At 60.6% G+C, this 112,812-nt stretch carries 107 protein-coding genes, 3 tRNA genes and 1 pseudogene (1 of these 111 only partly in view); 67 read left to right on the forward strand and 44 right to left on the reverse strand.

The window, feature by feature from the left end; genetic code table 11:
• Positions 1-1,772, reverse strand: the 5' portion of a protein-coding gene (locus GN234_RS07765) for a DNA polymerase II (RefSeq protein ID WP_176688213.1). Its footprint begins 592 nt before the window's first position; 1,772 of the gene's 2,364 nt are visible here — the first part of the coding sequence; its start codon is at positions 1,770-1,772; its stop codon lies off the left edge, out of view.
• Between the two features lie 345 nt (positions 1,773-2,117).
• On the opposite strand from GN234_RS07765, the gene GN234_RS07770 reads away from it, so the two are divergent.
• The 5 genes from GN234_RS07770 (at position 2,118) to GN234_RS07790 (ending at position 6,115) form a co-directional block, all read left to right on the forward strand.
• Entirely contained in the window at positions 2,118-2,558 is a 441-nt protein-coding gene (locus tag GN234_RS07770) for a CBS domain-containing protein (RefSeq protein ID WP_030138503.1), read from the forward strand.
• 111 nt (positions 2,559-2,669) lie between these two features.
• Positions 2,670-3,266 (forward strand): paraquat-inducible protein A, encoded by a 597-nt coding sequence (locus GN234_RS07775; RefSeq protein WP_163854517.1) that lies wholly within the window; start codon positions 2,670-2,672, stop codon positions 3,264-3,266.
• Between the two features lie 11 nt (positions 3,267-3,277).
• The gene (locus tag GN234_RS07780; RefSeq protein ID WP_109751844.1) at positions 3,278-3,922 is read left to right on the forward strand and encodes a paraquat-inducible protein A; all 645 of its coding nucleotides are present in this window, start codon (positions 3,278-3,280) and stop codon (positions 3,920-3,922) included.
• Positions 3,903-5,561, forward strand: a complete 1,659-nt coding sequence (locus GN234_RS07785; RefSeq protein WP_134923671.1) for a PqiB family protein — start codon at positions 3,903-3,905, stop codon at positions 5,559-5,561. The genes GN234_RS07780 and GN234_RS07785 overlap by 20 nt, the downstream gene beginning before the upstream one ends.
• A 17-nt stretch (positions 5,562-5,578) precedes the next feature.
• A complete protein-coding gene (locus tag GN234_RS07790; RefSeq protein ID WP_176688214.1) occupies positions 5,579-6,115 on the forward strand; it encodes a PqiC family protein in 537 nt (178 codons plus the stop codon).
• 1 nt (position 6,116) lies between these two features.
• On the opposite strand, the gene GN234_RS07795 is transcribed toward GN234_RS07790, so the two are convergent.
• Positions 6,117-6,746, reverse strand: a complete 630-nt coding sequence (locus GN234_RS07795) for a glutathione S-transferase family protein (protein WP_176688215.1) — start codon at positions 6,744-6,746, stop codon at positions 6,117-6,119.
• A 193-nt stretch (positions 6,747-6,939) separates the two neighbouring features.
• On the opposite strand from GN234_RS07795, the gene GN234_RS07800 reads away from it, so the two are divergent.
• Positions 6,940-7,452: a hypothetical protein gene (locus tag GN234_RS07800; protein WP_063325134.1), complete on the forward strand. Its 513-nt coding sequence runs from the start codon at positions 6,940-6,942 to the stop codon at positions 7,450-7,452.
• A 99-nt stretch (positions 7,453-7,551) separates the two neighbouring features.
• Here the strand turns inward: GN234_RS07800 and GN234_RS07805 are convergent, their stop codons facing one another.
• The 4 genes from GN234_RS07805 to GN234_RS07820 form a co-directional block, all read right to left on the reverse strand.
• Entirely contained in the window at positions 7,552-8,646 is a 1,095-nt protein-coding gene (locus tag GN234_RS07805; protein ID WP_176688216.1) for a DUF1615 domain-containing protein, read from the reverse strand.
• A gap of 411 nt (positions 8,647-9,057) precedes the next feature.
• The gene (gene hemB, locus GN234_RS07810; RefSeq protein WP_163854522.1) at positions 9,058-10,032 is read right to left on the reverse strand and encodes a porphobilinogen synthase; all 975 of its coding nucleotides are present in this window, start codon (positions 10,030-10,032) and stop codon (positions 9,058-9,060) included.
• A gap of 114 nt (positions 10,033-10,146) precedes the next feature.
• Entirely contained in the window at positions 10,147-11,004 is an 858-nt protein-coding gene (locus GN234_RS07815; RefSeq protein ID WP_176688217.1) for a PhzF family phenazine biosynthesis protein, read from the reverse strand.
• A complete protein-coding gene (locus GN234_RS07820) occupies positions 11,001-11,699 on the reverse strand; it encodes a glutathione binding-like protein (protein ID WP_109751714.1) in 699 nt (232 codons plus the stop codon). Before GN234_RS07820 ends, GN234_RS07815 begins: the two co-directional genes overlap by 4 nt.
• Positions 11,700-12,015: 316 nt before the next feature.
• Here GN234_RS07820 and GN234_RS07825 point away from each other — a divergent pair, with 316 nt between their 5' ends.
• Positions 12,016-12,690, forward strand: coding sequence for a histidine phosphatase family protein (locus tag GN234_RS07825; protein ID WP_109751713.1), 675 nt, complete (start codon positions 12,016-12,018; stop codon positions 12,688-12,690).
• Positions 12,691-12,834: 144 nt separating this feature from the next.
• Here GN234_RS07825 and mnmH read toward each other — a convergent pair.
• Both mnmH and selD read right to left on the reverse strand, forming a co-directional pair.
• Positions 12,835-13,939: pseudogene (gene mnmH, locus GN234_RS07830) on the reverse strand (tRNA 2-selenouridine(34) synthase MnmH).
• On the reverse strand, positions 13,939-14,973 hold the full coding sequence (gene selD / locus GN234_RS07835; RefSeq protein WP_176688218.1) for a selenide, water dikinase SelD: 1,035 nt from the start codon (positions 14,971-14,973) through the stop codon (positions 13,939-13,941). The pseudogene mnmH and the gene selD overlap by 1 nt, the downstream one beginning before the upstream one ends.
• 308 nt (positions 14,974-15,281) lie before the next feature.
• On the opposite strand from selD, the gene GN234_RS07840 reads away from it, so the two are divergent.
• From GN234_RS07840 to GN234_RS07850, 3 genes are all read left to right on the forward strand, one after another.
• A complete protein-coding gene (locus GN234_RS07840; RefSeq protein WP_176688219.1) occupies positions 15,282-16,232 on the forward strand; it encodes a nucleoside-specific channel-forming protein Tsx in 951 nt (316 codons plus the stop codon).
• A gap of 41 nt (positions 16,233-16,273) precedes the next feature.
• Positions 16,274-17,290 (forward strand): purine-nucleoside phosphorylase, encoded by a 1,017-nt coding sequence (locus tag GN234_RS07845; RefSeq protein ID WP_176688220.1) that lies wholly within the window; start codon positions 16,274-16,276, stop codon positions 17,288-17,290.
• A gap of 128 nt (positions 17,291-17,418) precedes the next feature.
• Positions 17,419-17,700, forward strand: a complete 282-nt coding sequence (locus GN234_RS07850) for a hypothetical protein (RefSeq protein WP_109751708.1) — start codon at positions 17,419-17,421, stop codon at positions 17,698-17,700.
• A gap of 5 nt (positions 17,701-17,705) precedes the next feature.
• Here the strand turns inward: GN234_RS07850 and GN234_RS07855 are convergent, their stop codons facing one another.
• Both GN234_RS07855 and GN234_RS07860 read right to left on the reverse strand, forming a co-directional pair.
• Positions 17,706-18,158 carry a DMT family transporter gene (locus tag GN234_RS07855; protein ID WP_109751707.1) on the reverse strand — a complete coding sequence of 151 codons (453 nt, stop codon included), beginning with the start codon at positions 18,156-18,158 and terminating at the stop codon, positions 17,706-17,708.
• Between the two features lie 2 nt (positions 18,159-18,160).
• Positions 18,161-18,655, reverse strand: a complete 495-nt coding sequence (locus GN234_RS07860) for a DMT family transporter (RefSeq protein WP_163854533.1) — start codon at positions 18,653-18,655, stop codon at positions 18,161-18,163.
• Positions 18,656-18,767: 112 nt separating this feature from the next.
• On the opposite strand from GN234_RS07860, the gene GN234_RS07865 reads away from it, so the two are divergent.
• Complete coding sequence (locus tag GN234_RS07865; protein WP_176688221.1) at positions 18,768-19,700, forward strand: LysR family transcriptional regulator; 933 nt, start codon at positions 18,768-18,770, stop codon at positions 19,698-19,700.
• A gap of 14 nt (positions 19,701-19,714) precedes the next feature.
• Here the strand turns inward: GN234_RS07865 and GN234_RS07870 are convergent, their stop codons facing one another.
• Positions 19,715-20,317, reverse strand: coding sequence for an NADPH-dependent F420 reductase (locus GN234_RS07870; protein ID WP_176689566.1), 603 nt, complete (start codon positions 20,315-20,317; stop codon positions 19,715-19,717).
• Between the two features lie 142 nt (positions 20,318-20,459).
• Here GN234_RS07870 and GN234_RS07875 point away from each other — a divergent pair, with 142 nt between their 5' ends.
• A complete protein-coding gene (locus GN234_RS07875; protein ID WP_109751704.1) occupies positions 20,460-21,407 on the forward strand; it encodes a LysR family transcriptional regulator in 948 nt (315 codons plus the stop codon).
• 36 nt (positions 21,408-21,443) lie between these two features.
• Positions 21,444-22,031: a DcrB/PsbP domain-containing protein gene (locus GN234_RS07880; RefSeq protein ID WP_109751703.1), complete on the forward strand. Its 588-nt coding sequence runs from the start codon at positions 21,444-21,446 to the stop codon at positions 22,029-22,031.
• A gap of 59 nt (positions 22,032-22,090) precedes the next feature.
• On the opposite strand, the gene GN234_RS07885 is transcribed toward GN234_RS07880, so the two are convergent.
• Positions 22,091-22,807, reverse strand: coding sequence for an alpha/beta hydrolase (locus GN234_RS07885; protein ID WP_176688222.1), 717 nt, complete (start codon positions 22,805-22,807; stop codon positions 22,091-22,093).
• A gap of 135 nt (positions 22,808-22,942) precedes the next feature.
• On the opposite strand from GN234_RS07885, the gene bufB reads away from it, so the two are divergent.
• The 11 genes from bufB to GN234_RS07940 all read left to right on the forward strand — a co-directional run bounded on the left by bufB (position 22,943) and on the right by GN234_RS07940 (position 35,635).
• Complete coding sequence (gene bufB, locus GN234_RS07890) at positions 22,943-23,767, forward strand: MNIO family bufferin maturase (RefSeq protein ID WP_116831937.1); 825 nt, start codon at positions 22,943-22,945, stop codon at positions 23,765-23,767.
• Positions 23,757-24,548, forward strand: a complete 792-nt coding sequence (locus GN234_RS07895; protein WP_176688223.1) for an HvfC/BufC N-terminal domain-containing protein — start codon at positions 23,757-23,759, stop codon at positions 24,546-24,548. Before bufB ends, GN234_RS07895 begins: the two co-directional genes overlap by 11 nt.
• A 599-nt stretch (positions 24,549-25,147) precedes the next feature.
• Complete coding sequence (bufA1, locus tag GN234_RS07900) at positions 25,148-25,795, forward strand: BufA1 family periplasmic bufferin-type metallophore (RefSeq protein WP_109751699.1); 648 nt, start codon at positions 25,148-25,150, stop codon at positions 25,793-25,795.
• Between the two features lie 253 nt (positions 25,796-26,048).
• Positions 26,049-27,446 carry a KamA family radical SAM protein gene (locus GN234_RS07905; RefSeq protein ID WP_163854539.1) on the forward strand — a complete coding sequence of 466 codons (1,398 nt, stop codon included), beginning with the start codon at positions 26,049-26,051 and terminating at the stop codon, positions 27,444-27,446.
• Between the two features lie 31 nt (positions 27,447-27,477).
• Entirely contained in the window at positions 27,478-29,037 is a 1,560-nt protein-coding gene (locus GN234_RS07910) for a thioredoxin domain-containing protein (RefSeq protein ID WP_109751697.1), read from the forward strand.
• 49 nt (positions 29,038-29,086) lie between these two features.
• Positions 29,087-30,007, forward strand: a complete 921-nt coding sequence (locus GN234_RS07915; protein ID WP_163854543.1) for a JmjC domain-containing protein — start codon at positions 29,087-29,089, stop codon at positions 30,005-30,007.
• Between the two features lie 26 nt (positions 30,008-30,033).
• Positions 30,034-30,993 carry an EamA family transporter gene (locus GN234_RS07920; RefSeq protein WP_162893809.1) on the forward strand — a complete coding sequence of 320 codons (960 nt, stop codon included), beginning with the start codon at positions 30,034-30,036 and terminating at the stop codon, positions 30,991-30,993.
• An 8-nt stretch (positions 30,994-31,001) separates the two neighbouring features.
• Positions 31,002-32,267 carry an ATP-grasp domain-containing protein gene (locus GN234_RS07925; protein ID WP_176688224.1) on the forward strand — a complete coding sequence of 422 codons (1,266 nt, stop codon included), beginning with the start codon at positions 31,002-31,004 and terminating at the stop codon, positions 32,265-32,267.
• A gap of 25 nt (positions 32,268-32,292) precedes the next feature.
• Positions 32,293-32,928 (forward strand): glutathione transferase, encoded by a 636-nt coding sequence (gene yfcF, locus GN234_RS07930; RefSeq protein WP_116831932.1) that lies wholly within the window; start codon positions 32,293-32,295, stop codon positions 32,926-32,928.
• Between the two features lie 6 nt (positions 32,929-32,934).
• Positions 32,935-34,347 carry a cysteine--tRNA ligase gene (cysS, locus tag GN234_RS07935; protein ID WP_232200243.1) on the forward strand — a complete coding sequence of 471 codons (1,413 nt, stop codon included), beginning with the start codon at positions 32,935-32,937 and terminating at the stop codon, positions 34,345-34,347.
• 34 nt (positions 34,348-34,381) lie between these two features.
• The gene (locus tag GN234_RS07940; protein ID WP_176688225.1) at positions 34,382-35,635 is read left to right on the forward strand and encodes a cysteine desulfurase-like protein; all 1,254 of its coding nucleotides are present in this window, start codon (positions 34,382-34,384) and stop codon (positions 35,633-35,635) included.
• Positions 35,636-35,665: 30 nt separating this feature from the next.
• On the opposite strand, the gene GN234_RS07945 is transcribed toward GN234_RS07940, so the two are convergent.
• On the reverse strand, positions 35,666-36,100 hold the full coding sequence (locus GN234_RS07945; RefSeq protein ID WP_176688226.1) for a rhodanese-like domain-containing protein: 435 nt from the start codon (positions 36,098-36,100) through the stop codon (positions 35,666-35,668).
• 101 nt (positions 36,101-36,201) lie between these two features.
• Here GN234_RS07945 and ftrA point away from each other — a divergent pair, with 101 nt between their 5' ends.
• Entirely contained in the window at positions 36,202-37,161 is a 960-nt protein-coding gene (gene ftrA, locus GN234_RS07950) for a transcriptional regulator FtrA (RefSeq protein ID WP_176688227.1), read from the forward strand.
• 167 nt (positions 37,162-37,328) lie between these two features.
• On the opposite strand, the gene cobF is transcribed toward ftrA, so the two are convergent.
• Positions 37,329-38,087: a precorrin-6A synthase (deacetylating) gene (cobF, locus tag GN234_RS07955; RefSeq protein WP_176688228.1), complete on the reverse strand. Its 759-nt coding sequence runs from the start codon at positions 38,085-38,087 to the stop codon at positions 37,329-37,331.
• Between the two features lie 5 nt (positions 38,088-38,092).
• Positions 38,093-38,662 carry a histidine phosphatase family protein gene (locus tag GN234_RS07960; protein WP_176688229.1) on the reverse strand — a complete coding sequence of 190 codons (570 nt, stop codon included), beginning with the start codon at positions 38,660-38,662 and terminating at the stop codon, positions 38,093-38,095.
• Between the two features lie 299 nt (positions 38,663-38,961).
• Here GN234_RS07960 and GN234_RS07965 point away from each other — a divergent pair, with 299 nt between their 5' ends.
• The 11 genes from GN234_RS07965 to GN234_RS08015 all read left to right on the forward strand — a co-directional run bounded on the left by GN234_RS07965 (position 38,962) and on the right by GN234_RS08015 (position 49,003).
• On the forward strand, positions 38,962-39,816 hold the full coding sequence (locus tag GN234_RS07965; protein ID WP_109751686.1) for a MurR/RpiR family transcriptional regulator: 855 nt from the start codon (positions 38,962-38,964) through the stop codon (positions 39,814-39,816).
• Between the two features lie 2 nt (positions 39,817-39,818).
• Positions 39,819-40,463 (forward strand): cysteine hydrolase family protein, encoded by a 645-nt coding sequence (locus GN234_RS07970; RefSeq protein ID WP_176688230.1) that lies wholly within the window; start codon positions 39,819-39,821, stop codon positions 40,461-40,463.
• The gene (locus GN234_RS07975) at positions 40,460-41,812 is read left to right on the forward strand and encodes a type I glutamate--ammonia ligase (protein ID WP_176688231.1); all 1,353 of its coding nucleotides are present in this window, start codon (positions 40,460-40,462) and stop codon (positions 41,810-41,812) included. Before GN234_RS07970 ends, GN234_RS07975 begins: the two co-directional genes overlap by 4 nt.
• The gene (locus GN234_RS07980; RefSeq protein WP_176688232.1) at positions 41,796-42,548 is read left to right on the forward strand and encodes an N-formylglutamate amidohydrolase; all 753 of its coding nucleotides are present in this window, start codon (positions 41,796-41,798) and stop codon (positions 42,546-42,548) included. Before GN234_RS07975 ends, GN234_RS07980 begins: the two co-directional genes overlap by 17 nt.
• Positions 42,549-42,619: 71 nt before the next feature.
• Positions 42,620-43,969, forward strand: a complete 1,350-nt coding sequence (locus tag GN234_RS07985) for an APC family permease (RefSeq protein WP_176688233.1) — start codon at positions 42,620-42,622, stop codon at positions 43,967-43,969.
• A gap of 109 nt (positions 43,970-44,078) precedes the next feature.
• Positions 44,079-45,095, forward strand: a complete 1,017-nt coding sequence (locus tag GN234_RS07990; protein WP_176688234.1) for an arginine N-succinyltransferase — start codon at positions 44,079-44,081, stop codon at positions 45,093-45,095.
• A 61-nt stretch (positions 45,096-45,156) separates the two neighbouring features.
• Complete coding sequence (gene astA / locus GN234_RS07995; RefSeq protein ID WP_176688235.1) at positions 45,157-46,191, forward strand: arginine N-succinyltransferase; 1,035 nt, start codon at positions 45,157-45,159, stop codon at positions 46,189-46,191.
• A gap of 130 nt (positions 46,192-46,321) precedes the next feature.
• A complete protein-coding gene (locus tag GN234_RS08000) occupies positions 46,322-47,095 on the forward strand; it encodes a hypothetical protein (RefSeq protein WP_233459535.1) in 774 nt (257 codons plus the stop codon).
• Positions 47,092-47,775 carry a transposase gene (locus GN234_RS08005; RefSeq protein ID WP_176688236.1) on the forward strand — a complete coding sequence of 228 codons (684 nt, stop codon included), beginning with the start codon at positions 47,092-47,094 and terminating at the stop codon, positions 47,773-47,775. The genes GN234_RS08000 and GN234_RS08005 overlap by 4 nt, the downstream gene beginning before the upstream one ends.
• Positions 47,772-47,954 carry a hypothetical protein gene (locus GN234_RS08010; protein ID WP_116831917.1) on the forward strand — a complete coding sequence of 61 codons (183 nt, stop codon included), beginning with the start codon at positions 47,772-47,774 and terminating at the stop codon, positions 47,952-47,954. The genes GN234_RS08005 and GN234_RS08010 overlap by 4 nt, the downstream gene beginning before the upstream one ends.
• Positions 47,955-48,133: 179 nt before the next feature.
• Positions 48,134-49,003 carry an isocitrate lyase/PEP mutase family protein gene (locus GN234_RS08015; protein ID WP_109751675.1) on the forward strand — a complete coding sequence of 290 codons (870 nt, stop codon included), beginning with the start codon at positions 48,134-48,136 and terminating at the stop codon, positions 49,001-49,003.
• Positions 49,004-49,292: 289 nt separating this feature from the next.
• Here GN234_RS08015 and GN234_RS08020 read toward each other — a convergent pair whose 3' ends face one another.
• Positions 49,293-50,522, reverse strand: coding sequence for an acyl-CoA dehydrogenase (locus GN234_RS08020; RefSeq protein ID WP_047228463.1), 1,230 nt, complete (start codon positions 50,520-50,522; stop codon positions 49,293-49,295).
• Positions 50,523-50,699: 177 nt separating this feature from the next.
• On the opposite strand from GN234_RS08020, the gene GN234_RS08025 reads away from it, so the two are divergent.
• From GN234_RS08025 to GN234_RS08035, 3 genes are all read left to right on the forward strand, one after another.
• Positions 50,700-51,629, forward strand: a complete 930-nt coding sequence (locus GN234_RS08025) for a LysR family transcriptional regulator (RefSeq protein WP_109751673.1) — start codon at positions 50,700-50,702, stop codon at positions 51,627-51,629.
• 191 nt (positions 51,630-51,820) lie between these two features.
• Entirely contained in the window at positions 51,821-52,222 is a 402-nt protein-coding gene (locus GN234_RS08030) for a MerR family transcriptional regulator (RefSeq protein WP_057447765.1), read from the forward strand.
• A 97-nt stretch (positions 52,223-52,319) separates the two neighbouring features.
• Positions 52,320-53,219 carry a hydroxymethylglutaryl-CoA lyase gene (locus GN234_RS08035; RefSeq protein WP_109751672.1) on the forward strand — a complete coding sequence of 300 codons (900 nt, stop codon included), beginning with the start codon at positions 52,320-52,322 and terminating at the stop codon, positions 53,217-53,219.
• 637 nt (positions 53,220-53,856) lie between these two features.
• Here the strand turns inward: GN234_RS08035 and GN234_RS08040 are convergent.
• Positions 53,857-55,554 carry an AMP-binding protein gene (locus tag GN234_RS08040; RefSeq protein WP_176688237.1) on the reverse strand — a complete coding sequence of 566 codons (1,698 nt, stop codon included), beginning with the start codon at positions 55,552-55,554 and terminating at the stop codon, positions 53,857-53,859.
• Positions 55,555-55,739: 185 nt separating this feature from the next.
• Between GN234_RS08040 and GN234_RS08045 the strand changes: the two genes are divergently transcribed.
• Genes GN234_RS08045 through GN234_RS08060 form a run of 4 tightly spaced genes read left to right on the forward strand, consistent with a single transcriptional unit; the run spans position 55,740 to position 61,300 of the window.
• Positions 55,740-56,903, forward strand: coding sequence for an isovaleryl-CoA dehydrogenase (locus GN234_RS08045; protein WP_109751670.1), 1,164 nt, complete (start codon positions 55,740-55,742; stop codon positions 56,901-56,903).
• Between the two features lie 11 nt (positions 56,904-56,914).
• Positions 56,915-58,522, forward strand: a complete 1,608-nt coding sequence (locus GN234_RS08050; protein ID WP_163854576.1) for a carboxyl transferase domain-containing protein — start codon at positions 56,915-56,917, stop codon at positions 58,520-58,522.
• 13 nt (positions 58,523-58,535) lie between these two features.
• Complete coding sequence (locus GN234_RS08055) at positions 58,536-59,354, forward strand: gamma-carboxygeranoyl-CoA hydratase (RefSeq protein WP_109751668.1); 819 nt, start codon at positions 58,536-58,538, stop codon at positions 59,352-59,354.
• Positions 59,351-61,300: an acetyl/propionyl/methylcrotonyl-CoA carboxylase subunit alpha gene (locus GN234_RS08060; protein WP_176688238.1), complete on the forward strand. Its 1,950-nt coding sequence runs from the start codon at positions 59,351-59,353 to the stop codon at positions 61,298-61,300. Before GN234_RS08055 ends, GN234_RS08060 begins: the two co-directional genes overlap by 4 nt.
• Before the next feature lie 29 nt (positions 61,301-61,329).
• Here the strand turns inward: GN234_RS08060 and GN234_RS08065 are convergent, their stop codons facing one another.
• Complete coding sequence (locus GN234_RS08065) at positions 61,330-61,977, reverse strand: LexA family protein (RefSeq protein WP_109751666.1); 648 nt, start codon at positions 61,975-61,977, stop codon at positions 61,330-61,332.
• A gap of 131 nt (positions 61,978-62,108) precedes the next feature.
• Here GN234_RS08065 and GN234_RS08070 point away from each other — a divergent pair, with 131 nt between their 5' ends.
• Positions 62,109-62,450: a DUF6124 family protein gene (locus GN234_RS08070; RefSeq protein WP_176688239.1), complete on the forward strand. Its 342-nt coding sequence runs from the start codon at positions 62,109-62,111 to the stop codon at positions 62,448-62,450.
• A 492-nt stretch (positions 62,451-62,942) separates the two neighbouring features.
• Complete coding sequence (locus tag GN234_RS08075) at positions 62,943-64,094, forward strand: M14 family metallopeptidase (RefSeq protein WP_109751664.1); 1,152 nt, start codon at positions 62,943-62,945, stop codon at positions 64,092-64,094.
• A 139-nt stretch (positions 64,095-64,233) separates the two neighbouring features.
• Here GN234_RS08075 and GN234_RS08080 read toward each other — a convergent pair whose 3' ends face one another.
• Positions 64,234-64,770, reverse strand: coding sequence for a cytochrome b (locus tag GN234_RS08080; RefSeq protein ID WP_109751663.1), 537 nt, complete (start codon positions 64,768-64,770; stop codon positions 64,234-64,236).
• A complete protein-coding gene (locus GN234_RS08085) occupies positions 64,767-65,849 on the reverse strand; it encodes a catalase family peroxidase (RefSeq protein ID WP_176688240.1) in 1,083 nt (360 codons plus the stop codon). The genes GN234_RS08080 and GN234_RS08085 overlap by 4 nt, the downstream gene beginning before the upstream one ends.
• Before the next feature lie 168 nt (positions 65,850-66,017).
• Between GN234_RS08085 and GN234_RS08090 the strand changes: the two genes are divergently transcribed.
• Together GN234_RS08090 and GN234_RS08095 are read left to right on the forward strand one after the other, a co-directional pair.
• Positions 66,018-66,524 carry a sigma-70 family RNA polymerase sigma factor gene (locus GN234_RS08090; protein ID WP_109751661.1) on the forward strand — a complete coding sequence of 169 codons (507 nt, stop codon included), beginning with the start codon at positions 66,018-66,020 and terminating at the stop codon, positions 66,522-66,524.
• Positions 66,521-67,273: an anti-sigma factor family protein gene (locus GN234_RS08095; protein WP_109751660.1), complete on the forward strand. Its 753-nt coding sequence runs from the start codon at positions 66,521-66,523 to the stop codon at positions 67,271-67,273. The genes GN234_RS08090 and GN234_RS08095 overlap by 4 nt, the downstream gene beginning before the upstream one ends.
• Before the next feature lie 135 nt (positions 67,274-67,408).
• Here the strand turns inward: GN234_RS08095 and GN234_RS08100 are convergent, their stop codons facing one another.
• Positions 67,409-68,245: an IclR family transcriptional regulator gene (locus GN234_RS08100; protein ID WP_163854580.1), complete on the reverse strand. Its 837-nt coding sequence runs from the start codon at positions 68,243-68,245 to the stop codon at positions 67,409-67,411.
• 247 nt (positions 68,246-68,492) lie between these two features.
• On the opposite strand from GN234_RS08100, the gene GN234_RS08105 reads away from it, so the two are divergent.
• The 8 genes from GN234_RS08105 (at position 68,493) to GN234_RS08140 (ending at position 76,667) form a co-directional block, all read left to right on the forward strand.
• Positions 68,493-69,518, forward strand: a complete 1,026-nt coding sequence (locus GN234_RS08105; protein WP_163854582.1) for an ABC transporter ATP-binding protein — start codon at positions 68,493-68,495, stop codon at positions 69,516-69,518.
• On the forward strand, positions 69,515-70,384 hold the full coding sequence (locus GN234_RS08110; protein ID WP_176688241.1) for an ABC transporter permease: 870 nt from the start codon (positions 69,515-69,517) through the stop codon (positions 70,382-70,384). Before GN234_RS08105 ends, GN234_RS08110 begins: the two co-directional genes overlap by 4 nt.
• A gap of 6 nt (positions 70,385-70,390) precedes the next feature.
• Positions 70,391-71,185 carry an ABC transporter permease gene (locus GN234_RS08115; RefSeq protein WP_163854587.1) on the forward strand — a complete coding sequence of 265 codons (795 nt, stop codon included), beginning with the start codon at positions 70,391-70,393 and terminating at the stop codon, positions 71,183-71,185.
• A gap of 7 nt (positions 71,186-71,192) precedes the next feature.
• A complete protein-coding gene (locus tag GN234_RS08120) occupies positions 71,193-71,483 on the forward strand; it encodes a (2Fe-2S)-binding protein (protein ID WP_109751655.1) in 291 nt (96 codons plus the stop codon).
• A gap of 166 nt (positions 71,484-71,649) precedes the next feature.
• A complete protein-coding gene (locus GN234_RS08125; RefSeq protein WP_176688242.1) occupies positions 71,650-73,005 on the forward strand; it encodes an FAD/NAD(P)-dependent oxidoreductase in 1,356 nt (451 codons plus the stop codon).
• Positions 73,002-74,117 carry an NAD(P)/FAD-dependent oxidoreductase gene (locus tag GN234_RS08130; protein ID WP_163854589.1) on the forward strand — a complete coding sequence of 372 codons (1,116 nt, stop codon included), beginning with the start codon at positions 73,002-73,004 and terminating at the stop codon, positions 74,115-74,117. The genes GN234_RS08125 and GN234_RS08130 overlap by 4 nt, the downstream gene beginning before the upstream one ends.
• An 18-nt stretch (positions 74,118-74,135) precedes the next feature.
• On the forward strand, positions 74,136-75,197 hold the full coding sequence (locus tag GN234_RS08135; protein ID WP_176688243.1) for an ABC transporter substrate-binding protein: 1,062 nt from the start codon (positions 74,136-74,138) through the stop codon (positions 75,195-75,197).
• 144 nt (positions 75,198-75,341) lie between these two features.
• On the forward strand, positions 75,342-76,667 hold the full coding sequence (locus GN234_RS08140) for a leucine-rich repeat-containing protein kinase family protein (protein ID WP_176688244.1): 1,326 nt from the start codon (positions 75,342-75,344) through the stop codon (positions 76,665-76,667).
• Positions 76,668-76,857: 190 nt separating this feature from the next.
• Here the strand turns inward: GN234_RS08140 and GN234_RS08145 are convergent, their stop codons facing one another.
• On the reverse strand, positions 76,858-77,562 hold the full coding sequence (locus GN234_RS08145) for a YebC/PmpR family DNA-binding transcriptional regulator (RefSeq protein WP_003199952.1): 705 nt from the start codon (positions 77,560-77,562) through the stop codon (positions 76,858-76,860).
• A 218-nt stretch (positions 77,563-77,780) separates the two neighbouring features.
• Between GN234_RS08145 and GN234_RS08150 the strand changes: the two genes are divergently transcribed.
• Positions 77,781-79,187 carry a type VI secretion system Vgr family protein gene (locus GN234_RS08150; RefSeq protein WP_176688245.1) on the forward strand — a complete coding sequence of 469 codons (1,407 nt, stop codon included), beginning with the start codon at positions 77,781-77,783 and terminating at the stop codon, positions 79,185-79,187.
• A 126-nt stretch (positions 79,188-79,313) separates the two neighbouring features.
• The gene (locus tag GN234_RS08155) at positions 79,314-79,862 is read left to right on the forward strand and encodes a cytochrome b (RefSeq protein ID WP_109751649.1); all 549 of its coding nucleotides are present in this window, start codon (positions 79,314-79,316) and stop codon (positions 79,860-79,862) included.
• 6 nt (positions 79,863-79,868) lie between these two features.
• On the opposite strand, the gene GN234_RS08160 is transcribed toward GN234_RS08155, so the two are convergent.
• Both GN234_RS08160 and GN234_RS08165 read right to left on the reverse strand, forming a co-directional pair.
• A complete protein-coding gene (locus tag GN234_RS08160) occupies positions 79,869-80,777 on the reverse strand; it encodes a 1-aminocyclopropane-1-carboxylate deaminase/D-cysteine desulfhydrase (protein WP_176688246.1) in 909 nt (302 codons plus the stop codon).
• 188 nt (positions 80,778-80,965) lie between these two features.
• Entirely contained in the window at positions 80,966-83,005 is a 2,040-nt protein-coding gene (locus GN234_RS08165) for an oxidoreductase (protein ID WP_176688247.1), read from the reverse strand.
• Positions 83,006-83,245: 240 nt separating this feature from the next.
• Between GN234_RS08165 and GN234_RS08170 the strand changes: the two genes are divergently transcribed.
• The 3 genes from GN234_RS08170 to GN234_RS08180 all read left to right on the forward strand — a co-directional run bounded on the left by GN234_RS08170 (position 83,246) and on the right by GN234_RS08180 (position 86,805).
• A complete protein-coding gene (locus GN234_RS08170) occupies positions 83,246-84,463 on the forward strand; it encodes a DUF3422 domain-containing protein (RefSeq protein ID WP_176688248.1) in 1,218 nt (405 codons plus the stop codon).
• Positions 84,464-84,634: 171 nt separating this feature from the next.
• On the forward strand, positions 84,635-85,765 hold the full coding sequence (locus GN234_RS08175; protein ID WP_176688249.1) for a carbon-nitrogen hydrolase family protein: 1,131 nt from the start codon (positions 84,635-84,637) through the stop codon (positions 85,763-85,765).
• A 2-nt stretch (positions 85,766-85,767) separates the two neighbouring features.
• A complete protein-coding gene (locus tag GN234_RS08180) occupies positions 85,768-86,805 on the forward strand; it encodes an AraC family transcriptional regulator (RefSeq protein WP_109751644.1) in 1,038 nt (345 codons plus the stop codon).
• A 287-nt stretch (positions 86,806-87,092) separates the two neighbouring features.
• On the opposite strand, the gene GN234_RS08185 is transcribed toward GN234_RS08180, so the two are convergent.
• From GN234_RS08185 to GN234_RS08230, 10 genes are all read right to left on the reverse strand, one after another.
• Positions 87,093-87,953, reverse strand: a complete 861-nt coding sequence (locus tag GN234_RS08185; protein ID WP_176688250.1) for a DUF2242 domain-containing protein — start codon at positions 87,951-87,953, stop codon at positions 87,093-87,095.
• Positions 87,954-88,345: 392 nt separating this feature from the next.
• Positions 88,346-90,217, reverse strand: a complete 1,872-nt coding sequence (locus GN234_RS08190) for a SurA N-terminal domain-containing protein (RefSeq protein ID WP_176688251.1) — start codon at positions 90,215-90,217, stop codon at positions 88,346-88,348.
• Positions 90,218-90,441: 224 nt separating this feature from the next.
• On the reverse strand, positions 90,442-90,714 hold the full coding sequence (locus GN234_RS08195; RefSeq protein ID WP_002552737.1) for an HU family DNA-binding protein: 273 nt from the start codon (positions 90,712-90,714) through the stop codon (positions 90,442-90,444).
• Positions 90,715-90,863: 149 nt separating this feature from the next.
• Complete coding sequence (gene lon / locus GN234_RS08200) at positions 90,864-93,260, reverse strand: endopeptidase La (protein ID WP_109751641.1); 2,397 nt, start codon at positions 93,258-93,260, stop codon at positions 90,864-90,866.
• Positions 93,261-93,420: 160 nt separating this feature from the next.
• Positions 93,421-94,704 carry an ATP-dependent Clp protease ATP-binding subunit ClpX gene (gene clpX, locus GN234_RS08205; RefSeq protein WP_109751640.1) on the reverse strand — a complete coding sequence of 428 codons (1,284 nt, stop codon included), beginning with the start codon at positions 94,702-94,704 and terminating at the stop codon, positions 93,421-93,423.
• Between the two features lie 107 nt (positions 94,705-94,811).
• A complete protein-coding gene (clpP, locus tag GN234_RS08210; RefSeq protein WP_003183177.1) occupies positions 94,812-95,453 on the reverse strand; it encodes an ATP-dependent Clp endopeptidase proteolytic subunit ClpP in 642 nt (213 codons plus the stop codon).
• Between the two features lie 93 nt (positions 95,454-95,546).
• Entirely contained in the window at positions 95,547-96,857 is a 1,311-nt protein-coding gene (gene tig, locus GN234_RS08215; protein ID WP_109751639.1) for a trigger factor, read from the reverse strand.
• 423 nt (positions 96,858-97,280) lie between these two features.
• Positions 97,281-97,365 (reverse strand) — tRNA-Leu (locus GN234_RS08220).
• Positions 97,366-97,423: 58 nt separating this feature from the next.
• A tRNA-His gene (locus GN234_RS08225) sits at positions 97,424-97,499 on the reverse strand.
• Positions 97,500-97,540: 41 nt separating this feature from the next.
• Positions 97,541-97,617 (reverse strand) — tRNA-Arg (locus GN234_RS08230).
• Positions 97,618-97,898: 281 nt separating this feature from the next.
• Here GN234_RS08230 and folD point away from each other — a divergent pair.
• Both folD and pbpG read left to right on the forward strand, forming a co-directional pair.
• On the forward strand, positions 97,899-98,753 hold the full coding sequence (folD, locus tag GN234_RS08235) for a bifunctional methylenetetrahydrofolate dehydrogenase/methenyltetrahydrofolate cyclohydrolase FolD (RefSeq protein ID WP_109751637.1): 855 nt from the start codon (positions 97,899-97,901) through the stop codon (positions 98,751-98,753).
• 342 nt (positions 98,754-99,095) lie between these two features.
• A complete protein-coding gene (gene pbpG, locus GN234_RS08240) occupies positions 99,096-100,034 on the forward strand; it encodes a D-alanyl-D-alanine endopeptidase (protein ID WP_109751636.1) in 939 nt (312 codons plus the stop codon).
• A gap of 43 nt (positions 100,035-100,077) precedes the next feature.
• Here pbpG and GN234_RS08245 read toward each other — a convergent pair whose 3' ends face one another.
• Together GN234_RS08245 and GN234_RS08250 are read right to left on the reverse strand one after the other, a co-directional pair.
• Positions 100,078-100,272 carry a DUF6021 family protein gene (locus tag GN234_RS08245; protein ID WP_109751635.1) on the reverse strand — a complete coding sequence of 65 codons (195 nt, stop codon included), beginning with the start codon at positions 100,270-100,272 and terminating at the stop codon, positions 100,078-100,080.
• A gap of 101 nt (positions 100,273-100,373) precedes the next feature.
• Entirely contained in the window at positions 100,374-101,051 is a 678-nt protein-coding gene (locus GN234_RS08250) for a hypothetical protein (protein ID WP_109751634.1), read from the reverse strand.
• A gap of 223 nt (positions 101,052-101,274) precedes the next feature.
• On the opposite strand from GN234_RS08250, the gene GN234_RS08255 reads away from it, so the two are divergent.
• A complete protein-coding gene (locus tag GN234_RS08255; protein ID WP_176688252.1) occupies positions 101,275-101,439 on the forward strand; it encodes a hypothetical protein in 165 nt (54 codons plus the stop codon).
• A gap of 67 nt (positions 101,440-101,506) precedes the next feature.
• Here GN234_RS08255 and GN234_RS08260 read toward each other — a convergent pair whose 3' ends face one another.
• Together GN234_RS08260 and GN234_RS08265 are read right to left on the reverse strand one after the other, a co-directional pair.
• Positions 101,507-102,256, reverse strand: a complete 750-nt coding sequence (locus tag GN234_RS08260) for a TerC family protein (RefSeq protein ID WP_109751633.1) — start codon at positions 102,254-102,256, stop codon at positions 101,507-101,509.
• Between the two features lie 26 nt (positions 102,257-102,282).
• Complete coding sequence (locus tag GN234_RS08265) at positions 102,283-102,534, reverse strand: hypothetical protein (RefSeq protein WP_109751632.1); 252 nt, start codon at positions 102,532-102,534, stop codon at positions 102,283-102,285.
• A gap of 139 nt (positions 102,535-102,673) precedes the next feature.
• Here GN234_RS08265 and nhaR point away from each other — a divergent pair, with 139 nt between their 5' ends.
• Positions 102,674-103,570: a transcriptional activator NhaR gene (gene nhaR, locus GN234_RS08270; RefSeq protein WP_063322135.1), complete on the forward strand. Its 897-nt coding sequence runs from the start codon at positions 102,674-102,676 to the stop codon at positions 103,568-103,570.
• On the opposite strand, the gene GN234_RS08275 is transcribed toward nhaR, so the two are convergent.
• The gene (locus GN234_RS08275; RefSeq protein WP_109751631.1) at positions 103,567-104,718 is read right to left on the reverse strand and encodes an MFS transporter; all 1,152 of its coding nucleotides are present in this window, start codon (positions 104,716-104,718) and stop codon (positions 103,567-103,569) included. The genes nhaR and GN234_RS08275 overlap by 4 nt on opposite strands.
• Before the next feature lie 282 nt (positions 104,719-105,000).
• On the opposite strand from GN234_RS08275, the gene sstT reads away from it, so the two are divergent.
• Entirely contained in the window at positions 105,001-106,233 is a 1,233-nt protein-coding gene (sstT, locus tag GN234_RS08280) for a serine/threonine transporter SstT (RefSeq protein ID WP_109751630.1), read from the forward strand.
• 225 nt (positions 106,234-106,458) lie between these two features.
• On the opposite strand, the gene GN234_RS08285 is transcribed toward sstT, so the two are convergent.
• Positions 106,459-106,968: a DUF1993 domain-containing protein gene (locus GN234_RS08285; RefSeq protein ID WP_109751629.1), complete on the reverse strand. Its 510-nt coding sequence runs from the start codon at positions 106,966-106,968 to the stop codon at positions 106,459-106,461.
• Positions 106,969-107,098: 130 nt separating this feature from the next.
• On the opposite strand from GN234_RS08285, the gene GN234_RS08290 reads away from it, so the two are divergent.
• Positions 107,099-107,746: a YceH family protein gene (locus GN234_RS08290; protein ID WP_109751628.1), complete on the forward strand. Its 648-nt coding sequence runs from the start codon at positions 107,099-107,101 to the stop codon at positions 107,744-107,746.
• 6 nt (positions 107,747-107,752) lie between these two features.
• Here the strand turns inward: GN234_RS08290 and GN234_RS08295 are convergent, their stop codons facing one another.
• Positions 107,753-108,574 carry a shikimate 5-dehydrogenase gene (locus GN234_RS08295; RefSeq protein ID WP_176688253.1) on the reverse strand — a complete coding sequence of 274 codons (822 nt, stop codon included), beginning with the start codon at positions 108,572-108,574 and terminating at the stop codon, positions 107,753-107,755.
• A gap of 260 nt (positions 108,575-108,834) precedes the next feature.
• On the opposite strand from GN234_RS08295, the gene GN234_RS08300 reads away from it, so the two are divergent.
• Complete coding sequence (locus GN234_RS08300; RefSeq protein WP_176688254.1) at positions 108,835-109,227, forward strand: hypothetical protein; 393 nt, start codon at positions 108,835-108,837, stop codon at positions 109,225-109,227.
• 173 nt (positions 109,228-109,400) lie between these two features.
• On the opposite strand, the gene GN234_RS08305 is transcribed toward GN234_RS08300, so the two are convergent.
• From GN234_RS08305 to xth, 3 genes are all read right to left on the reverse strand, one after another.
• The gene (locus tag GN234_RS08305) at positions 109,401-110,921 is read right to left on the reverse strand and encodes a nucleobase:cation symporter-2 family protein (RefSeq protein WP_176688255.1); all 1,521 of its coding nucleotides are present in this window, start codon (positions 110,919-110,921) and stop codon (positions 109,401-109,403) included.
• Positions 110,922-111,044: 123 nt separating this feature from the next.
• Positions 111,045-111,869, reverse strand: coding sequence for an arylamine N-acetyltransferase family protein (locus GN234_RS08310; protein WP_176688256.1), 825 nt, complete (start codon positions 111,867-111,869; stop codon positions 111,045-111,047).
• A 116-nt stretch (positions 111,870-111,985) separates the two neighbouring features.
• Positions 111,986-112,780 carry an exodeoxyribonuclease III gene (gene xth, locus GN234_RS08315; protein ID WP_109751623.1) on the reverse strand — a complete coding sequence of 265 codons (795 nt, stop codon included), beginning with the start codon at positions 112,778-112,780 and terminating at the stop codon, positions 111,986-111,988.
• Positions 112,781-112,812 lie beyond the last annotated feature (32 nt).

Genomic DNA, 112,812 nt, shown 5'->3' on the forward strand with positions numbered 1-112,812 from the left:
CTCTCCAGCCCGAATTCGTCACGTACGTACCCGCGCCACCACTGGTTGACGTGCGCCACCAGCTCGCGGCCGATCCTGGCCGCCTCTTCCTGGCCGTGGGCCCGGCGTAGCCAGACGAACGTGGAGTCGGTATCGCCATAGATCACCACATGCCCCTGGGCTTCGATCAACTGGCGGGTGCGCTGCATGATCTGGTGACCACGCAGGGTGATGGACGAGGCCAGGCGCGGATCGAAGAAGCGACAGCCACTGGAACCGAGCACGCCATAAAAAGCGTTCATGATGATTTTCAGCGCTTGGGACAGTGGCGCATTGTGTTCGCGCTTGGCGGTTTCCCGGCCTTCGGCGACCCGGGCGACGATGGCCGGCAGACAATGTCGGCTACGAGAGAAGCGCGCCCCGCGAAAGCCGGGTACCGATTCCTGCTCATCCGGGTGGCGCAGGCCTTCGATCAAACCCACCGGATCAATCAGGAAGGTACGGATGATCGACGGGTAGAGGCTCTTGTAGTCCAGCACCAGCACCGACTCGTAGAGCCCCGGCTGGGAGTCCATGACAAAGCCGCCCGGGCTGGCTTCGGGTGGACGCTGGCCAAGATTCGGTGCGACGAAACCCTGGCGATGCATCAGCGGCATGTACAGGTGCGTGAAGGCCGCCACCGAACCACCGCTGCGGTCCGCCGGCAGGCCGGTGACGCTGGCCCGTTCCAGGAGGAACTTGAGCAGTTCGGTCTTGGCGAAGATCCGCGTCACCAGCTCGCAGTCCTTGAGGTTGTAGCGGGCCAGGGCCGGCTTGTCCTCGGCGAACATGCGATTGATCTCGTCCATGCGCTGGTACGGGTTATCGATGGACTTGCCCTCCCCCAGCAGCGTCTGGGCGACGTTTTCCAGGCTGAACGAGGGGAAACTCCAAGTGGCTGAGCGCAGGGACTCGATACCGTCGATGATCAGCCGGCCAGCGGCCGAGGCGAAGAAGTGATTGTTGCGCGTACCGTGTTCGCGCCATTGCATTTCTTCGCCACCGCGCCCCAGGCGCAATGGCACCGCCAGCCGCCGGGCGTGTTCATGCAGCACCCGCAGATCGAATTGCACCAGGTTCCAGCCAATGATCCCATCGGGGTCGAAACGGGCGAACCAGTCGTTGAGTTTTTTCAGCAGCGCCGTGCGTGATTCGCAGTATTCCAGCTGGAAATCCACGCCGCTATCGTCGCCGTTGGCGGGCCCGAGCATGTAGACCTGGCGCTCACCACAGCCTTCCAGGGCAATCGAGTACAGTTCGCCCTGGGCGGTGGTTTCGATGTCCAGGGACACCAGGCGCAACGGCGGCCGGTAGTCGGGCGCCGGCTTCATCTGGACGTCGACCAGCAGGCCATCGGCGGCCGGCGTACCGCCAAACCAGACCGGTGCGGTGATGAAGCGTTCCATCAGGTAGCGCTCCGGCGGCCGGATATCCGCCTCGAACACCTCCACACCGGCACGGCGCAAGGTGGTGTCCAGGCGCATCAACTGGGCGTGTTGCTGGCAATACAGCCCCAACACCGGACGGTGTTCGAAATCCAGCAGGTCCAGGGGACGGAGCTCTATGTCCTTCTCCCCTTGCAGCAGGGCTTCGAGCTGGCCGCGCTGGATCTGCGGCACAAACGCCACCGACGGCTGCACCGGCAGGCGCACACGTCGGGGGCCGGCATCAGTCGCCAACCAGAACTCGACTTCGGTGCCGGCCGGGGTATCGCGCCAATGCCGGGTCAGGACGAAGCCCTGCTGTAAATCCACCGCTGCAACCTCGAATTTTGCGTAGGCGACGATTCTACCTGCGGCGAGAGAACTTCACCTGCCCAAGTGACCTGCTCCTGTGGCGAGGGAGCTCGCTCCCGCTGGGGTGCGAAGCAGCCCCAAAACCGGCCACCTCGGTATATCGGGCTAGTGCCAAAAACCGGGGCTGCTACGCAGCCCAGCGGGAGAAAGCTCCCTCGCCACAACAGCGCGCTCCCATAGTTCGAGGGAAATTCACCGACAATGACGCTTTTGGACGACTGGCCGCCGCTTTACCGCTTGCTCTGCGCCGTTGGGTCTACGATTCTTTAATCACCCGCAAAAACAACACCTGAGGCTCCCTCCATGAAAACCGTCGCGCAGTTGCTCCGGATAAAAGATGAGAAGAACCAGCAAGTGCACACCATCTCACCGGACGACATGGTATTGCAGGCCCTGATGCGCATGGCCGAGAAAAACGTCGGCGCCTTGCTGGTGGTGAAAAACGATGAAGTGCTGGGCATCATCAGCGAGCGCGACTACGCGCGCAAAATGGTCTTGCATGGCCGCTCTTCGGTGGGCACGAAAGTGAGCGACATCATGGTCTCCCCGGTGATCACCATAGACCCGCACCAGAATGTCGAAACCTGCCTGAGCATCATGACCGAAAAGCACCTGCGGCATTTGCCGGTGGTCGAGGACGGCAAGCTCGTCGGCCTGCTGTCCATCGGCGACCTGGTCAAGGAAGCCATTGCCGAGCAGGCCGACCTGATCCGACAACTGGAGCAATACATTCGCGGCGAATGAGCCCTCGGCAGGCGGTGTGAAACGTAGCGAATTTCCCCACCGCCTGCCGGACGGGTTGCTCATTCTCAACGCACTTCTATATTGAAGGGGTTGTTCCTGCCGAGCATCCCTATGGCCGACACCGCCCGACTGATCATTTGTGAACATTGCGATGCGGTATACGAGCCGGTTGTGCTCGCCCCGCACCAGAAAGCCTCGTGCGTGCGCTGCCACGCTGTAATCCAGCGCTACAACGGCCTGACCATCGAGCAGCGCCTGGCCTTGAGCGCAACGGCCGCGGTGCTGTGGGCCTTCGCCAACATCTACCCGGTCATGAGCATCCGCCTCCAGGGCCTGAGCAACAGCGCGACGTTATGGGACTCCATCGTGGCGCTGAGCCAGGGGCCGATCACCTTCATCGCCCTGGTGACAGCGGTGGCAATCATCATTGCACCGGCCTTCCAACTAGTGCTTCTGCTCTGGGTGCTGGGCCATGCCTACCTCCAGCGGCGGGCGCCGGGGTTCAACCTGTGCATGCGCAGCCTGGAAACCCTGCGGCCCTGGAGCATGCTGGAGGTGTGCCTGCTGGGCGCGCTGGTGGCGGTGATCAAGCTCGCCGGCCTGCTGGACGTGCTTCCGGGGATCGGCCTGTTCGCCCTGGCGGCCTTGAGCCTGCTGATGATCCGCATTGCCGGGCGCGATGTCCGCGACCTGTGGGACAACCTGTGAACGACCAGCCGCTGGACACCCCGCCAGAAGCCCGCGACCTGGACCTGTGCCTGTGCCACAGTTGCGGCCTGGCCTGTGACATGACCGACGAACCCCAGGCCTGCCCCCGCTGCGACGCCGCCCTGCACCGACGCAAACCCAACGCCATCACCCGGACCTGGGCCTACATGCTGGCCGCACTGGTGTTCTACATTCCGGCCAACCTGCTACCGGTGATGAATACCCAGATGCTCGGCGAAGGCGCCGACAGCACCATCATCAGCGGCGTCATCGAGTTCTGGCAAAGCGGCGCCTGGGACATCGCCCTGATTATCTTCATCGCCAGCATCGCCGTACCGGGCATCAAGTTCGTGGTCCTGACCCTGTTGCTGGTGACCGCGCAGCGGCGCAGCACCTGGGCCCAGGTCCAGCGGGCGAAGCTGTACCGGCTGGTGGAAGTCATCGGCTACTGGTCAATGCTCGATGTGCTGGTGGTGGCCCTGGTGGCGGCACTGGTCAAGTTCCAGGCCCTGAGCGATATCGAACCGCGGCCGGGGATCCTGTTCTTCGGCCTCGTGGTGCTGTTCACCATGCTGTCGGCCATGAGTTTCGACCCCCGGCTGATCTGGGACACTCAACCATCCGAGGAGGTCATGGATGAAGTCGCAAGCCACTGACGGGCAACAACCCGCACCCGGCCGTGCCCACGTCACCAGCCGTCGCTGGACGGTGTCGCTGGTATGGATCGTGCCGATCATCGCGGTGCTGGTAGGCATTTCCCTGGTGGTCCACAACTGGCTGCAGGAAGGCCCGACCATCACCATCACCTTCAAGACCGGCCAGGGCCTGACCGCCAACAAGACCCAGGTGAAATATCGCAACGTGGTCATCGGACAGGTCACCGACGTGCAACTGAGCGATGACCAGAAGAACGTCACCGCCACGGTCAAGCTCGCCAAGACTGCCGACACCTTCACCCACGAGGATTCGGTGTTCTGGGTGGTGCGGCCAAGGATCGGGGCCGGTGGGATCTCGGGAATCGACACCCTGCTGTCAGGAGACTTCATCGGCGCCGACGCCGGTCAATCGAAAGTGCGCGCCAAATCCTTCACCGGCCTGGAGAACCCGCCTCCCATCACTTATGGCGAACCGGGCAAGCGCTTCACCCTGCACTCCCAGGACCTCGGCTCGCTGGATATCGGCTCGCCGGTGTACCTGCGCAAGATCCCAGTGGGCCAAGTGGTGTCCTATGCCCTGGACGCCGAGGGCAAAGGCGTCGACATCGACGTGTTCGTCAACGCGCCCAACGATGTCTACGTCACCGAAAACACCCGGTTCTGGAATGTCAGCGGCGTGGATGTGAACGTCGGAGCCAACGGCTTCGCGGTCAAGACCGAATCGCTCTCGGCGCTGCTGCTGGGCGGCATCGCGTTCCGGGCGCCGGAATACAGCCCCAACGACACCCCTGCCAGCGAAGACAAGACATTCGAGCTGTTCGCCGACCAGCAGAGCGCCCTCGCCCCGCCCGATGGCAAGGCGCAGTACCTGGCCCTGCGGTTCGATCAGGCACTGCGCGGCTTGCGAGTCGGGGCGCCGGTGGAGTTCCTCGGCGTGGAAGTCGGCAGGGTGGTGGCAATCAATCTGGATTTCGATGAGAAACAGCGCAGCTTTCCGGTCAACGTCGGCGTGGTGATCTACCCGCAGCGCCTGGGCAAGGCCCATGAGAAGCTGCTCAAGAGCCTCAATCACAACCCGGACGACGAAGCCGCCGGCGCCCGCCTGATCGGCAGCTTCGTCGAACGCGGCCTGCGCGCCCAGGCCCGCAGCGGCAACCTGTTGACCGGGCAGTTGTACATCTCGCTGGATTTCTACCCCAAGGCGGAAAAAGTCGCCTTCGACCCAAGCGCCCGCCCCGTGCGCATCCCGACCATCCCGGGCAGCCTCCAACAACTGCAGGAACAACTGCAGGCGATGATCGAGCGGATCAACAAACTGCCACTGGAGAGCATCGCCGGCAACCTGGATGGCAACCTGGTAGAGCTGCGCAAAGGCCTGGCCCAGTTCAACAGCAAGACCCTGCCGGGCGTACAAAGCACCTTGCAGGACGTGAGCAAGACCCTGCAATCGGCCAATTCGACCCTCGCCGAAGATTCGCCCCAGCGCGAACAACTGACCCAGACCCTGGACGACCTGGGGCGCATGTCGCGCTCGCTGCGCGAACTGTCGGACTACCTGAGCCGCCACCCCGAATCGCTGCTTCGCGGTCGTCCCAAGGACGCACCGGCACAGAACCTCACATTGCCGGTGAAAGAATGATCACAGGAGCCCGCCCCATGCCGATGACGCTGAAACTCACCCTGGTTGCCGTGGCGTTGCTACTGGGCGCCTGCCGCAGCGATCCGATCCACTACCACACCCTGAGCCCGGCCCAACCGGCCGGCCAGTCGCGCTCCGGCGTGGACATCCAGATCGAACAGGTCAGCGTGCCGCCCCAGGTGGACCGCACCCAGATCGTCATACGCCAGGGCAACAGCGGGCTGGCGATCCTGGAAACGCAATGGTGGGGCGCCAGCCTGGCCGATGAACTGCGCAGCAGCCTGGACGAACAACTGAGCAACCCCGGCGCGCCGAAAGCATTGCTGCGGGTGGACGTGCAACGCTTTGATTCGATCCCTGGCCGCTATGCCCGCATGGATGTGCAATGGCGACTGCGCAACCCGGGCAACGACGCCCGCCCCCTCACCTGCCGCAGCAGCCTGCAGACGCCGACGGGCGCCAGTATCGACGAGCTGGTGACGGCGCATCAGGAGAATGTCCGGCAATTTGTCGGCCTCGTCGAGCAGGCGGCCGCACGCAAGATGTGCCCTTGATTCACTCAGGCCAATGCAGCGACAGCACGGGCGCAACACGCGGATGGTGATCGATGCGCTCCAACAACTCGTAGAACGCTGGACGTGCGTTTAGCATCGCCGCCCGCGTATCTCTCCACTTCGTGATCACGGCCGCCAGGATATCCAGCGCCCCCGGTTCGGCACCGCTGAGAAAAGGTCGGGCCGGGAACTGGTCGGCAAACAGCGCCCAGTTGTGATACAGCCGTTGCTGCGTGCCGGATATCAAACGCTGCCGAGTCGCTTCGTCCGCATCCTCCAGCCAGCGTTGCGGAAAATCGATAATGCCGATGGGCGTGTAGCAATTGGCCGCGATGTAAACCAGGCCCCGTATGGCTTGCGCACGCTGGGCCGGATCTTGCGGAAGCAGCTTCGATGCGGGGAAGGTCAACCCGAGGTGGATCAGGATCGCCGCCGCCTCAGTCAGCACCGAGCCATCCGGCAACAGCAGGGTCGGCACCTGCTTCTGCGGGTTGAGTTTCTCAAGCTCTTTCGCTGCATCGCTGTCCTCGGTCGAATAGGCATCGACCCGCCGATAAGCCACCTTACAAAGACACAGGGCAACCTCCACCGCCGAGGAACCGGATTGCCTGTAACCGAATAACTGATACATGGACGCACCTCCTGCATAAGGGTTAGCCGGTAGAGCCTGGGAGCCTATCAGTGTTCCATCGAGCTGACCGGCAGTGGCCCAACGAGCTATCACTGCCGTCGATGTTCACCATCATGTCAATGAAGTTCTCTTGATGATCGCCCGGGACAACAATGGCCCCACACAAACCTACTGCACCCCGGAGCACACCATCATGAAACGCCAAGTCATCCTCAGCCTCGCTTTCTCTGTACTGGCCGCCAACGTATTTGCCGCCTCCTCGCAACCCGTCGTCGCTGAAGGCGGTTCTGATCGCCTGATCGAAAACCGCGTCGCTGAAGGCGGTGCCGATCGCCTGCTGGAACGTCGCGTCGCCGAAGGCGGTTCTGATCGCCTGATCGAAAACCGCGTTGCCGAAGGCGGGGCTGATCGTCTGCTGGAGCGTCGCGTCGCTGAAGGTGGCTCCGATCGCCTGATCGAAAACCGCGTCGCTGAAGGCGGTGCCGATCGTCTGCTGGAACGTCGCGTCGCCGAGGGTGGCTCTGATCGCCTGATCGAAAACCGCGTCGCTGAAGGCGGTGCCGATCGTCTGCTGGAACGTCGCGTCGCCGAAGGTGGCTCTGATCGCCTGATCGAAAACCGCGTCGCTGAAGGCGGTGCCGATCGTCTGCTGGAACGTCGCGTCGCCGAGGGTGGTTCTGATCGCTTGATCGAAAACCGCGTATGAGTTGTTCCGTCGTCACAACGTTCCAGATAGCGCCCGCCCCCACACCATCCCAGTAAAGCCCGGCCTTATCCGCCGGGCTTTTACTTGGCCTGCGTTTGGCTAACGCCCCGACGCCCGCGCCATGCACCGCTGATAACGCTCATCCACCCGCTTGGCGAACCACGCTGTGGTCAGCTTGCGCGTAATCTTCGGGCTCTTGAGCACGATCCCCGGCAGTACCGCCCGCGGCAACGCCTTGCCCTCGGCCCGCTCAGCCAGCTCGAACACACGCTTGTAGAGCTTGCTGTCCTCGAATGCCAGGCTGTCACCCTGCTCCAATTGATCGCGAATGGTCGGATTGCGCATCCCTAGCGACTTGCCCAACGTACGTACCGCCAATTCCGTGCTGCCTGGCATGATTGAATCATGGGCAACCAGATCGCCATCCAGCGCCAGGGAAATGCCCGACGCTACACTTACCGCATGCTGGAAAGCCGCGTTACGACTGGCGTACCACCCGGCATTGAAATCGGCAAAACGATACAACGGCTCGGTGTAGCTCACCGGATAGCCCAGCAAATGCGCGATACCGAAGTACATCCCGCCACGACGGCTGAACACTTCGCGACGAATCGAGCCATCTACCGTATAGGGATAATTTCGCGCATTGGCCTGGGCAAAGGCGATGCTGACCTGCATTGGCCCACCCGTGTGCACCGGATTGAAACCGTCGAACAGTGTCTTGCCCAACGGCACCATGCCAATGAAGTCGTCGAAAATCTCGCTCAGTTCTTTCTCGCTACGCGCCGCGTTGAGCCGATCGCTGTAGCTTTTGCCGTTGGGCGAACGTACCTGGAGTGCACCACTGACCAACAGCTCCGGAACGTGCACCTTCGCCGCACGGCGGTTGATCTCCTGACGCGCGATCCTGCCCAGCCCCGGCACCGGCGGGTCGGCCTGGAACGTCGACTCCTGTTCGGTCACCGCCAGGACAGCACAGATGTTCTGCGTGGTGGTCGGGATCTGCTGAGCCGCGAAAGCGACATAGATATCAGTCGCCCAGCCCTCGCGATCCACAGTCTTGGCCGGCAGCAATCGCACAATCTGCGCCTTGACCTCGGCGGGCTGGCGCTCAGGCTCCTGGACCTGGCGGCTGCCGCAACCGGCAAGGGCCAGCAACGCGGCGACGCTGATCATCAATCGATTGAGTTGCATGGTGCTCCATCAGGTCTGTTATTCCGGAGCAACCATACGATCAAAAGCGGGTACGGGCTATGTTCTATCGCGCAGAGCACCGAAATGGTCCTGGAAGGAAACCGGCTCGATAGCCCCAGAAACCCAATGTGGGAGCGAGCCTGCTCGCGATGCCGACGGCACATTCACCATCGCCGCCAACTGACCCACCGCTATCGCGAGCAGGCTCGCTCCCACAGGGGAATGGCGGTGAATATAAAACTTGCGTCCAATCAAAATCAGTGTGGGAGCCGAGCTTGCTCGCGATGACGGCGGCACATCCAACATCACCGAAGCTGACCCACCGCTATCGCGAGCAAGCTCAGCCCCCACAGGGATTGGGGTGAACGCCGGATGTGTGAACACCCGCTCCCAGCGAAAATCCAGCGCTGATCAGATCCCGCTCAGCGCCAGATCCATCGCGAAATAAGTGAAGATCAGGTCTGCCCCCGCGCGCTTGATCGCGCCGAGGCTTTCGCGCACCACGCGGGCTTCGTCGATGGCGCCGGCCTGGGCGGCGAACTTGATCATCGCGTATTCACCACTGACCTGGTAAGCCGACAGCGGCAGGTTCGAAGCCTGGCGAATGTCGCGGATGATATCGAGGTAGGCACCGGCCGGCTTGACCATCAGCGCATCGGCACCTTCCTGTTCATCGAGCAAGGATTCGCGCAGGGCTTCGCGGCGATTCATCGGGTTCATCTGGTAACTCTTGCGATCGCCTTTCAGGGCGCTGCCGCCGGCCTCGCGGAACGGACCATAGAGCGCCGAGGCGAACTTGGTGGAATAGGCCATGATCGCCGTCTGGCTGAAACCGGCTTCGTCCAAGGCCTTGCGAATGGCCTGGACCTGCCCGTCCATGGCCGCCGATGGCGCGATCACATCGGCACCGGCGCGGGCCGCCGCCACGGCTTGCTTGCCCAGGTTGACCAGGGTCCGGTCGTTGTCCACTTCGTGCCCGTGGAGGACGCCGCAATGACCATGATCGGTGTATTCGCAAAAGCAAGTGTCGGACATCACGATCATTTCCGGCACCGCGTCCTTGCAGATCCCGGCCATGCGCGACACCAGGCCGCGCTCGCTCCAGGTGTCGCTGCCGTCGTTGTCCAGGTGATGGGACACACCAAAGGTCATCACCGCCTTGATGCCGGCACGGGCATAGCGCTCGATCTCGCCGGCCAGCTTCGATTCAGGAATGCGTACCACCCCCGGCATGCTCTTGATCGGCACGAAGTCATCGATTTCTTCTTCGACGAAAATCGGCAGCACCAGGTCGTTCAACGTGAACTCGGATTCCTGGAACAGGCTGCGCAGGCTCGCATTGCGACGCAGGCGGCGTGGACGGGCTTCGGGGAACTGACTGGTCATGGGACTCCTGGCAAATGGATGCTCGATCACAAGGGGGCACAGCTTATGCCCTGGTCGACCAGGGCACAAACGCCGGCAGGAAAACAGAGTGTTACCGGCGCGGCAATAATCGCCTCACAAGGTCAGCGAGCCATTGATGCAAGTCACCACCGCGCCGCCAATCCAGATCTCCTCCCCTATTTGCTCGACATGAATCCGCCCGGCCCGGCCCATGGTCAAGCCCTGGCTGACCACATAGGACGAAGGCGCCAGGCCCTTGTCCAGCATCCATTGCGCGAGCCCGGCGTTCAGGCTGCCGGTAGCAGGGTCCTCCGGCATGCCGTCACCGGCGATGAAGCCGCGCACTTCAAAGTGTGCCTCATCGCCATCCACGGCCCGATCCCAAGGTGCGATCACGCCCACGGCCAGGTCGAGCAATTGAGGATAATCAGGCTTGAGCGTCAGGACCTGCTGGCGATCCTTGAGCATCAAGGCCAGCCAGCCAGCACCATTATCGACCCATTGCGCCTCGACAATCGCCTCGGCGGCGAGCCCCAGCGCCTTGCGCACCCGCTCCAGCAGGTCGGCCTCCAGCGGACCGGACTTGAGCAAGGGCGGTGCGAGGAATGCCAACCCACGATCGTTGCGGCGAATCCTGACCAGGCCAACGCCACACTCCTGCACGATCTCCTGCCCTTTCGGCACGCCTCCGGCTTCCAGCCAGGCGTGGCAACTGCCCAGGGTCGGATGCCCGGCAAACGGCAATTCGGTCGAGGTGGTGAAAATACGCACCCGGTAATCGGCCTGCGGGTGCTGCGGCGCCAACAGGAACGTGGTTTCGCTGAGGTTGGTCCAGTTGGCAAAAGCCGCCATGCGCGAATCACTGATCCCATCGGCCCCCAGCACCACCGCCAACGGATTGCCCTTGAGGGGTACGTCGCTGAACACATCCAGTTGCTTGAAATCGAATCGGCGGGGCGGCGGGTTACTCATTCCGGGATCTTCAATCCACGTGCCACAGCCGGTCGGGCCAGGAAACGCTCCAGCACCCGCGTCACATTGGGGAAGTTCTGGATACCGACCAGATCACCTGCCTCATAAAAACCGATCAAGTTGCGTACCCAGGGAAAGGTGGCGATATCGGCAATGGTGTAACGCTCGCCCATGATCCAGTCCCGCCCTTGCAGACGGCCATCGAGCACCTTGAGCAGGCGCTTGCTTTCCTCGACGTAGCGATCGCGCGGCCGCTTGTCTTCGTAGTCCTTGCCGGCGAACTTGTTGAAGAACCCCAACTGCCCGAACATCGGCCCGATCCCGCCCATCTGGAACATCAACCACTGGATCGTCTCGTAGCGCGCCGCCGATTCCTGGGCCAGCAGCTGTCCGCTCTTGTCCGCCAGATAAATCAGGATCGCCCCCGACTCGAACAACGCCAACGGTTGGTCCCCCGGCCCATGAGGGTCGAGAATCGCCGGGATCTTGTTGTTCGGGTTCAGGGAAAGGAACTCGGGCGACAGCTGATCGTTGCTGGCGAAGTCCACTTTGTGGGGCTCGTATGGCAGGCCGATCTCTTCCAGCATGATCGAGACCTTCACGCCGTTGGGGGTTGGCAGGGAGTAGAGCTGGAGCCACTCCGGGTATTGGGCGGGCCATTTCTGGCTGATGGGGAATGAGGTCAAGTCGGGCATGGGACAGGCTCGGCAATTAAGGAAAGGCCTGAGAATAATCCAAGATGTGCCAGACAGCACCAGCGCATCACGGGTTTCACACCGACCGTTCTTAATTCCGCAACATCCTGTCACTAAGATTCGACTGACCTCCAAACAGGAGGCCTTACAGTGCACGGGATCAACCGAGATCGAACCAAAGGGCACGAAGAGACTCTGAGCAGTGCCCCTTTGGAACCGAAGCGGAGTAACGACACGGAAAAACACCCGAGGCCAACGCTTCCCGGTGCCCCAGGTTTGTCAGCCTGACTAGAGAGTTCAAAAGAACATTTATTCGATGATGAACCCACTGAATTTCGCCAGACGCTTCAAACGCCGTTCGTGGCTGTTGCTGCCGACGCTGCTTGTGACCTGTGGCCTGGTGCTGTCGCTGGAATCGAGCGTCAGTCGCGCCCAGCCAGTCGATGGCATCCAGACCCTGGTGTTCCTGCGCCACGCCGAGAAACCCGCCGGAGGCCTGGGTCAGCTCAACTGCCAGGGCCTTAACCGCGCCATCGACCTGGCGACCCTGCTGCCAGAAAAATTCGGCAAGGCCGACTACGTGTTCGCAGCCAACCCTACCCGCAATGTCGAAGAGGGTGAGCTGGACAATTCCTATAGCTATATTCGCCCGCTGATGACCATCAGCCCCAGTGCCATCAAGCTCGGGTTGCCGGTGAACATCAATTTTTCGGCCAACGATACCGGCGACCTGGCGGACGAATTGCTGCATGACAAGTACCACAACTCGACCATCTATACCGCATGGTCCCATGGCTACTTGCCGGAGCTGATCAACAAGGTTGCCGGCGAGGCCGTGGGCAAGAAGCAGACCATTACCGATGACTGGGCATCCGGCGATTATGATTCGCTGTATGTGCTGACCCTGACCTGGCACAACGGCAAGGCCAGCCTCACCAGCCAGAGCTACAAGCAAGGCTTGGACAACGGCCAGGAAGCCTGCCCGACTTGACCAAAAAGCCCCCCCCTGTGGGAGCGAGCCTGCTCGCGATAGCGTTGGCCCCATTGGCATTGATGTGACTGATGCACCGCTATCGCGAGCAGGCTCGCTCCCACCGGGTTAGTATTTTCCAATCATGAGCCCGAACTTGCGAGTTCACCCTCCCCGAACCGCCCGCTCACGCAGATACTCCAACACCGCCGCCTGCTCCCCCGAGAACTCGATCCGCCGCCCCCTTCTTTTCCCGCTGGAACGCGTACATCGGGTCGTAATACTCACGCAACAAGCCTTCGATCCAACCGCGATGCAAGTCGACGGCGCCGCTGCTGGCCTGCTCGGCCAGGGCGGTTTCCAGGATGTTCATCAAGCGCCGGTGACGGTCGCCGCCCAGGCGTTTGTGGATATTGTCCAGACTTGCCAGCAACCGCTCGGAAAACAGCGAAAAACCTTCGTCGCCATGCACGGCGACAAACTCCGCACACAGATCGACCACGTAATCGCGCAAGATCCGCTCCACCCGGTGCTCGAGGCTGTCTTCCAGCCAGACCATCGGAACCTGCTGCATACGCTGGTACAAGGACAGCGGCAAGGCGCAACTGCCGACTGCACGGCTCTCATCTTCAAGGATAAATTGTTCGATGCCGGCGGCGCGCTTTTTCAGCACATCCACCGCCAGGCGGTTTTCAAAATCGATGTTGGAAGGCTGGCCGGTGGCGCGTTTGCCGAAGCTCGAACCACGGTGGTTGGCATGCCCTTCCAGATCCAGGCTGTTGCCCAACTGACCCAGCACTTCAGTCTTGCCGGTGCCGGTCATGCCGCCCAGCAGCACCAGGTCGCACTGGCTCACCGCCTGCTCGACAGTCTCCAGCAGGAACGTACGCATGGCCTTGTAGCCACCACCGACCCTGGGGTAGTCAATGCCCGCTTCGTCCTTGAGCCACTGCTGGACGATCTGCGAACGCAAGCCTCCGCGAAAGCAATACAGCACACCGTCGGGATGGGCCTTGGCGAACTCGGCCCAGGCCTGGATGCGCTGGGCCTTGGTTTCACCGGATACCAGTTGGTGCCCCAGGACAATGGCGGCCTGCTGTCCCTGCTGTTTGTAGCAGGTACCGACGCGTTGCCGTTCGCTGTCGGTCATCAACGGCAAATTGACCACGCCGGGGAAGGCGCCCTTGATGAATTCGACCGGGGCACGGGTGTCCATCATCGGCCGGTCATTGAGGAAGATGTCGCGGTAATCGGTGATGTCATTGGCCATCAAGACACCTCGACCGCGTAGCTCTGTCGCTCGACCAGTTCGCCGATGGGCTCCAGTGCCAGGCCCAGTTCAGCGGCAACCCGCAGGAATTCGCCCTCGCCTTCGGCGGTGACAGCAATCAACAGGCCGCCACTGGTCTGCGGATCGCACAGCACGCGCTTGTGCAGTTCCTGGACCCGACCGACCTTGCTGGCGTAACTGTCGTAATTGCGTAGCGTACCGCCCGGCACACAACCCAGGTCGAGGTAGTACTCGACGCCCGGCAAACGCGGCACCGCGTCATAGCGGATGCGCGCGGTCAGTTGGCTGCCGTCAGCCATTTCCACCAGATGCCCGAGCAGGCCGAAACCGGTGACGTCGGTCATCGCCGTCACACCGTCGAGCTTGCCAAAGCGGCTGCCGGGTTTGTTGAGGGTGCACATCCAGTCACGGGCCAGGCCAACATCAGCGGCGCGCAGCTTGCCCTTCTTTTCCGCCGTGGTCAGGATGCCGATGCCCAGGGGCTTGGTCAGGTACAGGCGGCAACCGGCGGTAGCCGTGTCGTTGCGTTTCATGTGGCGCTTTTGCACCAGCCCTGTGACCGCCAGGCCGAAAATCGGCTCAGGCGCGTCGATTGAATGTCCGCCAGCCAGGGGGATACCCGCCTCGTCGCACACTGAACGACCACCGCGAATCACTTCCCGGGCAATTTCCGGGGCCAATACATTGACTGGCCAACCGAGGATCGCGATAGCCATCAGCGGGTCACCGCCCATGGCGTAGATGTCGCTGATGGCATTGGTGGCGGCGATGCGACCGAAATCGAACGGGTCATCGACAATCGGCATGAAGAAATCGGTGGTCGAGACCACGCCGCGTTCCTCGTCGATGGCGTATACCGCAGCATCGTCCCGGGAGGCGTTGCCGACCCACAGCTTGGGGTCAAGGTTCTGCGCACCGCTGCCGGCCAGGATCACTTCCAGCACCTGGGGCGAAATCTTGCAGCCGCAACCGGCGCCGTGGCTGTACTGGGTCAGGCGAATCGGCTCGCTCATGGGCATACCTCGTCTCAGTCAATTGGAACGAGTCTACCAGCAACGCCGACGGTCCTGTGTCGCTGCACGACAGTGCCCCCTTACGCCCTGCCACCTTTTGGTGCCCCTTCAAGGAACCGGGTAACAGGTCGTGCACGACGCCTGACCACAAGGACAGGAAAAATGTCCTAAATACATGTTTTTCAAGCCAGTACGAAAAACTGGTACAGGATGTGCAAACGTTTGCGAAATCACTCGCAACGCCAAAGCGAGTCGTGTTTTTTCAATCACGGAACCCGGGTTTCGACCCGCACGAACAAGGACTTTCCATGGACTTCAATCCTCGGTGTCACGCCGCGCCCGGCGTATTCGCAGCCGCTGTGCTACTGACCGCCGTTACCGGATTACTCAGCACCACCAGCCAGGCCCAGACGAGCGAAGTATCCGCCCAAGGTGAGGCGCTCAGCCCTGAAGCCACTTCCTCGAAAAAAGGTGTCTACCTGTCCGACTGGTACAACCAGGACCTGACGATCATCGGCAGCAAGGACATCAGCTTCGGCCCGCAACCCGTTGATGACGTCTATCTGGAATACGAATATTTCGGACGCAAGGGGCCGTTCGAGCTGTATGGCTATATCGACATCCCAAAGATCTTCGACATCGGCAACAGCCACGACAAAGGTGTGTGGGATCATGGCTCGCCGGTGTTCATGGAGCATGAACCGCGTATTTCCATCGACTACATGACTGGCCGCAGCCTGGCCATCGGGCCATTCAAGGAGTGGTATGTGGCGTTCGACTGGATCTACGATCACGGCAGCAATAGCGCCAATCGCGCGAACACCTTGTACAGCGGCCTGGGCACCGACATCGACACCCATTCGCGGGTCAACCTGTCGGCCAACTTCTACGGGCGTTATCAATGGGAAAACTACGGCGCCAGCAATGAATATTCCTGGGATGGCTATCGCGCCCAACTCAAATATATCGTGCCGATCAGCCAGTTCAGCAACGGCGCCTCGCTGACGTACATCGGTTTTACCAACTTCGATTTCGGTTCAGACCTGCACAAGGACAACCCGGCCCGCACCGCCAACGCCACAGTCGCCACCAACGTCTTGCTGTATTCGTTCACGCACCTGCGCTTCACCCTGGTGGGCCGTTACTTTCACAACGGCGGCAACTGGCAGGACGGCAGTGAGCTTAACTTTGGCGACGGTAACTTCCGCGCCCGCTCCGATGGGTGGGGATACTACGCGGGTGTCGGCTATCAATTCTGAGCCCCTGCTCGCCCTTTTCTAATCCATGGAGGTAACGATTCATGACCAATCGCCTGCTTGCTTCAATCGGTTTGGCCCTGTTCTGCTCGGCCGCCGGGGCCACACCGCCGCTTCAACCCAAAGTCATGCTGATCACGATGTTCGCTCCCGAGGCGCAGAACTGGATCGAACGCCTGCAACTCAAGAATGAGATCCGCGTACCAGGGCTGTCCGCCGAGTATCCAACGATCCGCTGCAATGCCGAGCGGGTTTGCCTGCTGATCACCGGCATGGGCCAGACCAACGCCGCGGCCTCGACACTGGCTCTGGCGCTCTCGCCAGCCGTCGACCTGCGCAAAAGCTATTTCCTGGTAGCTGGGATCGCCGGGATCAACCCGCACCATGGCACCCTCGGTACGACTGCCTGGGCCCATTACCTGGTGGAATTCGGCACCCAATGGGAGCTTGATTCGCGCGATGTACCCAAGGATTGGCCCACCGGCTACCTGGGCATCAACACCAAGGGGCCGAATGAAAAGCCGCCGCTGGACTACAAGACCGAAGTCTTCGAACTCAACCCGGCCCTGCAAGCCAAGGCATTTGCCCTCAGCCAGAAAGTGGCCCTGACTGAAAGCAAGGAGTCAGCCGCCTGGCGTTTGAAATATCCGTATGCACCGGCCAACCAGCCACCGGTGGTGACCCGCTGCGACACCCTGGCCGGCAACACCTGGTTCTCCGGTACGCGCCTGAGCGAACGCGCCGAGGTCTGGACCCGCCTGCTCACGGATAACAAAGGCGTCTACTGCACCACCCAACAGGAGGACAACTCCACCTACGAGGCCTTGCTGCGAGCCAGCCGCGAAGGTCGGGTCGATATCAACCGGCTGGCCGTACTGCGGGCCGGGTCCGACTTCGATCGTCCCGAACCCGGCGGCAACGAAGTGGACAACCTGCTCAAATACGCTGACCAGGGCGCGTTCGTTCCTGCACTGGAAAACCTCTTCCGCACCGGCAACCCGGTGGTGCAGGACATCGTGAAAAACTGGTCGGCGTGGGAAAACGGTGTGCCTGCTTTGTGATCTGTCGAAACTCACACCACAGGAAATGTGCAGGGGTGGTGAGCTAGTTTCCATAGCTCACCCGATGGAATTTTCCATTCCAGGCAGGATCACTTGAACATCCACCGAGCGTCCCCAGGAGACCGACGATGCACATGCCCCTTGCTGCCGACAGCACTCACTTCTATTACGGCCTGGACGCGCTACTTGGGCACCAGACCCAAAATGCCACTTGCCAGTTCGACGTCAAACGCTTCGACGACGCCGAACCGCCATGGTTCGTACTGCACGTACACCCACCGATGCCGGACGACCTGGATAAAGCCCAGATCGTAGTATTCAGCGCCGAAGGCCGGCAAACCAGTGGCATCGTCCGAAGCACCGAGCGCCTGGACGATGGCAGCCTGCGACTGAATGTCGAAAGCAACTGAGCCCTTCAGGCCTGCTGCACACTGCTGCGATACATGAACACCAGCGCCAAGGCCAGGCAGGCCATGGCCAGGATCCGGCTACCGGACAACCCGATGGCCGGGTTGCCCAGCCAGCCGAAGTTGTCGATCAACATACCCATGCCCAATTGCCCGACGATCACCGCCACCGTCGCCACGCCCGTCCCGACCCGCGGCACCGCACCGACCATCACCATCATGTAGACGACGCCGAACAACGCACCGCTGAGCTGCCATTTCGGCACATCCAGCAAGGTGACCGCGTGGGCCGGTTCGAAAAATACGATCAGCAACCCGGTGACCACAGCGCCCACAGCAAAGGTCAGCAGGCTGCTGCGCAGCACACCGACCGTCTGGCCCAGGCGGCCGTTGATAGCCGCCTGGACACTCAGCACCGCACCCGCAGCGACCACCACCAGCAATAAAATGAACAGACTCATATTCAACCTCGGGCAATCAGGACAAGGGCTACGACTATCAGTGCCAACGCCAGCCAACGTTCGCCGTTGACCCGTTTGCGGCTCGCACCGAACCAGCCGAAATGGTCGATCAAGACACTTTTGCCCACCTGGCCGGAAAGGATCGCGACCATCGTCATGGCGATGCCGATGTGGGGCGTGGCGAGCGTCAGCACCACCACGTAGATGGGCCCCAGGAAACCGCCGATCAGTTGCCAGCGTGGCAGTTCATTCAGCGCCGGACCTTGTTGCCGACCGCTGAGCAGTAACAGCAGGAAGAGAATCGCCGAGCCGACGCCAAAGATGCTCAGGGTGGCCCACAAATGCCCGACCTGGCTCCCAAGCGGCCCCAGCAGGCCGGCCTCTACCGACAAGCCCATACCGGCCAGGATCACCACGGGCAACAATAGCCAGCGCAAGAACGACCGTGGTTGGGCAGCCGTCACCGGACCGGCTTCGTTCAATGAGGAAACCTGCATGCTCAGAACCTGTTTGGAAAAGGAAGGCCGGCATTATCGGCTGGTGTCCCTGTGCGATAAATGGGAGTATCCCGACAACACTTTTGCGTAATACGCACAGGACCGCCACCCCATGCACGGCCTCAATGAACTCGGCTTCAAGGCGCTTCGCTTGTTTGTCGCGGTGCTCGATCACGGCAGTTTCTCGGAGGTGGCCCGGCGCGAAGGCTTGGCTCCGTCATCGATTTCCCGGCAGATCCAACTGATGGAGCAGGCCCTGAACCAGCAATTGCTTTACAGGCACACCCGCGCCGTGTCCCCCACCGAAGCCGGCCGCCTACTGGGGCATCATGCTCGGCTGCTACTGGTGCAATTGGAGGAAGCCGAACAAGCCTTGCAGGAACAGCACAGCGAGCCCTCCGGACTGGTGCGGATCAACGCCCCGGTGGTATTCGGCCAGCGCCACCTGACCCCGTGGCTGGGCCAGTTGTGCGAACGCTACCCAAAGCTGCAATTGGAGATCCAGCAGACCGACAGTTACGTCGACCCACTGCAGGAAGGCGCCGACCTGCTGTTTCGGATCGGCCCGCTGCATGATTCAGGCATGCAGGCGCGGGTCGTCGCCCCCCATCGTTTTCAGATCGCGGCCAGCCCCGCCTACCTGGCTCGCCACGGCGTGCCGCTCAAACCCCAGGATCTGGCGGCCCATCAATGCCTGGCCTACAAAGGCGTGACCGGCCAGCAGCGCTGGTTCTTCCGCCGCCCGGGCCAGGCCTGGACGCCCTACAGCGTCAAGGGCCCGATCACCAGCAACCATGCCGACACCTTGACCCAGGCCGCCGAACAAGGCCTGGGACTGGTGATGTTTCCGTCCTGGCTGATCGGCGAAGCGTTGCGCAATGGCAGGCTGGTCCCGGTACTGGAGGATTACCAGGCCTCCAACAGCCTCGAACCCCAGCAGATCGCCATTCTCTGGCCGGGCAGCCGACGCCTGTCGGTGAAGGTGCGCACGGTCATCGATTTTTTCCTGGAGTGTTTTGGCGAAGTGCCCTATTGGGATCGCTGAGCGCACTGTTAGGCTCAGTCGAACTTGACCAGGTTCAGCACCGGCAGAGGGCCGCCCGGGAACTGGGTCAAGCGTGCGCCTACACTCAGGGGCCCCAGGTCCACGGCGAAGAATCCCAAGCGCTCGATCAACTGCGCGACCTCATCGCGTGCCTGCACGTCGTCACCGCTCAGGAACAGCACCCGCTTGCCGCCTTCGGACGTCGGATCTGCCTCCAGCAGGCGCGCCAGCAAGTGATTGAAGGCCTTGACCACCCGCGCGCCCGGCACCCACTCACTGAACACCTCGGTGGAAGCCCGGCCCTGCAGATCAACCGCCTCGAACTCCGGGACTTTGATTGCATTGTTGGCATCGATCACGATGCGCCCGGCAAAGTCCGACAAACCACTCAACGCCTCCGGCAGCCTCGACCAATTAACGGCCACCAACACCATCGGCTGGGCCGCGGCTTGCTGCACGGTGCCGGCACGCACGGTGGGCCCCAGATCGGCGACCAGCCCGGCCAGGCTGTCCGGGCCACGGCTGTTGGCAATCACCACGTTGATGTTCTGGCGGGCCAGGGCGCGGGCGAAAGCACTGCCAATGGCGCCGGCGCCGATGATGCCAATGGTTTCGATACTCATGTCGTCTGTCCTCAAAGGTTGGGATAAGCCTGGCGGTGATGTCCGCCGTTGGGGTGCATATTGCTCTTGTCATTCCCGCCTGATTAGCCGGTAATAGCTTGAATCATTTTCAAGCATTGCTATCAGGCAGAACGCCATGGAAACCCTCGCCAACCTTGAATGCTTCGCCCGCAGTGCCGAGACGGGGAGTTTTTCCGCAGCCGCCAGGTTGCTGGGCCTGACGCCTGCCGCCGTCAGTCGCAACGTAGCGATGCTCGAGCGCAACCTGGGCGTGCGCCTGTTCCAGCGCTCGACCCGAAAATTGTCCCTGACCGAAAACGGCGAACACTTCCTGGCCAGTATCGGCGCTCACCTCGAAGCCTTGCAGACGGCCATCGGCGCCGTGACCACGGAACGGGGTGAACCGGCCGGGGTATTGCGAGTGAGCCTGTCACCGAGTTTCGGCATCGGGCATGTGTTGCCGCTGATGCCGCAATTCCTGGCTCGCTATCCGCTGATCCGGCCACAATGGCATTTCGAAAACCGCCGGGTAGACCTGATCGCCGAAGGCTTCGACGCGGCGATTGGCGGCGGCTTCGAACTGACGCCCGGCGTCGTCTCGCGCACCTTGGCACCGGCCCATCTGATCGCGGTGGCAAGTCCTGCCTACCTGGTTACACACCCCCGGCCCGCGCATCCAGAAGACCTGGCCCACTTCGATAACATCGTGCTGCGCTCGAGCCTGACCGGTCGCGTGCGCCAGGCCGTGATGCGCAACGCTGCCGGGCTTGAATCGGCGCTGCGGCTGCCCGAATCCATCGTCCTCAACGACCCCGTCGCCATGCGCGAAGCCACCCTGCTGGGCCTGGGTATCTCACTGTTGACGGTGCCGGACGTGCTGCCCTGGCTGGAACGGGGCGAATTGGTGCGGTTGCTGCCGGACTGGTACATGGACCTTGGCGCAATCTCCTTGTATTACCCCAGCCGCACATTGATGCCCGCCAAGACCCGGGGCTTTATTGACTTCATCACCGAACATTTCGAACGCGAAGGGCTGGCCAAGCGTTTCTGCGCGCTGGAATCCAGTGCAGCGCCCATGGGATGATCGGCCTCCGAGCACGACCATCCGTGGAGCGTTTCAATGTCATTGCTGAGTAAACAAGCCACCGCCCTGTTGCTGGCGGCCATCGCCAGCCTGGTCGTGGTACCTGCCCATGCCGCCCCGGCCAAAACCGCTGGCGATGCACCGGCACAGAAGGTTTCGATGCTGGGTGGCAAGCTTAACTTCACCCTGCCCAAGGGTTTCACGGCGACGCCGCTGCCCGCCGGTGAACTGACCCAGGGCACGGCCGGGGCAACGGGCACGATGTACAGCAATGCCGCCAGCAGAACCGTTGTGATCACCGCTGAAAACACCATCGTCAACGGCGCGAATGTGAAGGACAACGACAATGCCTTTCTCGATACCACCTTCGCCGACTTCGCCGTTCAGAAAACCAAGGCCCTGCCGGACGCCAAGATCCTCGGCGAAAAAAGCCTGACCCAGAAAGGCACCGGCCTGGGTCTGCGCCAGCTCGATACCAGCGCCACCCAGGGCGGCGGGCCAACCCTGGACACCACGTTGATAGGCGCCTCCGGCACGCGCATGGCGGTGGTGCAGATCATCTCCCGGGCCAGCGACAAGACCGGTCATGAAGCGTTGGTGAAACAGATCGCCAGTGGTCAGTGACGGGCACCGCATAGCCCCCAATCGCGAGCAAGCTCGCTCCCACAGGGATTTACAGCGGGTCAGGGGTTGAGTCGCTCCAGCCAGGCTCGCAGGTCCTGCACCTCCTGCGCACTGATGCTGTGGCCCAGGCCCAGGTAGGCATGGAATTCCGGTTCCAGCGCCAGGGTCTTCAGGAATGTGTTGGCCTCGGTGCCATCGTGGTAGGGAATGATCGGGTCTGCCGTGCCATGGCCGATGAATATGGCCAGTGCCCGTCGCGACTCGTCGGGGGTCAGTTCCGCCCGCAGCACCGACAGGACACGCCCGCCCATCGCGGCAATGCCGCCGACAGCTTCGGGGTGTCGCAGGGCCACCTCGTAGCTCATCATCGCCCCCTGGCTGAACCCCACCAGATAGACCTTGCTCGCGTCGGTCGAATATTTGACCCGGGCCTTGTCGATGAAATCCAGCAGCACCTGGCCGCTGGCCTTCAGGTCCGAGGCGTCACCGTCATAGGCGCCCTCGCCCTTTTTGGCGAACCACTGGTAACGGTCCTGCTCCATGCTCTTCGGCGCCCGCACCGAGAGGTAGTTGTAATCCCGGGGCAGTTCGTCCTTGAGTTCGAACAGGTCCTGTTCGTTGCTGCCGGAGCCGTGCAGGAAGATCACCAGCGGGCGGTTACCGGCTTGCCCATCGACTTGGGCCAGGTAGTTGAGCGGCAAGTCCGTGTGCAGCGAGGGTTGGGCCTGCAACCCGGACGAGACCAGCAACAGAAACAGGGTGAGCGCTTTAAACATCAATCTTCCTCCATCGTTCGATAGCCGCACAGCAGACACGGTGCCGGTGGTAGACAGCGGTTATCAGTGGTTGCTCAATTCGATCCGGCACTGCGCTATGATCAGCGGCGACCATCGACAAGCGAGTCAGAAAAAGTGCGTCCATTACCACGGATTGGTGTTGGCCTCAGGGCCCCTCATTATCAAGCGTTCCTGGAGGGCCATCCCGCCGTCGACTGGCTTGAGGTTCATACGGAGAACTACTTGGGGCCTGGCGGCAAGGACCTGCATGTTCTGCGATGCCTGGCGCAAAGATATCCCATCAGCCTACATGGCGTCGGACTGGGCATCGGCTCGGTCCATGGTTTTTCCAGCGCCCATGTCGAACGCATACGACGCCTGGCTGCGGACGTAAATCCGTTCCTGGTATCCGAGCATTTGAGTTGGGGGGCGATTGAAGGACGATGCCTCAACGACCTGCTGCCGCTACCCCTGGTTGAAGCTTCGCTGGACCTGGTCTGTGACCGGGTCGACCAGGTCCAGGATACGTTGGGCCAACAGTTGTTGCTCGAAAACATCTCCACCAGCTTGCGCTACCACGGCGATACCCTGGGCGAAACCCAGTTCCTCGCCGAAGTGGTGGCACGCACCGGAAGTGCAGTGCTACTCGACCTCAATAACCTCCACGTCAATCAGTACAACCATGGTGAATGCGCACTCGCCGCCCTGGAGGCTCTGGATAAATCGGCTGTTCGCGAATTTCATCTGGCGGGCCATAGCCAGGAAGAGGACCTGTTGATCGACGATCATGGCAGCGCGGTGGCGGAACCGGTCTGGGCACTGTATCGCAATGCCTTGCGCCGGTTTGGCCCGGTACCGGTACTGGTTGAATGGGACACACGCCTGCCGCCGCTGGGCGAGTTGCTCGATCAGGTCGAGATCGCTCGGACGATTGCCCGGGAGGTGTTGCATGACACGTGAAGAGTTGGCCGCGCTGCAGATCAGCTTTACCCAGGCGCTGGATAGTTCATCATCGCCCTCTGCCCTGCCACAAGGATGGTTGGAGACGGCAAGCGCTGGCGACCGGCGACGCTTCGCACGCTATCGCAGCGGGCTGTGGCGGCATCAGGAGCAGTCGTTGGCCTTGACCTATCCCGTCATCAAGGCGCTGGTGGGCGATCATTTTTTTCGCTCGCTCGCCTATGACTATGGGCGGCGCTATCCGTCGCGACATCCAGACCTGGGCATGTTCGGCGAGCGCCTGCCGACTTTCCTCGATCAATATCCTTCCGTAGCGCCCTACCCATATTTTGCGGCGGTGGCCTCATTGGAATGGGCCCTCCACCTTGCCTCTCATGCCCGAAAAGCCACGGCACTCGATCCTCGGGCACTGGCCACAATGAGCAGCGCCGAGCTGGATATCCAACGATTCACCTTGTCGCCGGGCTGTGGACTGCTGCCCTGCGAATGGCCGGTGGTCAAGATATGGGCCGCCCATCGCCAGCAGAGCCAGCCTCTACCGTCAGTGAACCGCCACGCCTGCACCGCTCTCGTCTATCGAAACGGCTGGAGCGTCGAAGCACGCGAGGTCGAGCCCTGGGAAGCCGCGGCGCTGGAGCGCTTGGCGCAGGGCACGACCCTGGGCGAAGCGTTGATCGCCGCCCAGGAGCGTTACAGCGCGCTGGGTCAGCCCCAACTGGTCGATAGCGCTACCCTGGTCACCCGCTGGTTGAATGATGGCCTGCTGACTGCCGTTCCCTGAGCCCTGCCAAAACACCTGTATCGGGCCATTCTGTCTCCGTGGTCGCGTACTGCTGGGGCCGAACCCCCATTGTAGACAGCCGGCGACATCCTGTTACATCTTGAATCATTTTATAAGCTTATATCGATTAGAAATATTCTGGTCGTGGGCTACAAATAGAAAGCACCTTGCAAACTCCCCAGCAATAGATTCGATTTCGCGGTGAAGATACGACGGGCACATAGCACTTTCGATAGACAACGAGTGCTGTGTAACCTGACAGGAACGGATTCCGAACAAGTCGCCAGACGCGGCCTGTACCAAAAGGGAGCGGTAAATGTATCCAAACAGTTACTTGAGCGAATCAACTCCGCGCACACGGCGTCCTCTTATCGCTGTTTGCCCCTCGACCTTCATGACTCCCTGCATACGAAGTTCCGGCACGACTTGCTGGTCAAGTTCGCTTGTCGCGGGCACCGTTAAAAACCCATTTAAAAATCAAATAATCCGCTGAACGCCTGATACATGTTTACAGACTGACTGTAATACGGTCCGTTCGTGTGTGCGAAAGACTCATAAAAATTAATGACTGTATAAAACCTTGACCGGGAACTTGCGTGATGAATCTAAAGGATATTCTGGTAGCCACCGCGTTGGCCTCCATCAGCAGTGCTTCGCTGGCCGATGTGGCAACTGATAAAACAGCAGAGACCGAGGTTTGCTACGGCGTAGCCAAGGCAGGTCATAACGATTGCTCCGACAGCAGTTGCCTGCACGACTGCTCGGAAATGAGCAAGGTCGACAACGATCCACTTGAGTGGGTCGCTGTACCCAAAGGCACCTGCACGCAGATGGGCGGCGTCGTCAAAGCCCAGCCAGATGCCTGCCCGTTCGACGAGCCCGCTGTCGCTGCGACCGTTGACGTTGGCGCCGGGGAACGGCTCTTCAACGCCGGCGATCATGCCCGCGGCATCGTAGCCTGCTCTTCCTGCCACGGCACGGCTGGCGCCTCTGAAAACGCCGAGTACCCAAAACTGGCAGGTCAGTTTGCCAAGTATGTGGAGACACAACTGCGAGCCTTCCGTGATGCCTCGCGTCCATCTCCTGTGATGGTGACCGTGGCCAAGTCCCTCAGCGACCAGGACATCGCCAACGTGGCGCAATATCTGGTCCAGTCTTCGGGCACGGCGCAGCCTCAACCGGGGGTTGTCGCGTCCTCCACAGCACTCATTCATCAAGAAGTGAAATCGGGCAGCGTGCCTAACTGAATTCACCGTGCTCCTATATACATTTCATTAACCGCTTCAGGCGCCGATAGAGCAGCGTAGAACAATACGCGCTCAACAATAGCGCTTGGCCTGGTTATGCTCGGGACAAAAAACTGCAATTAAAAAATTTGCAGCACGTACACTTTCGCCTTTGAAAAGTACTGAATAAATAAATAAACCAGCACCTTGATTTAAGATAAATATTAAGTATTGTCAGTCTATGGACGCAGCCATCTGAAAGGGACGACACCAAATGTCAAGTAACATTGTGGATTATGACTTTGCTGACATTCCATTAAAGTCATTGATTGCCCATTCTTCTCAGGGCCAACGTCTGAAACCATTACTGTCGCTGCGATATGCCTTTCGAAGTGATGAATTCTGGCGCGACCTGGATCATTGGAAAGACATTGATGCCCAGTTGTTTCTGAATCATCTGTGGCAAGAAAAAAATGCCATTACCAGCGTTGGTGCACTGGGTGCATTGATCAAGAACAGAATCAGTGCCGCGTTCCTGAGAGACCTTGAAGAAGGTCATCAGATGGCTCCGATGTCTATCCGGCTGACGCCCTATATCCTCTCGCTGATTGACTGGGACAACCCTTACCTGGACCCGTTGCGGCGCCAGTTCCTGCCCCTGGCCTCGGAGATATCCATCGATCATCCCATGGTGAAGCTTGACCCCATGGGCGAGCAGGATGATTCACCGGCCCCGGGGCTGACCCACCGCTACCCGGACCGCGTGTTGTTCCTGGCGACCAATGTCTGTCCGGTCTACTGCCGGTATTGCACCCGCAGCTATGCGGTGGGGCTGGACACCGATGCGGTGACCAAGAAGAAGATCAACGCCCCCGGCGAGCGCTGGGAGCCTGCCCTGCGCTACATAGAAGCCAATTGCAGTGTCGAGGACGTAGTGATCTCGGGCGGCGATGCCTATCGACTCAAGGCCCGGCAGATCACCGAGATCGGTGAACGACTGCTGGACGTTCCCCATGTACGACGCATGCGTTTCGCCACCAAGGGGTTGGCGGTACTGCCGATGAAGATCCAGAGCGATCACGACTGGACCGATGCCATTTCGCGCTTGTCGGACCGGGCGAGGAAGATGCACAAGTCCATTGCGATACACACTCATTTCAACCATCCGAACGAAATAACGGCGATCACCGCCAAGGCCTTGGAAATGCTCTATGAGCGTGGCGTCGAGGTCAGGAACCAGGCCGTCATCCTCAAAGGCGTCAATGACAACCCGCAGACCATGCACCGTTTGAACGAATGCCTTGCCTACCTGAACGTGCGTCCCTACTACTGTTTTCAAGGGGACATGATTCGTGGTGTCGAGGCACTCAGAACCAGCCTTTGCGATTCGATCGCCCTGGAAAAATCCACCCGTGGCCTGATTGCCGGGCATAACACGCCGCATTTCATCGTGGATCTGCCCGGCGGTGGCGGCAAGCGCGATATCCATAGCTACGACTACTACGACCAATACCTGGGTATCGCCGCCTATCGCGCGCCGGCCGTAAAGGAGGACAAGGTTTTTCTTTACTGCGACCCGCTCCATACCCTGACCGCAGACGCCCAAGCCCTCTGGATGAATCCGGCGACGCGGACACAGTTGCTCGAAGATGTACTGAAATCCGTCAAATAAGTGTTCAACCACCGTGAATGGAAGCATAGAAATGAGCGAAACCAACAAGATTGACTGGGTCCACCATACGTCCTACGTCCACGCCATTGAGCAATCCAAATCGACTGGCAAGCCGATACTGATTTATTTCCATAGCCAGTCCTGTAATGGCTGTAATCGCTTGGTGGACAGCGTTTTCAACGACCCCCAGCTTATCGGTGCGGTCAATGAGTCAACGATTCCGGTGTGGGTTGAAGTAGAGAACTCCCAACCCGATCCACGCATCTCCGAGTTGGTCGGGAGCCACATCTTCATCATGTCGCCGGTTCTCCAACTCATATCCAGCGACGGTGACATCTACCATAAATTCCTCGGCGCTCCGCTCCATACCCGACTCGACCTGGGGTACTGCCGTGTGCATCACGACGTCGAGGGTGATATCGATGCCAGCGAAACCGTTTCCCAACTCTCGGTAGGCCTGGCCAAGCAGGCCATGGCCAGCTTCAACTATTCCATCGCCGAATCGAAATTGCGAAAGGCGCTGAACGCCAGCAGTACGGCCAGCGTGGCGGTGCGGGAAGCGGCGTATTGGCTGCCTATTGTGCAGGCCCGTGGACAATACCCTGAAGACAGCTTGTCCGAAGATGGCATCGCGCAGACAGCCATTGCCCGCGAAGTGCGCCGCTTCTGCAATACGCTGATCCAGGTGCCGGACCATGAACTGATGGCCGACTGGCCGGGCGTCCAGGGCGAAGGCGGCTGGGCCCATTACACTGACTGCCTGCGTGAGTTGTGCCTGGGCATCTACCAGATGCTGCTGGATGTCGCGACCGAAACGGCGCACAAGCGCGCGGCACAAGGCCGCGGATTGACCCGTGCGCAAATGATCATCCGGGACTGGCAGATTTCCTTCCGAGACCTGCAAGCCAGCCTCATCGGTCTCAAGGGGTCCGAATACGATCAGCAGCACCTGCATCAGAATTACACCCTCGGCAAGCAGCGGACAATTCGCAACAACATCGTCCACTGCGTCATGGCCGAGTTCTGGGCGCACTCCCCTGCTATCCGTTCTACCCTGGAAGCCAGCCGGACGGGCATCCGCCACTCCCAGGACGTCAGCCCGGCGTTGCTCAACTGGAAGATACATGGCCCGGCCCCCTACAACTTCGGCAGCATCCAGTCGTTGCTGACCCTCTGGGAAAAACGCCACCAACAGCTGGTGGAGGAGTTCTCCGGGATCACCGACGCCGAACTCGACGCCTCGCTGAACTGGTGGGAAGACTCGCCTGTCTCTGTGAAATTCCGTCTTTGCCGACTGGGTTGGCACTTCCACGATCATGCCGCGGTCGTCGAAACCATTTGCCAGCGAATCGGCCATGAACGATCGGAAACCGAACTGCTCGCCAAGCTCCTGTTCAACGCACTGGGTCGCGCCGAGGGTGAAATGGTGGGCCTGTCGCGAGACGAGCAGCAAGCGCTTTTCGCCAGCGCCGCCAGCCAACTGAAAACCCGCAGCGATGAGCTTGCCCGCGTCTACGAGGGCTACCTCTACAAGCGGGAAAACGCCTCCTACGCCACGTCGAATACTCAGCCAGTAGCCGCGGCCGTGTAATGAAAAAATGCGGCGCGCAATGCGCGCCGCTTCAAGGATGGAATGCGTGATGAATATTCTGCAGCAGATGTTTGGCGACCAAACCGAGGTGTTCCTCGACACGTGCTGGCCCAAGCGCTCATACGTCGCCGACGGTGCAATGAGCCGCTTTACGCAATTGTCGGCCCTGGAAGAATTCCAGGACATTCGAAAGCTGTTCAATGCGCTGCCTGGGCCCGTCGACCTGCTCTTTGCAGGTGGCAAGCGTATTACCGTGGCCAGGTCCGCCGATGCCCTCGCTCCGTACAACGATGGCGCCGCGATGGTCTATATGAAGGATCTGGAAGCGCTCCCGGCGATATCCCTGGCCTGCGATGAACTGGCGAAGATACTCGACATCCCAAGGCACTATGTCAGCTGCGAGGCGTTCGCGGCCAACCATGGCGTGGAAGTGGCGACGCACTTCGATCATGAAACCAACTTCATGATCCAGATCAAGGGCGAGAAGACCTGGAGGTTCGCCGAAAACACTTCGCTACCAGATCCCATCTATCCATTTTTCCCGAATAACCCGAACCGCTTCTACCAGGAAGGTACGCATCCCTACACCGGCGCCAAATTGCCGCTGACGATGCCCGAAGGCCACGAGGAGCGGCTGGTCAAGCCCGGCACCACGACGTTCATGCCCCGAGGTTATTGGCATGCCACGGTGGCCCACGAAGAGTCCTTTTCCATCGGTTTCGTGATCAACCCGCCGACTGTTGCCGACATCATTACCTATGCACTGCTGGACCGTTTGCATGGGGACGAACGACTCAGGGCTCACCCGCTCGATACGCTGTCGGAGTCTGCACTCCAGCGCATCCTGGGCGATATACAGAGCGGCCTGGACGAAGTCGCGAAGTTGTCCAGGACATTGCCGGCAGAAGCGCTGCTCCAACGCTACAAGCAATCGAGGAAAGGGAACATTCGCACACTTACCTCCCTATGACCGCTTTCTTGATTGGAATCCGTACCATGCGCACTGCACAAGCTCTGTTTGTGGGGATCACGGCGTTGATGCTTGTCAACGTGATCGATGGGCTCAAGGAGGTGTATTTCGGGATCCTGCTGCAACGCCTCGACAGTGTCATCGCGACATTCGTGTTATTCGCCGTCGCCTGGCCTGTGTTCTTTCTCGGCTACATGGCCCGGAAACGCTCGACGCCTGCCCTGCTTTCGAATCCGGAAAAAAAGGCCTCCATCCGACGTTGCCTGCTGATGTTGAACGTCAGCTCCGCCGCACTCTGGATCTCCTTTCTGCTGGCATTGAAATGGGTGGAGCCGGCCATCGTCAGTGCGCTGGTGGGCGGGGTCGGGATAATTTCGACGCTCGTGCTGAACAAACTGTTGCGTCCGACCGCGATCATGATCCGGGCCGACTATATAGCCGCCCTTGTCATCGCACTGGCCAGCGTCTACCTGGGGTGGGTCTCGATGGACGGACGCACCGCCGTCAGGGATGAGTTCGACAGCAACCAGGTGCTGCTGGGCTACCTGATGATGCTCGTGTGCGGTGTCGCGATGGCATTGACCAGCATTCTCTCGAAGGTCGTCGCGGATCACGGGGCGTCGAGTCACTATCTCTATGCCCATCGGTTCTATCTCTTGCTGGCGGTTACCGGCATCTACACCTCTTTGAACCTGAGCGAGATCGCCGCCGTCATCGATCATCTCGACGCCTTGGTCCTGCTGGCGTTCGTCGGCGTGATCCTGCCCTTGTTATTGCTGCAGGAAGGGATAAAGCGCTGCGAACCCGTCACCACGGAAGCCATCCTGGCGGCCGCTCCCTTGTTCACCATCATTTTTCAAACCGTTGATTCGAGACTGGCCTTTTCAGTGTTCAGTTTCGCGGGAGTGGCCCTGATCTGCCTGGCCGCAACCTACAACGGCTATTGCCACCTTAGTCGCCTTTCAGTCGAAGGAGTTAGAACATGAAATACGCGGTGATCGTCGATGCCTACTCGACCGGGGCAAGCCTTGCGGACGAACTCAAGTTGTATGGAATAACCTGCATCCATGTGCAGACATCCGCCGAAATTCTCGAATATGACGTGGACAGCTACAAGCCAGAGGATTTCCAGCAGCGGTTTGTCGCGACGCAAGATCTCAAGGCGCTGACGGACAAATTGGCTGAATTCGAACCGGCGTTCATCATTCCCGGATGCGAGTCCGGCGTTGAGCTGGCCGACCAGCTCAGCGAGTTGATGGGCACGCCTGGCAACGGCACGGCGCTGTCAGCCTGCCGCCGGGATAAATGGCACATGGCCAAGCGGCTGCATCAGATGGATATCCCGGCGGCACGGGTCGCCTTGATTCATCAGATGAGTGAGGTCGAGGCCGCGATCGAGACGATTGACGGCTGGCCGGTGGTCATTAAGCCGGTCAACAGCGCCGGGGCGGACGGTATTCATTTCTGCTACGAGATGGTGCAGGTGCGTCACGCGGTGGACAAGGAGCTGGGCCGACTCAACGAAATGGGGCTCATCAACGACACGCTGCTGGCGATGGAATACCTGGCTGGCCAGCAGTACCTGGTACAGGCTGTTTCCCGCGACGGTGAACATTTCGTCTTCGAGATCTGGCGCGACAATCGCAAGCCCGTTCCAGGCGCCGGGGTGGTCAACGATCGTGAGGTGCTGATCGACCTGCTCTCGGAAGAAGCGGCTCCCATCATCGCTTATGTTCACCAGTGCCTGGATGCATTCGGCGTCAACATCGGCCCCTCGTTCCTGGAAGTAATGGTGACGGCCAACGGACCGATGCTGATCGAGTGGGCAGCCCGGATGATGGGGACCCAGGAGCTCAGCGCGATGACTCGCGTGCGCGGCGTCAACGCCGTCAATCTCTGCGCGGCCTGCTATGCCGATCCCGAGGTGTTCTATTCGATGCTGGATAAAGTCAACCGATCGAACGCGACGTGCGAAGTCATCGGGATGATCAACAGCGTCGCCGGCCAGGTGATCCATCGCCGTTGGCTCGATGAACTGAGCGCCAGGCCAAGTTTCTTCAAGATGATCAGGGCCCCTGAAATTGGCGACAGCGTCGCGCCTACCATCGGCATCTCGACGAACTACGGCTTTATCTATCTGGTTCACGAAGACCCTGCGGTTACCTATGCCGATTACCTGTGGATCCGGGAAAAGGAGGCCGAGGCCACCGGCTTTTTCGACGTGCAACTCAGCCAGGAAGCTGTCGCGCAAGCCTGCTGACTTTGATCGGGATGGAGCGGACTCAATGAAGCTATATGTGGATCATCAATGCACGTCGCCCTTTGCCATGTGCGCGTTCGTAGCGCTCAAGGAGTGCCGGTTCGATTTTGACCTGCACTACCTCGACCTCTCCCAAGGCGATCACCAGCGGCCGCCATTTACCGGGATCTCGCTCACCCACCGCGTTCCGACGCTGGTGGACGGGACGTTTTCGCTGGCTGAATCGTCCGCCATCGCCGAATACCTGAACGACATTGCGCCGGGCGCCCGCTTGTTCCCGGTTGACGTTCAGGCCCGCGCCCAAGCCCGGCAGGTCCAGGCCTGGCTGAGGAGCGACTTCTTCAACCTGCGCGGCAACCGGCCCACGGAGACCATCTTCATCGCACCGTCGCAGGAACCGCTGGGGCCATTGGCGATGGCCGATGCCCGGCGGCTGGTCGAGACCTTGTCCCATAGCCTTCGGGACGGGAGATCGTTTCTTTTCGACGATTGGAGCATCGCCGACGTCGATGCCGCCGGCATGTTGAACAGGCTCATCTACAACGGCGACCCGGTTCCCGAGACGTTGAAGCATTATGCGCTTCGGGCGTGGGATCGCGAGAGTGTCCATCAATGGCTGGATCTCGACCGACAGGGCAATACGACTTCCTCCGGGCGCTGAGCCCGGTTGGCCCGGGGCGTCAATGCCCCCTCAACGCAAGAGTTGGCAATGGAACTATTCAATACACTTGGAAGGACTGTCGTCCCCTTTATTCCGATCGTTGAAAACCATGTAGGCCTCTATGCCTGCGGCCCCACGGTCTACCACTATGCGCACATCGGGAATATGCGCACATACATCTTCGAAGATGTCCTGGCCAAGACCCTGCGTCATCAAGGGCTGGTGGTAAAGCACGTCATGAACATCACGGATGTCGGGCACCTGCAATCCGACGCCGACGCCGGCCATGACAAATTGATGGTGGGTGCCGCTCGCGAGAACAAGACCCCCTGGCAGGTCGCTCAATTCTACGAAGAAGCGTTTTTTCGTCACTGCGGCCTGTTGAATATTACCCGGCCTGACGTGGTCTGCCGGGCGACGCAGCATATTCCCGAAATCATCACGCTGATCGAACGCTTGCTGGAAAAAGGCGTGGCCTATGAAAGTGCCGGCAATGTCTATTTCAGCGTGGAAAAATTTCCTGCCTATCATGAACTTGGACAGCTGGTGCTGGACGAGCAAAGAGCCACTGAGCGTGTCAGTCACGATCCATTGAAGCGGTCGCAAGCGGACTTCGCCTTATGGTTTTCGACCTCGAAGTTTCCTGGTCAGATCATGAAGTGGGAATCTCCCTGGGGCCTGGGATTTCCCGGCTGGCATATCGAGTGCTCAGCCATGGCAAGCAAGTACCTGGGTGAAAGGGTCGATATCCATTGCGGTGGTATCGATCATATCAACGTCCACCATTCCAACGAGATCGCGCAATCGGAATGCTGCTTCGGTCACCGTTGGGTCAACTACTGGTTCCACTGCGAGTTTCTCAACGTGGAGGCAGAGAAAATGTCCAAGTCCAGCGGGGAATTCCTCACTGTGGACTCGCTGGTCGACAGAGGCTACGACCCCTGCGCGTTCCGGTTGCTGGTCCTGGGCTCGCATTATCGCAGCGCCCTGGCTTTTTCATGGGAGGCCCTGGATGACGTCGCCACGGCATTGCAAAAAGCTCGGCGACGGATCAGCAGTGCCCTGGAGAACAACAGCCCTCCCGGCGAAGCTTTTTCAGCACTGCATGCCGCGTCCTATCGAAGGTTCTTCGCTGCGCTCGAAAAGGACCTGCACACGCCAAGCGCCATGGCTGAGTTCTGGTGGGTGATCAAGTCCAATGAACTGACTGAGTCGGAACGCATCGACCTGCTACGCAGTTTCAATGCGGTGCTGGACATCGGTTTATTCGACACTCAGGCCACCCGCCTGACATCGGAACAAAGCGACTTGATCGCGGCGCGTAACGTTGCCCGTAACGAAAGGAACTGGGCGGAATCCGATCGAATCAGGGATTTGCTGCTGGCCCAGGGCATCAGCCTCAGCGACCTGAAGGCCTGAACGGCCTCAGTCGCCACCACGAAGGAACGACAGTTTGAATATCGAGCGTATCAGGCAACAGTTTCCGATTTTCTCCCTGGCATCGGCGAGCAACAGCGTGTTTCTCGACAGCGCCGCCGGGACCCAGATGTGCAAGCGCGCCCTGGAGGCGAGCGTCGAGGCGGCGATTGAAAACAATGCCAACCTGGGCGGCCATTTCTCGACATCGGTCATTGCAGAAAAAGCCATCGGCCAGGCACGGTGCGCAGCAGCCGCACTGGTCAATGCCCACTGTGCCGAGGAAATCGTGTTCGGCCAGAACATGACGACGCTGACGTTTCATCTCTCCCGTTGCCTCGGCCGAAGCCTTGGCAAAGGCGACGAGATTGTCCTGACCCAGTCAGATCATGAAGCCAATATTTCGCCCTGGCTCGAATTGGCGAAAGACCTGGAACTGAAAATTCGCTGGCTGCCGTTCGATCCCCTTACCTACGGTTTCAGCACCGCCGACATGGAGTCGATCATTACGGAACGTACCAAGGTCGTCGCGTTGAGCTATGCGAACAACGTCACCGGCACGATCAATGATGTCGCCGCGGTTGCCGCACTGGCCAAGCGCAAAGGCGCAATGGTCTATGTCGATGCGGTTCAGTTCGCCCCCCATGGGGTGATCGATGTGCAGACCCTGGGGTGTGACTTCCTGGTGTGTTCCTCGCACAAACTCCACGGCCCCCATCACGCAATCCTCTGGGGTCGCCTGGCGTTGCTCGAAAGGCTCATGCCCTACAAACCTCGCCCCACTGCCGATAAGCCGCCCTATAAATTCGAAACCGGGAGCAAGAGCCGAGAGGCGATCGCCGGAATCCTGGGGACCATCGATCATCTGGCATGGATCGGTCGCGAGTTCGGAGCGTGCGGCGAGCAGACTGGCAAGCGACAGCAGATTGTCGCGGGGATGCACGCCATCGTCGAATACGAGCAGCGGCTGGTGCAGTCAGCCCTGGAAGGATTGAGCAGCTTCAAGGGTGTTCATATCCACGGCTACCGAACGTCACATGAACGGGAACGCCGGGTGCCGACCGTCTCCTTTACCCTGGAGTCGACACCCAGCGAAATGATTTCCCGGCACATGGCCGAACAAGGCATTCGTCTCTGGCATGGTCATCATTTCAGCCCGCAGACCGTTCGCGCCCTGGGCATTGACGAGCATGACGGCGTGGCCAGGATCAGCCTTGCGCAGTACACCTCTGAAGACGACGTTCATCGTTTCCTGTCAGTAATGGATGACCTCGTTCGAATCATGCCCTGAGCAAGCCACCGGACAGCGGATCGGCCTGCCTCAGCAATCGCAGCAAATGACCTGGTCCGCCACGCGCTCCACTGAACCGGTCAGGCGAAAGCCTTCATCGAGCCAGCCCATGACGCCGCCGATCATTTCCTTCACCGGGTAACCCAAGGTTGCCAGACGCACCGCCGCCTTGTTCGCGCCATTGCAATGGGGGCCGGCGCAATACACCACGAACAGGGTGGTCTTGGCGTAGGCGGCCAGTGCCTGGGCGGTGATCGTGCGAGTTGGCAGGTTGATCGCCCCGGGTACATGGCCGCGCTCGTAGGCCAGTGGTCCGCGTACGTCCACCAACACAAAATCAACGTTGCCGACCTGTTGGCTGGCATGAACGTCGGAACAATCCGTTTCGAATGTCAGGCGACTACTGAAATGCTGCAGGGCGATATCGGACGGGGCAGCAGGCACTTCGCGAACCAGGCTGGTCATGGGTGTGTACTCCAGGATAGATAAGGCATGAAGAGACTTTATCCCCCTGGTGCTTACCGCTACAGTGGCGCACAAGACACTCTGTGGGAATTTTCCGCCAAATGCAGCCTACTCCTGGTCTGGTCGCGATCCTCGCCTACGACGGCCTGTGCACTTTCGAATTCGGTGTTGCCGTTGAGATCTTCGGATTGGAGCGACCGGAATTCGATTTCCCCTGGTACGCGCATCGGATCGTCGCGGTCGATAAAGGGCCGATGCGCGCCATGGGCGGCTTCCAGGTATTGGCCGATGGCGGCATGGAACTGCTCGAAACCGCTCGGACCATTGTCGTGCCAGGCTGGCGCAGCCGCAGCGAGCCACCGTCCCCGGCGTTACTCGAGGCGCTGCGCAGGGCCCACGCCCGTGGTGCGCGCCTGCTGTCGATCTGCTCCGGGGCCTTCGTACTCGCCGCCGCCGGGCTGCTCGATGGCCTGGGCGCCACGACGCATTGGCGCTACACCGACGAACTGGCCGCAAGCTTTCCCGCCGTGCGGGTAGACCCGGATGTGCTGTATGTAGATTCAGGACAGGTCATCACCTCGGCGGGCAGCGCCGCCGGTATCGATGCCTGCCTGCACCTGGTGGCACGGGACTATGGTGTCCAGGTCGCCAACTCCGTGGCGCGCCGATTGGTGATGTCGCCGCAACGTACGGGCGGCCAGGCCCAGTTCATTCCCTCGCCGGTCAGCCGCACGCCACGCAGCGACCTGTCGAACGTCATGCAATGGGCTCGCGAACGCCTGCATGAACCACTCGGCGTGCGCGAACTGGCCAGCCAGGCGGCCATGAGCGAACGCACCTTCCTGCGCCATTTCACCCAGGCCTGCGGCGTGTCGCCCAAGGCCTGGCTGCAACATGAACGTCTGGCCCGGGCCCGTGAGCTGCTGGAAAGCACTGGGGACAACACCGACAACATCGCACAACTGTGTGGCTACCGCTCGGTGGAAAGCTTTCGCGTGGCGTTTCGCAGCGTCGTGGGGTTGGCGCCGTCGGTGTATCGGGAGCGGTTTGGGCGGGGGTAAGTAGCCCATTGGTGATGGAATTGTCGAACGCTGTCATGGCGAGCGAATATATGTGGGAGCAAAGCTTGCTCGCGATATGAGCGCCTCGATTTCTTGAAGCCCTCATCGCCTGTATCGCGGGCAAGCCTTGCTCCCACATACCTCTCGCCACAGGTTGATGGGCGGCATCATTGGGGCTTGCGCAACAAATACGTATCCATGATCCACCCATTCGCCTCGCGCGCAGCCTTGCGGGTGCGTTCGATGTCATCGGCCACGTCTCCCAGTCGGCCGGCGATAAGGATTTCATCCGGCGTGCCCACATAGGCGCCCCAGTAAATCTGCGTATCGGGATCGCTCACCTGGCGATAGGCGTCCTCGGCATCGAGCATCACCACCATACTCGCCGCATCACCCACCTGCCCTGCCGCCAACCGGCGTCCAGTGGTGATTTCCAGCGCACCACCAATGCTGTTCAACGGCACTTTGTGCCGGGCGGCAAGGGCCTGGACACTGGTGATACCGGGGATCACCTCGAATTCGAAAACGCAGCGGCCCGCATCGAGGATCGCCTGCAGGATGCGCACGGTACTGTCGTACAACGCCGGATCGCCCCACACCAGAAAACCACCCCGCTGACCGTCGGACAGTTCTTCATCGATCAAGCGTTCGAAGGTGGCCTGTTTAGCCCGGTTCAACGCTTCGACGCTGTCCTTGTAGTCCAGGTCGCCGCGTTGGCGCGCCGGGCTGTCGGCTTCGACGAAACGGTAGGTGCGATCAACGATGTAGCGTCGACAGATTTCACGCCGCAGGTCCAACAGTTTGTCCTTGGCCGGGCCCTTGTCCATGAGAAAGACCACGTCCAAGCGGTTCAAGGCTTTCACTGCCTGGATCGTCAAGTGCTCCGGATCGCCGGCCCCAATGCCAATGACTGACAACATCTTCATCGTGGCTACTCCTGGCCAGGTCCCTGGGTGCGCAATCGCCATACGCCGTTGAAACGCAGTTCGAGGGTGGACAACGGTTCAATGTCGATCCGGTTGAATGTGGCGGCCGGGCAACCCAGGACATTCACCAGGGCTGCACGGATCACGAAGGGGTGGGTGACGGCCAGCAGATGTCCTGGTCGGTTTTCCAGGTCGGTCAGCCAATCAGCCACACGGCGACACAACTGGGCGACAGATTCACCGCCATGGGGGGCCGCCTCGGCATCGTCGAGCCAGGTTTGCACGGCTTGCGGTTCAGCCTTGAGCAACTCATCGATGGACAGCCCGCGCCAGCGTCCCAGATCGCAATCGACCAGGGCCGGGTCCACCAGGGGCTCGTCGCCGAACAAGGCGGCGGTCTGACGAGTACGCAACTCCGGCCCGCACAGCAGTTGCCGGACATTTCGGTAGCGCTGGGCAACCTGCGCTGAACGCGCCAGCCATTCGGCGTCCAACGATTCGTCCAGACCGAAGCGCGCCTGCTTCTGGGCGACGGTGCGAGCGTGGCAGATCAAGGTCAGTCGAGTGGCTTGCACGCTGGATACTCAGGCAATCGGAAGGGGCGCATGGACGGGATATTCATGCATTTAGTTGTACAGCACCTTATACGAAATCAAATAACCGAGACAAAAAGGCGCTATATCCGACATCACCAAAAGCATCGGCTGACATACATGGTCTACCCAGTCAGGACCAACTCCTACAGGGGTTTCGCACAATTCTGGAGCATTTTAAACGGAACGTAAAAACCGCTGGACATGTAGCACCAGCTACATAAATACTGTTTTCAGGAGTTATGAAAGAAATTCAACACCCATCCCGGCAAGGAGCACGGATGCCACCCCTCAGAGACCTGATCACTGATCCCGGCCTGGTTTTGACGCCGTCGGAACGCAAGGTCGTACGTGCCCTGCTCGATCACTACCCACGCAACGGCCTCGGTCCGATGTCACGCCTGGCAGACCATGCCGGCGTCAGCGACCCGACCATCGTGCGGCTGGTGAAAAAGCTCGGGTTTGGCGGTTATGCCGAATTCCAGGATGCTCTGCTCAGTGACATGGACCATCGCCTGCGCTCCCCACGCACTCTGTTGCAACCGCGGGCCAAATTGCAGCAAGGCGATACCTGGAGCCAGTATCTGGCCGCCAGTCAACGCAAGCTCATCGACACCCAGGCCCTGACCCAACCCGAAGACGTGCGCATTCTTGTGCAGTGGCTGCTCGACAGCCGCCATCAGGTGCATTGTTTCGGCGGGCGCTTCAGCAGCTTCCTGGCCCACTATCTGCTCAACCATTTGCGTCTGCTGCGCGCTGGCTGTTTCGCCCTGGACGATAACGCCCAACTGCCCGACCGGCTGTTCGACGTGCAACGCCAGGACGTGGTGCTGATCTTCGATTACCGTCGCTACCAGGCCCAAGCCCTGCGCGTGGCCAGCGCGGCCAAGGAGCGCCACGCCCGCGTCGTGCTGTTCAGCGACGTCTATGCCTCGCCCTTGCGCGAGCTGGCCGACCTGATCATCAGCGCCCCGGTGGAATCGATCTCAGCCTTCGACAGCCTGGTGCCGGCGCTGGCCCAGGTCGAGGCACTGATCGCCTGCCTGACCCTGCAATGCCCCGAACTGGCCGAACGCCTGGAAGGCATCGACGCCTTGCGCACGGAATTCAACACGCACCTGTTGGAGGAAAAATAAGGATGTTCTCGCTCCCCCACCGCTCCCCTCGAGATTTGCCGTTCACTCGCGACCACACTGCATTGCTGCTGGTGGACATGCAACGCGCCTGGCTGGAACCGCAATTCGATGCCCACCTGCACACCCAGGAGGCCGAGTACTTCATCCAGCGGGCCCGCCAGCAGGTCATCCCCAACCAGCAGCGCTTGCTCAATGCGATGCGAGAAGCCCAGCACAACGTGTTGCACACTCACATCGAAAGCCTCACCGCCGATGGCCGCGACCGCTCCCTGGACCACAAGCTGTCGGACATGCACCTGCCCAAGGGCAGCCCAGAGGCGCAGATCATTGCCGAACTGGCGCCGCTGGAAAACGAAATCGTACTGCCCAAGACCTCCTCCGGGGTTTTCAATTCCACCAACATCGACTACGTGCTGCGCAACCTGCGGACCCGACACCTGATCGTCGCCGGCATCGTCACCGACCAGTGCGTCGACATGGCCGTGCGCGACGCCGCCGACCGCGGCTACCTGGTCACACTGGTGGAAGACGCTTGCGCCACTTACACCGAACAACGGCACCTGGCATGCCTGAACGCGATCAAAGGCTATTGCTGGATCACCGATACCGACACCGTACTCGCGCGTTTGCAGGAGATGCAGCCGTGAGCCGCCTCGATACTGCTAGCATCCTCGCCCCGTTGCCCGTCACGACGCTGGTGACCACCGACCTGATCGGCGTGACCCGTGGGCGCTCGTTTCCCAGCGATGAATTGCCCCACTACGTCACCGCCGGTTGTGGCTGGGTGCCGGCCAACAGCGCGCTGACGCCTCAGGACATCATCGCTTCGACCAACCCCTGGGGCGCCTATGGCGACCTGCGACTGGTGCCGGACCTGTCCAGCCGGGTAACCGTCAACAACGGCCCCGACGCCCAGGCGCCCGCCCTGGACTTCATCCATTGCGACATCCGGGAGACCGATGGCCGCCGCTGGAGCGCCTGCCCGCGCACGCTGCTGCAGGACGAAGTGGAGCGTTATCGCGCCGACCTGGGCTTGCAGGTTTTCGCCGCGTTCGAACATGAATTCAACCTGGTGACCACGCCTGCGCAGCCTGATCGACTGGCCTTCAGCCTCCAGGCCCAGCGCCAGCAGGCCGGGTTCGCCGGGTGGTTGCTCAGCGCCCTGCGCGCTGGCGGCGTCGAACCGGAAATGTTCCTGCCTGAATATGGCAAGCAGCAATACGAGATCACTTGCCGCCCGACCTTGGGCGTGGCCGCTGCCGACCGAGCCGTGAACGTACGGGAAATCACCCGCGAGATCGCCCGGCAAATGGGCCTGGACGTGAGCTTCGCCCCCAAGACCTCGGAACATGCCGTGTGCAACGGCGTGCATTTGCACCTGAGCCTGCAAGACCTGAGCGCAGACCCGGTGCTGCATGACGCCGCCAGCAGCAACGGCTTGTCCAGCCTCGGCCAGCATTGGGCCGCCGGGGTGCTGCACTATCTGCCGGCGCTGTGTGCGCTGACCGCGCCGACGCCAGTGTCCTACGAGCGGCTGCAACCGCATCACTGGAGCGCATCCTATGCGTGCCTGGGACAGCGCAACCGCGAAGCGGCGCTGCGTATCTGCCCAACCGTGAGCCTGGGTGGAAAACCGCTGGCGAACCAGTACAACCTGGAGTTCCGCGCCATGGACGCCAGCGCCTCGCCGCACCTGGCGATGGCGGCGCTGTTGATCGCCGGGCGCCTGGGCATCCAGCAACGACTGGCGTTGAACGCTGTCACCGATGAAATACCCGATGAGCTGGATGAAGCACAACGTCGTGCCCGTGGCATTATCGCCTTGCCGACAACCCTGGCCGAGGCACTGGACTGCCTTCGCCACAGCGGGGCGCTGCTCGAAACCCTGCCCGGCCCGCTGGTCGAAACCTACTTCGCCTTGAAGGCCCAGGAGCTGGCCTTGACCCAGGCGCTGTCACCTGCCGAGCGTTGTGAGCACTATGCACGAATCTATTGAATGTGCTGAATCAGGTCTCTACACCAAGCCACCTTACCGGCTGGCCCGGGAGGAGTCCGAACATCCGGTGCTGCTGGTGTGCGAACACGCCAGCCGCTTCATTCCCGGTGCGCTGAATGACCTGGGTCTGGATGAAACGGCGTCCCAGGAGCACATCGCCTGGGATATCGGTGCCCTGGCCTTGGCCGAACGCCTGTCCGAAACCCTCGGCGCAACGTTGCTGTCGGCCAACTATTCACGGCTGCTGATCGACCTCAACCGCCCACTGCACGTGCCGGACAGCATTCCAGCCCAGAGCGAGATCTATCAGGTCCCGGGCAACCATGCCCTGGACGAAGCCACTCGCGAATATCGCCGGCAGTGCCTGTTCCACCCCTTCCATGATCGGTTGCGGGCGTTGATCGACCAGCGCCTGGCCGCCAAGCGACCGGTGCGCGTGGTGGGCATCCACAGTTTCACCCCGGTGTTCTATGGCCAACCGCGCGCCCTGGAAGCGGGCGTGCTGTTCGGCGAAGCCAAGGAATACGCCCAACGTATCGTCGACGGGCTGGGCCGGCACTCACTGCGGGCGGCGGGCAACCAGCCCTACAAGATCAACCCCTTGAGCGACATGACGGTCCCGGTGCACGGCGATGGACGCGGCCTGGATTCGGTATTGATCGAAGTGCGCAACGACCTGTTGCGCAGCCCCGAGGCGGTACGGACCTGGAGTGCCTACCTGGCACCTTTGCTGTAGCGCGGCAGCGGCAGGCTCCCAGCGACAGACAGCAAGCAAGAGCAACCCACAGCTGAAAAGGAAAACGGCTCATGAGCATTGAGGCATTTGGCTACAAACAGGAATTGAAGCGCGGCCTGTCGCTGACAGACCTGGTGGTATACGGGATGATTTTCATGATCCCCATCGCACCATTCGGCGTGTATGGCTACGTCAACGCCGAAGCACCGGGGATGGTGCCGCTGGCGTACATCATCGGCATGGTGGCGATGCTGTTTACTGCCCTGAGCTACGGCAGCATGGCCCGAGCCTTTCCGGTGGCAGGTTCGGTCTATTCCTACGCGCAACGCGGCCTCAACCCACACGTCGGGTTCATCGCCGGCTGGCTGATGCTGCTGGACTATCTACTGATCCCGCCGCTGCTCTATGTCTACGCCGCCATGGCGCTGAACCATTTGTACCCGGACATTCCCAAGGTCGGTTTCATCCTGGCCTTCCTGGTGAGTGCGACCTTCGTGAACCTGCGGGGCATCACCTTCACTGCGCGGATGAACATCATTTTCCTGCTGGCGCAGTTGGTGGTACTGGGGATTTTCCTGTTCTACGCCTGGAATGCCCTGCACGGTGGGGCTGGAAACGGCCAACTGACCCTGGCGCCGCTGTACAGCCCGGAACACTTCAACTTCGCCCTGCTGATGCAAGCCGTGTCCATCGCAGTATTGTCGTTCCTGGGCTTCGATGCCATTTCCACCCTTGCGGAAGAAATCAAGGGCGACCCGGGCCGCAGCGTCGGCAAGGCGGCGCTGGTGACCTTGCTGGTGATGGGGGCGATTTTCGTGGTGCAAACCTGGATCGCCACGGACCTGGCGGCCGGCATGGGTTTCAAGTCCGCCGACACCGCGTTCTATGAAATCGCTGAACTGGCGGCTGGCAGTTGGCTAGCTACCTTGACCGCGGTTGCCACGGCCCTGGCCTGGGGCGTGGCGGTGGCGATCACCTCCCAGGCGGCCGTGTCGCGCCTGTTGTTCGGCATGGCCCGGGACGGCCAGTTGCCCAAGGTGCTGGCCAAGGTCCATCCCAAACACAACACCCCGTATTTGAGCATCTACCTGGTGGCGGTGCTCTCGCTGCTGATCTGCTACCTGTTCATCGACGCCGTGGACACCCTCACCTCCCTGGTCAACTTCGGCGCCCTGAGCGGCTTCATGTTGCTGCACATCACCGTCATCAACCACTACTGGCGCCGCCAGCAGTCCGGCCAACTGATTCGCCACTTGATCTGCCCATTGATCGGCTTCGTGATCGTCGCGGCCATCATGTACAACATGGGCGTGGCGGCGCAGAAGCTCGGCCTGATCTGGATTGCCGCGGGCGTGGTCTATCTGTGTGTGCTCAATAAATTCGGCACCCCTGGCACCGTGCCCGATCCGGCCGGTCAGTGAGGACCGGCGGTCGAAGGATTCGATCAACCGTGGTTACAACGCGTGGACATCGACAGTGATTGTCAAGCCCGGTGCCTGTCACCGGGCTCTTGGAACAGGAGTGCAATCCATGCTGGTCTTACGTCCAGTTCAATTAACCGATCTGCCACAATTGCAACAATTGGCCCGTGACAGCCTGGTGGGCGTCACGTCGCTGCCGGACGATAGCGGGCGTCTGGAGGAAAAGATCCTCGATTCGTGCGCCTCGTTCGAGGCCGATGTACAGAGCCCTGGCGCAGAGAATTACTTTTTTGTCTTGCAGGACCAGGAATCCGGGCGTCTGGTCGGCTGCTCGGAAATTCTCGCCAGCACCGGTTGCAACGAACCGTTCTACAGCTTGCGCAACCGGCCGTTTTCCAGCGAGTCCCGAGAGCTGAACATCCAGCATGGCGTGCCGGCGCTGTCGCTGTGCCAGGACCTCACCGGGCAGACGCTGCTGCGGGGCTTCCACATCGACGCCGAGCGGGTGCGCACGCCGGAATCGGAGCTGTTGTCCCGGGCCCGGCTGATGTTCATCGCGGCTCACCCGCAACGCTTCGCCGAATCGGTCATCACCGAAATCGTCGGTTTCAGCAGCGAAGACGGCCAGTCGCCTTTCTGGGACGCCATCGGCCAGCACTTCTTCGACCTGCCCTACGTCGAAGCCGAACGGTTGTGTGGCTTGCAGAGCCGCACCTTTCTCGCCGAACTGATGCCGCAGTACCCAATCTACGTGCCCATGCTCCCCCCAGCGGCCCAGGCCTGTATCGGCCGGGTCCATCCCGACGGCCAGGAAGCCTTCGACATCCTGGCGCGCGAGGGTTTCGAGACCAACAGCTACGTCGATATCTTCGACGGCGGGCCGACCGTGCATGCCCGTATCGCAAACATTCGCACCATCACGCAAAGTCGAATCGCCACGGCGCGGCAAAGCCGGCAGATTGATGCAAGAGGCCATTACCTGGTGAGCAACGACCGCCTTGGAAACTATCGGGCCATCGTCGCCGGGCTGGCCGTCAACACCGAGGGGCCCGTGGCTTTGTCGCCTGACATGCTGGCCGCCCTGGACATCATCGATGGCGAGCGGATCCGGGTGGTTGCCCTATGAACCTCACTCGATCCGTTGGCATGCATCGGCGCCCGGGCCGACACGATGAAGGAGCTGCATCATGATTGTCCGTCCGGTCGCCCTCACCGATCTGCCCGCATTGCTGAACCTGGCCCGTTGCGCAGGCCCCGGTTTCACCAGCCTGCCGGCCAGCGAAGAACGCCTGGCCCACCGCGTTCGCTGGGCCCAGCGGACCTTTGCCGGGCAAGTCGAACGTGCCGACGCCGATTATCTATTCGTGCTCGAAGACGATGACCGGCAGGTGGTGGGTATCAGCGCCCTGACCGGCGCGGTCGGGCTGCGCGAACCCTGGTACAACTATCGGGTCGGGCTGACCGTCAGCTCGGCGCCGGAGCTGGGGATCCAGCGGCAGATCCCGACCCTGTTCCTCAATAACGAGATGTCCGGGCAATCGGAAATCTGCTCGTTGTTCCTGCACCCCGAACAACGCCGTGGCCATAACGGACGCCTGTTGTCCCTGGCGCGCCTGTTGTTCGTTGCCGAATTTTCCCAGCTATTCGGTGAAAAACTGATTGCCGAACTGCGGGGCCATGCCGATGAACAGGGTTGTTCGCCGTTCTGGGACAGCCTGGGAAGGCACTTTTTCAAGAAGGATTTCAGCTACGCCGATCAGTTGTCCGGCATGGGCAACAAATCGTTCATCGCCGAGCTGATGCCACGCCAGCCGCTGTATACCTGCCTGCTCACCGAACAGGCCCAGGCGGTGATCGGCAAGGCTCACCCGAACACCGAGCCGGCCATGAAAATCCTCAGCGCCGAGGGTTTCAGCCACAAAGGCTACATTGATATTTTTGACGGTGGCCCGGTGATTGAGGCGCCGGTGTCGAAGATCCGCACCGTACGCGATAGCCAGGCGCTGACCCTGGTCATTGGCACCCCGGACGAACAGGCACCGGTCTGGCTGATCTACAATCGACGCCTGGAAAATTGCCGTGTCACCAGCGCCCGTGCGCACCAGCATGGCAACAAGCTGCTCGTCGATCGCCTCACCGCCAAACGCCTGCAGGTACAACCGGGCGATACGGTGCGCGCCGTGACATTGCCCAGGCTGGGGCAGCAGGCGGAGGCGGCGTAGCCCTGGGTATCGCCCAGCCTTGGATAATCAATATCATTAAGCAGCAATACTTCTCCACAATTGCATAATTGCCACTCACTAACTCGAGACCCATACTTTCGCGCACCGCCCCACTGTAACGGCAATATTCATGATCAGAAATCTGATTGCCACAAGATTACCGCCCGAATACGTAGCGCAGACAATCACGACATTAGACATGAGTGCACAAATCAAGCAATTGATCGAAGACCTGTACGCTCAACAAAATTTTGCTACGGCGCAGTCTCGCCGCGCAGCCATCATGAACATGACCAACCCGCACACGGGCACCCTCACATTGCACTGCACGGACATTGGCAATATCAGTATCAAGGCACTTGCGTTCAACAATACTTCTTCGCAACTGTACTCGGTGCCCGGCCAGAGTATTTTATTCGCACTGGGTCGCTCCTTCGAAGTCCAGCAATACATCCTTGACGGGCATCAACTTGAAAAAGCTGACACTCGGATCATCGACAACAACAATCCTCTGGTCATCGATGGTAGTCGAACCCTGTTCGACTACTCCCAACAGAGCCGAAAACAGGCGGGGTTGATCGGCAGGATTAACTTTCCCGACCGAAGTTCGGACATCAGCGTATTTGACCGTGCCTCATTGCGCAAAACCGCCTGGCTGCCTCATGACGGCAGTGCCGCCCGGTACCTGGTGAGCCTCGAACTGCTCGAAACAATCCAGGACCCAGGAGGCGCCAGGGTTGCCGGGGAGCTGATCTACCACTATCACCCCGCCGTGGCCTGGAAAGCCTTCCAGATGCTTTATCGGGCTGACCCGCAAAACGCGCTGAACTACGTCCCACTGCTGAAAAAATTCAAAAATACGCGCCTGGACAACTTGCTTCGCCCATTGGAGCAGGCGACATGAAGCTGGAAGCTTTTATTGAGCGCCTGAATACCTATGATCTGCAGCGAGACAGAACCAGGATCATTGCGGATTTGCGTCAGTTGGCGTCAAACCGTTGTTTATTGAGCAATCATCTTTATTCCACCCTCCAGCAAGACGGCTTTAGTACACGCAACAGTCTCTATAACGCTTATGGTTTTGTTCTGTATAAAAATTCTTCATTCACCCTTCGCCTGGGGTTTTGGTCCCCGGTAAAGACGCAGGATGAGCGCGAAACTTTCATTTACGACCTGAATCACAGTCACGACTTTGAAATTTATTCGGTCGGCTACAGCGGAGATGGCTACACCACCATTACCCGGGAAATACTCGATGATCTACCCCTGCAAAAAGGTAAAAGACCCCGTTTGGGTAAAGCGCGAAGACTTAAACTTGCGCCAGGAAAAGTCTTGTACATGCCTGCCTTGCGGGTAATCCATAAGCAAATAGCCCCGAACACAATGTCTGCATCCCTCAGTCTGCTTATCCATCCCGAACGTTTGGACAAGATCGACGAAGCCTGGTGTTTTGACAGGAATTATTACCCTCTATACCCCGGCGTAGCGGCGCAAGAAATCGCGTTGTTTACCGATACGCTGTCGCTGCTCGATGCCGGTAGCCCTTCACTGTCCAGTAACCAAAGAAAGGAGGAAGAAACTTGAATAAACTGATGAAAGACTGGGAGCAAGCTCCATTGCTGCGGGCAGGTACCGATGTGGTCGATACCGCAGTCCAATTGACGAACGACACTCACTGCACAATTCCCGGATTCCCCACCCGCTTCAACGTCGGAAACATCCATGAGATCAAGCAACTCTGGAGCCTACCGACCGAAGACTGAATAGCTTGATGGCCTTCACCCGGCTGCAGACTTTCCGGGCCTGCGGCCTTTCTTCGATGCCGTAAACGCATCGCCCATACACATTCGTCATCATCTTTGCGCTTGCCACGTGATAGCCTTTGGATCTTTCGGCGTTGACACTTTTGCTCAAGCCTTTCCATTCCATTGGTGGAACTCATATGTCCAGGCTTTCCCATCAAGATTTGCGTCGTGACTTCCGTCAACTGCTGGCTTCCAAGACCTGCTACCACACCGCATCGGTATTTGACCCCATGTCGGCGCGTATCGCCGCCGACCTGGGTTTTGAAGTGGGCATCCTGGGAGGCTCGGTGGCGTCGTTGCAAGTATTGGGCGCGCCGGACTTCGCCCTGATCACCCTGAGCGAATTTGCCGAACAGGCCACCCGCATCGGCCGCGTGGCCCAACTACCGGTCATTGCCGACGCCGACCACGGCTACGGCAATGCCCTGAACGTGATGCGCACCATCGTCGAACTGGAACGTGCCGGCATTGCGGCGTTGACCATCGAGGACACCTTGCTGCCGGCCCAGTTCGGGCGTAAGTCCACCGACCTGATCAGCGTCGCCGAAGGCGTCGGCAAGATTCGTGCAGCCCTGGAGGCGCGAGTCGATTCGGAAATGGCGATCATTGCCCGAACCAACGCCGGTATTCTGCCGGTCCAGGAAATCATCAGCCGGACCCAGCAATATGAACGTGCCGGGGCGGACGGGATTTGCATGGTGGGCGTGCAGGACTTCGATCACCTGGAGAAGATCAGCGAAAACCTGACGGTGCCGCTGATGCTTGTCACTTATGGCAACCCACTGCTGCGCGACGACAAGCGCCTGGCCGAGTTGGGCGTGCGCGTGACCATCGACGGCCACGGCGCCTATTTCGCCGCGATCAAGGCCACGTATGACAGCCTTCGCGAACAACGGCAGATATTCACCCAGGCGTCAGACCTCAACGCCACCGAACTGACTCATACCTACACCCAGCCCGAGGACTACATCCGCTGGGCCGAGGAGTACATGAGCGTCAAGGAGTAAGCTGACCTCCAGCCTGCGGTGAGACTCAAGGACGCTATCGCGAGCAGGCTCGCTCCCACATCGATCTGTGGGTAAATCGAATATCTCGAATACCCAGAAAATTCATGGTGGGAGCGGGCTTGCTCGCGAAAGCGGAGGGTCAGTTTGCATCAGTGTTGAATGTGCTGCCGCTATCGCGGGCAAGCCCGCTCCCACAGGGGTTTGCAGTGAACGCCAATCTTGCGTCCGCCCAACAACCCCTGTGGGAGCGAGCCTGCTCGCGATAGCGTTGCCAGGGTGAAACAGGTCTTCAGCGCCCGCTACGCAACATCTCCTTGGGCACGTACTTGCCAATCTCGAACTTGCCGATGGCGGCGCGGTGGACTTCATCGGGGCCGTCGGCCAGGCGCAGGGTCCGTTGCATGGCGTACATGTAGGCCAGCGGGAAATCGTTGGAGACCCCGGCGCCACCGTGGATCTGGATCGCCCTGTCGATGACTTTCAAGGCCACGTTCGGCGCGACGACCTTGATCTGGGCGATTTCGCTTTTCGCCACTTTATTGCCAACGGTGTCCATCATATACGCCGCCTTCAAGGTCAGCAGGCGCGCCATGTCGATTTCCATTCGCGAGTCGGCAATCTTGTCGACGTTACCGCCCAGGCGCGCCAACGGCTGGCCGAAGGCCGTGCGGCTGACGGCCCGCTTGCACATCAACTCCAAGGCGCGCTCGGCCATGCCGATGGAACGCATGCAGTGATGAATGCGACCAGGACCGAGGCGACCCTGGGCAATTTCGAAGCCACGTCCTTCACCCAACAAGACATTTTCGTACGGCACCCGCACATTATCGAACAGCACTTCGGCATGCCCGTGCGGCGCATCGTCGTAGCCGAACACCGGCAGTGGCCGGACGATTTTTACCCCAGGCGTATCCACCGGAACCAGGATCATCGAGTGCTGGGCATGCCGTGGCGCATCGGGATTGCTCAGGCCCATGAAGATCAGGATTTTGCAGCGCGGGTCACAGGCCCCTGAAGTCCACCACTTCTTGCCGTTGATCACCCATTCATCACCGTCACGCTCAGCACGGGCGGCCATGTTGGTGGCGTCCGAGGAGGCGACGTCCGGCTCGGTCATGGCAAAGGCCGAGCGAATCTCGCCGCGCAGCAGTGGCTCGAGCCAGCGCTGCTTTTGTTCTTCATTGGCATAACGCACCAGTACTTCCATGTTGCCGGTGTCCGGCGCCGAGCAGTTGAACGGCTCCGGCCCCAACAGCGAACGGCCCATGATCTCCGCCAATGGCGCATATTCCAGGTTGGTCAGGCCGGCACCCAGCTCGGATTCTGGCAGGAACAGGTTCCACAAACCTTCAGCCTTCGCCTTGGCCTTGAGCTCTTCCATGATGGCCGTGGGTTGCCAGCGGTCGCCTTCGGCCACTTGCCGTTCGAACACCGCTTCGGCTGGGTAGACGTAGGCATCCATGAACGCCGTGACACGTTCACGCAGTTCCTGAACCTTGGGGGAATACGCAAAATCCATGAGCAGCACCTTCTGGGCAGAGGTTGTTTTAGGTCATGAAATCGATGCTAGTTCAGCTACGAAAATTTACCTAACCTATTCTCGGCGTGTATTAACATTCATCACCGATATATGTTTCACTGATTCTCATCGCCACCCGGCACCTCACAACAAGCCCAAGAACAAGAGTGCAGCGCCATGAATCTGAGCAAGGTCGACCTCAACCTTTTCATTGTCTTCGATGCGATCTACACCGAAGCCAACCTGACCCGCGCCGGGCAGATCGTCGGCATCACTCAGCCGGCCGTGTCCAATGCCCTGGCCCGCCTGCGGGAGACCTTCAACGACCCACTCTTCGTGCGCACTGCCCAAGGGATGGTGCCGACGCCCATGGCCCAGAACATCATCGGTCCGGTGCGCAACGCCTTGTCGCTGCTGCGGGTATCGGTGCAGGAAAGCCGGATCTTCAACCCGTTGCAGGCGGTCAAGACCTACCGCATCAGCATGACCGACCTCACTGAAGGCGTGATCCTGCCCCTGCTGTTCCAACGCCTGCGCCGCCTGGCACCGACCGTGGCGATCGAAAGCTTCCTCTCCAAGCGCCGTGAAACCACCAAGGAACTGGCCGCCGGCCGCCTCGATTTCGCCGTCGACGCGCCGCTCAACACCGACCCGCAGGTGCGCCACGTCAAGTTGATGGAAGATCGCTACGTGTGCGCCATGCGCAAGGGCCATCCATTGGCGGGCAAGGAAAAGATCAGCCTCGACGATTACCTGGCCCAGACCCACGTGCATATTTCCAGTCGCCGCAACGGCCTGGGTTATGTCGACCTGGCCCTCGGCAAGATGGGCATCCAGCGCAAGATCGCCCTGCGCTCCCAGCACTACCTGATGGCCTCCCAGGTGCTACAGCAGACCGATATGGTCATGACCGTTCCCGAACGCTTTGCCCGTCGTCACGATTTGCACGCCTTCCTGCTCCCGGTCAACGACGTGCCACCGGTGGAAACCCACTTGTACTGGCACGAAAGCACCGACCAGGACCCCGCCAACCGCTGGATGCGCGAGCAGATGATCGAGCTGTGCCAGCAGGTGACGGCCCATGAGAAGAAGCTCGATACGGTTTAGAAGACGATAATATTGTGGGAGAGCGAGCCTGCTCGCGATAGCGGTAGACCAGCCAATGCCATGGCGACTGATTCGACGCTATCGCGAGCAGGCTCGCTCCCCACAGGTTTCGTGTGCAAAACCTCATTGCTTGACGCGAACGTCAACCTGCCATTAGCTTAGCGCCAGTCCCTTTCGTTTCGAGCGCGTTCATGAGCAGTCAGACCTACAGCATCTCCGACCTCGCCCGCGAGCTGGATATCACCACCCGGGCCATCCGCTTCTATGAAGAACAAGGCCTGTTGAGCCCGGAGCGACGGGGCCAGGAACGTATTTACTCGCCGCGGGACAAGGTCAGCCTGAAGTTGATCCTGCGGGGCAAGCGCATCGGTTTTTCCCTGGCCGAGTGCCGCGAGCTGATCGAACTCTACGATCCCTCCAGCGGCAATCAGAAGCAGTTGCACAGCATGCTGGCGAAAATCGCCGAGCGCCGGGAACAACTCGAACAGCAATTGCTGGACATCGAACAGATGAAGCTGGAACTCGACACCGCTGAAGAACGCTGTATCCAGGCGCTGGAGCAAACGATCAAAGGCGAGGAAATCGTCCAGTAACACTTTCTGAAAAAACTGTGGGAGCGAGCCTGCTCGCTCCCACAATGGCTCATCATTGCTCTCGATATATTGGCACCCCCACCACAGGTCAATCCCCATGTCCCTCCCCTCCTTTGTACGCTTGATCGAAGTCGGCCCTCGTGACGGCCTGCAGAATGAAGCACAGCCCATCAGCGTCGCCGACAAGGTGCGCCTGGTAGATGCCTTGAGCGCCGCCGGCCTGGGCTACATCGAGGTCGGCAGTTTCGTCTCGCCCAAGTGGGTGCCACAAATGGCCGGCTCCGCCGAGGTGTTCGCGCAGATCCAGCGCAAGCCGGGTGTGACCTATGGCGCTCTGGCACCAAACCTACGGGGCTTTGAAGACGCGCTGGCGGCGGGCGTAAAAGAAGTCGCGGTATTCGCCGCCGCTTCCGAAGCGTTCTCCCAGCGCAACATCAACTGCTCTATCAAGGAAAGCCTGGAGCGCTTCGCGCCGATCATGGAGGCCGCCAGGCAGCACGGCGTCAGTGTGCGCGGCTACGTGTCCTGCGTACTGGGCTGCCCCTATGAAGGTGCGGTCAAGCCTGAGCAGGTGGCTTGGGTCGCTCGGGAACTGTATGCGATGGGCTGCTACGAGGTCTCCCTGGGTGACACCATTGGCACAGGCACCGCTGGCGCCACACGCCGGATGTTCGAAGTGGTGGGCGCCGAGGTGCCGCGGGACAAGCTCGCCGGACACTTCCACGATACCTACGGCCAGGCCATGGCCAACGTGTACGCCAGCCTGCTGGAAGGCATCGCGGTGTTCGACAGCTCCATCGCCGGCCTTGGCGGCTGCCCTTATGCCAAGGGCGCCAGCGGTAACGTTGCCACCGAAGACGTGCTGTACCTGCTCGATGGGCTGGGTATCGAAACCGGTGTCGATCTGAATGCCCTGATTGCCGCGGGTCGGCAGATCTGTGATGTGCTCGGTCGTCCTAGCGGGTCGCGTGTCGCCAAGGCCCGTAGCGCACAGTGAGGTGTTACCGCTGGCTTTGTAACAGCGGCGAAACGAGTAACACGGAAACAATTTGTCAGGTTTGGCCCGTCAGCTTTTTCAGCCTAAAAACACAACTCATTGATTTATATGAGTTTTTAAAAGTTGGCACGCCACCTGCTATATCTCTGGCATAACAAGAATAAAAAAACGCAGCAAACCCAATAAAAACAAGACGAAACGACTCTGACATAACAAAAACAACACGGCAGAGACGCAGCTAACAGATTTTTTTGGAGAAGATGTGCTTTTCAGGGTGCTTCCAGAAGCAACCCGCAACCGGACAGAGAACAATAAAACTACCTTCAGGTAGCTCCCGAATCGGTTGGATCGCAAGGCGAAAAAGCAGATCAGCGCTCAAAAAAATACGTTTGCTCTTGATCCCGGATGGGGATCGCCAAAAACAGCGGTAAAGGGCCACGGCTGCCAAAAACAACAACAGGCCGCCCCTCAATAATAAAAAAAGAGCACGCGACGACAAAATTAAAGGGGAGCTTCGGCTCCCCTTTGTGCTGTCTGGGGTTTTGGTTTTTCGGTTGTTTGGAAGGCGGTGTATCAGCCACAGCGCTTTGACCGACACACCGCATCGCGAGCAGGCTCGCGCCCACAGGTCTTGTGGCTAGTCTTCCTTCTTGCGCAGTTCTTCGATGCTGATTTCGCGCATGCGGAATTTCTGGATCTTGCCGGTGACCGTCATCGGGAATTCCTCGACGAATTTGAAATGACGCGGCGTCTTGAAGTGGGCAATGCGCTCCTTGCACCAGGCTTGCAGCTCTTGCTCGCTGGCGCTGTGGCCGGGATGGAACTTGATCCAGGCGACGATTTCCTCGCCGTAGCGCGAACACGGGATGCCGATCACTTGCACGTCCGCCACGGCCGGATGGGTGAAGAAGAACTCTTCCAGCTCGCGCGGGTAAACATTCTCACCACCACGGATGATCATGTCCTTGTTACGTCCGACGATGCGCACATAGCCCTGCTCGTCCATGGTCGCCAGGTCACCGGTGTGCATCCAGCCATCGGAGTCGATGGCATCGGCGGTGCCCTTGGGGTTGTTCCAGTAACCCAGCATCACGCTGTAACCACGGGTACACAGTTCGCCAACGGCGCCACACGGGACGACATTGCCTGCCTCATCGATAATTTTGCTTTCCAGTTGCGGCTGGGTGCGGCCGACGGTGGTCACGCGCAATTCCAGTTCGTCTGAAGGACCAGTCTGCAATGACACCGGGCTGGTTTCCGTCATGCCGTAGGCAATCTGCACTTGCGCCATGTGCATTTCGTTGATGACCCGCCGCATCACTTCGATGGGGCATGTGGCGCCTGCCATGATCCCGGTGCGCAGGCTGGACAAGTCAAAATCACCTCGCAGTGGCTGGTCCAGCATGGCGATGAACATGGTGGGCACGCCATACAGTGCAGTGGCTTTTTCCTCGGCCACGGCCTTTAGCGTCAGCAACGGGTCGAAGGCATCGTTGGGGTAGATCATGGTGCTGCCGTGAGTCATGCAACCCAGGTTGCCCATGACCATGCCGAAGCAATGGTAGAGCGGCACCGGGATCACCAACCGATCGCCAGCGCTCAGGCCCAGGCTTTCGCCGACCATGTAACCGTTATTGAGAATGTTGTGATGGCTGAGGGTCGCGCCCTTGGGAAAGCCGGTGGTGCCGGAGGTGTACTGGATGTTCACCGGCTGATCGAAATGCAGGCTGGCCTGACGCTCGGCCAGTTGTTCAGGCGTAACCGCCGCGCCAAGGCCTGCCAATTGCGCCCAGGGCAGAAAGCCTGAAGGCGGCTGGGGATCGAGGCTGATCACGCCTCGCAAATCCGGCAAGCGCTCACTCTGCAGGTGGCCGATCGATTGCTCTGCCAGCTCTGGCGCCAGCGCTTGCAACATGGCGTGATAATCCGAGGTCTTGAACGCCCCGGCACACACCAGCCATTGGCATCCGGATTGTTTGAGCACGTATTCGAGTTCAGAAACCCGATAGGCCGGATTGATGTTGACCAGAATGACGCCGATCTTCGCACTGGCGAACTGGCTGATGCACCACTGGGCGCAATTGGGCGCCCACACGCCAAGGCGATCACCGGTTTTCAAGCCCAACGCCAACAAGGCGCGGGCGTGCAGATCGACGGCCTCGGCCAGTTGCCGCCAGGTGTAACGCAGCGATTGATGGCGAACCACCAGCGCCTCGTACCCTGGATACTGGGTTACGGTCTGGTCGAAAGCCTCGCCGATGGTTTGCGCCAACAAGGCCTTGGCCTGGGAGCCACAGGTGTAGCTGAGCTGCGAATGCGAACCGGGTTGATCCATGACGCCCCCTCTTGTCTTTATTAGTGGGTGTAGCGGTGAACCTGATGCAGAGCACAGTTACTCTCGCTCAAGTTGACGTTAACGTAAAGGGCGATTGACAGCTTCTCGTCGCAGGCTTACGTTAACGTAAAGGTGAGAGCCATCCCGCCACTCTCCACACCCGATAAAAAAGCCAAAGGTGTCCCATGAGCTACCCATCCCTGAATTTTGCCCTCGGCGAAACCATCGACATGCTCCGCGACCAGGTGCAGGCCTTCGTCAAGGCCGAACTGGCGCCGCGAGCAGCGCAGATCGATATCGATAACCTGTTTCCCGCCGACATGTGGCGCAAGTTCGGCGACATGGGCCTGCTGGGCATTACCGTACCGGAAGAATATGGCGGTGCTGGCCTGGGCTACCTGGCCCACGTGGTGGCGATGGAAGAAATCAGTCGCGGCTCGGCCTCGGTCGCCCTCTCCTACGGCGCCCACTCCAACCTCTGCGTGAACCAGATCAACCGCAACGGCAACCACGAACAGAAAACCAAGTACCTGCCCAAGCTGATCAGCGGCGAACACATCGGCGCCCTGGCCATGAGCGAGCCGAACGCCGGCTCCGACGTGGTCTCCATGAAACTGCGGGCCGACAAGCGTGGCGACCGTTACGTGCTCAACGGCAGCAAGACCTGGATCACCAACGGTCCCGATGCCAACACCTATGTGATCTACGCCAAGACCGACCTGGAAAAAGGTCCCCACGGCATCACCGCCTTCATCGTCGAGCGCGACTGGAAAGGCTTCAGCCGCAGCAACAAGTTCGACAAGCTCGGCATGCGTGGCTCCAACACCTGCGAGCTGTTTTTCGATGACGTCGAAGTGCCGGAAGAAAACATCCTCGGTGTGCTCAATGGCGGCGTGAAAGTGCTGATGAGCGGTCTCGATTACGAGCGCGTAGTACTCTCCGGCGGTCCGACCGGGATCATGCAGGCGTGCATGGACCTGATCGTGCCGTACATCCACGACCGCAAGCAATTCGGCCAAAGCATCGGCGAATTCCAGCTGATCCAGGGCAAGGTCGCCGACATGTACACCCAGCTCAACGCCAGCCGCGCTTATCTATATGCCGTGGCCCAGGCCTGCGAGCGCGGCGAAACCACCCGCAAGGACGCCGCCGGGGTGATCCTCTACAGCGCCGAACGCGCCACGCAAATGGCCCTCGACGCCATCCAGATCCTCGGTGGCAACGGCTACATCAATGAATTCCCGGCCGGTCGCCTGCTGCGTGACGCCAAGCTGTACGAAATCGGTGCTGGCACCAGTGAGATTCGTCGGATGTTGATCGGCCGCGAACTGTTCAACGAAACCCGCTAACGGAGCTGACCATGGCCACGCTGCACACTCAGCTCAACCCACGCTCCCCGGAGTTCATAGCCAACCGCGATGCGATGCTCGGACACGTCGAGGCCCTGCGCACCTTGCTCGCGCAAGTGCGCCAAGGCGGCGGCCCCAAGGCCCAGGAACGGCATACGTCGCGGGGCAAGTTGCTGCCCCGTGAGCGCATCAACCGGCTGCTGGATCCGGGCTCGCCGTTTTTGGAGATCAGCCCGTTGGCGGCTCACGAAGTCTATGGCGAAGATGTGCCGGCGGCCGGCGTGATTGCCGGCATTGGTCGCGTGGAAGGCGTCGAATGCATGATTGTCGCCAACGACGCGACGGTCAAAGGAGGCTCTTATTATCCACTGACGGTGAAGAAGCACCTGCGCGCCCAGACCATCGCCCAGCAAAATCGCCTGCCGTGCATTTACCTGGTGGATTCGGGCGGCGCCAACCTGCCACGCCAGGACGAAGTGTTCCCGGACCGCGAGCACTTCGGCCGGATCTTCTTCAACCAGGCCAACATGAGTGCCCAGGGCATCCCGCAGATTGCCGTGGTCATGGGTTCCTGCACCGCTGGTGGCGCCTATGTGCCGGCCATGGCGGACGAGGCGATCATGGTCCGCCAGCAGGCGACGATTTTCCTCGCCGGACCACCCTTGGTGAAAGCCGCCACCGGCGAGGTGGTCAGTGCCGAAGACTTGGGCGGGGCCGACGTGCACTGCAAGATTTCCGGCGTGGCCGACCATTACGCCGACAGCGACGAACATGCCCTGGCCCTGGCCCGTCGTAGCGTCGCCAACCTCAACTGGCACAAACAGGGGCAGTTGCAGCAACACCTGCCCATCGCCCCGCTGTACTCGAGCGATGAGCTGTACGGTGTGGTTTCGGCCGACGCCAAGCAACCGTTCGATGTCCGGGAAGTGATCGCGCGCCTGGTGGACGGTTCGGTGTTCGACGAATTCAAGGCGCTGTTCGGAACGACGCTGGTGTGCGGCTTCGCTCACTTGCACGGCTACCCGGTCGCGATCCTCGCCAACAACGGCATCCTCTTCGCCGAGGCCGCGCAGAAAGGCGCGCACTTCATCGAACTGGCGTGTCAGCGCGGGATTCCGCTGCTGTTCCTGCAGAACATCACCGGCTTCATGGTCGGGCAGAAGTACGAAGCGGGCGGCATCGCCAAGCATGGTGCCAAGCTAGTGACGGCGGTCGCCTGTGCCAAAGTGCCGAAATTCACCGTGATCATCGGCGGCAGCTTCGGCGCGGGCAACTATGGCATGTGCGGTCGCGCCTACGACCCACGGTTCCTGTGGATGTGGCCAAACGCGCGGATTGGCGTGATGGGCGCCGAACAGGCGGCCGGCGTGCTGGTACAGGTCAAGCGCGAGCAGGCCGAACGCAGCGGCCATCCCTTCAGCGCCCAGCAGGAAGCCGAGATCAAGCAGCCGATCCTCGATCAATACGAAGAACAGGGCCACCCCTATTATTCCAGCGCCAGGCTGTGGGACGACGGCGTCATCGACCCGGCCCAGACCCGCGACATACTGGGCCTGGCCTTGTCCGCGTCACTGAACGCGCCTATCGAACCGAGCCGCTTCGGCGTGTTCCGGATGTAAACGGGGAATGACCATGGATAACTTCAACACCCTCGAACTGCACACCGACCCACGGGGCGTTGCCACCCTGTGGCTCAGCCGCGAGTCGAAAAACAACGCGTTCAACGCCGAAATGATCCGCGAACTGATCCTTGCCCTGGACCACGTCAGCAGCGATCCAAACTTGCGCTTCCTGCTGATCCGCGGGCGCGGCAAGCATTTCAGCGCTGGCGCCGACCTGGCCTGGATGCAGCAATCGGCCGAGCTCGACTACCACACCAACCTCGATGATGCCCGGGAACTGGCGGAGCTGATGTACAACCTCGCCAAGCTGAAGATTCCCACGCTAGCCATCGTCCAGGGTGCGGCGTTCGGTGGTGCACTGGGGCTTATCAGCGCCTGTGACATGGCCATTGGCGCTGATGAAGCACAGTTCTGTCTATCGGAAGTGCGCATTGGCCTGGCGCCGGCGGTGATCAGCCCGTTCGTGGTGCAAGCCATCGGCGAGCGTGCGGCGCGTCGTTATGCCCTGACTGCAGAACGCTTCGACGGGCAACGCGCGAAAGAAATCGGTTTGCTGTCGGAAAGCTACCCGGCCGAAACCCTCGACCAGCAAGTCGAGCAATGGATCGACAATCTGTTGCTCAACAGCCCGGCAGCCATGCGCGCCAGCAAGGAACTGTTGCGCGAAGTCGGTAACGGCGCCCTGACCCCGGCGCTGCGGCGCTACACCGAAAACGCCATCGCCCGTATTCGCGTCAGCCCGGAGGGCCAGGAAGGTCTGCGGGCCTTCCTGCAAAAGCGCGCGCCGAACTGGCAAGCCGAATCGAGTCATAAGGAGCCGCGTCGATGAGCGCACCCGCCCTCACCACATTGCTGGTGGCCAACCGTGGCGAAATCGCCTGCCGCGTGATGCGCACCGCCAAGGCCATGGGCCTGACCACCGTTGCCGTGCACAGCGCCACCGACCGCGATGCCCGCCACAGCCGCGAAGCCGACATTCGCGTCGACCTGGGCGGCAGCAAGGCAGCCGACAGCTACCTGCAAATCGACAAATTGATCGCCGCCGCAAAAGCCAGTGGCGCCCAGGCCATCCACCCCGGCTATGGCTTTCTGTCCGAGAACGCCGGGTTCGCCCGGGCGATTGAAGACGCTGGACTGATCTTCCTTGGCCCACCGGCCTCGGCCATTGATGCCATGGGCAGCAAATCGGCGGCCAAGACCTTGATGGAAACTGCCGGGGTGCCCCTGGTGCCCGGTTATCACGGCGAAGCCCAGGACCTGGACACCTTTCGCGACGCCGCCGAGCGCATCGGCTACCCGGTTTTGCTCAAGGCCACAGCCGGCGGTGGCGGCAAGGGCATGAAAGTCGTCGAGGATGTCAGCCAATTGGCCGAAGCCCTGGCCTCGGCCCAGCGTGAAGCGCAGTCCTCGTTCGGCGACTCACGGATGCTGGTGGAGAAATACCTGCTCAAGCCGCGCCATGTGGAAATCCAGGTATTTGCCGACCAACACGGCAACTGCCTGTACCTCAACGAACGCGATTGCTCGATCCAGCGCCGCCACCAGAAAGTGGTGGAAGAAGCCCCCGCGCCCGGCCTGACCCCGCAACTGCGGCGGGCGATGGGCGAAGCCGCCGTGCGCGCGGCCCAGGCGATTGGTTATGTCGGGGCCGGTACGGTGGAGTTTCTGCTGGATGCGCGGGGCGAGTTTTTCTTCATGGAGATGAACACCCGGTTGCAAGTCGAGCATCCGGTCACCGAAGCGATCACCGGACTGGACCTGGTGGCCTGGCAGATCCGCGTCGCCCAAGGCGAGCCATTGCCGATCACTCAAACGCAAGTGCCGCTGCTGGGTCACGCCATCGAAGTACGGCTGTATGCCGAGGATCCGGTCAACGATTTCCTGCCGGCCACCGGGCGCCTGGCGTTGTATCGCGAATCGGCCGAGGGGCCGGGGCGGCGGGTCGACAGTGGTGTGGAGGAAGGTGACGAGATCTCGCCGTTCTACGACCCGATGCTCGGCAAGCTGATTGCCTGGGGTGAAGACCGTGAGCAGGCGCGCTTGCGGCTGTTGAGCATGCTCGACGAATTTGCCATTGGCGGGCTGAAAACCAACATTGGTTTTCTGCGACGAATCGTGGCCCACCCCGCTTTTGCGGCGGCGGAGCTGGATACCGGATTTATCCCACGTTACCAGGGGCAATTACTTCCAGAGCCTGGCGAATTGGATGACGCGTTCTGGTCCGCAGCCGCCCAGGGATTCGCCTTGAGCCTGACACCGCGCGTACGCGGTGATGACGCCGACTCACCTTGGGCCAGCACCACCGGGCTGCGCCTGGGGCTGCCCAAGGAAACCACCCTGCACCTGAGCTGCGAAGGCCAGGATCGCGCGATAACGCTGGACATCAGCGCCCGCCGCGCGGAACTCAAGGGCGAGCAACTGATAATCGAGCAGCACGGCCTGCGCCGCAGCCATCGGGCCATTCGCCGGGGCGATAGCCTGTATCTGCAATGGGCGGGTGACCTGCACCGGATCGACCTGTACGACCCTCTGGCCGCCGCCGAGGCCAGCCACAGCCATCAAGGTGGCCTGGCTGCGCCCATGAATGGCAGTATCGTGCGGGTATTGGTGAGTGTCGGCCAAACGGTGGAGGCCGGGGCTCAACTGGTGGTACTGGAGGCCATGAAAATGGAGCACAGCATTCGGGCGCCGAAGGCCGGTGTGATCAAGGCACTGTATTGCCAGGAAGGTGAAATGGTCAGCGAGGGCAGTGCCCTGGTGGCGTTCGAAGAATAGAAATCGGCCCGCTCCCAGGGCCGATCCAGTCAGAACCTGATGGTAGCCTGCACCACCACACCGATGAGGCGGCACTGTTCGGTGTACAGGGTTTTCGGGTAAGTCGGATTGAGCGGAACCAGGTAACGCTGACCGCTCTCTTCGATCAATTTGCGAAAGGTCGCGTCACTGCTGCCAGGCAAGCAGGCGACCACCAATTTGCCAGGCACCGCCTCGATGGCCGGATCCACCAGGATCGACATGCCCTCGGGAATGCTCAACCCGCTGGGTGCGGTCATCGCATCGCCCACCACTACCAGCCAGAATGCATCGCCCAGGGCGTGGTAGTCCGTCAGCTCGTAGCGCGCCTGGCTGTAGGCGCCAGGATCACCTTCGCGAACCCCGCCAACCTCATGCCATTCACTGACCGGGTAGCGGAAGTACGGGTTGTACTTCTGCGCCAGGGCCATGCCTTCGTCCGTGGAGGTGTCCGGCTCGCGAATCACCATTGCCACCTCCAGAAACTCCAGCCCCAGCTCCCGCAGGACCCGGTTCATGTCTTCGACACTGGGTTGCCGGCGCTTGGTCAGCCAATGGCCGACGCCGCCCTGGGACATTCCCAACCGCTCTGCGAGCACCACTTGCGTGATGCGCAGCTCCTTCATCTTGGCCTTGACCAACTCTATCCATTTATCCATGTGCGGCACGATACGTGGGTGACTGTGACCATTCAAAACACAAATTGTAGTATTTAAATTATCGTCACAATTACGATAAGTACTATTCTGGATTCAGGAGTTCAGCCCCCTACACGGAGATTTCCATCACCATGGATACACCCAGCAAAGACCAGCCCAGCAGCCCTTTCGACGGTACGTTTCCTCCCTTGCAGGATTGTCCGGCGGCCAAACGTGCCCTCGACTACTACCTGAAACCAGGTGTTTCGCAGGCGCCGGCAGAACATCGCTTCTTCGACGTCAACCACAATATCAGCGCAGAAGAAGCCCTCGTTCATGCGTGCGACCTGCTGCGTTGTGCCGCGGCGACCGCCCACGAGTCCGCCAACCAGTTGAATGGTTCAAGCCGTGACCTGGCATTTTCGGTGGTGCACATGATCGATCTGGTCAAGGTGATGCTTGACCGATCCCTGGATGGCTACCCTACCCGCTAGGAGTAACGCTTGGGAATGTCGTCGCGAACGCGAACGACGAGAAAAATTTTCCAATCGATGCGATAAAACCATTTGACTTGCAAATGATAATGATTATTATTGCATCAGCTGGTCGCGAGATCAGTCGATAGACCAGAAGACCTTAGGTCGGACTTCTGGAATATCTCCTCATCAGGCTAATCACGGTTTTTGACCCGGCTTTTTGCCGGGTCTTTTTTTGCCGATTTTTCGGCTTATGGCTTCAGGCTAATGAAGTCTTTTTGGATGCTGCCAATTCGGTGGCGGCGATGATAGCAAATGAATATCCGTTTACAAGAGCCCTCCCGCCACACAGGCGAAATCTATCGCTAACCAGCACTTGAGAATCAATTGCAGACTCTCTAAGCTGGCTCGGCGTCCAGGGAGGACGCCCCCTCGTTTACGTGACTTAAATCGTCTCGATTCGCCTTCCTTGCGTGTAAAGTAACGGCATGAAAATCCTTTCCAGGAATCGTGACCGTGGCTAAATCTTCCTTTGATATCAGTGCCAATTTCGACAGCGGCAACATCGAGGTCGTCGACATCAGCAACCCGTTGCAGTCGTTGCTCAAGATCAGGCCCGACACCCGCAGTGCCCATTTCCAGTGGTTCCACTTCAAGGCCAGCGGCCTGCATGTCGGCCAGGAATATTCCTTCCGCCTGCTCAACGCCAGTCAATCGTCCTATAACAAGGCCTGGACGGGCTACCAGACCGTTGCCTCCTACGACCACGTCAATTGGTTCCGCATTCCGACCCAGTTTGAAGGCGACGCCCTGCGCTTTCATCTGGAGGCCGAACAACCCCACGCCTGGTTCGCCTACTTCGAACCCTACAGCCGCGGTCGTCATGATTGGCTGATCGAACAAGCGCAGCACAAGGCCGGCACCGAGCTATTGGCCGTTGGTAAAAGCGTGGAAGGCCGTGACATTCAACTGCTGCGCAAGGGCAACGGTGCCGAAGGCCGACGCAAAATCTGGATCATCGCCCAGCAGCACCCCGGTGAGCACATGGCCGAATGGTTCATGGAGGGCGTGATCGAACGCCTCCAGCACCATGACGATGCGCAACTGAACCGGTTGCTCGCCAAGGCCGATCTGTACCTGGTACCGAACATGAACCCCGACGGCGCATTCCACGGTCATCTGCGAACCAACGCCATGGGCCAGGATCTCAACCGTGCCTGGCAGAACGCCAGTCCGGAAATCAGCCCCGAGGTTTTTTTCGTACAACAGCAAATGGAAAAGTACGGCGTCGATCTGTTCCTCGACGCTCACGGCGATGAGGAAATCCCCCACGTCTTCACCGCCGGTTGCGAAGGCAACCCAGGCTACACGCCACGCATCGCCAAACTCGAAGAGCGCTTTCGCAGCCATCTCAAGCACCAGACCAAAGACTTCCAGACAGCTCACGGCTACACCCGCGACGAACCGGGCCAGGCCAACATGACCCTGGCCTGTAATGCGGTCGGGCAGAAATATGACTGCCTGTCCCTGACCCTGGAAATGCCGTTCAAGGACCACAACGATCACCCGAACCCGATCACCGGCTGGTCTGGCAAACGCTCGATGCAACTGGGCAAGGATGTGTTGAGCACCATCGAGGCCATGGTCGACGAGTTGCGCTGATCCAATGACCTGATCAACCCTTGTCCAAGGTGCTTCCCTGAGTGGGAACAATGTGGGAGCAAAGCTTGCTCGCGATATAGGCGGTGAGGTCTTTCTGAAACCGAGTCGCCTGTATCGCGAGCAAGCTTTGCTCCCACCATCAACCCTTGCCGCGCAACATGCTGTCCAACACCTCATCCCGACGCACCCACGCGTGAAACAACGCCGCCGCCAGATGCACCAGCACAGTCAGGAACAGCAAGTAAGCCAGGTACCCGTGGGCCTTGCGCAGCAGCGCGAACGTCTGGGCGTGCGCTGGCAGGATCGAGGGCAGTTGCAACCAATTGCCGAGCATCACCGGATCCCCCGCCGCCGAAATCATGCCCCAGCCCAGCAGCGGCAGAACCAGCATCAAGGCGTACAGCAACACATGCGAAGCCTTCGCCGCCAACACTTGCCAGCCTGGCAGATCGGCCGGCAGCGGTGGTTGTCGGGTACTGAAGCGCACCACCAGGCGCACGATCACCAACAGCAAAATCGCGATACCCAATGGCTTGTGCAACTGAAGCAGCCATTCATGGCGCTCGGACACCGAGGCGACCATGCCCGCGCCGATAAACAGCATGGCGATGATCATCAATGCCATCAGCCAGTGCAGCAACCGAGCCAGCGGTGCAAAGTGACGAGGGGCGCTCATGGGCGGGACTCCTGGTGGGCGGGCAATTGGTTCACTTCGCTGGTGCGCCGCAGGTAGGAACTGGCATAGGCGGCGGAGCGCGCGACCAGCAGCGGATCGTCGGAACCTTCGATCCCTTGGGGCAAGATCAGCGGGTCATAGTTGATGTCGCGGCATTCGCCGTTGTCTTGCGCCTGGGTACGCTCCAACACCAGCGTGCCGGCATTGAGTACCTTGCGGTCAGCGGGCCAGGCCTTGCTGGCGTCGTTCACCGGATCACCCGGGTTGGCCAAGGTGATGTTCAGTTGCCAGCGCAACGGCCCGGCGGCGAGACGCTTCACCAAGTCTTGCTCGAGGAAGTCGGCCCCCTGGGGTGGCGTCGTATCCGCAGCGTCCTGAGTCATCGGCACCACGCCCCAGCGCACCGCCTGGCGTTGCCCGGCGGGGTTGACCAGATAGAACGCGTTGATGCCGTTGTAAGTTTCGCTGGCATAACTGGCCGACGGCTTGGCGGTCTTGATCCATTGCAGGAATGGCGCGGCTTCGGGGTGAGCGGCAAAGAACGCCGGTACGGCCGCAGGGTTCGGTTTTCCTGTGGCGGGGTCCGGCGACTGGGCTTGCTGCAGTTGGTAGAAGGCTTCGGGCGTGCCCACCGGAAACACCGGCATGCTGTTCATGCCGGTGCGCCACTGCTGGCCGTTGGCCTGGGTAAAACGCAGCGCCAGGCTGCGAATCGGCACGCTTGCGTCCGGTGCATAGGGGTTGCCGCTGGGCAAGGCGAAACGCCCGACCACCGGCGTTTGCGGCTGCGAGAACACTTGGGCGCTGGAATAGGCGCTGGCCTCGCCCGTGCTTTGGAAATAGCCCACGACGCAGACACCTTTGGAGTGGTTACGGCGAAAGCCCGGGTGAACGCCGTTGTTTTTTTCCAGGACATTGACCAGCGCCTGCGGTGTCAGGCGCTGTGGGTCGAGGCTGCCATTGACGTAGGCAAACGCCCCGGCCAACGCGGCAACAATCACGGCGATGCCGCTCAGGCGCAATGTCAGGGCGGCGGCACTCAAGGGTGGCCGGCTCGACGAGAATGAAGGATCAACCATGAGAAAGCTCCAGGGCGCGAGGCCATTCGTTGGAAATGGACCCGTCAGACGAAGGACCGTCAGGTTTATTCCCATGCCTCGTATTTATTTTTCCTGCCCTGGAATAATCTCGTTCGTGGGTCGTCTTTCCAGTCCCGGCGCAGTGACTGCCCACAGAAGCCACACCCTATGAACGCACTCGACGAACAGTTGCGCGAACTCATCCCCAGGCTACGGCGTTTTGCCGTGTCGCTGACGCGCAACCCGAGCAATGCCGACGACCTGGTGCAGATGTGCCTGGAACGGGCGTTGTCCAAATGGACCGACAAGCGCCCGGACGGCGACCTGCGGGCCTGGTTGTTTTCGATTCTGTATCGGCAGTTTCTCGACGGCCATCGCCGCTCCCGGCGGTACGCGCGCATGCTGGAGTTTTTCACCGGTCGCGATGACGCCCATCCTTCGGCCGAGCGTAGCGTGATCGCACAATCGTCCCTGCAGGCCTTCGATCAGCTCACGACGGAACAGCGTGCCCTGTTGCTCTGGGTGTCGGTGGAAGGCTTGAGTTACCAGCAAGTCGCCGACATCCTCGGCGTGCCGACCGGCACGGTCATGTCCCGCCTGTCCCGCGCCCGCCAGGCCTTGCGCCAACTCAGCGACGGCGAAATCACCCGCCCTGCCCTGCGGATACTCAAATGATCAACATCCCCCCCAGCGACAGCGACCTGCACGCCTACGTCGATCGCCAACTGAGCGAGGCCGACCAGCGCCTGGTGCAGGCCTACCTGGCCAACCAGCCTGAAGTCGCCGCCCGGGTCCGAGCCTGGCAACAGGACGCGCAGCACCTGCGCACGGCCCTGAGTGGAACCTTGCAGCAGCCGCCCAACCCGGACCTCGACCCGGCGATGATTCGCCAGCACCTGAAACATCGCTCCCGCCGCCACCTGGCCAGCGCCGCGATGTTGTTGCTGGCCGTCAGCGTGGGAGGCTTCGGTGGCTGGCAAGCGCGGCAAATGACCCTGCTCAGCGCCGCAGCCCCCATGGCCGATGCCCTGCAGGCGTACCGGTTGATTGCCCAGCAGGGTATCCTGCCAGCCGATTACCAGACGGGCGACGAGCGGAGCATGCAAGGCTGGCTCGACCGCTACTTCACCCAGGCCGACCGACTGCCCGACCTGTCGGGCGCGGGCTTCAAGCCGGTCAGCGGGCGCTTGCTCAGCACCGAGCAAGGGGCGGCGGCCATGGTGGTTTACCAGGACCAAAGCGGTCAGAAGATCAGCTTCTACGTGCGCCCACCGGGCCCGAAAAACTTCCTGCTCCCTCGTGGCAGCCGCCGTGACGGCGAGCTGCAAGCCGAGTACTGGTCCGGCCCGGGCTACAACTATGCGATGGTCATACCCAGCGATATGCCGGCAGCGCAGCGGCTCAAGCAAACCCTGAATTTCTGATCCCCGCCGCCGCCCCTGTGGGAGCGAACCTGCTCGCGATAGCGATGTGTCAGCCGGCACATTGCTGACTGGACCACCGCTATCGCGAGCAGGCTCGCTCCCACAAGGGTTCTGCGATAGTTCAGAGGAGTCGGTTCACCCCTGCCCAAACACCTGCGAAGGCCTGCGCAGCAATGGGTCGAACGGGTTGATCCGCGGCCCTATCAGGGCCGCCTCACGCTTGAGCATGTCCACCACCGTCGGCAGGCGATCAGGCCCCAGGCGATCGCTCACCGTCGCCACGCTCAAGGCGGCCACGGCCCGGCCGTCACGGTCCAGGATCGGCACGGCCACCCCGGCCATGCCTTGCAATACACCGGTGTTGCGCCCGGCGTAGCCCAGCGTGCGCACGTTCTCCACTTCCGAACGCAGGAAGACTTCATCGTACAAATGGAAATCCTTGAGCCGCGGCAGGTTGTATTGAATCACCGTGTCGCGCTCTTCTTCCGGCAGGAACGCCAGGATCGCCAGGCTGCCCTGCCCCACGCCCAACGCCACGCGCCCCCCAATGTCGCCGGTGAACGTGCGGATCGGAAATGGCCCTTCGCTACGGTCCAGGCAGATGGCATCGAAGCCGCTGCGGGCGAGCAAAAATAGCGAGTCTCCCAAGGAAGCCGACAACCGCAGCATGGCCGGGCGCACCAGTTCGCGCAGGTTGCCGGTGTTACCGGCGCGGGCGGCCAGGGCGAAGAACTCCAGGCTCAGGCGATAGCGCTTGCTGCGAGCGTCCTGCTCGACCATGCCCTCGTCCATCAGGCTGCGCAACAAGCGATGGGTGGTGGGTTGGGACAAACCGATGCGCTGGGCCAATTGCGTCACCCGCTCGCCGCCCTCGACGGTGTCACCCAGGCTGCGCAACACGGCAAACAGTCTGGAGACCGCGCCGACACCCACCTCGCCTTTTTCATTATTCCGTTCAGTGGAATTAAACATGCTATTTCTCATTATTAAATTTACTCACTGAATGAAATTGAAAATAGTCTTCGCTTCAGTGAAATAGTCCATTGAGCCCATCCTATTCTTCGTCCTACTCTGCGTCCATACAGGGGCGATTCGAACAACAGCGGCAGCCGACTCAAGGTCGAGCGCCAACGCACCCCAGCAGCACCTTTTCGTATCTGCCCATACAAAAAAGCGCGCCCTTGCGGCGACGCATAACAATCCCAGGTGGAGCGCAGCTATGGCTTTTGTGCAACTTGAAGGACTTGGCAAACGTTACGGCGACATCGACGCCGTGGTCGCCACCAACCTGTCGGTGGAAAAAGGCGAGTTCGTCTCGCTACTGGGGCCTTCGGGCTGCGGCAAGACCACCACCCTGCAAATGATCGCCGGCTTCGTCGAAGTCAGCAGCGGGCGCATCCTGCTGGACGGCCGCGACATCACCCATGCCAAGCCCGCCAGCCGTGGCCTGGGGGTGGTATTCCAGAGCTACGCGCTATTCCCCCACATGACCGTCAGGGACAACGTCGCTTTCGGCCTGCGCATGCGCAAGGTCGCCAATGCCGAGCTGCAACAACGCGTGGATCGAGTGTTGAAGCTGGTGCGCCTGGACCAACACGCCGAACGCTACCCACGGGAACTCTCGGGCGGCCAGCGTCAACGCGTGGCGCTGGCTCGAGCCTTGGTGATCGAGCCGCCGGTGCTGTTGCTCGACGAACCGCTGTCCAACCTCGACGCCAACTTGCGCGAAGAGATGCAATACGAAATCCGCCGCATCCAGCGCGAAGTCGGAATCACTACCCTGATGGTGACCCATGATCAGTCCGAAGCCCTGTCGATCAGCGACCGGGTCGTGGTGATGCAGGCCGGGCGTATCACCCAGATCGACGCGCCGTACACCCTTTACGAGCACCCACGTACCGAATTCATTTCCGGCTTCGTCGGCAAGGCCAACCTGCTGCCCGGCCTGCGCGATGGCGCGGGCGTCGTTCAAGTCTGCAACCGGAGCGACGCTGACCTGACCCTGAGCCTGCGCCCGGAAAAAATCGATCTGCTTGCCTCGGGCTCGGGCCGCCTGCAAGGCACCCTCGTCAGCCGCTTCTTTCTCGGCAGCCAATGGCTGTACGGCGTCACCACCAGCCTGGGTGAACTCTGCGTGGTACGCCGCAACGACGGCTCCGCGCCCTTGGTCGAAGGCACGGCGGTGGGCCTGGACTGGGATCCGGCGCTGCTGCGGGTGCTGAGCACGGACGAGGTGCCGGCATGAAGCTGATCGATGCGATGCGCCGTGGCCGGCAAGGTTACCTGATGTCCGCGCCGGCCCTGGCCTTGTACCTGGGCCTGCTGGTCATTCCCTTGGGCTTGACGCTCATCCTGTCATTCAACGTCTTCGACTACAGTTCGGGCATCAACAACGACGCCTTTACCTTCGACCACTACACCAGCCTGCTGGGGGACCCGTACTTCTACGAGATATTCCTGCGCACGTTCTGGATCAGCGCCCTGACCACGCTCTTGTGCGTGCTGATCGGTGTGCCCGAGGCGTACATCCTCAGCCGCATGGGCGCACCGTGGCGTTCGATTTTCCTGATCCTGATTCTCACGCCGCTGCTGATTTCAGTGGTGGTGCGAGCCTTCGGCTGGAGCCTGCTGCTCGGCGCCGACGGCCTGGTCAACCAGGCTCTGCAAGCCTTCGGTGGCGCACCGATGAAGCTGCTCTATACCCCGTTCGCCGTGGTCATCGCCCTGGTCCACGTGATGTTGCCGTTCATGATCATTCCAGTCTGGACCTCGTTGCAGAAACTCGACCCGGCCGCCGAACAGGTCGCGCTGTCGCTGGGGGCCAGCCAGTTCACGGTGATCCGCAAGGTCGTGCTGCCACAGATCATGCCCGGCGTGCTCTCCGGCACGCTGATCGTGTTCGGCCTCGCCGCCAGTTCCTTCGCCATCCCCGGTCTGCTCGGCGGACGGCGCTTGAAGATGGTCGCCACGTTGATCTACGACCAGTACCTGTCAGAACTGAACTGGCCCATGGGTGCGGCCATTGCTGTCGCCCTGCTGTTGCTCAACCTGCTGATCATGCTGTCGTGGAACCGGATGATCGAAGGCCGCTACAAGAAGTCATTGGGGTAACGGGTAATGTCCAGAAACGGTCCTTTCGCACTGCTGTTCCACGCCCTGGTGGTGATCTTCATGCTCGCGCCGCTGGTGGTGGTCTGCCTCGTCGCCTTCACCCCGGAAAACACCTTGAGCCTGCCGACCACCGAGTTCTCCCTGCGCTGGTTTCGCGCCGTGTTCGAGCGCGCGGACTTTGTCGACGCGTTCTACAACAGCCTGATCCTGGCGTTCTGCGCGGCCTCGCTGGCGACCTTGATTGCGGTGCCGGCGGCCCTGGCGATCACCCGGCTCGAGTTCCCGGGCCGGGATTTCTTCAATGGCCTGTTCCTGTCGCCGATCATCATTCCGCACCTGGTATTGGGGGTGGCGTTACTGCGTTTGTTTGCGCTGATGGGCGTGAACGGCAGCTTTTCCTGGCTGATCTTCGCCCATGTGCTGGTGATCACGCCGTACGTGCTGCGCCTGGTGCTGGCCTCGGCCATTGGCCTGGACCGCAGCGCCGAGCAGGCCGCGCAATCGTTGGGGGCTGGGCGCTTCACGCTGTTCCGGCAAATCACCCTGCCGATGATCCTGCCGGGGGTGGCCGGAGGCTGGTTGCTGGCGTTCATCAACAGCTTCGATGAAGTCACGCTGTCGATCTTCGTCACCTCGCCGGCCACGCAAACCCTGCCGGTACGCATGTACGTATACGCCACCGAATCCATCGACCCGATGATGGCGGCGGTGTCGGCGCTGGTCATCGGGCTCACCGCGCTGACCATGATTCTGCTCGACCGGGTCTATGGCCTGGATCGAGTCCTGGTAGGCAAACAATGAGGGTGTCATGGCACTGCTGAAACGACTGGCCGAAGGGGACCGCCCGGCCCTGGACTTTACCCTCGACGGCCAGCCCGCCACCGGCCTTCTGGGGGACACCCTGTTGACCGCCGTGCTGACCTGCAGCGAGCACCTGCGCGGCAGTGACTTCAGCGCCGAACCCCGGGCCGGTTTCTGCCTGATGGGTGCCTGCCAGGACTGCTGGGTGCGCCTGGGTGATGGCCGCCGCGTACGCGCCTGCTCGACCCTGCTCGAAGCCGGGCAGCACATCATCCGCGAACCGGGGCGCCAGGTATGAACAATGTAGCCAAATATGCCCCCATCGCGAGCAGGCTCGCTCCCACAGGGGACTTGTGCCGACCACAAAATCCACGTCCACCGCAAATCCGATGTGGGAGCGAGCTTGCTCGCGATGGCGTCTTTAAAGATGTCGCCAATCTCACTGCATCGCCAACGAGGTGGTCATGAAACCCGTCGCCATCATCGGCGCCGGCCCGGCCGGTATCCGTGCCGCACAGACCCTGGTCGCCCACGGCATATACCCCGTCCTGCTGGACGAAGCCACTCGCGGTGGCGGGCAGATCTATCGGCGCCAACCGGCCAACTTCAAGCGCCCGCCAGCCAAGCTCTATGGCTTTGAAGCGTCCAAGGCCAACGCCATCCACCAGACCCTCGACGCGTTGCGTGAACAGCTCGATTACCGTCCCGACACCCTGGTGTGGAACGCCGAGGCCGGCCTGCTCGATACCTTGCATGAAGGTCGCACCGCGCGCCTCGAGTACGCCAGCGTGATCGTCGCCACCGGCGCCACCGACCGGATCCTGCCTGTACCGGGGTGGACCCTGCCCGGGGTGTACAGCCTGGGCGCGGCGCAGATCGCCCTGAAGTTCCAGGGTTGCGCCATTGGTGAACGGGTGGTGTTCGCCGGCAGCGGTCCGTTGTTGTATCTGGTGGCCTATCAATACGCCCGGGCCGGCGCCAAGGTGGTCGCGGTCCTCGACAGTTCGCCCTTTAGCGCCCAGGCTCGTGCCCTGCCCGGCTTGCTGGCACAACCGGTCACCCTCGCCAAGGGCCTCTACTACCGCGCCTGGCTAACCGCCCGCGGCATCGCCGTGCATCAAGGCGCGAGCCTGGCGCGTCTCGATGGAGAACGCCGGGTGCAGTCGCTGCAATGGCACGACGCAAGCGGCGAACACACCCTCGACTGTGACGCGGTGGCGTTCGCCCATGGCTTGCGCAGCGAAACCCAACTGGCCGACCTGTTGGGTTGCGAGTTTGCCTGGAATGCCCTCAACCGCGCCTGGCTGCCACGACGGGACCACGCCGGGCGCAGCAGCGTGCCGGGGATTTACCTGGCCGGTGACGGCGCCGCAATCATGGGCGCGGACGCGGCTGAAATGGCCGGTGAACGGGCGGCCCTGGCCTTGCTCGAAGACAGCGGCTACTCCACCGACCCACAACGTTGCACGCAACTGGAACAAGCCCTTGAACGCATCGGTCGGTTCCGGGAAGGCCTGGAGCGCGCGTTTGCCTTTCCTGAACGCTGGGCCGCCGATGCGGCCGATAACCTGATGATTTGCCGCTGCGAAGACGTCCGCGCGGGTGACATCCGCCGGGTGGTGGGCGAAGGCCATTGGGAGATCAATCGGGTCAAGGCGCATTGCCGGGTCGGCATGGGTCGTTGCCAGGGTCGGATGTGCGGTGCCGCGGCAGCGGAAATCATTGCGCGCGAAAGTGGCCGCACCATTTCCGACATCGGCCGCTTGCGGGCCCAGGCGCCGGTCAAGCCAGTGCCGTTCGGCCTGGAGGTCGAGCCATGATCGAAGTGGATGTGGTGATCATTGGCGGTGGCATTATCGGCGCCTCGGCCGCGTTGTTCCTGAGCAAGGCCGGCCGCCGGGTGGCGCTGCTGGAGCGCGACTTCTGTGGCTCGCACTCCAGTGGCGTGAACTACGGCGGTGTGCGACGCCAGGGCCGGCCATTGTCGCAACTGCCCTTGTCGCAACGAGCCCATGAAATCTGGAGCCAGTTGCCCCAGTTGATCGGCATCGACGGTGAGTACCAGCGCAGCGGTCATCTCAAACTGGCCCGCAGTGCCGATGATCTGCAAGCGTTGCGCGACTACGCCGCCAGCAGCCAGGGCTTTGGCCTGGATTTGCAGTTGCTCGATCAAGAAGAACTGCGGGCTCGCTTTCCGTGGGTCGGTGCTGTCGCGGTCGGGGCATCGCTGTGCCCGGATGACGGCCATGCCAATCCGCGCCTGGTCTCACCAGCGTTTGCCCAGGCCGCTCGCCGACATGGCGCGCAAGTCCATGAACAATGCACCGTCAGTAACGTTGTGCACGACGGCCAGCGCTTTGCCGTAAACACCGCGACAGGTCTGACCTTCCACGCGCCCTGGCTGCTGAACTGCGCCGGAGCCTGGGCCAGCCAGTTCGCCGCGCAGTTCGGCGAAGCGGTGCCCATGCATGCAGGGCACCCGGCGATGCTGGTCACCGAGCCCTTGCCCTTGGTCATGGACGCCAGCACCGGCGTCGAGGGGGGCGGTATCTATGCCCGCCAGGTCGCGCGTGGCAACTGTGTGCTGGGGGGCGGCCAAGGTTTTGCGTTGGACGCTGCTCGCGCCCGCCCCGGCCAGAACGCGGTGATCGAGATCCTGCGCCAGGCTGTCGAGCTCTATCCATTCCTGGAGGGCGCCCAGGCGATTCGTACCTGGAGCGGCACCGAAGGTTACCTGCCCGATCGCCAGCCGGTGATCGGCCACAGCAGCACCCAGTCTGGTCTGTTGCACGCGTTCGGCTTTGCCGGCGCGGGTTTCCAGATCGGCCCGGCGGTGGGCCAGGCGCTCACCGAGATCATCTGCAGCGGGGCTTCGAGCACGCCGCTGGATGCGTTTTCCATCACCCGGTTCCACTCCATCTCCGTTGCTTGATAGAGGAAGGTCGCGCCAATGAATAACGTCAAACGCAGTGCACTGTTCGGTTTCTGCTCGCTGGGCTCCGCTTGCCTGGGCGCCCTGCTCCCGGTCACCCAGGCGTTGGCCGAGCCGACGCTTTACCTGGGCATGAATGGTGGAACCATGGAGCGGCTTTATGCCGACAAGGTCTTGCCTGCTTTCGAAAAAGCCAACAACGTCAAAGTGGTCATCGTACCGGGCACCTCAGCCGATATCCTGGCGAAGGTGCAGGCCAGTAAAGGCAACCCGCAGATGCACGTGATGTTCCTGGATGACGGCATCATGTATCGCGCCATCGCCATGGGGCTATGCGACAAACTCAAGGACAGCCCGACCCTGGCGCAGATCCCGGCCAAGGGGCGCATCAAGGATCAGGCCGTGGCCGTCAGCCTCGGGGTGACGGGGCTGGCCTACAACACGCGGCTGTTCAAGGAAAAAGGCTGGAATACGCCCACCTCATGGATGGACCTGGCCGATCCACGTTTCAAGGATAAAGTGGTGTTCCAGTCGATGGCCTCCTCCACATTCGGCCTGCACGGTTTCCTGATGTTCAACCGGATCCAGGGCGGCAGCGAAACCGATGTCGAGCCGGGCTTCAAGGCCTGGCCAAACACGGTGGGGCGCAACGTGCTGGAGTACATCCCCAGCTCGGCGAAGATATCCGAAATGCTGCAGACCGACGAAGCCGCCCTGTTCCCGCTGACGCCGACCCAGGTGACCGCGTTGAAACTCAAGGGCATGCCGGTCGAATACGCCCAGCCGAAGGAAGGCGCCGTAGTGCTCAACGTCGCCGAATGCGCCATCGCCCAGAACACCCAGCCGGAACTGGCGCAAAAGCTTGCCGCGTTCCTGCTGACACCTGAAGCCCAGGCCATTGCCCTGGAAGAAGGCGACCAGATCCCCTCCAACCCCAATACCCCGACCACCGACAAGACCCGCGGCCAGGTGGAGGCGATGAAGCAATATCTGGAAACAGCGATTGCCGTGGATTGGGACCAGGTCAACGAACAACGCCCGGCCTGGAACGCGCGGTGGAACCGCAGTATCGAGCGCTAGGGCGATCGATTGTGGCCAAGGGAGCAACACTGTTGCTCCCACAGATAAATCCCCTCGCCACAGGGTTTTGTGTTGGGCTGATTATTGGTTAACTGTCTGGCTTCGGACCTTGCGCCCGCCCCTTGATCAACAGCGAACCCCGCCATGCACACCCTCGCCCAACTGCGCACCGGCCAGCTCTCAGGCATCACCCGACTGGACCTGGCCTGCGGCTTGACAGAGTTTCCCCAGGAAATCTTCGACCTGGCCGACTCCCTCGAAATACTCAACCTCAGCGGCAATCAGTTGGACACGCTGCCCGATGACCTGCATCGGCTGACACACTTGCGCGTGCTGTTCTGTTCGGATAACCGCTTCACAGAACTGCCCGAATGCCTGGGCCGTTGCAGCGCGTTGACCATGGTCGGTTTCAAGGCCAACCGTATCGAGCGCGTCACTGGCGCCTCGCTACCGCCGCTGCTGCGCTGGCTGATCCTGACCGACAACCACGTCAGCCAATTACCCGATGAACTGGGCCAACGCCCACACCTGCAAAAACTGATGCTGGCCGGCAACCGTCTGCAGCAATTGCCGGCAAGCCTGGGCCAGTGTCATCGCCTCGAACTGCTACGCATCGCCGCCAACCAATTGACCGAACTGCCGCAATGGTTGCTGCAACTGCCAAGCCTCAGTTGGTTGGCCTACGCCGGCAATCCGCTGGAAGCCCAAGCCGAAGCGGCCGCCCTGGCTGCCACGACGCCCATCGACTGGGCGCAGTTGCGCTTGCAACAACAGTTGGGCGAAGGCGCATCGGGAGTGATTCACCAGGCGCTCTGGCAGCCGCCCGGCCAAATTGCCCGAAACATTGCAGTGAAGCTGTACAAAGGCCAGATGACCAGCGACGGCTCGCCCCTGCATGAGATGCATGCCTGCATCACTGCCGGTCGACACCCGAACCTGATTGACGTGCTGGGCCAGGTTGCCGGGCATCCCGAGCAACAGGCCGGACTGGTGATGGCGCTGATCGCGCCCAGCTACCGTAACCTCGCCGGGCTGCCGAGCCTGGCATCATGTACCCGCGACGTGTATGCCGACGAGCTGCGCCTCAGCGCCCCAACAGCCTTGCGTATCGCCCACGGCATCGCCTCGGTGGCCGCGCACTTGCACCGCCAGGGCATCACCCATGGGGATCTGTACGGACACAACATCCTGTACAACGACCAAGGCGATTGCCTGCTGGGAGACTTTGGCGCGGCGTCTTTCCACGCCACCACGGACAACGGGCAAACCCGCGCACTGCAACGCATCGAGGTGCGAGCCTTCGGGATTCTGCTTGGGGAATTGCTGGCGCGGATCGAGCCGGGGCTCAGTGCTGTGGACCTGGCAGCGCTGCAGGATCTGCAGGCGCGCTGCTGTCAGCCGGATGTGCTGGCGCGGCCAGAGTTCGATGAGATTGAAAGGTTGCTGAGCGAGTTCAAACACATCGACTAAACCAGCCCCCCAAACTAACAGGCACGCCGCCTATTGTGGTGAGGGGATTTATCTGTGGGAGCAAGGCTTGCCCGCGATGCGGACACCTCGATTTCTCAGAGACCGCGTCGTCTTCATCGCGGGCAAGCCTTGCTCCCACAGAGTGAACCGCACTCAGGGATAAATTCCCTCGCCACAGGGGGTGTAGTGCTTAACCGGCCAACCCGACAAACATGTCCTGCACGTCGTCATGGTTATCGAGGCCTTCGAGGAAAGCTTCGACTTCAGCCATCTGCTCATCGGTCAGGCCGCTGACCGGGTTTTTCGGCTGGTAGCCCAGTTTGGCCGACAACACGGTGAAGCCCTGCTCCGGCAACGCCTTCTGTACGGCATCGAGGTCGGCAGGGTCGGTGAGAAACAAGGTCGCGCCTTCTTCGCCCGGCTCGAAATCCTGGGCACCGGCCTCGATGGCGGCCATTTCCGGATCGGCGTCCGGGCTGTCCGGTGCGGCTTCAATCATGCCGACATGGTTGAAGTCCCACGCCACCGAACCCGAGGCGCCCAGTTGGCCCTTGCGGAACGCGACGCGAATTTCGGCAACGGTACGGTTGATGTTATCGGTCACGCATTCAACGATCAGCGGCACCTGGTGCGGCGCGAACCCTTCATAGGTCACGCGGTGGTACTGCACAGTCTCACCGAGCTGGCCAGAACCTTTCTTGATCGCACGCTCCAGGGTCTCGCGGGGCATCGAGGCCTTCTTCGCTTGTTCGACCACCAGGCGCAAGTGCGCGTTGGTAGCGGTATCAGCGCCGTTACGCGCGGCAATGGTGATTTCCTTCACCAGTTTGCCGAAGATCTTGCCCTTGGCGTTGGCAGCCGCTTCTTTGTGTTTAACCTTCCACTGTGCGCCCATTACTCACTCTCTTGTCTGACGCGCCGAGACATCTGCCGGCCGGCGCTGTGGCGCAAGTTTATACGGCCTAAACCGGCTGATCGACCAAAAATTCACCCTGCTGGATCGACATTTTCACAGCGTGTTGTAGGGCTTTTCTGAAACAGCGACTCACACGCACCGTTCTCCGTCACGGTTTCGTACCCTCTGCGCCTCTCTCCCAGCCAGTAGGAGCTGCGATGCGCAACGACACGGAAAGTCCCTTCAGCCTGACACTCACGCAAAGCGACTTGCAATTGCAAGTATTGCGGTTCAATGGCCGCGAAGCCCTCAACCAGCCGTACCGCTTCGACCTCGAACTGATCGGCCTGGCCCCGCCGATAAACCCCGACCTGCTATTGGGGCATCCGGCCTTCCTGCGCCTGGACGGCGAATCGGGGGTCCATGGGATTGTCCACAGCGTCAGCCTGAACGCCCAGGCGCCGCAGCTCATTGTCTATCGCCTGACACTGGTTCCCTACCTCCAGCAACTGGAACAAGGCCCGCGGCGCCGGGTTTTCCATCAGCTCAGCGTGGTGCAGGTGCTGCAACGCCTGTTGGAAGAACACCCGCTACCCACCGACAGTTACCGTTTCGAACTGCCCCATGGGCAGTATCCGTGTCGCCCGTTTTGCATCCAGTACGACGAAAGCGACCTGACCTTCCTGCAACGACTGTGCGAGGAGGAAGGCATCCACTACCACTTCGAACACGCCCCCCATGGCCATGTCCTGGTGTTTGCCGAAGACCCGAAGAGCTTCCCCGCGCGCGCCATCGAGCTGCCCCTGCGCCCGAGTGACAACCTGCTACCGGCCATCAAGCGCCTGTATTTGCGTCACCACTCGCGGATACCTGGCCTACCCGTCGGCTTCAGCGACCGGGCCATGCCTGAAGCCGGGGCCACGGCGGCGAATCACCTCCTTGAACAGATCGATCACGAAGCCATGCGCGGCGACCCGGCCTTGGCTCACCGTTACCAGGCCGGACGCCGCCACCTTGAACGACTGCGCTGTCGGCAGCGGGAAATCCATGGCCACAGTACCCAACCTGCCCTGCACGGCGGCGACATCGTACAGGTCTGCGAACACCCGGTTGCCACCTTCAACGATCAATGGCTGATCACCGAGGTCCAGCATCGCGGGCGGCAGTTTTCGATCCTGGAGCCGGACTTGCCCGCCACACCGTCGGCCCGTGACTACCGCAACCGGTTCACCGCCATTCCATGGTCCACCGTATTCAGGCCGGCCCTCAAGCATCCCAAGCCCTGTATCCCCGGGTACCACCTGGCACACGTACTCGGCCGCACCGGCCAGCCAGCCAGGCCCGATGAACGCGGCCAGGTGAGTGTCAGCCTATGGGCGCCGGACCAGGAAGGCATCACGCTACCCGTATCGCGACTGACGCTGGGTGACAGCCCCAGCCTGATGGCCGGCAGCGAAGTGCTGGTGAGTTTTCTCGATGGCGACCCCGACCGCCCGGTGCTGTGCCCGGGGGCTATCGATACCGGTGCCGGACAAACCGCCGCGCCACCGAAACCGCCCCGTGGCAATCATGATGCCGGGCTGCTGTTGGACTGGCTGCTGAACCCGCCGGACTTCACTCCCTGACTCATCTCTGTGGCTTCATCCCGGCAAAACTGATCTGGCTCATGCAAACCCAGCGAAACGGGCTTACAGTAAACAGACAACGCCGCTCTAGACGGCGCTCTACCCTGATTGTTGGAGATACCCGCAATGCCCTGGAAAAACTCAGAAAGCCGCTACAGTACCGTCACGGTGACCTTGCATTGGTTGATGCTGGTTCTGCTGGCGGTGGTCTATGCCTGCATCGAGTTCCGGGGGATTTTCCCCAAGGGCAGCGGCGGCCGGACCCTGATCAAGGAAGCGCATTTCATGCTCGGCCTGACCGTGTTCGTACTGGTCTGGCTGCGCCTGTTCGCCCGCAGCATGGGTAAGGCACCGGCGATTTTCCCGGCCTCGCCTGCGTGGCAAACCTTCCTCGCGCGCCTGATGCACTGGGCGCTGTACCTGTTCATGATCGCCATGCCGCTGCTGGGCTGGCTGATCACCAGCGCCGAAGGGCATCAGGTGATGTTCTACGGTTTCGATTTGCCCTTGCTCGTCGATCAGGACAAGGATTTCGCCAAGCAACTGGAAAGCTGGCATGTGCTGGGCGGCACCATCGGCTATTGGTTGATTGGCCTGCATGCCTTGGCGGGGCTGTATCACCACTATGTGGTACGCGACAACACGCTGTTGCGGATGATGCCCAAACGCGGCTGATCGCTGTTATTCGAACCCTCGGCGGCCTTGCAAGCCGCCGGTGTGGACGAAGATCAAGCGGGTGCCTGGGGCAAACCCTCCGGCCTCGACCCGCGCTTTAAGCAACAGCAAGGCTTTGCCGGTGTACAACGGCTCCAGCTCGATGGCCGCCGTGGTTTCGATGAAATCGGTGAGTTCACCATCGACCCGGGCGAAACCGCCACGGCTGCCGTCGAACAGTTCATAAAGCGCACTGCAAAGGCCCGCTTCCCCCAGGATGCTTTCGACTCGCTGCGCCACGCCATGGTCCTGGGGCACCGCCAGTACGCCATAGACCGGGCGCTGCCCGGCTTCGGCCAACACCAGCCCGGCCAGTGACGTTCCGGTGCCGCAGGCCAGCCACCAGCCGTGATAATCCGCCCATCCCAACGTCGCCAATTGTTCACGGACGCTGGCCGCCCAAGCCATGCAACCTTGTGCACCAGGTAATCCTGAGCCGCCTTCGGGCACCGGATGCAAATGTGGATAGCGGATCTGCCACGACTCCCAGAAATCCGCTGCGTGCCGCTCTCGGTATCCGCCATAACCCAGCCAGTGCAGGTCCATGCCAAGGGCTTTCAGGTCGCGCACCGTCGGCGTGTCCTGGGGGTGCCCACGCAAGAGCCCCGCCGTGGGAAAGCCGAAACGCTTGCCCGCCGCCGCCAGTGCATGCAAATGATTGGAATAGGCCCCACCCAGGCTCATGATCCCCTTGGCACCGACCTCATGGGCGGTGCGCAAATGATTGACCAGCTTGAACCACTTGTTGCCGCTGATCAGCGGGTCGATCCGGTCCAGGCGCAACACTGCCACTTCAACACTGGCACGGGCGAGCCAGTCCAGATGAAGGGGTTCAAGTCGGGGTTGGGGATGCCAGTCGAGGGCGGGAAGCAGCATGGCGGCAGGCCGGACAGGAAGACGCCGGTATCTTAACAGCTGGTCGCAGACTCCCTGACGTCGAAAAACCTGTGGGAGCGAGCCTGCTCGCGATAGCGGTGGATCAGCCAGCGCTTCTGAAACTGACTAACCGCCATCGCGAGCAGGCTCGCTCCCACAGGGGATCCGGGTGATACGGGGCGTGAACCTTACAACTGCGCCGCCAACCGCGAACCCTGGTTGATCGCCCGCTTGGCGTCCAGCTCCGCCGCCACGTCGGCACCGCCGATGAGGTGAACGGTCTGCCCCGCGGCTTCCAGTCCTTCCTGCAATTCACGCAGCGGATCCTGGCCGGCGCAGATCACGATGTTGTCCACGGCCAGCACTTGTGGCTCGCCGGTTTCGCCGATGCGAATGTGCAGGCCGTCGTCGTCGATCTTCAGGTACTCGACGCTGTTGAGCATCTGCACCTGCTTGTTCTTCAGGCCCGTGCGGTGAATCCAGCCAGTGGTCTTGCCCAGGCCGTCACCGACCTTGGAAGTCTTGCGTTGCAGCAGGAACACCTGGCGCGCCGGTGCGTGTGGCTGGGCCTTGATCCCGGCCACGCCGCCGCGGGCTTCGAGCCGGGTGTCGATCCCCCACTCCTTCCAGAACGCCTCACGGTCCTGGCTGGTGGCAACGCCCTGATGCACCAGGAATTCCGACACGTCGAAGCCGATACCGCCGGCACCGATCACCGCGACACTGCGGCCCACCGGCTTGCGCTCCAGGATCACGTCCAGATAACTCAACACCTTGGCATGCTCCACCCCGGGAATCGCCGGCACACGCGGCGCGATGCCCGTGGCGAGGATGATCTCGTCGTAACCGCCGGCCACCAACTGCGCCACATCCACCCGGGTGTCGAGGCACAACTCGACATGGCTGGTCTGCAATTTGCGCTTGAAATAGCGCAGGGTTTCAAAGAACTCCTCCTTGCCTGGCACGCGCTTGGCGATGTTGAACTGACCACCGATTTCGCTGGCCGAATCGAACAGTGTCACCTGATGCCCACGCTCGGCCGCCACCGTGGCGGCGGACAACCCGGCCGGGCCGGCACCGACCACGGCGATTTTCTTCACCTGGGTCGCCGGCAAGTAGTTGAGTTCGGTTTCGTGGCAAGCCCGTGGGTTGACCAGGCAACTGGTGAGCTTGCCGCCAAAGGTGTGGTCCAGGCACGCCTGGTTGCAGCCGATGCAGGTGTTGATTTCATCGCTGCGCCCTGCGGCCGCCTTATTGACGAACTCCGGGTCGGCCAGGAAAGGCCGCGCCATGGAGACCATGTCGGCATCGCCTTCGGCCAGGATCTGCTCGGCCACTTCCGGAGTGTTGATGCGGTTGGTGGTGATCAGCGGAATGCTCACCGAACCGCGCAGCTTGGCCGTGACCTTGCTGAACGCCGCCCGTGGAACCTTGGTGGCGATAGTGGGAATTCGCGCTTCGTGCCAACCGATACCGGTGTTGATAATCGTCGCGCCGGCCTGCTCGATGGCCTTGGCCAACTGGACGATTTCGTCCCAGGTGCTGCCACCTTCCACCAGATCGAGCATCGACAGACGAAAGATGATGATGAAATTCGGGCCTACCGCCTCGCGTACCCGACGCACGATTTCCACCGGCAGGCGCATGCGGTTTTCATAGCTGCCGCCCCAGCGGTCGGTACGGTGGTTGGTGTGGGCCGCCAGGAACTGGTTAATGAAATAACCTTCCGAGCCCATGATCTCGACGCCGTCGTATTCGGCCTTCTGGGCCAGGACCGAGCAGGTGACGAAATCGCTGATCTGCTTCTCGATCCCCTCTTCGTCCAGCTCCTTGGGCTTGAATGGGTTGATCGGCGCCTGGATCGCGCTCGGTGCCACTTGCTTGGGGCTGTAGGCATAGCGCCCGGCATGGAGAATCTGCATGCAGATCTTGCCACCAGCCTCGTGTACGGCCCGGGTAACGATCTGGTGCTTGAGCGCCTCTTCTTCAGTGGTCAGCTTGGCCGCGCCGGAGTAAACACCGCCCTCGTCGTTCGGCCCGATCCCACCGGTGACCATCAGGCCCACACCGCCCCGGGCGCGCTCGGCGAAATACGCCGCCATGCGTTCGAAGCCGCCCGGCTTCTCTTCCAGGCCGGTGTGCATCGAGCCCATCAGGGTACGGTTGCGCAACGTAGTGAAACCCAGGTCCAGCGGGGCCAGCAGGTGCGGGTAATGAGAGGCGGTCATCGGTAACTCCACAACGGGCGATCACGGAAAAAAGCGCAGGCTCTGCGGCTTGCGTCTGTCATGGCCCACAGCGTAAGAGGCAGAGTTCGGGCGCTCAATGACCGTAACTGACAACTTAATGATCCAAATGTGCAGGACGCCGCTCAGTCGTGCGTGACTCTCAGCCGGATACGCCAGTCCTATCAACGCAGGTCCAGGTGCTCAAACCAATAATAACGTTAACAACACGGTTGTCCTTGCATGCATCCCCAACGAAAAATGCTGCACAACGAGTTGCACGCCCGCCCGTCGTTGTATTTCGACGAACCGGCCCATGTCTTCCACCTGGCGTTTCTGGGTGACACCGCCCAGTGCAACGCACTGCTCGAGCGACTGTGCCCTGATACCGTCGCCGCGCAGGCCGCACAGGGCATCACCCGCCTGGAAGGACATCCGCTGAAGTGGGAACGCCACGCCGAGTTCTTCACGCTGACCCTGGTCGTGCCGGCCAGCAGCAATGAGTTGCAATGGACGACGCTGCCCGAAAGCCTTGCCCGAGGTATCGAAGGTCACGCCCAGCACCTCATCAATGCCGTTCAGGTGGTGGTGCGCGCAGAAGCCGGTCTCGACCTGCCCAGCTACGGTTTCAAGGACCCTTGCGGCTCATGCGTGGGCGGTGGCGATGCGGTGGTCTGGAGCGATTTTCGCCTGACCGAGGACGGCACCAATCGCCTGCTGTTCATCAACCGACGGCTCAATGCGTATCGCCAGGGCCGCATGATCCGGCGCCTGCTGGAAATCGAGACCTACCGGATGATGGCGTCCTTGTCGCTCAGTACCGCCAAGGCACTGGACCCGCAACTGAACGAATTCGATCGCACCCTGGTGAGCCTGTCCGAACGCAACGCCAATGCCAGCGGCGTGCATGCCAAGGCGCTGCTGGAGGACATCGCCCTGCTGTCTCGCCAGGTGGTCAGCAGCACGGTCAGGAATCGCCACCGCTTCAGCGCGACCCGCGCCTACGCACAACTGGTGTTCGAGCGCCTGGGGGAGTTGCGTGAAAGTCACCTGGGGGATTGTCAGCGGCTGGGGGTCTTCATCGAACGGCGTTTCAAACCCACGGTGCGCTATTGCACTGCCACCGAACAGCGCCTCGAACAACTGGCCATGAGCGTCGCCAACCTGGGCGACTTGCTGCAAGCACGCGTACAGGTCGAAATGGAGGACCAGAACGCCGAGATCCTGCGCAGCCTCAATGCGCGTGCCGATGCACAGATCAAGATCCAGCGCGCGGTGGAAGGCCTGTCGATCATTGCCATCACCTACTACCTGATCAACCTGTTCAAGTTGGTCTATAGCGGGCTGCATACCTTGGGCGCAAACCTCTCGGCCCGCGAAGCCTTGCTGGGCATGACACCGCCAGTGCTGTTGATCATGCTGCTGATTCTGATCAGGATCAGGAAGGCGAAAAGTCATTAGCGCGCCTTGCCAGCGCGGATGGCGTCCAATAGCTCCATGGACGCCGTTGCGCTTGCTTGCCGTGAGTACAAATCAGCGCCCGCCCTTCGCTAATCCCTTGTTTTACCGTACCCTGCCCCGTAGCTCCTGATGAAAATCACGAACCTGCACACGGCCGCTGACTGTTCCCCCATGCGCAAATTTCTGTACCTGCTGTTCACACTGGCCTTGATTGCCGCCCTGATCACCTACGCGCTATGGACGACGGATCGTCCGACGGGTCATTACCTGTCAGACCTGCGGATCAACCTGGCGGTCGACCAGGGTACGCCCGCCGATCGCGGCAACCTGCTGGGCATCCAGCCCGAATTGTTCCCCACCGACTACCAAAGTCCCGAGCGCCTGCATCGCAAACTGGCGGCCTATCTGCAAACGGCTCGCGACCTGGGCTTTCTCAATGCCAAGACCGTGGTGGTCCTGCCCGAGCACATCGGCACCTGGTTGATGGTCGGCGGCGAAAAAGACGAGTTGTACCAGGCCACTACCCTGAAGGAAGCCATGAACTGGCTGGCGATCAGCAATCCGCTGGCGTTTATCCGGGCGCTGGCCAGCGCTCAAGGCGATAACCGACTGGACGATGCCTACCTGCGCATGAAAGCCGAACGCATGGCCCATGACTATCAAGCGCTGTTCGGTGGACTGGCCAAGGAGTTCGGTATCACCCTGGTGGCCGGTTCCATCGTGCTTCCCGAGCCCAGCGTCAGCGAGGGTGAACTGAAGATCGGCCGCGGCGCGTTGTACAACAGCAGCCTGGTATTCGGCAGCGATGGCCGGCCGATCGGCCAGCCACAGCGCCAGCGTCATCCCGTGTTCGAACAGCGAGATGTGCTTGGGGCCAACCATCCGACCGTCCCGCAAGTCATCGACACCCCCGCCGGGCGCCTGGGCGTGCTGATCGGCAGCGACAGTTGGTACCCGCTCCATTACCGGCAACTCAACGACCAAGGCGCGCAACTGATCGCGGTACCTGCCTTCATCATTGGTCGCGATACGTGGGACAAACCCTGGAGCGGTTACAAAGGCCTGTCCACGCCGAGCGAAGTGAGCCTCAAGCCAGGTGAAGTAAGCGAGGGGCAAGCCTGGCATCGCCTGACACTGACCGGCCAATTGCCCATCAGCCAGGCCCGGGGCGGCGTCAGCGTGTTCCTGCGTGGCCAGTTCTGGGACAGCGGCAGCGCCGGCCAGAGCTTCATCAGCCACGACGGCCAACACTTCCCCGATGGCGAAGCCCGTGGTGCCCGCCTGCTGAACCTGTGGTTGTGAACATGAAACCGCAGCCGATGCGCCTGGGGGACTTGTCAGTGGGCTTCGTCCATAGCCTGGCTGACGCGGTCGCCAGCCATGGGCAAGACCCGCAACCCTTGCTTGAACAGTACGGTCTCGATGCTGCGCGCCTGGCCGAGCCTGGGGCTCGATTGTCGATTCCACGCTACATGCGCCTGGGCCACGCCGCGATCCAACAAACCCAGGACCCGGCCCTGGGCCTGCGCATGGGTCAGCTCGGCCGCTTGAGCCAGGCCGGGCTGGCGGGCGTTACCGCGGCCCAGGCACCGACCGTGCGCGAGGCGGCCCGCTGCATGATCCGCTTCGAACCACTGTATGGCTCCAACTATCGCGGCCAATCGAGTTTCCATGAGGATGCCCGGGGCGCTTGGCTACGGTTCTATTCCATCAGCCCGTATAACGCCTATAACCGCTTCGTCGTGGATTCGATCCTTGCCGGCTGGCTGGCGCAGTTGTCCAGCGTCAGCGGCATCGCGCTGCGGCCCGAACGCATCGAAATCGAATTCGAGGAGCCTGCGTACCTGGACGCCTACCGCACGCTCGGTGACTGCCCGATCCAGTTTGGCGCCGAACAGAATCAACTGCGCCTGGGCCTGGACAGCCTCGCCCAGCGCAACCCACAGCATTGCCCCAGCACCTGGCACCATCTGGTTCAATTGTGTGAACGGGAATTGGAACAACTGACCCGCACCCGCAGCCTGCGTGAGCGCATCATTCAACTGCTGGGGCCGTTGCTCAACGGCGGCCGGGAGCCCGACCTGGAGGAAGTGGCGGCTCGCTTGAAGCTGCCGACCTGGACCCTGCGTCGCAAGCTGGCCGAGGAAGGCACGCAGTTTCGCGCCATTCTCAACGACACCCGCCGCGACCTGGCCATGACCTACATACGCGATACCGAACTGGCGTTCGGCGAAATCGCCTATCTGTTGGGATTCGCCTCGGCCGAGGCATTTCAACGGGCCTTCAAGCGCTGGAACGACCAGACGCCTGGGGAGTTTCGTCGTAGTCACAGAGGGAGTTGAGCTTCAAGCGTTTAGCTGAAGTTTGCAACGCCCTTACAACTCCGTCGCATCTTCGGCGGGTTCCAGCGGGTCCAGTTCATAGGCCTGGTATTCCAGCAGCTCTTCCTGATAATCATCCATTACGTGTCCTTCCCCTGTCATTGAGACCATGCCTGATGGCGCTGGCATCAGCATAAAGCTGCTTTATGAACAAAACATGAAGCAAAGGCTTCATGAATTAAACGTAGCACAGGGGCAGGAAATTACCGCGTGAAGTGTGACAGGGCGTAACTCCCTGCCACAGCACCTCAGGAGGCCGGAAGCGGCTGGATCGGCTCGGTCGGGGGCGGCAACGAGCTGGACGGCGGTGGTGGCGGTGTCACGGTTTCCGTCGTCGGCGCAGATTCGAACGACTCGGGCGCAATCGGCGCGGGCTCGCTTGGCGGTGCGACTGGCTCCGATACCGTAGGAGCGGTTTCGACAGGGGCCGGCGTGGCCTCCTCCACCGGTGCAGCTGGCGCGGGGGCAACAGGCTCCGGTGCAGGCGCTGGTGCAGGCACCAGGGCGGCCGGTTCGACCTTGGTTTCCGGAATACCCAGTTCAGCTTTCGGTTTATCGGCGCTCTCGACAGCCTTCTTCGCTTCGGGCGGCAGGAACAGCTCTACCAAGGCAAAGAAACGCTCATAGAACTTGGCCGCCGACACGGTTTCGCTGGCGACCTTGACCATCGAATCGTCCGAAGAGCCGATCGGCATCGATACGGAACCCAGCACGCCCACGCCCAGGCTCGCGGAGTTGTTGATTTTCTTCAGGGCGTAGCGGTCCTGCAAGGCGTTGGCGAACATGGTCGCACGATGACCTGCCCCACCATCTTCGGCACAGACCAGGTTGAAGCTGATCTCCATGTGGGTGTCGCCGGTCTGCTGGAAACTCTTGTGGCCGCTGACCAGCTTCGGATCGCTGCTGGTGATGATGTAGCCCTGGCTGAGCAACGCCCTACGCCCCGCCTCGCAGGTGGCGGCGTCACTCACTGGATAAGTGCGCGAGAACGTGCCGGAGTCATCGAAGTTCTCGTGCTCGTAAATGGCGGCTTTCTTCGACGAGCAACCGGCTGCGGCGGCCAGCAGCAATGCAAGCCCGACGGTGCGCATGTGAAATGATCTGAACATTGAACATCCTGAGAAAAACGGTCCGGGGCGTATTGTGCAACAGAACGCGACCTGGCAGCGTGGCTAATCTTGTTTCAAGGGGGTTACAAGTCTACTGGGGGTTGTTTGCAGGAAAAAGACGCTGGTCCGGTGGAGCGACGAATACCCCCCGCTTTTGGGCAACAAGCAGATATGAAAACCCCAGCATTTTGGCCTAATGCCGTTTACTTGAGCCGGTTAATGAAGATTTTGACATTCCGCTCCGAGAGGCGTGGTTTTTACCTGGTTTGGTGTGTATATCCCCCATCTCCGAAAAAACGAAGCAAAAAAAACGACGCTTCCCATTTCTGAAGAAGCGCCGTTTTTTTCTAACTGAACAGCATCACAACCAAGTTTGAAAAAGCATCAAGCAATTAGAAACGCTTGATATCCGCCTGGCTCTCCAACTGCTTGCGATACGCCGCAAAGTCCTGCTGACCAACACGGGACGCAAGGTAACGACGATATTCAGCCTTCTCTTCGTCAGTCGGTGCCGCCGCTTCGTTCACGCCGTTCAGACGTACGACCACCAGGCTGCCGTCAGGCAAGGTCACGCTGCTGAACGTCGGCTTGTCCTTGGATTCAGGCTTGGGCATGCGGAACAGTGCTTGCAGCACCGCCGGGTCGATGCCTTCCTGGTTGCGGGTGGCTGCCTCGGCGGTTTTCCAGCCTTGGCCCTCGATCGGCTTGTCCAATGCAGTCTTGCCGTCGCGCAGGCTGGCGATCAACTCGTCAGCACGGGTCTTGGCCGCTGCGCTGGCGTGCTCCTTGGCCAATTGGGCACGAATGGGCCCTGCCACCTTGTCCAGCGGCAGTTGCTCAGGCTTGCGGTGTTCCTTGGCACGCAGCACCACGACGGTTTCCGGGTCCAGCTCGATGGCGGTGCTGTTGGCACCCTCATCCAGCACTTCCGGGCTGAACGCAGCGGTGACCACGGCACGATTGGCCGCAATCCCTTCGCCGCCTTCGCGACCGAACGGAGCCGACGTGTGGACGGTCAGCTTCAGATCCTGGGCTGGTTGCGCCAGGTCGGACGCTTCGAACGAGGCATCCTCCAGTTGCTTGGTCGCCTCGACAAAACGCTGCTCCACCTGCTGGGTTTTCAGCTCGCGGGTCAGCTTGTCCTTGAGACTGGCAAACGTAGGCACTTCAGGCGCCTCGACACCCAGCAGCTTGATCAGGTGCAGGCCGAAATCGGTGCGTACCGGTGCTGAGACCTGGTCCTTGTTCAAGGCATACAAGGCCTTTTCGAATTCCGGATCGTAGACGCCTGGACCGGCATAGCCGAGATCGCCACCGTTGTTCGCCGAACCTGGATCCTGGGAAAATTCCTTCGCCAACGCTTCAAACGACTCGCCTTTGGCCAGGCGAGCCTGGATCTCTTCGATCTTCGCCTTGGCCTGGGCTTCGGTCACCTTGTCGTTCACTTCAATCAGGATGTGCGCAGCCCGACGCTGTTCGGACAGGTTGGCGATTTCCTTCTGATAGGCCGCTTGCAGGTCTTCGTCCTTGACGCTGACCTGATCGAAGAAAGAGGCTTTCTTCAGCTCGAGGTAATCGATGACCACCTGGTCAGGCGTCATGAATTCCTTCGCGTGTTGGTCGTAGTAAGCCTTGACCTCGTCATCGGTCAGCTTGACGGACGCCGGGTCAGCCTTGATGTTCAAGGTGGAGAAATCACGGGTCTGTTTCTCCAGGCGGGCAAATGCCAGCACTTGGGCATCGGTGACGAAACCGCTGCCTGCCAGGCCTGCGCGCAACTGACCGATCAGCATTTCCTGAGCCAGCATCTGGCGGAACTGCATACGGCTGTAACCCAGCTGGCGGATCACCTGGTCGAAACGCTCGGCGCTGAATTTGCCATCGACCTGGAACTCAGGCGTTTGCAGGATCACTTGATCGAGCGCAGCTTCGGAGAAAGCGAATTTGGCATCGTGTGCGCCCTGCAGCAACAGCTTGCGATCGATCAGGCCCTTGAGCGCCGAATCGCGCAGCATTTTTTCGTCCAGCAGGGAGGCGTCGAAATCCTTGCCCAGCTGTTGCATGAGCTGACGGCGTTGCATGTCGACCGCCTGGCTCAGCTCGTTCTGGCTGATGTTTTCGCCGTTGACCTTGGCCGCTTCGTTGCTGTTGGTGGTGGCTTTGAAAATGGCATCGAAACCGGTCAACGCCATCAATGCGACGATGACCCCGATGATGGTCTTGGCAATCCAGCCTTGTGAATTGTCCCTGATATTCTGCAGCATGCGTCCCCCAGAAACGGTTGAACTTCAAATTTAGGCAACCGTGGAGCGTGGGTAGAATCCGGATAGAAGAAAGGCGCATCCGAGGATGCGCCTTCTCGTAACTGGCGGAGCGGACCGGGCCCTAACCTGCAAGCCCTGGTGTGCCAGGCCGGTTGCAACCGGCCGTGTTACCGCTCCGCTGCCAAGCCAGGCATGACCCCGACCCGGATAAACTCAACGAAACCTTAGTTAACGGCTTCTTTCAGTGCTTTACCAGCTTTGAAGCCTGGCTTTTTGGCAGCAGCGATTTCCAGCGTCTTACCGGTCTGCGGGTTGCGACCGATACGAGCAGGACGATCGGTCACGGAGAAGGTGCCGAAACCAACCAGAACAACGGAGTCGCCAGCCTTCAGAGCGCCAGTGACGGATTCGATTACAGCGTCCAGCGCACGGCCAGCAGCAGCTTTCGGGATATCAGCGGATGCAGCGATAGCATCAATCAGTTCCGACTTGTTCACTCTAAGTCCCCTTATATCTATTTGAGATGATTCTAAGTTTTTTTGGTGAAAGCAAAAAACGAGTGCTGAATGGCCTGCAGACACTTAAGAGCCGCTTTATAACAAGGGCTCTAAAAAACTGTCAAGAAAGCCCCCCAGGCAAATGCGTACTAATGCGTGCTAATTCTTTCCTTAGAGTCAGACTCTCGCTTTTCTTCCTTCGCGACAATCTCCGGAGCCACATCCGGCAAGGGCTCCGGCGCGTATTGCAGCGCAATTTGCAGGACCTCGTCAATCCATTTAACTGGTTTGATCTGAAGATCTTGCTTGATGTTGTCAGGAATTTCCTTCAGGTCGCGGACATTCTCTTCAGGAATGATCACGATCTTGATCCCGCCACGGTGTGCCGCCAGCAGTTTTTCCTTCAGACCGCCGATCGCCAGGACTTGGCCGCGCAACGTGATTTCACCTGTCATCGCGACATCGGCGCGCACCGGAATACCGGTCAACGCCGAGACGAGGGCCGTGCACATGCCTACACCGGCGCTAGGGCCGTCCTTGGGCGTAGCCCCTTCAGGCATGTGGATATGCGTGTCACGCTTCTCATGGAAGTCCAGGGGGATGCCCAGGCTCCGGGCGCGGCTGCGAACCACGGTCAGCGCAGCGGTGATCGACTCGACCATCACGTCGCCCAGGGAACCGGTCTTGATCAACTGCCCCTTGCCCGGCACCACGGCCGCTTCGATGGTCAGCAACTCACCACCGACCTGTGTCCACGCCAGGCCAGTCACCTGGCCGATCTGGTCCTGCTGCTCGGCGAGGCCATAGCGGAACTTGCGTACACCCAGGAAGTGCTCCAGCAGGTCCGAAGTGACCTTGACCGCGAAGCGTTTTTCCAGCGCGTGCTCCTTGACCGCCTTGCGGCAAACCTTGGCAATCTGCCGTTCCAGGCCACGCACACCGGCTTCGCGGGTGTAGTAACGGATGATGTCGCGAATCGCTTCCTCGTCGAATTCCAGCTCGCCTTTTTTCAGGCCGTTGGCCTGGATCTGCTTGGGCGAAAGGTATTTCACGGCAATGTTGATCTTCTCGTCCTCGGTGTAGCCCGGCAGACGAATCACCTCCATCCGGTCCAGCAATGCTGGCGGAATGTTCATGGAGTTGGAGGTGCAGAGGAACATCACGTCCGACAGGTCGTAGTCGACCTCCAGGTAGTGATCGTTGAAATTGTGGTTCTGCTCGGGATCGAGGACTTCGAGCAATGCAGAGGCAGGATCGCCGCGCATGTCGCTACCCATCTTGTCGATTTCATCCAAAAGGAACAGCGGGTTGCGCACGCCAACCTTTGTCATCTTTTGAATCAATCTTCCTGGCATCGAACCGATGTAGGTACGGCGATGACCACGAATCTCCGCCTCGTCGCGCACGCCGCCAAGGGCCATGCGTACGAATTTGCGGTTTGTGGCGTGGGCAATCGACTCCGCCAAGGAGGTTTTACCGACCCCGGGAGGACCGACCAGGCACAGGACAGGGCCACGAATCTTTTTCACGCGTTTCTGCACGGCGAGGTATTCAAGGATGCGCTCCTTGACCTCTTCCAGGCCGTAATGGTCGGCGTCGAGGATGTCTTCGGCGCGCGCCAGGTCCAGGCGTACCTTGCTCTGGGCTTTCCACGGCACCTGGACCAGCCAGTCGATGTAGGAGCGCACCACGGTGGCCTCGGCCGACATCGGCGACATTTGCTTGAGCTTGTTCAGCTCGGCCTGGGCCTTGGCCAGTGCATCCTTGGGCAAACCAGCGGCATCGATGCGCTTTTTCAGCTCTTCGATTTCGTTGTGGCCTTCGTCGCCGTCGCCGAGCTCCTTCTGAATGGCCTTCATCTGCTCATTCAGGTAGTACTCGCGCTGACTGCGCTCCATCTGTTTCTTGACGCGGCCGCGAATGCGTTTCTCGACCTGCAGCAGATCGATTTCGCCGTCGAGCAATGCCAGCACGTGCTCGACACGGGCGGACAAATCGATGATTTCGAGGATTTCCTGTTTCTGCTCGATCTTGAGGGCCATGTGGGCCGCCATCGTATCGACCAGCCGGCCCGGCTCATCGATGCTGTTAAGCGACGACAGGACCTCTGCAGGCACCTTCTTGCCCAGTTGCACGTATTGTTCGAACTGAGACAGCAGGCTGCGGACAAACACCTCTGATTCGCGCTCGGGCGCATCGACTTCTTCGATCAGCGACACTTCGGCCCGGCAATGGCCGTCCACTTCGCTGAAACGCTCCACAGCACCACGCTGCTCGCCTTCAACCAAGACCTTGACGGTGCCGTCAGGCAGCTTGAGCAGTTGCAGAACCGTTGCAATCGTACCTACGCGATAAAGTGCGTCCTCGCCAGGATCATCGTCAGCAGGGTTCCTCTGAGCCAGCAAGAGAATCTGCTTGTCACCCGTCATCGCAGCCTCGAGGGCTTCGATGGACTTCTCGCGCCCCACGAACAGCGGGATAACCATGTGCGGATACACCACTACATCGCGCAATGGCAGGAGAGGCAATTCGATGGTTGTCTTCATGATTTCGCCTCTACGGCGGCCCTAAGGCCGGAAACAGATGGAAGTAAGCTTGAAACCAAGATGGGGGCAGCCTTGAAAAAAAACAAGCACTAGACACGTCTAAAACGCGCTAAAAGCAAAGGGGCCCGAAGGCCCCTTCTTTGTTCCGGCAGCGGGACGCTCAAGCGTCCGGCGCGGCCTTGGCAGTCGGCTCACTGTTTTCGTAGATATACAGTGGCTTGGACTTGCCTTCTATAACGCTTTCATCGATCACGACTTTACTCACCTCGGACTGCGAGGGGATCTCATACATCGTGTCGAGCAATACACCTTCGAGAATCGAGCGCAACCCACGGGCACCGGTCTTGCGTTCCAGGGCACGTTTGGCGACCGATTTCAGCGCGTCGGAACGGAACTCCAGGTCTACACCTTCCATTTCGAACAGCTTGGCATACTGCTTGGTCAGGGCGTTTTTCGGCTCGGTCAGGATCTGCATCAACGCGGCTTCATCCAACTCGTCCAGCGTTGCCAGGACCGGCAGACGACCGACGAATTCCGGGATCAGACCGAACTTGACCAAATCGTCAGGCTCGACTTCACGCAGGGACTCACCGACTTTCTTGCCTTCTTCCTTGCTGCGCACTTCGGCGTTGAAACCGATGCCACCACGGGTGGAACGGTTTTGAATAACCTTTTCCAGGCCGGAGAACGCACCACCGCAGATGAACAGGATGTTACGGGTGTCGACTTGCAGGAATTCCTGCTGCGGATGCTTGCGACCACCTTGGGGCGGAACGGAAGCGACCGTACCTTCGATCAACTTGAGCAAGGCCTGCTGCACGCCCTCACCGGAAACATCCCGGGTGATGGACGGGTTGTCGGACTTGCGGGAAATCTTGTCGATTTCGTCAATGTAGACAATGCCCATCTGGGCTTTTTCCACATCGTAGTCGCACTTCTGCAACAACTTCTGAATGATGTTCTCGACGTCTTCACCTACATAACCAGCCTCGGTGAGGGTGGTTGCGTCGGCGATGGTGAACGGAACGTTCAGCAAGCGAGCCAGGGTTTCGGCAAGCAGGGTCTTACCCGAGCCTGTCGGGCCGATCAGCAGGATGTTGCTCTTGCCGAGTTCGACCTCATCATTTTTCTTGTCACGCTGGTTCAGGCGCTTGTAGTGGTTGTACACCGCTACGGCCAGTACCTTTTTCGCACGTTCCTGACCAATCACATACTGATCAAGGATGCCGCTGATTTCTTTAGGCGAAGGCAATTTATGCGCGCTGCTCTCGGCCTGGGCTTCCTGCACCTCCTCGCGGATGATGTCATTGCACAGGTCGACGCACTCGTCGCAAATGAAGACCGAGGGGCCGGCAATCAATTTGCGTACTTCATGCTGGCTTTTGCCACAGAAGGAGCAATAAAGCAGTTTGCCGTTGTCCTCGCCGTTGCGGGTGTCAGTCATTCGATCGATCCAAATCCGATAGGCTTGCAACACAAGATGAAGGCAATTGCGGGCTTTTTCAAGCCCGCAGGCGGCCGGTCATCCCAACCACCTGCATTTTGAGCGGCTTAGGCAGGCATTTGACGCTTGTTGATCACGGAGTCGATCAGGCCGTATTCGGCTGCACGCTCGGCGCTCATGAAGTTGTCACGCTCGGTGTCGCGCTCAATGGTTTCGAGGCTTTGGCCCGTATGATGGGCCAGCAATGAATTAAGACGCGAACGAATGTGGAGGATTTCCTTGGCATGGATGTCGATATCCGACGCCTGGCCCTGGAAGCCGCCCAATGGCTGGTGAATCATCATCCGCGAGTTAGGCAGGCAGTGACGCTTGCCCGCTGCGCCGCCGGCGAGCAGGAAGGCGCCCATGCTGCAGGCCTGGCCGATGCAGATGGTGGAAACGTCAGGCTTGATGAACTGCATGGTGTCGTAGATCGACATGCCCGCAGTCACCGAACCGCCAGGTGAGTTGATGTACAGATGGATATCCTTGTCCGGGTTTTCCGCTTCAAGGAACAACAGCTGCGCCGCGACCAGGTTGGCCATGTAGTCTTCAACGGGGCCGATCAGGAAGATGACGCGTTCCTTGAGCAGACGCGAGTAGATGTCATAGGCACGTTCGCCACGGGCGGACTGCTCGATAACCATCGGGACCAGGCCGCCTGCGGCCTGGATGTCAGAGCTCTGCTGATAAAAAGAATTGCGGGACATGTCTCGCAGTCACTCCCAAATAGTTATGTCTTGAATACGCATAAGCCAGCACGAAGGCTGGCTTATGGGTGTTTATTTCTTACCGCAGAACCATCAATCGGCTTGTGGAGCTTCCACCGGCTTGACCGCTTCTTCGTAAGAGACCGCTTTATCGGTCACGCTAGCTTTCTGCAGAACAGTATCCACAACTTGTTCTTCCAGCACAACCGAACGGACTTCGTTCAGTTGCTGGTCGTTCTTGTAGTACCAGGACACGACTTGCTCAGGCTCTTGGTAGGCCGAAGCCATTTCCTGGATCAACTCGCGAACACGGGCTTCGTCAGGCTTGAGTTCGAACTGCTTGACCACTTCGGCGACGATCAGGCCCAGCACGACGCGGCGCTTGGCTTGCTCTTCGAACAGCTCGGCAGGCAGCTGATCCGGCTTGATGTTGCCGCCGAACTGCTGAACAGCCTGGACGCGCAGACGGTTCACTTCGTTGTCCAGCAGGGCCTTTGGCACTTCGATCGGGTTGGAAGCCAGCAGACCGTCCATGACCTGGTTCTTGACCTTGGACTTGATGGCCTGGCGCAGCTCACGCTCCATGTTCTTGCGAACTTCGGTGCGGAAACCTTCCAGACCAGCTTCCTTGATGCCGAACTGGGCGAAGAACTCTTCGTTCAGCTCAGGCAGTTTCGGCTCGGAAACGCTGTTGACGGTCACGGTGAACTCGGCGGCTTTGCCTGCCAGGTCCAGGTTCTGGTAATCCTCAGGGAAGGTCACGTTCAGAACGCGCTCTTCGCCGGCCTTGGCGCCAACCAGGCCGTCTTCGAAGCCCGGGATCATGCGACCGGAGCCCAGCACCAGCTGGGTAGCCTTGGCGGAACCGCCAGCGAACACTTCACCGTCGACCTTGCCGACGAAATCGATGTTCAACTGGTCTTCGTTCTGGGCAGCACGCTCAGTCACTTCGAAACGAGTGTTCTGCTTGCGCAGGATGTCCAGCATCTTGTCCAGGTCGGCATCCGACACGTCAGCGCTCAGACGCTCGACAGCGATGGATTCGAAACCGGCAACCGTGAACTCAGGAAACACTTCGAACGTGGCGACGAACTCCAGGTCCTTGCCTTTTTCCAGCACTTTCGGCTCGACGGACGGAGCACCGGCCGGGTTCAGCTTCTGCTCGACGACCGCTTCGTAGAACGAAGACTGGATCACATCACCCACGGCTTCCTGACGCGCATCAGCTTCGTAACGCTGACGGATCACGCTCATTGGCACTTTGCCTGGGCGGAAACCTGGGATTTTGGCCTTTTGGGCAGTCTGCTGCAGACGCTTGTTGACCTGAGTCTCGATGCGCTCAGCCGGCACGGTGATGCTCATGCGGCGCTCAAGAGCAGAAGTATTTTCAACAGAAACTTGCATGGATATTCCTCGTTGCACAGACGTTGGCCGGGCGTTTCCGACCCCAGAATCAAGGGCATGCATTCTAGTAGGTCAAACTCAAGAAGTCACCCTACTGAAAACACGCTGGAAACAGGCGCCGGATTTAGGACGAGGCAATCGCTCATGCCCCACCCGGATTGCAAATACAGTCGATTCAGCCCAGGGCTCTGCGCCAATGCTTCTATATATAGAAGCAGCTTGCCCGATGGTGCAGCTCCCGGCCTCACAAGGAGACCGACGGACATACCGCGCATCATCACGAAACATATTCGCGACGAATCGGCCGCTGCGCACAACCCCAAGAAACCGTAACGACGCCAAACACAGAACCACCGAAAACAAAAACGGCGCAGCCCTTTTCAGGTACTGCGCCGTTTTCTGCTATTTAAATAGCGACTTGTATGGTGCGGACGGAGAGACTCGAACTCTCACACCTTGCGGCGCTGGAACCTAAATCCAGTGTGTCTACCAATTCCACCACATCCGCGTATCAAGCTTTTAAAGCAAAGGCGCCAGACCGTTAAATCTGGCGCCTTTCTAGAATATGGGGTGGACGATGGGGATCGAACCCACGACAACGGGAGTCACAATCCCGTGCTCTACCAACTGAGCTACGCCCACCATATTGCCTTGTTGCCTTACTTGTGCCAAAGCTGCCTAATTGGCGCACCCGGCAGGACTCGAACCTGCGACCATCCGCTTAGAAGGCGGATGCTCTATCCAGCTGAGCTACGGGCGCCTTTTTAATCTGTATTCTTGGACGATTACAAACTAAGTGCTTTCAGTTTTACCGAGTTGAAACAACCAACTCCGCTCAACCTTCTTAACCAGTGCTAGGCTGTGCCCGACAAGTGCGACGAATGTTATAGACGGCCTGATAGGTCGTCAACTCTTTTTTAAAAAAAATTCATTTAATTAAAGGGGTTAGGGGAATTTGCAGACCAAGCGCCTTTGCCCTCGCGCCCCGGCATGCGAGAATGCGTTCTCTTTTTTTCCCCTCTCGATGGTTAACCACGCGCAATGACTGCACAACTTATCGACGGCAAATCGATCGCCGCCAGCCTGCGCCAGCAGATCTCCCAACGAGTCACCGAGCGCCGCCAGCAAGGCCTGCGTACGCCCGGCCTTGCGGTGATCCTGGTCGGCAGCGATCCTGCCTCTCAGGTTTATGTCTCGCACAAGCGTAAAGACTGTGAAGAGGTCGGCTTCCTTTCCCAGGCCTACGACCTGCCTTCCGAAACCACCCAGCAAGCGTTGGCCGATCTGATCGATCGCCTGAACGACGACCCGAACATCGACGGCGTTCTGCTCCAACTGCCACTGCCTGAACACCTCGACGCCTCCAAGCTGCTGGAGCGTATCCGCCCGGACAAGGATGTCGACGGCTTCCATCCTTATAACGTCGGGCGCCTGGCCCAGCGTATCCCACTGCTTCGTCCCTGCACCCCCAAAGGCATCATGACATTGCTGGAAAGCACTGGCGTGGACCTGTATGGCCTTGATGCGGTGGTGGTGGGTGCATCCAACATCGTTGGCCGTCCGATGGCCATGGAGCTGCTGCTGGCCGGCTGCACCGTGACCGTGACCCATCGATTCACCAAGGACCTGGCCGGTCATGTCGGCCGCGCTGACCTGGTGGTGGTGGCCGCCGGCAAACCCGGCCTGGTCAGGGGCGAGTGGATCAAGGAAGGCGCCATCGTCATCGACGTGGGCATCAATCGCCAGGAAGACGGCAAGCTGGTGGGCGACGTGGTCTACGAGACCGCCCTGCCCCGCGCCGGCTGGATCACGCCGGTACCCGGCGGCGTAGGCCCGATGACCCGCGCCTGCCTGCTGGAGAACACGTTGTACGCGGCCGAAACGCTGCACAGCTGATACGCGCCAATCAAAACCCTGTGGGAGCGAGCTTGCTCGCGATAGCGGTGGACCGGCCAACCTCCAAGTTGACTGACACGCCGCCATCGCGAGCAAACTCGCTCCCACAGGTGTTTTTGGCAGTCGGATTTGAGCCGCCAGGCCTCGACCGCGTCTTTGGATCGCGCAAATTACGAATTTTTCAGATTCGATTCGCCAAAATCGCCCTTCATTAAACTTTATTTATTCACAAGCCTTGGCGATACAGGCATATAGCGCTGCTGTCGCCCATACTCCTAAAATGCGACGTTTTTTTAAAAGTCGTTGCTCAACGGCACCTTCAACTCTATCGAGTCCACTCGCGTGAAAATCCGTCTTTCGATCCTCAGCCTGTTCTTCGTTTTCACAGGCACCTTCACCACACAGGATGTCTACGCGCAGGAAACCATCGCGGCCCCACGGGATACGTCAAAGCTGCAAGTCGCTTCAGGCAGTGCGATCCTGTTGGATCTCCAGACGGACAAGGTCGTTTATTCAAGCAACCCGGACGTGGTGGTGCCCATCGCGTCGGTGACCAAGCTGATGACCGGTCTGATCGTGCTGGATGCCAAGCAAAACCTGGACGAGTACATTTCCATCACCATCGCCAACACCCCAGAGATGAAGGGGGTGTTTTCCCGGGTCAAGCTCAACAGCGAACTGTCGCGCCGGGACGTGCTGCTGATCGCCCTGATGTCTTCGGAAAACCGCGCCGCCGCCAGCCTCGCCCACCACTATCCGGGCGGCTACGCGGCGTTCATTGCCGCCATGAACGCCAAGGCAAAGGCGTTGGGCATGACCAGCACTCACTACGTCGAACCGACGGGCCTGTCGACCCACAACGTCTCGACCGCCAGGGACCTGACCAAGCTGCTGATCGCCGCACGCAAGTATCCTCTGCTGAGCGAACTGAGCACTACCAAGGAAAAGACCGTTACCTTCCGCAAACCGGTGTATAGCCTGGGCTTTCGCAACACTGATCACTTGGTCCATAAGGCCAATTGGGATATCCAGTTGACCAAGACCGGTTTCACCAACGAGGCCGGCCACTGCCTGGTACTGGTGACGAAGATGAGCAATCGCCCAATGGCCCTGGTGATCCTCGACGCGTTCGGCAAGTACACGCACTTCGCCGATGCCAGCCGGATACGTAGTTGGGTCGAGACCGGGAAAAGCGCCGACGTGCCGGCGGTGGCCCTGCAATACAAGGCCGCCAAGAATCTCAAGAGCCGTCAGACTGGCGTGGTGGAAGCCTCCAAATAATTGCGCGACATAAAAAAGCCCCGACTCGTCGGGGCTTTCTTGTTTATGGCTTCAGGTCACCCAGCGGATCATAGGGCTTGGGCTTGCGCTCATCCTTCTTGTCCAGCGGCGCCTTGGCCGGCCCTATCGGATCGACCTGGGGATCATCAAGATCCGGCGAGTCCGGATCGAAACCCAGGTCGTCGCCGCTGGAATGCTCTGACGAATGTGGCCCCGTAGGTGTTTTCGACTGTGCCATGCGTGCCTTCCTCCAATCGCGGTCGGAAAATGCCCGACCCTGACGATAAGAGCCTCAGGCCTGCCGGGTTGTGCCCGGCAAGTGACGAACGGGGTGAACGATCAGTGTGCCGCACCCAAGGTCTTGGTGGCTCGTGCGGCTGCTTGCTCCTGCCCTGCCCCAGCCAATTCATCCGCCGCTTTCAGCCAACGCTGTGAATCGACATTGGCCGGAAGCTGCGTGGGACGCTGGAGCAGCACCGCCCAGCCACCCGCGCTCTTGAAGGCCGATTCGAAGGCACTGAAGCTGATCAATTGCCGCCGGTTCATGCCTGATCGCAGCAATACCGTCTGCTTCTGACGGTTGTAGCCGGCGAGAATCCCATACCGAGGCTCGGCCCAGAACGCCGAACCGTCTATGTAGCGCACCAGCACCGGATAACCTGCCGCGACCTGTTCCAACAGCGCGGGCAGCTTGGCGTCGAGGGGATACACCAGCAACCCGTATTCGCGCGCCAGGGTTTGCATATTCTGCTGCAAACCGGTTTCGCCACCCGGCAGGTGCAATGGTTTCTCCAGCAACCCCGGGGTAATTACCGTGCCTTGCAGCGTCAACAGAGCGGCCAGGGACTGCGGGGCGCCCTGGTGCATTTCGCCACGATAGAACGGCACACTGTTGAGTTCCACCCGCTCGGGCAGGCGCTGGATCTGCGGCGACACACTGCCCGCACAGCCCGCCAGGGCGACGAGACAGGACACTGTCAGTACCAGTGATCGAAAAGATGAAATGACCGGCGACATGATGACTCTCTTGTTCAGGCACCCGGCATCCGGGCCAGGCTTGGGTCGACGATCATAAGGCGCGCACAGCCCTGGGTATAGCCATAACAACAGTTTTACGAGCGCGATAGAACGAACCGATCCGTGCCCAACCGCCACGGATCGACTACCTGCAACACTTGAGCGACTAGACTGTCCACTGTACTGAGTGGGTTATCCCGGACCGGGATAAAAGGAGGCACAGATGAGCCTGACAACGACAATTCTGATGCTGATATTCGGCTGGCTGAGCGTAGCCACGGCCATGCTGTGGGGCGTGCTTCGGATCACCCGGCGCCATCACCACGCGCCAGCTGCGCAATCGGAAAAAACCACAAAAGCCGCCCGGCGCCACGCTACCGCACACTGACCACTCGCCATTCAAAACAAAAAAAGCCACCCGGGCCTGGACCCGGGTGGCTTCTGTCTGCCTGGCATCAGGCGTTGTTGGCCAACGCCCTTTCCTTGGCCCGTCGGGACAACATGTTCAACACCTCGATCGCCGCCGAGAACGCCATGGCCGCGTAGATATAGCCCTTGGGCACATGGGCACCGAAGCCTTCGGCGATCAGCGTCATGCCGATCATGATCAGGAAGCCCAGGGCCAGCATGACCACGGTCGGGTTGTCGTTGATGAACTTGGCGAGCGGTTCGGCCGCCAGCAGCATCACCAGCACCGACACAACGACTGCAATGATCATGATCGGCAGATGCTCGGTCATGCCCACGGCGGTGATGATGCTGTCGATGGAGAACACCAGGTCCAACATCAGTATCTGACCGATTGCCGCGGCAAAGCCCAGGGTCACACCGGACGTGGCTGTCTTGGGATCATCCGGCGCCGGGTCCATGCTGTGGTGGATTTCGGTGGTGGCTTTCCACAGCAGGAACAGGCCGCCGGCAATCAGGATCATGTCTTTCCAGGAAAACGCCTGGCCCAGGATTTCGATGACCGGCTCGGTCAACTGCACGATGAAAGCAATGGTGCTCAACAAGCCCAGGCGCAGGATCAGCGCCATGCCGATACCGATCCGCCGCGCCTTGGCCCGATGCTGAGCCGGCAATTTGTTGGTCAGAATCGAAATGAAGATCAGGTTATCGATGCCAAGCACGATTTCCATGACCACCAGAGTTGCCAGGGCGATCCACGCGGTGGGGCTGGCGGCGAGCTGTAAAAGATAATCCATGGGTCAGTCCTGACTGATGTGACGGGTTAGATGGTTTCGGTAGAGGATTCTGATTTTTCAGCGTCTTCAGCCGGCTGCTTCTTGGGGCTGATCAACCCGCCGGTGGCTTCGCTGATCGCCTGTTCGGCGGCCTTGTGGGTATCGTCTATGGCCTGCTTGGCGGTTTGCGCAGCTTGCCCCATCAGTTGCTGGGCACTTTTTTCAGCCTGTTCACAGCCCGCCAGTGTCATTGCGGACATCGCCAACAAGGCTGCAAGCCCCACGGATTTGTATGTCATGGAATGAACGCCTCTTGAGAGATATAGAAGGAGCACGAAGTGGCCCACCAATGGCCAGGCATTCTAGAGACGCGAATACTTCAGGAAAATTCGTATTTTCAGCGGTTATACTTCGTTTTTTACGAACTAACGTGAACCCATGCTCAATTACCGACAATTGCATTACTTCTGGGTGGTGGCGAAAACCGGCAGCATCGTGCGAGCGTGCGAGCAGTTGAACCTGACCCCACAGACCATCAGCGGGCAGATTTCCCTGTTCGAGCAGACCTATAACATCAAGCTGTTTCGTCGGGTCGGGCGGCAGTTGGAACTGACCGAGGCCGGCCGCCAGACATTGCCCTACGCCGAACACATGTTCCAGTTGGGCGGCGAATTGGAGCTGATGCTGCGGGCCCAGCCCAACGAACAGCAAACCCTGTTTCGGGTCGGGGTGGCGGATGTGGTGCCCAAATCCATCGTCTATCGATTGTTGGCACCGACCATGGAGTTGAGCGAGCCGCTACGCATCACCTGTCGCGAGGACAAACTCGAACGGTTGCTGGCGGACCTGGCGATCCAGCGTCTGGACCTGGTGATTTCCGACAGCCCGATGCCGACCCACCTGGACATCAAGGGCTACAGCCAGAAGCTGGGGGAATGCGGGATCAGCTTTTTCGCCACCGCCGCGCTGGCCGAACGCTACGGGCAGGATTTCCCCCATGGCCTGCATGACGCTCCGCTGCTGATTCCCGGGCCGGAAACCGTGGTGCGCAGCCGCTTGCAACGCTGGTTCGCCGAACAGCAGATCCAGCCGCGCATCGTCGGCGAGTTCGACGACAGCGCATTGATGCAGGCCTTCGGTCAATCCGGCAGCGGGATTTTCATCGGTCCAAGCGTGATCGCCGAAGAGGTGAAGCGCCAGTACGGCGTAGAAGTGATCGGCCAGACCGATGCGGTGAGCGAATCCTTCTACGCCATTTCCGTGGAACGCAAGGTCAGCCACCCGGGCATTGTCGCGATTGCCGAGGGCGCCCGACGCGAGTTGTTCAGCGCCTAGCAGGTAACCCGGGGCTTGAAGGTCATCAGGAGCAACGCCAGCAGGATCGATACAAAGATGAACCCGGCTGCCGCAAACCCGACACTGCCCAGGCCCAGGGTATCGATGACCCGGCCACCGACCATCGCCCCCAGGCCAATCCCCAGGTTGGCCCCGGCAATGTTCAACGATGCGGCGAACGCCGGAGCCTGTGGGGCCGCCTTCATCAGTCGCACGTGGCTGACCAGGAACAAAGCCGCCTGGGTCACGCCCCAGATGCCCATCGCCGCCGCCAGCGCGAGAGGCGAATGAATGCTCGGCACCAACGCCACCATGCCGCCGATCAGGAACAGGCAGAAGACCATCGATGCGATCAACGGATGCCGGTCCACCGCACGGCCGCCCAGGGAATTGCCCAGCAGCCCGACGGCGCCGAAGCCCATCAGGCACCAGCCCACCAGAGTGCCGTCGAATCCGGCCAGGCGCTCGAGGATATCCGCCAGATAGGTGTAGGCGGTGAACATGCCGCTGAACACCAGGATCGACAACAGCACATGCCCTTGCATCAACGGGCTGCGCAGGATCTTGAATTGCGAACGGAAACTCACCTGATGTTGGTGCAGGTTGGTTTTCGGCAAGTAGATAAACAGCAGCAAGGCCTTGGCAAAGGCAATGACAGCCAGGATCGCGAACGCGCTGCGCCAGCCAAACGCATCGGAAATCAACGTACCCACGGGAATGCCAAACACCGTGGCACAGACGATACCGAAGCCGATCCGGGCGATGGCCCGCCCGGCTAGCTGGGGTCCGACAATGTCCACCGCCGTTTCACTGGCCAGCGCCCAGAACACCGGCAGGCCCAGGGCCGGAATCAACCGGGCAATGGCCATCACCCAGATGTTGGGGGCGAACGCGGCAAGCATGTTGGCCAGACCGAACATGACCAGCACGCTGATAAACAACTTGCGCCGCTCGAAGCGGGCGAACCAGGCGGTCAGGAATGGCCCGAACGCGGCCACCGTAAACGCGAACAACGTCACCAGCAACCCGGCCTGGGGAATAGTGACATGCAGGTCACGGGCGATAGAGGGCAACAGGCCAACGATGACGAATTCCGTGGTCAGCACGGTAAAACCGGCGGCTGACAACAGGAAAATGGGTAACAACATGCAGAACTCCAGCGAAACGACGACACCAGCGTTAGCCCAAGGGCCCGCTGGCGGTAAGAAGGTGAGAACGGCAAAGCCTAACAGAATGCGCGCGTCTTACAAACGCAGGCCATGGTCCGGATAAGGGTGACGGACTGTCACAGGTCCGTCAGATTTTTTACCGGCTGTGATAAAGTCCGCGGCCTGCAAACGCCGTACTTTCTCTCGGTCCGCTCATGTGGCCTGCCCGCTTGTTGCCCTGATTCGTCGACCGTCGCACACAATAAAATCAGAGATGCCGCTATGACAGCTTCGTCCGTTACCCCATTGCAACGCCTTAAACGCACCAGCCTGGTGACGCAAATCATCATCGGCCTGATCGCCGGTATTGTCCTGGCATGGCTGGCGCCCGACCTGGCGAAGGCCACCGCATTCATCGGCAAGGTCTTCGTGTCCGCGCTCAAGGCCGTGGCGCCGATCCTGGTATTCGTGCTGGTCATGGCCTCGATCGCCAACCACAAGCACGGCCAGGAAACCCATATCCGGCCGATCCTGTTCCTCTACCTGCTGGGCACTTTCGCCGCTGCGGTGGTCGCGGTGGTGGCCAGTACGCTGTTTCCCTCCAGTCTCGTGCTGTCGACCCAAGACGTCGCGGTCACGGCGCCCGGCGGCATCAGCGAGGTGCTGCAAAGCCTGCTGCTCAGCGTGGTGGATAACCCGGTCCGGGCGCTGATGGACGGTAACTTCATCGGCATCCTGGCCTGGGCCATCGGCATGGGTATCGCCATTCGTCATGCTGGCGAAACCACACGCACTGTGCTCGACGACCTGTCCAATGGCGTGACCGTGATCGTGCGCCTGGTGATCAGCTTCGCCCCGCTGGGGATCTTCGGCCTGGTGGCCTCGACCCTGGCCACTTCCGGCTTCGGCGCCCTGCTCGGCTACCTGCACCTGCTCACCGTGTTGATCGGCTGCATGCTGTTCGTGGCGTTGGTGATCAACCCACTCATCGTGTTCTGGAAACTGCGTCGCAACCCCTACCCGCTGGTATTCACCTGCCTGCGCGAGAGTGGCATCACGGCGTTTTTCACCCGCAGCTCGGCGGCGAATATTCCGGTGAACCTGGAACTGAGCAAACGCCTGGGCCTGCACGAAGACACCTATTCGGTATCGATCCCACTGGGCGCGACCATCAACATGGCGGGCGCTGCCATTACCATCACCGTACTGACCCTGGCGGCCGTGCATACCCTGGGTATCGCAGTGGATGTGCCAACGGCCGTGCTGCTGAGCGTTGTCGCGGCCATTTGCGCGTGCGGTGCATCCGGGGTGGCTGGCGGTTCGCTGTTGCTGATTCCCCTGGCGTGCAGCCTGTTCGGTATTCCCAGCGAAATCGCCATGCAAGTGGTCGCGGTGGGCTTCATCATTGGTGTCCTGCAGGACTCGGCGGAGACGGCGCTGAACTCGTCGACGGACGTGCTGTTCACGGCGGCGGCTTGCCTGGGTGAGGAAGAGAAGCTCGCGCGTACGGCGTAATCAGGATCGACCTGCCTCTTGTGAGGTCTGTGACGCCGTCATCGCGAGCAGGCTCGCTCCCACAGGAGATTTGTTGTATAGCGTCTATTGTGCGAGCACCGTTGCCCCCTGTGGGAGCGAGCCTGCTCGCGATAGCGGCGGTACATCCGCCGAGGATGTAACAGACAGCCACAAAAAAGCCCGGGAACGGCCCACACCGTCCCGGGCTTTTTCATGCCTGCGGGGTTAGAACGCGCCCATGTAGTCGCGCTTGCCCACTTCCACACCATTGTGGCGCAGCAATGCGTAGGTGGTGGTGACGTGGAAGAAGAACTGCGGCAGGCCGTAGGTCAGCAGGTAGCTCTGGCCGCTGAAGCGTTTTTCCTTCGGCGTGCCCGGACGGGTAACGATTTCGATACCTTCCTTGCCATCGATCTGCTCAGGGCGGATGCCCTCGATAAAGGCCAATACCTTGGTGATCAGGGCTTGCAGCTCGGCAAAGGTGGTCTCGCTGTCGTCATACTTCGGCACTTCGACCTCAGCCAGGCGTGCAGACACACCTTTGGCGAAGTCCACCGCGATCTGCACCTGACGCACCAGCGGGAACATGTCCGGGTACAGGCGGGCTTGCAGGAAGGCGTTCGGGTCGATGTTCTTCGCGGTGGCGTGGGCTTCGGCCTTGTTCAGAACGTCGCTCAACGCGTTGAGCATCTGCTTGAAAACCGGGACGGAAGCGGCGTACAGGGAAATAGTCATGGCAATCTCATGCAGGTGGCAGGAAAGAATGAATCAAACGGCTGCGATTATAGCCACGGCTTGTTGCACGGCTTGTCTTTTATTGCGCAAGGATTAGGCTAGGCGGCTTCCACAGCATAGGGAACGCGCGATGAGCATCGAAGAACAACAGCAGGCTGAAGAACCACGGCTCAATAGCACGGAAATCCGCATCCTCGGCGCACTGGTCGAGAAGCAGGCCACCAACCCCGAGACCTACCCGCTGACCCTCAACGCCCTGGTACTGGCCTGCAACCAGAAAACCAGCCGCGAACCGGTGATGAACCTCAACCCGGGCCAGGTTGGCCAGAGCCTGCGGGCGCTGGAAGGTCGCGGCTTTACCAAACTGGTGATGGGCAGCCGCGCCGACCGTTGGGAACATCGGGTCGACAAAGCCCTGGAGCTGGTGCCGGCCCAGGTGGTCCTGATGGGGTTGCTGTTCCTGCGTGGCCCGCAAACGGTCAATGAGCTACTGACCCGCAGCGCACGGATGCACGACTTCGAAGATGTCGAACAAGTGCTGCATCAGCTTGAACGCCTGATCGCCCGTGGGTTGGCGCTGCTGGTGCCACGCCAGGCCGGCCAGCGCGAGGACCGCTATGTCCACGCCATGGGCGACCCGGCGGACATCGAAGCGATTCTCGCCGCTCGCCAGCACCCGGTGGAGCGCGGCGCCGGCGGCGGTGTCTCGCTGGAACGCATCGAAGAACTCGAAGCGCGGATCGCGGCACTGGAAGAACGCCTGGCGCGGCTGGAATAGCGGCGTCTACGCCGAGCGGGCGAAGGCGACAGCTTTTTCGAATTGCTCCAGGTTGGGTCGCACGCCGGTGTACAGCACGAACTGCTCCAGGGCCTGGATCGCAATGACTTCCAGCCCGGTGATGACCCGTTTGCCTTCGGACCGGGCGCGCACGATCAGTGGCGTTTCCGACGGGATCGCCACGACATCGAACACGGTCTCGGCCGCGGCGATGGTCCCGGGCTCGAATGCCAATTGGTCGGCCTCCGGGCCGCCGGTCATGCCGATCGGCGTGACGTTGATCAGCATCTGCGGCTGTCGGCTCCCCAGTTCAGCTTGCCATTCATACCCCAGGGACTCGGCCAGGGCTCGCCCGGCGGTTTCATTGCGGGCAACGATCAGCCCGTTCTTGTAACCCCCATCACGCAAGGCACTGGCCACAGCCTTGGCCATGCCGCCGCTGCCGCGCAGGGCAAAGGTCGAGTCCTTGGGCACGGCGTGGCTTTGCAGCAACTGGGCGATGGCGATGTAATCCGTGTTGTAGGCCTTCAGATGGCCGTTGGTATTGACGATGGTGTTGATGGATTGGATCGCGGCGGCGGAAGGATCCAGCTCGTCCACCAGGGCGATGCAGGCTTCCTTGAACGGCATCGACACGCCGCAGCCGCGAATGCCCAGGGCGCGAATACCGCCCACCGCTCCAGGCAGGTCCTGGCTGCTGAATGCCTTGTAATAGAAGTTAAGGCCCAATTGTTCATACAAATGATTATGAAAGCGCAGGCCGAAGTTTCCGGGACGCCCCGAGAGCGACATGCACAGTTGGGTGTCTTTGTTGGGATTGATCTGCATGCGTGTCTCCTTGCGTTCACTTTCGGACAGACGGAAACACCGTCGCGAAAGGTTTATTCGATGATGATACCGCCCGGCCCGGCCCGATCTCAGGCCCCTGGATGGCGCGGCGCGGTAAAGAAAAGCGCTACAGACCTTACACAATATTTACCCAACGGCGTCGCAAATCTTGAGAAAATCGCTGTCATAGCAAGTAACCCCGCGACCCTCATCGGGTCTGTTGCAGACCACAGGCGCCGGGGCCGAAACGAGGAACAGCCATGAATCGTAAACTTCCCATCATCGCCCTGCTCATGGGGGCACTCGCGGTCACCGGCCAGGCATCCGCCCACGGTCGTGGTGGTTGGGAGGGGCCCGCAGTGTTTGGCGCAATCGTCGGTTCGGCCATCGTCGGCTCGGCCATCATCAACCGTGATCGGCCGGTGTATGTGCAGCAACCGGTCTACGTCCAGCCGCAGCCGGTCTACTACCAGCCGCCACCACCGGTCTATTACCAGCCACAGCCGGTGTATGTAGAGCAACCGATCTACTATCGCCCGGCACCGGTGTATTACGGGCCACCACGGGGCTACTACTACGGCCCACCCCGGGGGCCATTACGGCCGCTGGTAATCAGCTCTTTCGAGCAGCACAAAAAAGCCTGTGATCCTTGATCACAGGCTTTTTCATGTCCGCTGGATAACCTGTGGCGAGGGGATTTATCCCCGCTGGGGCGCGAAGCGGCCCTGAATGCCGACAACCCAGTGTGTCAGGCAGGTTAAGTTGACTGCTTAGGGGCTGCTGCGCAGCCCAGCGGGGATAAATCCCCCTCGCCACAGTGTAATGGTCAGACGTGCTCGCTGCTTTTCAGTCGGATCGGCGCATGCCCTGCCGGCTCGTGAACAGACTCCGCCACCACGGGAATCTCGTTACCATCGCAATCATGCAGCTTGCCGTCGCTGAAGTAATCGCCCTCGCGCAGCGCCGCCAGATCCTGGTAACGCAACACCCGCTCGGTGCCGGCAGCGAAAACCGACTGTTGGTCGGAGTTACCCGCAGTGAGGTGGTTGAACGCCAGGTTCAGCACGATCGCCATGATTGCCGAAGAACTGATGCCCGAATGAAAGATGGTTGCGAACCAGCTTGGGAAATGGTCATAGAAATTCGGTGCGGCAATAGGAATCATGCCAAAGCCGATGGAGGTGGCGACGATGATCAGGTTGACGTTGTTGCGGTAATCGACTTTCGACAGCGTGCGGATGCCACTGGCAGCCACGGTGCCGAACAGCACGATACCGGCACCGCCCAGCACCGAGGTCGGCACCGCCGCGATCACCCGCCCCATGAACGGCAGCAGGCCGAGCACCACCAGAAACACCCCGCCGGTCGCCACTACGAAACGGCTCTTGATCCCGGTCACCGCCACCAGCCCGACGTTCTGGGCAAAGGCACTCTGGGTGAAGGAACCGAAGATCGGCGCGATCATGCTCGACAGCATATCGGCCCGCAAGCCGTTGCCCAGGCGCCTCGAGTCGACTTTGGTGTCGATGATCTCACCCACGGCCAGGATGTCGGCGGAAGTTTCTACCAGAGTCACCATGATCACAATGCACATCGACAGGATCGCGGCGATGTGGAAGGTCGGCATGCCGAAATGGAACGGGGTCGGGAAGCCGAACATCGGGCTTTGGCTGACCGATGAAAAATCGGCCATGCCGAGGAACACAGCGATGACAGTGCCAATGACCATCGCCAACAGAATCGATAACCGGGAGATGGTGGCGCTGCCCATTTTGCTCAGCAACAGCACCAGTACCAGGGTCACCGCGGCTAGGCCGATGTTGGCCATGCTGCCGAAATCAGCAGCGTGACTGTTGCCGCCCATCGCCCAACGCGCCGCCACCGGCATCAGGGTCAGGCCGATAGTGGTGATCACGATGCCAGTGACCAAGGGCGGAAAGAATCGGGTGATGCGCGAAAACACCGGGGTAATCAGCAAACCAATCAGCGACGCTGCGATCACCGCACCAAGGATGGCTTGAAAGCCGCCCTCCCCGCCGCTGCCGACAATCGCCACCATGGTCGCGACGCCCGAGAACGATACGCCTTGCACCAAGGGCAACTGGCAGCCGAAAAACGGCAAGCCAAGGGTTTGCAGCAACGTCGCCAAGCCCCCTGCGAACAATGACGCGGCAATCAACAGACCGATATCAGCCGGCGAAAGCCCGGCTGCCTGGCCGATGATCAACGGCACGGCGACGATGCCGCCGTACATGGTCAACACATGTTGCAGGCCGTAAGCCATATTCGCGCCGACGCCAAGGTTTTCGTCCTCGGGCCGTGGGAGTGAAACATGGGGCGTTTTCATGGTTCGGGAATTCCCTGTTTTTTGTTATGGGCACACTGTATTCAAAACTCAGGACAAATGTCCATAGAGTTGTATACAACTTGTTACCCTACCCAGGAACAGGATTCCCGCCCAACAGCTTTTTTATGGCTGGAGCAAGCCCACGACTGCTGGCCGCAACAGCTCGCGAGGCGGTACGCGCAAGTCGAATTCCTGTTCCAGCACGTCGATCAACTCGTCGGCATCGGTGAGCGATCGTCGTTCACTCTCCTGCCCTATCCGGTGCACGGCATAGCTGTTGCCGTTCAGGGTCTTGCGCAGCCCATCACCGGTGCGGGCGACCATCAACCGGCCCATGAACGGCGACTCAGGGTGGCTGCAGACGTACCAATTGCCGAGGGTGTAGTCGATGTCTTCCTGGCGTTGCAGATCGAACAGGTACATCGGCCGCCATTCGTCGGCCACGTTGGCACGCAACAGGTAACCGTCCGCATGGGTCTCGATGCGGTACGGTTCATGGGGCGTGACTTGTGCCTCACGGCTGTCCAGCAGCAGCGGCGCTGTTGGCACCATGCCACCGAAGCCGACGTCGGTGATGTAGCGCACACCCTCGAACGTCACCAGGCTCAGCCGGTGGGTCCGGGCAGTCCAAGTGCCCTCAGGCGCGTTCATCACCACGCGTCCGGTGATGCCCCGGGCCTCGAAACCCAACGCCTGCAACAACGCCAGGAACAATTGGTTGAGTTCATAGCAATAACCGCCGCGTCCTTGCTCGAACACTTTTCGCTCGACCGACTCAAGGTCGATGGGCACGGGTTGGCGCAGCAATGTCGAGAGGGTTTCAAAGGGGAATTCGGCGGTATGGCGCCATTGCAGTTGACGTAACGTGTCGAGGGTCGGCGCGGGGGGCGCATCGAAGCCCAGGCGCCGCAGATAGCGGGCCGTGTCGCTCAGTTGGGAATGACTCATGAGGGTGTCCTTTTCCGGGGGCGGCGCAGCGCTCACGACATACGCACTGCTATTGGGCGCCAGGTATAAGACATTCCCCTCACAGAGACAACAAGCGACCGGAGCGCTTCGCCCGCTCACCGCCGCTTGCGTGAAGCCAGCCGGATCCAGGTGGGCGCGTGGTCGCTGGGGTGGGGTTGGTTACGGACCCAGGCGTCCACGCCGGCCTCGCTCAGGTAGGCGCTGGCCGTCGGGTTGAGCAGCAGGTGATCGATGCGCAGTCCGGAGTTTTTCTGCCAGTGCTGGCGGAAATAATCCCAGAAGGTGTAGATCCGCTCGTCCGGATAGAGGTGGCGCAACGAATCGGTCCAGCCCTGGTCCAGCAGCCGCTGGTAGCACGCGCGGCTTTCAGGCTGCAACAGCGCATCCTTGAGCCAGGAGCGCGGGTTGTAGATGTCCATGTCGGTGGGCACCACATTGTAGTCACCGGCCAGCACCACGGGATGATCACTGGCCTGCAATCCTTGGGCATAGTCGATCAGCCGTTCGAACCACGCCAGCTTGTAGTCGAACTTCGGACCCGGTTGCGGGTTGCCGTTGGGCAGGTAAAGGCAGCCCACCAGCACACCATGGACCGCCGCCTCCAGATAGCGACTGTGGCTGTCGTCATCCCCGCCGGGCAGTCCTCGGCGGCTCTCCAGCGGCTGCGCGTCACGGGCCAGGATCGCGACACCGTTCCAGGACGCCTGCCCGTGCCAGATCGCTCCATACCCCACCGACTCCAACTCCGCCGCCGGGAAATCCTTGTCCACGGCCTTGAGCTCCTGCAAACAGACGATGTCAGGGCTCTCCCGCTCCAGCCATTCCAGCAGGTTGGGCAGCCGGGCACGGATGCCATTGATGTTGAAGGTCGCGATCCGAAGGTTTTTCATAGGTCCAGAATCCGAAATGCCAAGTCACAGTT

The organism is Pseudomonas bijieensis (assembly GCF_013347965.1).
Classification (GTDB): Bacteria; Pseudomonadota; Gammaproteobacteria; order Pseudomonadales; family Pseudomonadaceae; genus Aquipseudomonas; species Aquipseudomonas bijieensis.

What these genes read in the sequence shown, in the direction of transcription:
- GN234_RS07770 (WP_030138503.1), top strand. Translation starts at nt 2,118, where the DNA reads ATGAAAACCGTCGCGCAGTTGCTCCGGATAAAAGATGAGAAGAACCAG.
- GN234_RS07775 (WP_163854517.1), top strand. Translation starts at nt 2,670, where the DNA reads ATGGCCGACACCGCCCGACTGATCATTTGTGAACATTGCGATGCGGTA.
- GN234_RS07785 (WP_134923671.1), top strand. Translation starts at nt 3,903, where the DNA reads ATGAAGTCGCAAGCCACTGACGGGCAACAACCCGCACCCGGCCGTGCC.
- GN234_RS07790 (WP_176688214.1), top strand. Translation starts at nt 5,579, where the DNA reads ATGCCGATGACGCTGAAACTCACCCTGGTTGCCGTGGCGTTGCTACTG.
- GN234_RS07795 (WP_176688215.1), bottom strand. Translation starts at nt 6,746, where the DNA reads ATGTATCAGTTATTCGGTTACAGGCAATCCGGTTCCTCGGCGGTGGAG.
- GN234_RS07800 (WP_063325134.1), top strand. Translation starts at nt 6,940, where the DNA reads ATGAAACGCCAAGTCATCCTCAGCCTCGCTTTCTCTGTACTGGCCGCC.
- GN234_RS07805 (WP_176688216.1), bottom strand. Translation starts at nt 8,646, where the DNA reads ATGCAACTCAATCGATTGATGATCAGCGTCGCCGCGTTGCTGGCCCTT.
- hemB (WP_163854522.1), bottom strand. Translation starts at nt 10,032, where the DNA reads ATGACCAGTCAGTTCCCCGAAGCCCGTCCACGCCGCCTGCGTCGCAAT.
- GN234_RS07815 (WP_176688217.1), bottom strand. Translation starts at nt 11,004, where the DNA reads ATGAGTAACCCGCCGCCCCGCCGATTCGATTTCAAGCAACTGGATGTG.
- GN234_RS07820 (WP_109751714.1), bottom strand. Translation starts at nt 11,699, where the DNA reads ATGCCCGACTTGACCTCATTCCCCATCAGCCAGAAATGGCCCGCCCAA.
- GN234_RS07825 (WP_109751713.1), top strand. Translation starts at nt 12,016, where the DNA reads ATGATGAACCCACTGAATTTCGCCAGACGCTTCAAACGCCGTTCGTGG.
- selD (WP_176688218.1), bottom strand. Translation starts at nt 14,973, where the DNA reads ATGAGCGAGCCGATTCGCCTGACCCAGTACAGCCACGGCGCCGGTTGC.
- GN234_RS07840 (WP_176688219.1), top strand. Translation starts at nt 15,282, where the DNA reads ATGGACTTCAATCCTCGGTGTCACGCCGCGCCCGGCGTATTCGCAGCC.
- GN234_RS07845 (WP_176688220.1), top strand. Translation starts at nt 16,274, where the DNA reads ATGACCAATCGCCTGCTTGCTTCAATCGGTTTGGCCCTGTTCTGCTCG.
- GN234_RS07850 (WP_109751708.1), top strand. Translation starts at nt 17,419, where the DNA reads ATGCACATGCCCCTTGCTGCCGACAGCACTCACTTCTATTACGGCCTG.
- GN234_RS07855 (WP_109751707.1), bottom strand. Translation starts at nt 18,158, where the DNA reads ATGAGTCTGTTCATTTTATTGCTGGTGGTGGTCGCTGCGGGTGCGGTG.
- GN234_RS07860 (WP_163854533.1), bottom strand. Translation starts at nt 18,655, where the DNA reads ATGCAGGTTTCCTCATTGAACGAAGCCGGTCCGGTGACGGCTGCCCAA.
- GN234_RS07865 (WP_176688221.1), top strand. Translation starts at nt 18,768, where the DNA reads ATGCACGGCCTCAATGAACTCGGCTTCAAGGCGCTTCGCTTGTTTGTC.
- GN234_RS07875 (WP_109751704.1), top strand. Translation starts at nt 20,460, where the DNA reads ATGGAAACCCTCGCCAACCTTGAATGCTTCGCCCGCAGTGCCGAGACG.
- GN234_RS07880 (WP_109751703.1), top strand. Translation starts at nt 21,444, where the DNA reads ATGTCATTGCTGAGTAAACAAGCCACCGCCCTGTTGCTGGCGGCCATC.
- GN234_RS07885 (WP_176688222.1), bottom strand. Translation starts at nt 22,807, where the DNA reads ATGTTTAAAGCGCTCACCCTGTTTCTGTTGCTGGTCTCGTCCGGGTTG.
- GN234_RS07895 (WP_176688223.1), top strand. Translation starts at nt 23,757, where the DNA reads ATGACACGTGAAGAGTTGGCCGCGCTGCAGATCAGCTTTACCCAGGCG.
- bufA1 (WP_109751699.1), top strand. Translation starts at nt 25,148, where the DNA reads ATGAATCTAAAGGATATTCTGGTAGCCACCGCGTTGGCCTCCATCAGC.
- GN234_RS07905 (WP_163854539.1), top strand. Translation starts at nt 26,049, where the DNA reads ATGTCAAGTAACATTGTGGATTATGACTTTGCTGACATTCCATTAAAG.
- GN234_RS07910 (WP_109751697.1), top strand. Translation starts at nt 27,478, where the DNA reads ATGAGCGAAACCAACAAGATTGACTGGGTCCACCATACGTCCTACGTC.
- GN234_RS07915 (WP_163854543.1), top strand. Translation starts at nt 29,087, where the DNA reads ATGAATATTCTGCAGCAGATGTTTGGCGACCAAACCGAGGTGTTCCTC.
- GN234_RS07920 (WP_162893809.1), top strand. Translation starts at nt 30,034, where the DNA reads ATGCGCACTGCACAAGCTCTGTTTGTGGGGATCACGGCGTTGATGCTT.
- yfcF (WP_116831932.1), top strand. Translation starts at nt 32,293, where the DNA reads ATGAAGCTATATGTGGATCATCAATGCACGTCGCCCTTTGCCATGTGC.
- GN234_RS07945 (WP_176688226.1), bottom strand. Translation starts at nt 36,100, where the DNA reads ATGACCAGCCTGGTTCGCGAAGTGCCTGCTGCCCCGTCCGATATCGCC.
- ftrA (WP_176688227.1), top strand. Translation starts at nt 36,202, where the DNA reads ATGCAGCCTACTCCTGGTCTGGTCGCGATCCTCGCCTACGACGGCCTG.
- cobF (WP_176688228.1), bottom strand. Translation starts at nt 38,087, where the DNA reads ATGAAGATGTTGTCAGTCATTGGCATTGGGGCCGGCGATCCGGAGCAC.
- GN234_RS07965 (WP_109751686.1), top strand. Translation starts at nt 38,962, where the DNA reads ATGCCACCCCTCAGAGACCTGATCACTGATCCCGGCCTGGTTTTGACG.
- GN234_RS07970 (WP_176688230.1), top strand. Translation starts at nt 39,819, where the DNA reads ATGTTCTCGCTCCCCCACCGCTCCCCTCGAGATTTGCCGTTCACTCGC.
- GN234_RS07980 (WP_176688232.1), top strand. Translation starts at nt 41,796, where the DNA reads ATGCACGAATCTATTGAATGTGCTGAATCAGGTCTCTACACCAAGCCA.
- GN234_RS07985 (WP_176688233.1), top strand. Translation starts at nt 42,620, where the DNA reads ATGAGCATTGAGGCATTTGGCTACAAACAGGAATTGAAGCGCGGCCTG.
- GN234_RS07990 (WP_176688234.1), top strand. Translation starts at nt 44,079, where the DNA reads ATGCTGGTCTTACGTCCAGTTCAATTAACCGATCTGCCACAATTGCAA.
- astA (WP_176688235.1), top strand. Translation starts at nt 45,157, where the DNA reads ATGATTGTCCGTCCGGTCGCCCTCACCGATCTGCCCGCATTGCTGAAC.
- GN234_RS08000 (WP_233459535.1), top strand. Translation starts at nt 46,322, where the DNA reads ATGATCAGAAATCTGATTGCCACAAGATTACCGCCCGAATACGTAGCG.
- GN234_RS08005 (WP_176688236.1), top strand. Translation starts at nt 47,092, where the DNA reads ATGAAGCTGGAAGCTTTTATTGAGCGCCTGAATACCTATGATCTGCAG.
- GN234_RS08015 (WP_109751675.1), top strand. Translation starts at nt 48,134, where the DNA reads ATGTCCAGGCTTTCCCATCAAGATTTGCGTCGTGACTTCCGTCAACTG.
- GN234_RS08020 (WP_047228463.1), bottom strand. Translation starts at nt 50,522, where the DNA reads ATGGATTTTGCGTATTCCCCCAAGGTTCAGGAACTGCGTGAACGTGTC.
- GN234_RS08025 (WP_109751673.1), top strand. Translation starts at nt 50,700, where the DNA reads ATGAATCTGAGCAAGGTCGACCTCAACCTTTTCATTGTCTTCGATGCG.
- GN234_RS08030 (WP_057447765.1), top strand. Translation starts at nt 51,821, where the DNA reads ATGAGCAGTCAGACCTACAGCATCTCCGACCTCGCCCGCGAGCTGGAT.
- GN234_RS08035 (WP_109751672.1), top strand. Translation starts at nt 52,320, where the DNA reads ATGTCCCTCCCCTCCTTTGTACGCTTGATCGAAGTCGGCCCTCGTGAC.
- GN234_RS08040 (WP_176688237.1), bottom strand. Translation starts at nt 55,554, where the DNA reads ATGGATCAACCCGGTTCGCATTCGCAGCTCAGCTACACCTGTGGCTCC.
- GN234_RS08045 (WP_109751670.1), top strand. Translation starts at nt 55,740, where the DNA reads ATGAGCTACCCATCCCTGAATTTTGCCCTCGGCGAAACCATCGACATG.
- GN234_RS08050 (WP_163854576.1), top strand. Translation starts at nt 56,915, where the DNA reads ATGGCCACGCTGCACACTCAGCTCAACCCACGCTCCCCGGAGTTCATA.
- GN234_RS08055 (WP_109751668.1), top strand. Translation starts at nt 58,536, where the DNA reads ATGGATAACTTCAACACCCTCGAACTGCACACCGACCCACGGGGCGTT.
- GN234_RS08060 (WP_176688238.1), top strand. Translation starts at nt 59,351, where the DNA reads ATGAGCGCACCCGCCCTCACCACATTGCTGGTGGCCAACCGTGGCGAA.
- GN234_RS08065 (WP_109751666.1), bottom strand. Translation starts at nt 61,977, where the DNA reads ATGGATAAATGGATAGAGTTGGTCAAGGCCAAGATGAAGGAGCTGCGC.
- GN234_RS08070 (WP_176688239.1), top strand. Translation starts at nt 62,109, where the DNA reads ATGGATACACCCAGCAAAGACCAGCCCAGCAGCCCTTTCGACGGTACG.
- GN234_RS08080 (WP_109751663.1), bottom strand. Translation starts at nt 64,770, where the DNA reads ATGAGCGCCCCTCGTCACTTTGCACCGCTGGCTCGGTTGCTGCACTGG.
- GN234_RS08085 (WP_176688240.1), bottom strand. Translation starts at nt 65,849, where the DNA reads ATGGTTGATCCTTCATTCTCGTCGAGCCGGCCACCCTTGAGTGCCGCC.
- GN234_RS08090 (WP_109751661.1), top strand. Translation starts at nt 66,018, where the DNA reads ATGAACGCACTCGACGAACAGTTGCGCGAACTCATCCCCAGGCTACGG.
- GN234_RS08095 (WP_109751660.1), top strand. Translation starts at nt 66,521, where the DNA reads ATGATCAACATCCCCCCCAGCGACAGCGACCTGCACGCCTACGTCGAT.
- GN234_RS08100 (WP_163854580.1), bottom strand. Translation starts at nt 68,245, where the DNA reads ATGTTTAATTCCACTGAACGGAATAATGAAAAAGGCGAGGTGGGTGTC.
- GN234_RS08105 (WP_163854582.1), top strand. Translation starts at nt 68,493, where the DNA reads ATGGCTTTTGTGCAACTTGAAGGACTTGGCAAACGTTACGGCGACATC.
- GN234_RS08110 (WP_176688241.1), top strand. Translation starts at nt 69,515, where the DNA reads ATGAAGCTGATCGATGCGATGCGCCGTGGCCGGCAAGGTTACCTGATG.
- GN234_RS08115 (WP_163854587.1), top strand. Translation starts at nt 70,391, where the DNA reads ATGTCCAGAAACGGTCCTTTCGCACTGCTGTTCCACGCCCTGGTGGTG.
- GN234_RS08120 (WP_109751655.1), top strand. Translation starts at nt 71,193, where the DNA reads ATGGCACTGCTGAAACGACTGGCCGAAGGGGACCGCCCGGCCCTGGAC.
- GN234_RS08125 (WP_176688242.1), top strand. Translation starts at nt 71,650, where the DNA reads ATGAAACCCGTCGCCATCATCGGCGCCGGCCCGGCCGGTATCCGTGCC.
- GN234_RS08130 (WP_163854589.1), top strand. Translation starts at nt 73,002, where the DNA reads ATGATCGAAGTGGATGTGGTGATCATTGGCGGTGGCATTATCGGCGCC.
- GN234_RS08135 (WP_176688243.1), top strand. Translation starts at nt 74,136, where the DNA reads ATGAATAACGTCAAACGCAGTGCACTGTTCGGTTTCTGCTCGCTGGGC.
- GN234_RS08140 (WP_176688244.1), top strand. Translation starts at nt 75,342, where the DNA reads ATGCACACCCTCGCCCAACTGCGCACCGGCCAGCTCTCAGGCATCACC.
- GN234_RS08145 (WP_003199952.1), bottom strand. Translation starts at nt 77,562, where the DNA reads ATGGGCGCACAGTGGAAGGTTAAACACAAAGAAGCGGCTGCCAACGCC.
- GN234_RS08150 (WP_176688245.1), top strand. Translation starts at nt 77,781, where the DNA reads ATGCGCAACGACACGGAAAGTCCCTTCAGCCTGACACTCACGCAAAGC.
- GN234_RS08155 (WP_109751649.1), top strand. Translation starts at nt 79,314, where the DNA reads ATGCCCTGGAAAAACTCAGAAAGCCGCTACAGTACCGTCACGGTGACC.
- GN234_RS08160 (WP_176688246.1), bottom strand. Translation starts at nt 80,777, where the DNA reads ATGCTGCTTCCCGCCCTCGACTGGCATCCCCAACCCCGACTTGAACCC.
- GN234_RS08165 (WP_176688247.1), bottom strand. Translation starts at nt 83,005, where the DNA reads ATGACCGCCTCTCATTACCCGCACCTGCTGGCCCCGCTGGACCTGGGT.
- GN234_RS08170 (WP_176688248.1), top strand. Translation starts at nt 83,246, where the DNA reads ATGCATCCCCAACGAAAAATGCTGCACAACGAGTTGCACGCCCGCCCG.
- GN234_RS08175 (WP_176688249.1), top strand. Translation starts at nt 84,635, where the DNA reads ATGCGCAAATTTCTGTACCTGCTGTTCACACTGGCCTTGATTGCCGCC.
- GN234_RS08180 (WP_109751644.1), top strand. Translation starts at nt 85,768, where the DNA reads ATGAAACCGCAGCCGATGCGCCTGGGGGACTTGTCAGTGGGCTTCGTC.
- GN234_RS08185 (WP_176688250.1), bottom strand. Translation starts at nt 87,953, where the DNA reads ATGTTCAGATCATTTCACATGCGCACCGTCGGGCTTGCATTGCTGCTG.
- GN234_RS08190 (WP_176688251.1), bottom strand. Translation starts at nt 90,217, where the DNA reads ATGCTGCAGAATATCAGGGACAATTCACAAGGCTGGATTGCCAAGACC.
- lon (WP_109751641.1), bottom strand. Translation starts at nt 93,260, where the DNA reads ATGAAGACAACCATCGAATTGCCTCTCCTGCCATTGCGCGATGTAGTG.
- clpX (WP_109751640.1), bottom strand. Translation starts at nt 94,704, where the DNA reads ATGACTGACACCCGCAACGGCGAGGACAACGGCAAACTGCTTTATTGC.
- clpP (WP_003183177.1), bottom strand. Translation starts at nt 95,453, where the DNA reads ATGTCCCGCAATTCTTTTTATCAGCAGAGCTCTGACATCCAGGCCGCA.
- tig (WP_109751639.1), bottom strand. Translation starts at nt 96,857, where the DNA reads ATGCAAGTTTCTGTTGAAAATACTTCTGCTCTTGAGCGCCGCATGAGC.
- folD (WP_109751637.1), top strand. Translation starts at nt 97,899, where the DNA reads ATGACTGCACAACTTATCGACGGCAAATCGATCGCCGCCAGCCTGCGC.
- GN234_RS08245 (WP_109751635.1), bottom strand. Translation starts at nt 100,272, where the DNA reads ATGGCACAGTCGAAAACACCTACGGGGCCACATTCGTCAGAGCATTCC.
- GN234_RS08250 (WP_109751634.1), bottom strand. Translation starts at nt 101,051, where the DNA reads ATGTCGCCGGTCATTTCATCTTTTCGATCACTGGTACTGACAGTGTCC.
- GN234_RS08255 (WP_176688252.1), top strand. Translation starts at nt 101,275, where the DNA reads ATGAGCCTGACAACGACAATTCTGATGCTGATATTCGGCTGGCTGAGC.
- GN234_RS08260 (WP_109751633.1), bottom strand. Translation starts at nt 102,256, where the DNA reads ATGGATTATCTTTTACAGCTCGCCGCCAGCCCCACCGCGTGGATCGCC.
- GN234_RS08265 (WP_109751632.1), bottom strand. Translation starts at nt 102,534, where the DNA reads ATGACATACAAATCCGTGGGGCTTGCAGCCTTGTTGGCGATGTCCGCA.
- nhaR (WP_063322135.1), top strand. Translation starts at nt 102,674, where the DNA reads ATGCTCAATTACCGACAATTGCATTACTTCTGGGTGGTGGCGAAAACC.
- GN234_RS08275 (WP_109751631.1), bottom strand. Translation starts at nt 104,718, where the DNA reads ATGTTGTTACCCATTTTCCTGTTGTCAGCCGCCGGTTTTACCGTGCTG.
- sstT (WP_109751630.1), top strand. Translation starts at nt 105,001, where the DNA reads ATGACAGCTTCGTCCGTTACCCCATTGCAACGCCTTAAACGCACCAGC.
- GN234_RS08285 (WP_109751629.1), bottom strand. Translation starts at nt 106,968, where the DNA reads ATGACTATTTCCCTGTACGCCGCTTCCGTCCCGGTTTTCAAGCAGATG.
- GN234_RS08290 (WP_109751628.1), top strand. Translation starts at nt 107,099, where the DNA reads ATGAGCATCGAAGAACAACAGCAGGCTGAAGAACCACGGCTCAATAGC.
- GN234_RS08295 (WP_176688253.1), bottom strand. Translation starts at nt 108,574, where the DNA reads ATGCAGATCAATCCCAACAAAGACACCCAACTGTGCATGTCGCTCTCG.
- GN234_RS08300 (WP_176688254.1), top strand. Translation starts at nt 108,835, where the DNA reads ATGAATCGTAAACTTCCCATCATCGCCCTGCTCATGGGGGCACTCGCG.
- GN234_RS08305 (WP_176688255.1), bottom strand. Translation starts at nt 110,921, where the DNA reads ATGAAAACGCCCCATGTTTCACTCCCACGGCCCGAGGACGAAAACCTT.
- GN234_RS08310 (WP_176688256.1), bottom strand. Translation starts at nt 111,869, where the DNA reads ATGAGTCATTCCCAACTGAGCGACACGGCCCGCTATCTGCGGCGCCTG.
- xth (WP_109751623.1), bottom strand. Translation starts at nt 112,780, where the DNA reads ATGAAAAACCTTCGGATCGCGACCTTCAACATCAATGGCATCCGTGCC.